104 protein-coding genes (2 of these 104 running past the window's edge) are annotated in these 112778 nt (G+C 70.7%); 56 read left to right on the forward strand and 48 right to left on the reverse strand.

All coding sequences use genetic code 11. The features are described from left to right. The 3 genes in view from ACIOGX_RS12575 to ACIOGX_RS12585 are tightly spaced (at most 30 nt apart) and all read left to right on the forward strand, a layout consistent with a single transcriptional unit that may run on beyond the window. Window positions 1–652 carry the 3' portion of an ABC transporter permease gene (locus ACIOGX_RS12575; protein ID WP_129770334.1) on the forward strand. It extends 116 nt beyond the left edge of the window, so the window shows 652 of its 768 coding nt (coding positions 117–768); its start codon lies beyond the left edge, outside the window; the stop codon is at window positions 650–652. A 30-nt stretch (window positions 653–682) separates the two neighbouring features. Continuing rightward, the gene (locus ACIOGX_RS12580; RefSeq protein WP_356517751.1) at window positions 683–1867 is read left to right on the forward strand and encodes a histidine kinase; all 1185 of its coding nucleotides are present in this window, start codon (window positions 683–685) and stop codon (window positions 1865–1867) included. Beyond that, window positions 1867–2472 (forward strand): response regulator transcription factor, encoded by a 606-nt coding sequence (locus ACIOGX_RS12585; RefSeq protein ID WP_129770336.1) that lies wholly within the window; start codon window positions 1867–1869, stop codon window positions 2470–2472. The genes ACIOGX_RS12580 and ACIOGX_RS12585 overlap by 1 nt, the downstream gene beginning before the upstream one ends. Before the next feature lie 274 nt (window positions 2473–2746). Here ACIOGX_RS12585 and ACIOGX_RS12590 read toward each other — a convergent pair whose 3' ends face one another. From ACIOGX_RS12590 to ACIOGX_RS12600, 3 genes are read right to left on the reverse strand one after another with little or no spacing between them, the layout of a single operon-like run. Further along, complete coding sequence (locus ACIOGX_RS12590) at window positions 2747–3409, reverse strand: GPP34 family phosphoprotein (protein WP_356517754.1); 663 nt, start codon at window positions 3407–3409, stop codon at window positions 2747–2749. A 39-nt stretch (window positions 3410–3448) separates the two neighbouring features. Then, window positions 3449–4474, reverse strand: coding sequence for a glycosyltransferase family 2 protein (locus tag ACIOGX_RS12595; RefSeq protein WP_401912585.1), 1026 nt, complete (start codon window positions 4472–4474; stop codon window positions 3449–3451). Continuing rightward, entirely contained in the window at window positions 4468–7089 is a 2622-nt protein-coding gene (locus ACIOGX_RS12600) for a YfhO family protein (protein ID WP_401912588.1), read from the reverse strand. The genes ACIOGX_RS12595 and ACIOGX_RS12600 overlap by 7 nt, the downstream gene beginning before the upstream one ends. Before the next feature lie 514 nt (window positions 7090–7603). Here ACIOGX_RS12600 and ACIOGX_RS12605 point away from each other — a divergent pair. From ACIOGX_RS12605 to ACIOGX_RS12625, 5 genes are all read left to right on the forward strand, one after another. Then, on the forward strand, window positions 7604–8044 hold the full coding sequence (locus ACIOGX_RS12605; RefSeq protein ID WP_401913383.1) for a hypothetical protein: 441 nt from the start codon (window positions 7604–7606) through the stop codon (window positions 8042–8044). A 79-nt stretch (window positions 8045–8123) separates the two neighbouring features. Beyond that, entirely contained in the window at window positions 8124–8723 is a 600-nt protein-coding gene (locus ACIOGX_RS12610) for a toxin (protein ID WP_356517762.1), read from the forward strand. A 93-nt stretch (window positions 8724–8816) separates the two neighbouring features. After that, window positions 8817–10211, forward strand: a complete 1395-nt coding sequence (locus ACIOGX_RS12615; protein ID WP_401912591.1) for an MAB_1171c family putative transporter — start codon at window positions 8817–8819, stop codon at window positions 10209–10211. After that, window positions 10208–10801: a hypothetical protein gene (locus ACIOGX_RS12620; protein WP_356517766.1), complete on the forward strand. Its 594-nt coding sequence runs from the start codon at window positions 10208–10210 to the stop codon at window positions 10799–10801. The genes ACIOGX_RS12615 and ACIOGX_RS12620 overlap by 4 nt, the downstream gene beginning before the upstream one ends. A gap of 169 nt (window positions 10802–10970) precedes the next feature. After that, entirely contained in the window at window positions 10971–11654 is a 684-nt protein-coding gene (locus ACIOGX_RS12625) for a TetR/AcrR family transcriptional regulator (protein ID WP_401912594.1), read from the forward strand. Between the two features lie 20 nt (window positions 11655–11674). On the opposite strand, the gene ACIOGX_RS12630 is transcribed toward ACIOGX_RS12625, so the two are convergent. The 5 genes from ACIOGX_RS12630 to ACIOGX_RS12650 form a co-directional block, all read right to left on the reverse strand. Continuing rightward, entirely contained in the window at window positions 11675–13582 is a 1908-nt protein-coding gene (locus ACIOGX_RS12630; protein ID WP_401913386.1) for an ABC transporter ATP-binding protein, read from the reverse strand. A 305-nt stretch (window positions 13583–13887) separates the two neighbouring features. Continuing rightward, on the reverse strand, window positions 13888–14328 hold the full coding sequence (locus ACIOGX_RS12635; protein WP_356517770.1) for a universal stress protein: 441 nt from the start codon (window positions 14326–14328) through the stop codon (window positions 13888–13890). A gap of 59 nt (window positions 14329–14387) precedes the next feature. Further along, the gene (locus ACIOGX_RS12640; protein ID WP_401764422.1) at window positions 14388–15089 is read right to left on the reverse strand and encodes an FMN reductase; all 702 of its coding nucleotides are present in this window, start codon (window positions 15087–15089) and stop codon (window positions 14388–14390) included. A 140-nt stretch (window positions 15090–15229) separates the two neighbouring features. Continuing rightward, window positions 15230–16312 carry an LLM class flavin-dependent oxidoreductase gene (locus tag ACIOGX_RS12645; RefSeq protein ID WP_356517814.1) on the reverse strand — a complete coding sequence of 361 codons (1083 nt, stop codon included), beginning with the start codon at window positions 16310–16312 and terminating at the stop codon, window positions 15230–15232. 248 nt (window positions 16313–16560) lie between these two features. After that, window positions 16561–17862 (reverse strand): serine hydrolase domain-containing protein, encoded by a 1302-nt coding sequence (locus ACIOGX_RS12650; protein ID WP_401912597.1) that lies wholly within the window; start codon window positions 17860–17862, stop codon window positions 16561–16563. 244 nt (window positions 17863–18106) lie between these two features. Here ACIOGX_RS12650 and ACIOGX_RS12655 point away from each other — a divergent pair, with 244 nt between their 5' ends. After that, window positions 18107–18253, forward strand: coding sequence for a DUF6126 family protein (locus ACIOGX_RS12655; protein ID WP_356517773.1), 147 nt, complete (start codon window positions 18107–18109; stop codon window positions 18251–18253). Here ACIOGX_RS12655 and ACIOGX_RS12660 read toward each other — a convergent pair. Together ACIOGX_RS12660 and ACIOGX_RS12665 are read right to left on the reverse strand one after the other, a co-directional pair. Next, window positions 18210–18551, reverse strand: a complete 342-nt coding sequence (locus tag ACIOGX_RS12660; RefSeq protein WP_387017308.1) for a hypothetical protein — start codon at window positions 18549–18551, stop codon at window positions 18210–18212. The two genes, ACIOGX_RS12655 and ACIOGX_RS12660, sit on opposite strands and share 44 nt — an antisense overlap. Before the next feature lie 21 nt (window positions 18552–18572). Beyond that, window positions 18573–19052 (reverse strand): DUF5994 family protein, encoded by a 480-nt coding sequence (locus ACIOGX_RS12665; RefSeq protein WP_401912601.1) that lies wholly within the window; start codon window positions 19050–19052, stop codon window positions 18573–18575. A 251-nt stretch (window positions 19053–19303) separates the two neighbouring features. Here ACIOGX_RS12665 and ACIOGX_RS12670 point away from each other — a divergent pair, with 251 nt between their 5' ends. The 8 genes from ACIOGX_RS12670 to ACIOGX_RS12705 all read left to right on the forward strand — a co-directional run bounded on the left by ACIOGX_RS12670 (window position 19304) and on the right by ACIOGX_RS12705 (window position 28226). After that, complete coding sequence (locus ACIOGX_RS12670) at window positions 19304–19951, forward strand: GNAT family N-acetyltransferase (protein WP_401912604.1); 648 nt, start codon at window positions 19304–19306, stop codon at window positions 19949–19951. Window positions 19952–20126: 175 nt separating this feature from the next. After that, window positions 20127–21170, forward strand: coding sequence for a hypothetical protein (locus ACIOGX_RS12675; protein WP_401912606.1), 1044 nt, complete (start codon window positions 20127–20129; stop codon window positions 21168–21170). 239 nt (window positions 21171–21409) lie between these two features. Then, entirely contained in the window at window positions 21410–21601 is a 192-nt protein-coding gene (locus ACIOGX_RS12680) for a hypothetical protein (protein ID WP_356517781.1), read from the forward strand. 59 nt (window positions 21602–21660) lie between these two features. Then, on the forward strand, window positions 21661–23115 hold the full coding sequence (locus ACIOGX_RS12685) for a diaminobutyrate--2-oxoglutarate transaminase (RefSeq protein ID WP_401912609.1): 1455 nt from the start codon (window positions 21661–21663) through the stop codon (window positions 23113–23115). A gap of 65 nt (window positions 23116–23180) precedes the next feature. Beyond that, entirely contained in the window at window positions 23181–24998 is a 1818-nt protein-coding gene (locus ACIOGX_RS12690; RefSeq protein ID WP_401912612.1) for a pyridoxal phosphate-dependent decarboxylase family protein, read from the forward strand. A gap of 187 nt (window positions 24999–25185) precedes the next feature. After that, window positions 25186–26748: a lysine N(6)-hydroxylase/L-ornithine N(5)-oxygenase family protein gene (locus ACIOGX_RS12695; protein WP_401912614.1), complete on the forward strand. Its 1563-nt coding sequence runs from the start codon at window positions 25186–25188 to the stop codon at window positions 26746–26748. Window positions 26749–27021: 273 nt separating this feature from the next. Next, complete coding sequence (locus ACIOGX_RS12700; RefSeq protein WP_383969767.1) at window positions 27022–27609, forward strand: hypothetical protein; 588 nt, start codon at window positions 27022–27024, stop codon at window positions 27607–27609. Then, window positions 27606–28226, forward strand: coding sequence for a S26 family signal peptidase (locus tag ACIOGX_RS12705; protein WP_401912618.1), 621 nt, complete (start codon window positions 27606–27608; stop codon window positions 28224–28226). The genes ACIOGX_RS12700 and ACIOGX_RS12705 overlap by 4 nt, the downstream gene beginning before the upstream one ends. A gap of 9 nt (window positions 28227–28235) precedes the next feature. Here the strand turns inward: ACIOGX_RS12705 and ACIOGX_RS12710 are convergent, their stop codons facing one another. Then, window positions 28236–29222 carry an ABC transporter substrate-binding protein gene (locus ACIOGX_RS12710; protein WP_401912621.1) on the reverse strand — a complete coding sequence of 329 codons (987 nt, stop codon included), beginning with the start codon at window positions 29220–29222 and terminating at the stop codon, window positions 28236–28238. Between the two features lie 181 nt (window positions 29223–29403). On the opposite strand from ACIOGX_RS12710, the gene ACIOGX_RS12715 reads away from it, so the two are divergent. Together ACIOGX_RS12715 and ACIOGX_RS12720 are read left to right on the forward strand one after the other, a co-directional pair. Then, on the forward strand, window positions 29404–30162 hold the full coding sequence (locus ACIOGX_RS12715; RefSeq protein WP_383969776.1) for an SDR family oxidoreductase: 759 nt from the start codon (window positions 29404–29406) through the stop codon (window positions 30160–30162). 60 nt (window positions 30163–30222) lie between these two features. Then, entirely contained in the window at window positions 30223–31011 is a 789-nt protein-coding gene (locus ACIOGX_RS12720; protein ID WP_401912624.1) for a GPP34 family phosphoprotein, read from the forward strand. Window positions 31012–31093: 82 nt separating this feature from the next. Here ACIOGX_RS12720 and cynS read toward each other — a convergent pair whose 3' ends face one another. Beyond that, window positions 31094–31543 (reverse strand): cyanase, encoded by a 450-nt coding sequence (gene cynS, locus ACIOGX_RS12725; protein ID WP_356517797.1) that lies wholly within the window; start codon window positions 31541–31543, stop codon window positions 31094–31096. Between the two features lie 230 nt (window positions 31544–31773). Between cynS and ACIOGX_RS12730 the strand changes: the two genes are divergently transcribed. The 3 genes from ACIOGX_RS12730 (at window position 31774) to ACIOGX_RS12740 (ending at window position 34348) form a co-directional block, all read left to right on the forward strand. Continuing rightward, entirely contained in the window at window positions 31774–32484 is a 711-nt protein-coding gene (locus ACIOGX_RS12730; RefSeq protein ID WP_401912628.1) for an RNA polymerase sigma factor, read from the forward strand. Further along, window positions 32481–33641 (forward strand): CU044_5270 family protein, encoded by a 1161-nt coding sequence (locus tag ACIOGX_RS12735; protein WP_401912631.1) that lies wholly within the window; start codon window positions 32481–32483, stop codon window positions 33639–33641. The genes ACIOGX_RS12730 and ACIOGX_RS12735 overlap by 4 nt, the downstream gene beginning before the upstream one ends. A 191-nt stretch (window positions 33642–33832) precedes the next feature. Continuing rightward, the gene (locus ACIOGX_RS12740; protein ID WP_356517804.1) at window positions 33833–34348 is read left to right on the forward strand and encodes a hypothetical protein; all 516 of its coding nucleotides are present in this window, start codon (window positions 33833–33835) and stop codon (window positions 34346–34348) included. A gap of 773 nt (window positions 34349–35121) precedes the next feature. Here the strand turns inward: ACIOGX_RS12740 and ACIOGX_RS12745 are convergent. From ACIOGX_RS12745 to ACIOGX_RS12755, 3 genes are all read right to left on the reverse strand, one after another. Next, window positions 35122–35286, reverse strand: coding sequence for a hypothetical protein (locus tag ACIOGX_RS12745; protein ID WP_401912633.1), 165 nt, complete (start codon window positions 35284–35286; stop codon window positions 35122–35124). Continuing rightward, on the reverse strand, window positions 35287–35952 hold the full coding sequence (locus ACIOGX_RS12750) for an SDR family oxidoreductase (protein ID WP_401912635.1): 666 nt from the start codon (window positions 35950–35952) through the stop codon (window positions 35287–35289). 916 nt (window positions 35953–36868) lie between these two features. Continuing rightward, window positions 36869–37363: an ATP-binding protein gene (locus ACIOGX_RS12755; protein WP_401912638.1), complete on the reverse strand. Its 495-nt coding sequence runs from the start codon at window positions 37361–37363 to the stop codon at window positions 36869–36871. 248 nt (window positions 37364–37611) lie between these two features. Between ACIOGX_RS12755 and ACIOGX_RS12760 the strand changes: the two genes are divergently transcribed. The 8 genes from ACIOGX_RS12760 to ACIOGX_RS12795 all read left to right on the forward strand — a co-directional run bounded on the left by ACIOGX_RS12760 (window position 37612) and on the right by ACIOGX_RS12795 (window position 45349). Continuing rightward, window positions 37612–38460 carry a helix-turn-helix transcriptional regulator gene (locus tag ACIOGX_RS12760; RefSeq protein WP_356517975.1) on the forward strand — a complete coding sequence of 283 codons (849 nt, stop codon included), beginning with the start codon at window positions 37612–37614 and terminating at the stop codon, window positions 38458–38460. 9 nt (window positions 38461–38469) lie between these two features. Then, entirely contained in the window at window positions 38470–38670 is a 201-nt protein-coding gene (locus tag ACIOGX_RS12765) for a DUF397 domain-containing protein (protein WP_356518161.1), read from the forward strand. A 379-nt stretch (window positions 38671–39049) separates the two neighbouring features. After that, window positions 39050–39220 carry a hypothetical protein gene (locus ACIOGX_RS12770; RefSeq protein ID WP_356517977.1) on the forward strand — a complete coding sequence of 57 codons (171 nt, stop codon included), beginning with the start codon at window positions 39050–39052 and terminating at the stop codon, window positions 39218–39220. A 264-nt stretch (window positions 39221–39484) separates the two neighbouring features. Further along, window positions 39485–40528 carry a protein-L-isoaspartate O-methyltransferase gene (locus ACIOGX_RS12775; protein ID WP_401912641.1) on the forward strand — a complete coding sequence of 348 codons (1044 nt, stop codon included), beginning with the start codon at window positions 39485–39487 and terminating at the stop codon, window positions 40526–40528. A gap of 301 nt (window positions 40529–40829) precedes the next feature. Beyond that, window positions 40830–41951, forward strand: a complete 1122-nt coding sequence (locus ACIOGX_RS12780) for a PucR family transcriptional regulator (RefSeq protein ID WP_401912644.1) — start codon at window positions 40830–40832, stop codon at window positions 41949–41951. 180 nt (window positions 41952–42131) lie between these two features. After that, window positions 42132–42647, forward strand: coding sequence for a hypothetical protein (locus ACIOGX_RS12785; protein WP_129771948.1), 516 nt, complete (start codon window positions 42132–42134; stop codon window positions 42645–42647). A 280-nt stretch (window positions 42648–42927) separates the two neighbouring features. Continuing rightward, window positions 42928–44403 carry an SPFH domain-containing protein gene (locus tag ACIOGX_RS12790; protein ID WP_356517983.1) on the forward strand — a complete coding sequence of 492 codons (1476 nt, stop codon included), beginning with the start codon at window positions 42928–42930 and terminating at the stop codon, window positions 44401–44403. A 349-nt stretch (window positions 44404–44752) separates the two neighbouring features. Continuing rightward, window positions 44753–45349, forward strand: coding sequence for a molybdopterin-dependent oxidoreductase (locus tag ACIOGX_RS12795; protein WP_401912647.1), 597 nt, complete (start codon window positions 44753–44755; stop codon window positions 45347–45349). Window positions 45350–45468: 119 nt separating this feature from the next. On the opposite strand, the gene ACIOGX_RS12800 is transcribed toward ACIOGX_RS12795, so the two are convergent. The 3 genes from ACIOGX_RS12800 to ACIOGX_RS12810 all read right to left on the reverse strand — a co-directional run bounded on the left by ACIOGX_RS12800 (window position 45469) and on the right by ACIOGX_RS12810 (window position 47437). Continuing rightward, window positions 45469–45642 (reverse strand): CsbD family protein, encoded by a 174-nt coding sequence (locus tag ACIOGX_RS12800; protein ID WP_356517987.1) that lies wholly within the window; start codon window positions 45640–45642, stop codon window positions 45469–45471. Window positions 45643–45781: 139 nt separating this feature from the next. Further along, window positions 45782–46570 carry an SAM-dependent methyltransferase gene (locus tag ACIOGX_RS12805; protein ID WP_383968164.1) on the reverse strand — a complete coding sequence of 263 codons (789 nt, stop codon included), beginning with the start codon at window positions 46568–46570 and terminating at the stop codon, window positions 45782–45784. A gap of 6 nt (window positions 46571–46576) precedes the next feature. Beyond that, window positions 46577–47437, reverse strand: coding sequence for a helix-turn-helix transcriptional regulator (locus ACIOGX_RS12810; RefSeq protein WP_356517991.1), 861 nt, complete (start codon window positions 47435–47437; stop codon window positions 46577–46579). Window positions 47438–47761: 324 nt separating this feature from the next. Between ACIOGX_RS12810 and ACIOGX_RS12815 the strand changes: the two genes are divergently transcribed. Continuing rightward, the gene (locus ACIOGX_RS12815; protein ID WP_401912651.1) at window positions 47762–48637 is read left to right on the forward strand and encodes a glycosyltransferase family 2 protein; all 876 of its coding nucleotides are present in this window, start codon (window positions 47762–47764) and stop codon (window positions 48635–48637) included. A 105-nt stretch (window positions 48638–48742) separates the two neighbouring features. Here ACIOGX_RS12815 and ACIOGX_RS12820 read toward each other — a convergent pair whose 3' ends face one another. From ACIOGX_RS12820 to ACIOGX_RS12835, 4 genes are all read right to left on the reverse strand, one after another. Next, on the reverse strand, window positions 48743–49957 hold the full coding sequence (locus ACIOGX_RS12820; RefSeq protein ID WP_401912653.1) for a cytochrome P450: 1215 nt from the start codon (window positions 49955–49957) through the stop codon (window positions 48743–48745). A 12-nt stretch (window positions 49958–49969) separates the two neighbouring features. Continuing rightward, complete coding sequence (locus ACIOGX_RS12825) at window positions 49970–51361, reverse strand: FAD-dependent oxidoreductase (protein WP_356517997.1); 1392 nt, start codon at window positions 51359–51361, stop codon at window positions 49970–49972. Further along, window positions 51358–51561: a ferredoxin gene (locus tag ACIOGX_RS12830; protein ID WP_129772876.1), complete on the reverse strand. Its 204-nt coding sequence runs from the start codon at window positions 51559–51561 to the stop codon at window positions 51358–51360. Before ACIOGX_RS12830 ends, ACIOGX_RS12825 begins: the two co-directional genes overlap by 4 nt. Before the next feature lie 164 nt (window positions 51562–51725). After that, on the reverse strand, window positions 51726–52055 hold the full coding sequence (locus ACIOGX_RS12835) for a hypothetical protein (RefSeq protein WP_384774598.1): 330 nt from the start codon (window positions 52053–52055) through the stop codon (window positions 51726–51728). A 350-nt stretch (window positions 52056–52405) separates the two neighbouring features. Between ACIOGX_RS12835 and ACIOGX_RS12840 the strand changes: the two genes are divergently transcribed. The 3 genes from ACIOGX_RS12840 to ACIOGX_RS12850 all read left to right on the forward strand — a co-directional run bounded on the left by ACIOGX_RS12840 (window position 52406) and on the right by ACIOGX_RS12850 (window position 54394). Further along, the gene (locus ACIOGX_RS12840; protein WP_356518001.1) at window positions 52406–53284 is read left to right on the forward strand and encodes a hypothetical protein; all 879 of its coding nucleotides are present in this window, start codon (window positions 52406–52408) and stop codon (window positions 53282–53284) included. A gap of 299 nt (window positions 53285–53583) precedes the next feature. Beyond that, window positions 53584–53931 (forward strand): hypothetical protein, encoded by a 348-nt coding sequence (locus ACIOGX_RS12845; protein WP_401912657.1) that lies wholly within the window; start codon window positions 53584–53586, stop codon window positions 53929–53931. A 157-nt stretch (window positions 53932–54088) separates the two neighbouring features. After that, window positions 54089–54394, forward strand: a complete 306-nt coding sequence (locus ACIOGX_RS12850) for a DUF2630 family protein (protein WP_401912659.1) — start codon at window positions 54089–54091, stop codon at window positions 54392–54394. 91 nt (window positions 54395–54485) lie between these two features. On the opposite strand, the gene ACIOGX_RS12855 is transcribed toward ACIOGX_RS12850, so the two are convergent. The 3 genes from ACIOGX_RS12855 to ACIOGX_RS12865 form a co-directional block, all read right to left on the reverse strand. Continuing rightward, window positions 54486–54932, reverse strand: a complete 447-nt coding sequence (locus ACIOGX_RS12855) for an ATP-binding protein (RefSeq protein WP_129772880.1) — start codon at window positions 54930–54932, stop codon at window positions 54486–54488. 184 nt (window positions 54933–55116) lie between these two features. After that, window positions 55117–55548, reverse strand: a complete 432-nt coding sequence (locus ACIOGX_RS12860; RefSeq protein WP_401912662.1) for an RNA-binding S4 domain-containing protein — start codon at window positions 55546–55548, stop codon at window positions 55117–55119. Window positions 55549–55716: 168 nt separating this feature from the next. Then, the gene (locus tag ACIOGX_RS12865; RefSeq protein ID WP_384774594.1) at window positions 55717–57798 is read right to left on the reverse strand and encodes a PhoX family protein; all 2082 of its coding nucleotides are present in this window, start codon (window positions 57796–57798) and stop codon (window positions 55717–55719) included. Between the two features lie 330 nt (window positions 57799–58128). Between ACIOGX_RS12865 and ACIOGX_RS12870 the strand changes: the two genes are divergently transcribed. Then, window positions 58129–59634, forward strand: a complete 1506-nt coding sequence (locus ACIOGX_RS12870; protein WP_401912665.1) for a VWA domain-containing protein — start codon at window positions 58129–58131, stop codon at window positions 59632–59634. Window positions 59635–59837: 203 nt separating this feature from the next. On the opposite strand, the gene ACIOGX_RS12875 is transcribed toward ACIOGX_RS12870, so the two are convergent. Then, window positions 59838–61046, reverse strand: coding sequence for a sensor histidine kinase (locus ACIOGX_RS12875; protein ID WP_383968361.1), 1209 nt, complete (start codon window positions 61044–61046; stop codon window positions 59838–59840). Continuing rightward, window positions 61046–61699 (reverse strand): response regulator transcription factor, encoded by a 654-nt coding sequence (locus tag ACIOGX_RS12880; protein WP_129772974.1) that lies wholly within the window; start codon window positions 61697–61699, stop codon window positions 61046–61048. The genes ACIOGX_RS12875 and ACIOGX_RS12880 overlap by 1 nt, the downstream gene beginning before the upstream one ends. Window positions 61700–61980: 281 nt before the next feature. Here ACIOGX_RS12880 and metG point away from each other — a divergent pair, with 281 nt between their 5' ends. Continuing rightward, the gene (gene metG / locus ACIOGX_RS12885) at window positions 61981–63705 is read left to right on the forward strand and encodes a methionine--tRNA ligase (RefSeq protein ID WP_356518013.1); all 1725 of its coding nucleotides are present in this window, start codon (window positions 61981–61983) and stop codon (window positions 63703–63705) included. A 240-nt stretch (window positions 63706–63945) separates the two neighbouring features. Here the strand turns inward: metG and ACIOGX_RS12890 are convergent, their stop codons facing one another. From ACIOGX_RS12890 to ACIOGX_RS12900, 3 genes are read right to left on the reverse strand one after another with little or no spacing between them, the layout of a single operon-like run. Further along, window positions 63946–64767, reverse strand: a complete 822-nt coding sequence (locus tag ACIOGX_RS12890; RefSeq protein ID WP_356518015.1) for a L,D-transpeptidase family protein — start codon at window positions 64765–64767, stop codon at window positions 63946–63948. 13 nt (window positions 64768–64780) lie between these two features. Continuing rightward, window positions 64781–65839, reverse strand: coding sequence for a hypothetical protein (locus tag ACIOGX_RS12895; protein ID WP_401912669.1), 1059 nt, complete (start codon window positions 65837–65839; stop codon window positions 64781–64783). Then, window positions 65823–66332 carry a SigE family RNA polymerase sigma factor gene (locus ACIOGX_RS12900; protein WP_401912672.1) on the reverse strand — a complete coding sequence of 170 codons (510 nt, stop codon included), beginning with the start codon at window positions 66330–66332 and terminating at the stop codon, window positions 65823–65825. Before ACIOGX_RS12900 ends, ACIOGX_RS12895 begins: the two co-directional genes overlap by 17 nt. A 211-nt stretch (window positions 66333–66543) precedes the next feature. On the opposite strand from ACIOGX_RS12900, the gene ACIOGX_RS12905 reads away from it, so the two are divergent. Then, a complete protein-coding gene (locus ACIOGX_RS12905) occupies window positions 66544–67107 on the forward strand; it encodes a DoxX family protein (protein ID WP_401764269.1) in 564 nt (187 codons plus the stop codon). Window positions 67108–67184: 77 nt separating this feature from the next. Here ACIOGX_RS12905 and aspS read toward each other — a convergent pair whose 3' ends face one another. After that, on the reverse strand, window positions 67185–68957 hold the full coding sequence (gene aspS / locus ACIOGX_RS12910) for an aspartate--tRNA ligase (protein ID WP_356518034.1): 1773 nt from the start codon (window positions 68955–68957) through the stop codon (window positions 67185–67187). A gap of 135 nt (window positions 68958–69092) precedes the next feature. On the opposite strand from aspS, the gene ACIOGX_RS12915 reads away from it, so the two are divergent. Then, entirely contained in the window at window positions 69093–71306 is a 2214-nt protein-coding gene (locus tag ACIOGX_RS12915; protein ID WP_356518036.1) for a SpoIIE family protein phosphatase, read from the forward strand. Here the strand turns inward: ACIOGX_RS12915 and ACIOGX_RS12920 are convergent. From ACIOGX_RS12920 to ACIOGX_RS12930, 3 genes are all read right to left on the reverse strand, one after another. Further along, the gene (locus tag ACIOGX_RS12920) at window positions 71267–72346 is read right to left on the reverse strand and encodes an AI-2E family transporter (protein WP_356518038.1); all 1080 of its coding nucleotides are present in this window, start codon (window positions 72344–72346) and stop codon (window positions 71267–71269) included. The genes ACIOGX_RS12915 and ACIOGX_RS12920 overlap by 40 nt on opposite strands. A 175-nt stretch (window positions 72347–72521) precedes the next feature. Further along, window positions 72522–73475 carry a pirin family protein gene (locus ACIOGX_RS12925; protein WP_356518040.1) on the reverse strand — a complete coding sequence of 318 codons (954 nt, stop codon included), beginning with the start codon at window positions 73473–73475 and terminating at the stop codon, window positions 72522–72524. A gap of 159 nt (window positions 73476–73634) precedes the next feature. Continuing rightward, complete coding sequence (locus ACIOGX_RS12930; RefSeq protein ID WP_129772895.1) at window positions 73635–74123, reverse strand: SseB family protein; 489 nt, start codon at window positions 74121–74123, stop codon at window positions 73635–73637. Window positions 74124–74286: 163 nt separating this feature from the next. Between ACIOGX_RS12930 and ACIOGX_RS12935 the strand changes: the two genes are divergently transcribed. The 3 genes from ACIOGX_RS12935 (at window position 74287) to ACIOGX_RS12945 (ending at window position 77981) form a co-directional block, all read left to right on the forward strand. After that, window positions 74287–76113, forward strand: a complete 1827-nt coding sequence (locus ACIOGX_RS12935; protein ID WP_401764277.1) for an acyl-CoA dehydrogenase — start codon at window positions 74287–74289, stop codon at window positions 76111–76113. A 233-nt stretch (window positions 76114–76346) separates the two neighbouring features. Then, window positions 76347–77648 carry a M18 family aminopeptidase gene (locus ACIOGX_RS12940; protein ID WP_356518044.1) on the forward strand — a complete coding sequence of 434 codons (1302 nt, stop codon included), beginning with the start codon at window positions 76347–76349 and terminating at the stop codon, window positions 77646–77648. 105 nt (window positions 77649–77753) lie between these two features. Beyond that, window positions 77754–77981 carry a DUF6458 family protein gene (locus ACIOGX_RS12945; RefSeq protein ID WP_129772898.1) on the forward strand — a complete coding sequence of 76 codons (228 nt, stop codon included), beginning with the start codon at window positions 77754–77756 and terminating at the stop codon, window positions 77979–77981. A 27-nt stretch (window positions 77982–78008) separates the two neighbouring features. Here the strand turns inward: ACIOGX_RS12945 and ACIOGX_RS12950 are convergent, their stop codons facing one another. Continuing rightward, window positions 78009–79865 carry an NHL domain-containing thioredoxin family protein gene (locus tag ACIOGX_RS12950; RefSeq protein WP_401912678.1) on the reverse strand — a complete coding sequence of 619 codons (1857 nt, stop codon included), beginning with the start codon at window positions 79863–79865 and terminating at the stop codon, window positions 78009–78011. 392 nt (window positions 79866–80257) lie between these two features. Further along, the gene (locus tag ACIOGX_RS12955; RefSeq protein ID WP_401912680.1) at window positions 80258–81808 is read right to left on the reverse strand and encodes a recombinase family protein; all 1551 of its coding nucleotides are present in this window, start codon (window positions 81806–81808) and stop codon (window positions 80258–80260) included. A gap of 214 nt (window positions 81809–82022) precedes the next feature. Between ACIOGX_RS12955 and ACIOGX_RS12960 the strand changes: the two genes are divergently transcribed. Further along, window positions 82023–82517: an LURP-one-related family protein gene (locus ACIOGX_RS12960; protein WP_356518048.1), complete on the forward strand. Its 495-nt coding sequence runs from the start codon at window positions 82023–82025 to the stop codon at window positions 82515–82517. 96 nt (window positions 82518–82613) lie between these two features. Here the strand turns inward: ACIOGX_RS12960 and ACIOGX_RS12965 are convergent, their stop codons facing one another. After that, window positions 82614–83429, reverse strand: a complete 816-nt coding sequence (locus tag ACIOGX_RS12965; protein WP_356518050.1) for a carbon-nitrogen family hydrolase — start codon at window positions 83427–83429, stop codon at window positions 82614–82616. Window positions 83430–83599: 170 nt separating this feature from the next. On the opposite strand from ACIOGX_RS12965, the gene ACIOGX_RS12970 reads away from it, so the two are divergent. Further along, entirely contained in the window at window positions 83600–84424 is an 825-nt protein-coding gene (locus ACIOGX_RS12970; protein WP_129772902.1) for a maleylpyruvate isomerase family mycothiol-dependent enzyme, read from the forward strand. A gap of 170 nt (window positions 84425–84594) precedes the next feature. Here ACIOGX_RS12970 and ACIOGX_RS12975 read toward each other — a convergent pair whose 3' ends face one another. After that, window positions 84595–85896, reverse strand: a complete 1302-nt coding sequence (locus ACIOGX_RS12975; protein ID WP_356518052.1) for an MFS transporter — start codon at window positions 85894–85896, stop codon at window positions 84595–84597. After that, on the reverse strand, window positions 85893–86567 hold the full coding sequence (locus ACIOGX_RS12980; protein WP_356518054.1) for a GntR family transcriptional regulator: 675 nt from the start codon (window positions 86565–86567) through the stop codon (window positions 85893–85895). Before ACIOGX_RS12980 ends, ACIOGX_RS12975 begins: the two co-directional genes overlap by 4 nt. A 299-nt stretch (window positions 86568–86866) precedes the next feature. Here ACIOGX_RS12980 and ACIOGX_RS12985 point away from each other — a divergent pair, with 299 nt between their 5' ends. After that, window positions 86867–87736 carry a D-alanyl-D-alanine carboxypeptidase family protein gene (locus tag ACIOGX_RS12985; protein WP_401913391.1) on the forward strand — a complete coding sequence of 290 codons (870 nt, stop codon included), beginning with the start codon at window positions 86867–86869 and terminating at the stop codon, window positions 87734–87736. A gap of 238 nt (window positions 87737–87974) precedes the next feature. After that, a complete protein-coding gene (locus ACIOGX_RS12990; RefSeq protein ID WP_401912684.1) occupies window positions 87975–88982 on the forward strand; it encodes a D-alanyl-D-alanine carboxypeptidase family protein in 1008 nt (335 codons plus the stop codon). Window positions 88983–89180: 198 nt separating this feature from the next. Here the strand turns inward: ACIOGX_RS12990 and ACIOGX_RS12995 are convergent, their stop codons facing one another. Then, entirely contained in the window at window positions 89181–89552 is a 372-nt protein-coding gene (locus tag ACIOGX_RS12995) for a winged helix-turn-helix transcriptional regulator (protein WP_384772725.1), read from the reverse strand. 93 nt (window positions 89553–89645) lie between these two features. On the opposite strand from ACIOGX_RS12995, the gene ACIOGX_RS13000 reads away from it, so the two are divergent. Both ACIOGX_RS13000 and ACIOGX_RS13005 read left to right on the forward strand, forming a co-directional pair. Then, window positions 89646–90485, forward strand: a complete 840-nt coding sequence (locus ACIOGX_RS13000) for an SDR family oxidoreductase (protein WP_401912686.1) — start codon at window positions 89646–89648, stop codon at window positions 90483–90485. Between the two features lie 284 nt (window positions 90486–90769). Next, window positions 90770–91756 (forward strand): hypothetical protein, encoded by a 987-nt coding sequence (locus ACIOGX_RS13005; RefSeq protein ID WP_401912689.1) that lies wholly within the window; start codon window positions 90770–90772, stop codon window positions 91754–91756. Between the two features lie 97 nt (window positions 91757–91853). Here the strand turns inward: ACIOGX_RS13005 and ACIOGX_RS13010 are convergent, their stop codons facing one another. The 3 genes from ACIOGX_RS13010 to pdhA are packed head-to-tail and all read right to left on the reverse strand — an operon-like array spanning window position 91854 to window position 95496. Then, entirely contained in the window at window positions 91854–93311 is a 1458-nt protein-coding gene (locus tag ACIOGX_RS13010; RefSeq protein ID WP_401912692.1) for a dihydrolipoamide acetyltransferase family protein, read from the reverse strand. 14 nt (window positions 93312–93325) lie between these two features. Beyond that, window positions 93326–94306 (reverse strand): alpha-ketoacid dehydrogenase subunit beta, encoded by a 981-nt coding sequence (locus tag ACIOGX_RS13015; RefSeq protein WP_129772911.1) that lies wholly within the window; start codon window positions 94304–94306, stop codon window positions 93326–93328. A gap of 2 nt (window positions 94307–94308) precedes the next feature. Then, window positions 94309–95496, reverse strand: coding sequence for a pyruvate dehydrogenase (acetyl-transferring) E1 component subunit alpha (gene pdhA, locus ACIOGX_RS13020; RefSeq protein ID WP_356518066.1), 1188 nt, complete (start codon window positions 95494–95496; stop codon window positions 94309–94311). A 325-nt stretch (window positions 95497–95821) separates the two neighbouring features. Between pdhA and ACIOGX_RS13025 the strand changes: the two genes are divergently transcribed. The 3 genes from ACIOGX_RS13025 to ACIOGX_RS13035 all read left to right on the forward strand — a co-directional run bounded on the left by ACIOGX_RS13025 (window position 95822) and on the right by ACIOGX_RS13035 (window position 98313). Beyond that, window positions 95822–96478, forward strand: coding sequence for a response regulator transcription factor (locus tag ACIOGX_RS13025; protein WP_356518167.1), 657 nt, complete (start codon window positions 95822–95824; stop codon window positions 96476–96478). 194 nt (window positions 96479–96672) lie between these two features. Continuing rightward, on the forward strand, window positions 96673–97089 hold the full coding sequence (locus ACIOGX_RS13030; protein ID WP_129772914.1) for a pyridoxamine 5'-phosphate oxidase family protein: 417 nt from the start codon (window positions 96673–96675) through the stop codon (window positions 97087–97089). Between the two features lie 204 nt (window positions 97090–97293). After that, the gene (locus tag ACIOGX_RS13035; protein ID WP_387017346.1) at window positions 97294–98313 is read left to right on the forward strand and encodes a phosphotransferase; all 1020 of its coding nucleotides are present in this window, start codon (window positions 97294–97296) and stop codon (window positions 98311–98313) included. Between the two features lie 151 nt (window positions 98314–98464). On the opposite strand, the gene ACIOGX_RS13040 is transcribed toward ACIOGX_RS13035, so the two are convergent. Next, window positions 98465–100120, reverse strand: coding sequence for a protein kinase domain-containing protein (locus ACIOGX_RS13040; protein WP_356518068.1), 1656 nt, complete (start codon window positions 100118–100120; stop codon window positions 98465–98467). Between the two features lie 337 nt (window positions 100121–100457). Here ACIOGX_RS13040 and ACIOGX_RS13045 point away from each other — a divergent pair, with 337 nt between their 5' ends. The 6 genes from ACIOGX_RS13045 (at window position 100458) to ACIOGX_RS13070 (ending at window position 108370) form a co-directional block, all read left to right on the forward strand. Continuing rightward, window positions 100458–102164: a protein kinase gene (locus ACIOGX_RS13045; RefSeq protein ID WP_401912698.1), complete on the forward strand. Its 1707-nt coding sequence runs from the start codon at window positions 100458–100460 to the stop codon at window positions 102162–102164. Window positions 102165–102391: 227 nt separating this feature from the next. Then, on the forward strand, window positions 102392–103015 hold the full coding sequence (locus tag ACIOGX_RS13050) for a hypothetical protein (protein WP_383968257.1): 624 nt from the start codon (window positions 102392–102394) through the stop codon (window positions 103013–103015). A 98-nt stretch (window positions 103016–103113) separates the two neighbouring features. After that, a complete protein-coding gene (locus ACIOGX_RS13055) occupies window positions 103114–103821 on the forward strand; it encodes a PadR family transcriptional regulator (protein ID WP_356518074.1) in 708 nt (235 codons plus the stop codon). A 319-nt stretch (window positions 103822–104140) separates the two neighbouring features. After that, a complete protein-coding gene (locus tag ACIOGX_RS13060) occupies window positions 104141–104857 on the forward strand; it encodes an ABC transporter ATP-binding protein (RefSeq protein ID WP_356518076.1) in 717 nt (238 codons plus the stop codon). Continuing rightward, window positions 104854–107706, forward strand: coding sequence for an FtsX-like permease family protein (locus tag ACIOGX_RS13065; protein WP_401912702.1), 2853 nt, complete (start codon window positions 104854–104856; stop codon window positions 107704–107706). Before ACIOGX_RS13060 ends, ACIOGX_RS13065 begins: the two co-directional genes overlap by 4 nt. Before the next feature lie 121 nt (window positions 107707–107827). Beyond that, window positions 107828–108370 carry a bacterial proteasome activator family protein gene (locus tag ACIOGX_RS13070; protein WP_129772923.1) on the forward strand — a complete coding sequence of 181 codons (543 nt, stop codon included), beginning with the start codon at window positions 107828–107830 and terminating at the stop codon, window positions 108368–108370. Between the two features lie 154 nt (window positions 108371–108524). Here the strand turns inward: ACIOGX_RS13070 and ACIOGX_RS13075 are convergent, their stop codons facing one another. The 4 genes in view from ACIOGX_RS13075 to ACIOGX_RS13090 are tightly spaced (at most 45 nt apart) and all read right to left on the reverse strand, a layout consistent with a single transcriptional unit that may run on beyond the window. After that, window positions 108525–109514 carry an NAD(P)H-quinone oxidoreductase gene (locus ACIOGX_RS13075; protein WP_383968268.1) on the reverse strand — a complete coding sequence of 330 codons (990 nt, stop codon included), beginning with the start codon at window positions 109512–109514 and terminating at the stop codon, window positions 108525–108527. 45 nt (window positions 109515–109559) lie between these two features. Then, complete coding sequence (locus ACIOGX_RS13080) at window positions 109560–110615, reverse strand: potassium channel family protein (protein WP_356518082.1); 1056 nt, start codon at window positions 110613–110615, stop codon at window positions 109560–109562. Between the two features lie 20 nt (window positions 110616–110635). Then, entirely contained in the window at window positions 110636–112297 is a 1662-nt protein-coding gene (locus ACIOGX_RS13085) for a molybdopterin molybdotransferase MoeA (protein WP_401912706.1), read from the reverse strand. Beyond that, a protein-coding gene (locus ACIOGX_RS13090) for an NTP transferase domain-containing protein (RefSeq protein ID WP_356518086.1) crosses the window boundary here: on the reverse strand, window positions 112294–112778 show its 3' portion. The gene runs 391 nt beyond the window's last position; 485 of the gene's 876 nt are visible here — the last part of the coding sequence; its start codon lies off the right edge, out of view; the stop codon is at window positions 112294–112296. Before ACIOGX_RS13090 ends, ACIOGX_RS13085 begins: the two co-directional genes overlap by 4 nt.

Below are 112778 nucleotides of genomic sequence, written 5' to 3' on the forward strand. Positions count from 1 at the left end.
CACGACCACGTTCATGGACCAGTACGACCTGGCGGGCGCGGGTCTCGCCATGGGGCAGGTGATGATCTCCACCTCCGCGGGCATCGTCCTGGTGATGGCCCTGTACGCGCCGCTCACCGGCGTCTACGTCCTGCGCCGCGAGGACCATCTCCTCAAGCGGCTGCGCACCGGCGAGGTCCACGACACCGTCATCCTGGCCAGTCCGGCCGTCCCCATGATCGTGGTGGCCGTCCTCCAGTTCGCCCTGATCGCCGGGGCCGTGACGGTCATCGCCGGTCTCGGCGCGCCGGCCGCCCCGCATCTGGCGCTCCTCGGCATCGTCTTCGGCGCCCTGCTGACCACCGCCGTGGCCGCGCTCACCACCGCCGTGGCGCGCACCGCGGAAAGCGCCCAGGGAGTCAGCACGATGGGCTTCCTCTTCCTGCTGCTGACCTCGGGAACCCTGATCCCCATGGGTGTTCTGCCGGACATCTTCGGAGACGTCCTCGGATACTTCCCGCTCACCCCGGCCATCAGCCTGGTCCAGTCCGGCTGGACCGGAGAGGATGCGGGCCTGGGTTCCACTCTCATCAGGGTCGCGACGATCGCCGCCTGGACCGCCCTGGCAGCCTGGGGCGTACGTCGCTGGTTCCGGTGGGAGCCCAGAGACTGACAGCATGACCAACGGGGAAGAGGAAGCGAAATGGGGACCTCGCTGCACCAGACCAACGTGCACAAGGCCACGGTCTACACACGGTGGATGCTCTGTTCCATGCCGTGGCTCCTGCTCGCTTCCCTCCTCTGGCCGTTACTGGCACAGCTACAGCGCGGCGGTGCGCCGACCTCGGCCGTGGGGCTGGCGGCCGCGCTCACGACCATCCAGGGAATCGGCGCGACCACGGCCGTGGCCTACGGCATCGGGCGGCACATCCTCCCGGTACCGCTGCTGCTCGGGATCGGGGCACTCACCGTCCTCCAACTCGCGCTGATGCCCTACCTGTACGACGCGGAATGGCTGACCGGTACGCAGTCGATCGCCACCTTGTCGGTCGTCCTGGCGCTGCCGCTCGCCTTCGCCCTGTCGCCCACGGCCGATCTGCGCCTGTACGCGGGCGCCGCGCTCGCCGAGACCGCCGTCGCCACGACCGTGAGCCTCGCTCTCGACCCGCGCATGCTGCTGCCCGTGCTGACCGGCACCGCGACGGGGTGGGCGGTCATCGGCCTTCTCATGCACTCCTCCGTCTGGTTCCTGGCCGTCATGTGGCAGCTGGACGCGGCCCGGGAATCACAGGCCCGGCTGGTCGTCGCGGAGGAGCGGCTCCGGTTCGCCCGCGATCTCCACGATGTGATCGGGCGGAACCTGTCCGTCATCGCGCTCAAGGGCGAACTGGCCGCCCGGCTCACCCAGCACCCCAAGGCGCAGGCGGAGATGGTCGAAGTGCAGCGCCTCGCGCGCGAACTGCACAAGGAGATCAGGGACGTCGTACGGAACTACCGCACCACCGACCTGGAAGCCGAACTCGACGGCGCCCGCGCGGTCCTGGAAGCGGCCGGCACGACCTGCGTCATCCATCACGCCCCGCCGACGGGCGGTTTCGGCGAAAAGACCCAGATCGCGCTGGGATGGGCCGTCCGGGAGGCCGTCACCAACGTACTGCGGCACTCCCACGCCACCCACTGCACCATCACCGTGGACCGCCGCGACGGCGAGGGAACGCAGCTCCAGATCACCAACGACGGTGCCACGCCCGTCGGCGATCCCGGCCAGGGGACCGGTCTGGACGGGCTGACACAGCGGCTCTCGCCCCTCGGCGGCGACCTCTGCCACGGCTACGGGCCGAAGAACACCTATCGCCTCACTGTGCGCATACCGAACGGGGAATCGTAATGATCCGGATCCTCCTCGCCGATGACGAACACCTCATCCGCGGCGCGCTGGCCGCACTGCTGACCTTCGAACGCGACCTCCAGGTCGTCGCCGAAGCCTCGACCGGCCCCGAGGCCGTGGCCATGGCCCGCCATCACAAACCCGATGTCGCCGTGCTCGACCTCCAGATGCCCGGCAAGGACGGCATCACCGTGGCGGAGGATCTCAGCCGCAGCCTGCCCGGCTGTCAGACGCTGATCGTCACCAGCCACGGCCTGCCCGGCCATCTCAAGCGCGCGCTGGCCTCCGGGGTCCAGGGCTTCGTCTCCAAGACCGTCTCCGCGCAGGAACTCGCCTCGATCATCCGCAGCGTCCACGGCGGCAGCCGCTACATCGACTCCACCCTGGCCGCCGACGCCATCAGCGCGGGTGACTCGCCGCTGACCTCGCGGGAGGCCGATCTGCTCACGCTGGCCGCGGACGGCGCGCCGATCGAGGACATAGCGGAACGGGCGGCGCTGGCGCAGGGCACCGTACGCAACTACCTGTCGGCGGTGACCACCAAGCTGGGGGTGGAGAACCGGCACGCGGCCGCGTATCTGGCGCAGCGGCGCGGCTGGATCTGAGCGAGCGGCACGGGCAGCCTCGCGGTACGGGCCGCCGCGCGGTACGGGCCGCGCCTCGCGGTACGGGCCGCGCCTCGCGGTACAGGCCGCGCCTCGCGGTACGAGTCGCCTTGCTGTACAGGTCCGCTGACGGACCGACCCCGCCTCCGTACGCCGGAGTATCCGATCCGATCGGATCCGTTCCGATCCGTTCCGTTCCGATTTCCGGCGTACGGAGGCGGTCGCGCGCCGCTCGGGCGCACGACCGCCGGGGAGTACCGGGCTGCGGGGCGCGTCAGTTGGCGCCCATCACCGCCCCGATCGCCGTCGAGGTGACGATCACCGTCAGCGCCGTCTCCGCCGCGTCGATGATGCCGCGCACGGCGGGCGACGCCCACTGGCCCTGGGCGATCTCCGCCATCCGCGGCTCGACCGCGCGCGCGTCGCCGTCCGGGAACGCCAGCTTGTGCAGCTTCGCGCCGTGCAGCAGGGCCACCAGCCCGGCCGTACGGTCGTCAGGGGTCCCGCCCTGGCGGACCACCTCGTCGAGCCGCTCCCGTACCGACGCCTCGGCCGAGCCGTCCGCCTCCGGATAGCGGCGCACGGGGAAGAGCCCCAGCACCTTCTTGGTCTCCTTGCGGACCAGGCCCTTCTCCACCAGACCGTCCGTCGCGCCGGCCACCGCGGGCTTCTTCAGGTGGTGCAGCCAGTCCTTGACCTTGCCCGGCTTCTCGTACCCGACGATGTCGGCGAGCGCGGCGTCGAGGCTGGGCACACCGAGCGGCGCGGGATCGCGGACGGCGACCACCTCGTCGGTCACCTCGATCCGCCCGGCCAGCGCGAGATCCACGAGGGACGCCGCCGCGATCGCCCAGGCGACCTTCTCCGGCTCCTTCTCGTAGCCCCACTTGTCGTCCAACGAAAGCAGTAACAGCTCTTCGCCCAGCGTGGTTTCCATATCTGTTGCCTCTCCGGGTGCCGCGGGGGGTAAACGCGTTCAGCGTACGGGCCGCCCCACCCGCCGGTCCGGCCCGGCGGGCGCCGCCGACGGGACGTCTGCCGTCGGGGTGTTGGTCGCCTTCACGAGATAGTGCGGGCGCCGCTTCACCTCGTAATAGATGCGCCCGATGTATTCGCCGACGATCCCCATCATCGATATCTGCGCCCCGGCCAGTGCGGTGATGACCACCAGGAGCGTCGCGTATCCGGGAGTGTCCACGCCGCTCGTCAGTACTCCCCCCACGATCCACACGGCGTACACGGCGGCGACCGCCATCAGGGTGACGCCGAAGTGGAACGCGGCGCGCAGGGGTTTGTTGTTGAAGGAGAGCAGGCCGTCCAGACCGTAGTTGAGGAGTTTCCCGAAGCTCCATTTGCTCTGGCCGTCCTCGCGTGCGGCGTTCTCGTAGGAGAACGTCGTGCTGGGATAGCCCACCCACGCGAAGAGGCCCTTGGAGAAACGGTTGTACTCGGTGAGGGCCGTGACGGAGTCCGCCGCCCGGCGCGAGAGCAGCCGGAAATCCCCCGCTCCGTCCACGATCTCCACATCCATGAAGCGGTTGATGAGCCAGTAGTAGGCCCGCGCGGTGAGGGTGCGGGTGACGCGGTCCCCTTTCCGGGTGCGCCGGGCGATGACCTGGTCGAACCCCTCCCGGTGCAGTTCCACCATGCGTGGAATGAGTTCCGGGGGATGCTGGAGGTCCGCGTCCATGATGACGAGCGCGTCACCGGCCGCGTGTTCCAGACCGGCGAGCATCGCGGCTTCCTTGCCGAAGTTACGGCTGAAGGAGATATAGCGGATACGGGGGTCCTCGGCGGCGAGTGCGCTGAGACGGAGGAGGGTTCCGTCGTCGCTGCCGTCGTCCACGTAGACGAATTCGAGTGAGGAGCCAAGGTCCGAGCCAAGCTCGGAGCCGAGGCCGGAGCCAAGGTCGAGCGCGGCGGTCTCCTGGGTGAGGCGCTCGTGGAAGCGCTCAATGACCGCTTCCTCGTTGAAGCACGGAACGACGACGGAGATCAGCATGGTGCTCCCTGACGGGTCTTTCGCCGCGACGAGCGTGCGCGCGGGCCGCTGCGGGCGAGGAGGACGAGAAGGATGAGGAGGGAGGCTCCTCCCACCAGCGCGCCGACGCGCAGGCCCGGGGGCCTGAAGTCGCAGCGGACGGTGGTCGGGGCCGGGGATTCGGCGAGCGGTACGGCGACGAGGCCGAGGTACGTGCCGGCGGGCCGGGGTGCCGAGGCGCCCGTGGCACACCGCCAGCCGGCGATACGCGGAACGGCGAGCACCGCGGTCCGCCGGGCGCCCGGCGGGAGTTCGGCGGTCACGGTGTGGCCGGAGACGCGGACCTCGGTGGCTCCGGTGGCCTTGAGCCGGTGCACGGACTCGCTCAGTCGGCCGGTGTCCAGGCAGCCCAGAGCACCGTCCGGGATGGTGCCGCCGTCTTCGGGGGTGAGTTCGACCGTGACGCGCCCGGAGGGCGGGACGGTGCCGAGCGGCTGCATCGAGGCGATCTTGGTGACGGGGTAGTCGGCCCGGAACCGGCCCACCGGGGTACGGGACTCGGCGCCGGAGACCGTCGCGGGGTCGGTGGCGGAGGCAGTCTCGGAGACTGTCGCGGGGTCGGTGGCTGAGGCAGTCGCAGAGGCCGTCGCGGGGTCGGTCGCGGAGCCCGCGTCCGTCAGGCGCGCCGTGCCCGAATAGTGCGGTGCCCACAGCTGCGCCTCGCTGCCCGCCGGACAGGACGCGGTGATCCGGGCGGTGACACCGGGGTTCGTCTCGGCGGGCCGGACCTTGACGGGCCGGATCCGGGGCACCGTATAGACCCGGGCGCCCAGCAGCTTCTCCTGGTTGCGGAAGGGCGAGGCCCCGAACTCCGGTACGGGACCGGCGGGCCGGACGGTGACCAGCGGCGGCACCTCCCGCCGCGTGACCACCGGAGTGCCGCCCTCCGGGGGATTCCACCTCTGGTATGGATCGGGAGGCGACCGCACCCGCGCGCCCACGGAGAACAGGACGTCCGTGACCTGGTTGTCCAGGCTCTGCACCGACCGCCCCCGTGAGGTCCAGCCGCCGCCGAGCGCCGTGAGCGTACGGCTGAGCACATCGGAGGTCAGGCTGCTGTAGTACTGGGCGCCCTGGCCGCCGACGAGCAACGGGTCGTTCCCGACGGTCTGTTCACGGCCCGGTTCGGTGCGGTAACGCGGCCAGACGTCCGCCCGCGCGACGGCGTCGCGCTGCTCGCTCTGGCGCGCGCCCCACGGCGCGTAGTCGTCCGCGTGCGCCAGCCTCAGCCGGCCGGAGAGGGCGGCGGTTCCCGCGGACTGGCCCACTTGGACGCTGATCAGCAGGGCCGCGCAGCAGGCGACAACCCGCCGACGGGGCCGGCCGGCCGCCATGACGGTCAGCACGACGACCCCCGAGACGGCGCCCACCAGCGCGATCGGGACCGACCACGCGTACACCAGCGTGCTGAAGCTCGCACCGGCGGCGACGAGCGCGAGCAGTCCGCTCGCGGCCAGCACCGGGCGCAGGCCGGGAACCCCGTGGGCGAACGACCACCACGCGGCGATCACCAGCAGCCCGCACAGGACGAACGCCTGCCGGTAGGCGCTCCCGTTGGGGGTGCTGAACGCGTTCCAGACCAGATGCGTGGGCCCCCACTGGAACGACAGCACCACCCCCGCCACGAGCACCGTCAGCACCAGGCGCGCCCGGCGGGGCACCGCCGGGTTGAACGGCAGGGTGAGCGCGAGCAGCAGCGCCGCGGTGTTCACGTAGATGCCCGGGGTCCCGAAGCTGTACGTGGTGGGCAGCAGCCGGGCGAGCACATCGGTCCACGGGACCGCGGAGAACACCGTGTTCCGGCCCGGGTACGCGTGCCGCGTCCCGAAGTAGACGACCACCACCACGGGCGCGGCGAGGCCCATACCCAGCACGGTGGTCAGGGCGGCCCGCCGCAGCGCGACCAGACGCTCCCGGACGGTGTGCGAGTCGGCCAACAGCCGGGCGAGGAGCAGCAGTCCGGCTCCGAGTGTGGCCATGTACGCGGTGTAGAAATTGGCGGTCCAGACGACCGCGACCACCAGCGCGCCGAGCACCGGGCGACGGCCGGCCGTCGCCCACTCACCCACCAGGCAGAGCAGCGGGAATGCGATCAGGCCGTCCAGCCACATCGGGTTGTGCGCGCCGTCCGCCACGGCCCACCCGCACAGGGCGTACGAGCCGCCCAGCGCCCCCGCGACCCACCAGCGCCCGGGGCGCAGCCGGAGCAGCAGCCAGGCCATCGCGGCACCGGCCGCGGCCACTTTCAGGACGGTGATCACATAGACCGCGAGATCGATCTCGTCCCGTGGGAAGAGCGCGACCAGCGGGGCGAAGGGGCTGGTGAGGTACGTACCGAGATCGGGCAGCAGGCTGGAGCCGAAGCCGGACCGCCAGTTGACGAACAGATCGCCGTCGGCTCTGCCGTGCAGCAGATCCCACAGATAGGCGTGGTACGGGACGTACTGGTTACCCAGATCGTTCACGCTGCGCGTCCGCGGGCCGAACGGAAAGACACGCGCGATCGCGTCACCGGCGCACAGCGCGGAAGCGGCGATCAGGGCGGCCAGACACGCGGCGCGGCTGATTGGTTTCACACTGAGAGCTGTCCTCGGAGCCCGCCGCGTTGCGGTGATGTAGAGCACATCCGGCGTCAACACCGCGCCCGCGCCGCCACGCGTCCGGGAGCTCCGAGGCCGATCCGCTGTCGGAATTCCCTGACGAGGGGTCATAATGGGACGCGTAGCCCTTCGCGCATCCCCCGTCGCGAAGGGCTACGCCTCTTGGCCGCAGCCGGATTCGCCGCACGTGAGCGCACGGGCGGGGGACTCCCCTCGTGGCCCCCCGCCCGTGTTTTTTCGAGTTAACAGTGACGTAGAGTATTTGCGCAAGCCAGTTCCGGCGCTCGGACGTCCTGATCGGGGGCCAGTTACCGTACGAGCCCGTTGACCGAAATGGGGGGCCAGCATGGACAACGGTGTCAACCCCGCCGCGATCGGCGATGAAAACGGCGACGGCCACGGCAACGGCGGCGACCAGGACCACGACCAGGACCGCGCCCCCGAAGGGCGTGTGCCCGAGCTGCGGACGCTGCGGCAGAAGGTCGAGTACATGGTGGAGAAGACCTTCCCGGGCCGGAAGATCTCGGGACGGGTCTTCGCGGACCTCGTCAAGGAGCGCGGCGGCTCCCTCTCCCACAGCTACTTCTCCAACATCCTCGCCGGGAAGGTCACGCATCCGTCGGAGGAGATCCTCCGGGCCCTCGGGCTGGGTTTCGGTGTGGACTGGCGCTTCTTCAAGGAGGAGTCCGAGGTCGTCGACGATGTCGTGGCCGGACTCCAGTTCCTCGCGAAGCGCCGCACGGGAGAGATCAGCGGAATCGCGGCGCGCGGTCTGGACGACGACGGTCTGCCGCCGGAGCTGCTGCAATTCGCGCTTTCCCTGCTGGAGGACACCAAGGCGAGGCGGAGCGGCGGCCCCGGCGGTGGGAGCGGGGAGACAAAGCCGGACGCGGAACCGAAACCGGGCCCGGAGCCGGATCCGGAGCCGTAGTAGCGGCGCTCGCATGGCTGTTGGCTAGAATCGCCGCCCGCACGTCACACACATGTGCGATAACGATCACGAGGCCCTCATGTCCATGCGCGCGTTGCGGAGAGAGTGCGAAGCCGGACTGGCCGATCTCCCCATTCCCACGCCCTTCGGCGTCGCGGCGCTGGTGGCGAACATGGAAGCGGCCCGGGGCCGGACGATCGTTCTCCACGAACTGCCCGACCGGCTGGCCCGTCTCAACGCCGCCTGCGGACTGCGCCTCAAGTCCGGCGACACCAGTTTCGTCCTCTACCGCCGGCGCCCGACCGCGTACCAGACCCAGCACGTGATCCTGCACGAGCTGTGCCACGAGTGGTTCGACCACGGCACCACGCTCGACGAGGCCCAGCTGCGGCAGTTGCTGCCCGTCTTCGACACCTCGCTGATCAGGAGGGTCCTCGCCACGGACGATCAGCCGGAGTTCCCTCCCGCGATCACCGACGCCCTGGAGTCCGGCGGCCCGGTCCAGGCCCGCGCGCAGTACGACACCCATGACGAGCGGGTGGCCGAGTTCGGCGCCTCGCTCATCCCCCGCATGGCCAGGGACGTGACGAGCGACGACATGGTGGGCCGGCTGGCCAACTCGCTCTCGCGCCCGGTCGCCCACCGCCGCCGCGGCGGCGGCTTCTTCCGCCGTACGTGACCGGGCACCCCCGCTCCCACCCGCACCCCCACCCGCACCCGCACCCGCACCCGCACCCGCACCCGCAAGGACTCACCCCATGAGAATCGCCCCGTGACCCCGCTCGACCTCGCCGGATACCTCATAGCCGGCCTGATGACCGCCGTCGCGCTGTGGCGTATGCCGGCCGCGCTGTGGGGAGATGAGGAGGACAAACGCCGACGGGCCCTGTGGGGGTGCTACGCCGGATTCGCCATCGCCCTGTGGACCAAGACCGAGATCGTACGCATCGGGCTCAACAACAGCCCCGTCACCGATCTCTCCGTACTGATCAAGCACTACACGGCGACCATCGCGATCCTGGCGATTCTCAGCTACATCGTCGCGATCTACGGGCGGTACCCCGACGACGGGGAGATCCCCCGGCACGTACGGTTCGCCCGGCTGATCCAGCATGTGGCGGCCAAGGCCTCCGTCGCCACGCTGATCCTGCTGACCGTGCTCTTCTTCACCGTGGTCGACCGCTCCGTACCCTCGGACCGCTTCGTCTCCGACCACGCCGGCCAGTGGGGCGCGACGCTCTATATGAGCGTGTTCTACCTCTACTTGGGCACGGCATCCGCCGTCTGCGCCTACCAGTGGGCGCTGGCGACCCTCGACACGCGGCTCCGTCATCTGCGCGTGGGGCTGGGCATGATGACGTTCGCCATGTTCATCGGCGTCGGATACACCGTCAGCCGGACGCTGTTCATGTGGGTCAGCGTCGTCGACCAGCCCAGCGAGACGTTCGCGCGGACCTTCGACGAGGTCACCGAGGTCGCGCAACTCGTCCTGTTCGCCTTCTTCGCGCTGGGCGCGTCCCTGCCCGCGTTCAGCAAGGGCTGGCGCCGCGCGAAGCTGTGGCGGGCGCAGATGCGGCTGCACCCGCTGTGGCGCGAACTGATGACGGCCTTCCCCGACCAGCCCTTCGCCCCGCCTGCCTCGCTGCCGCGCGAACTGACGCGGTTCGACACCCCCGCGGATCTCCGGATCGACCGCTGGGCCGCCGATATCGCGGACGCGGTCGAGAAGCTGCGGCATTACGTACCCGACAGCCTGCACCGGGCCGCGAGGCGGGCGGCGGCGGACGACTTCGCCGTTCGTTCCGGCGGGCGTTCCGGCGGGCGTCCCGGCGGGCGTCCCGGCGGGGACTCCGGCAGCGGCTCCGGCAGCGGCTCCGTCGAGGAGGGGCGCACAGGGGCGCTCGCCGACGCCCTCTGGATCAAGGTGGCCCTCACCGCGAAGGCCGACGGCGCGCCCGCCGGCCGGGCCGCGGCCATCGAGCCGAACCACGCCGTCGACCAGGACGGCGAGGTGGCCCGACTGGTGCGCGTGGCCGCCGCGTTCAAGACGATCACCCCCGAACGGACCCGGCACGTCCTGGACATCATGGACGGCGCGGACGACACGGACGGCACGGAGCCCCCACGGTCCCAGCGGACCAGCACGTCGACGGAGAGAACCGCATGACCACCACCGCCCCGGCGGACCGCGCCGTCACCACGGCCCGCACCGTCACCGACATCCTCCAGCCCCGCAACGTCCTGCTGGTGGGCATGCTCGCCATCGGACTCGCCGCCGCGCGTGACTGGACCGGCCTGCCCTGGGGCCTGCTCGCCGCCCTGTGCGCCGGGCTGATACCCGCCGGCTACATCGAATGGGAACGCAAGCGGGGCACCTGGGGCGACCGCCATGTCGTCGACCGTACGAAACGCGCGCCGATCTTCTTCGTCATCCTCGGCTCCATCGGCACCGGCTCCGTCATCATGCTGCTCGGCAACGCCCCGACGGGCATCCTCGTCTCGATGCTCGCCCTCTGGGTGATGACGGTCCTGATCCTGGCGGTCAACACCGTATGGAAGATCTCGGTGGACTCGGCGGTCGCGTCGGCGGTCGTGGCCCTGCTCGCCGCGGTCCACTCCCCCTGGTGGCTGCTCGGGTACGCCATGACCATCGCGGTGTGCTGGTCCCGCGTAGCCCTGACGTACCACACCCGCGCCCAGACGATCGCCGGAGCGGCCCTGGGCGCGGCGACGGCGGCGGCGTTCCTGTTCGGGTGAGCGGGACGCCTGCGAGCGGGCGGGGTGGGCGGGCGGGGTGGGCGACGAACTCCCCGGCCCGCCATGGACTACCGCGTCCCCGAGCGAACCGGGGAGCCTCCCCCGTTTACCCGTTCCACGGTAGCATCTGAATCGGGGAGCGCTCCACGCTTTCTTGGGAAGGGTGATCATGGGAGTCAGCGAGCGGAAACCGGCGGCGAAATCGGTGCCGCTGCGGCGCGACGCCCAGCGCAATCGGGAGTTGCTGATCGCCTCCGCCCGAGACGTGTTCGCCGAGCAGGGGCTCGACGCGTCGCTGGACGAGATCGCACGTCGCGCCGGCGTCGGCAACGCCACGCTGTACCGGCACTTCCCCGACCGGGCCGCGCTCATCGAGGCCGTCTTCCACGAGTCCCTCGGTGACACCCAGCGCGCCGGTGAGGAGGCGCGGCTGAGTGACGACGCGTGGGCCGGGCTCACGACGTATCTGTCGTCGATCTTCGCGGGGCTGGCCGCCGACCGCGGGGCCAACGACCTGATGACCACCGGCGTTCGGGGCGTGCCCTCGCTCGAAGCCCTCCATGCCGAGAACCGGGAGACCGTCGGCCTCCTCCTCGCGCGCGCCCAGCGGCAGGGCACGATGCGACGCGACATCACCACCGAGGACCTGCTCTTCAGCCTGGCCGCGCTCGGCCGCGCCGTGCCCGCCCTGACCACCACGGCCCCGGACGCCTGGCGCCGCTATCTCGCCCTCCTCCTCGACGGCCTGCGCGCGACCCCCGCCGTATCCGCCGCACCGCTTCCCGCACCACCCCTCACCCTCGATGAACTCGGCAGCGTCCTGCACGACTTGGGCCCGCACCGCGCCCGTTAGGTCCGTCCGTCGGATCCGCATCAGGTCGGGACGGTCGAGGCCGGGCTGTCGGCCGCGTACTGCGCCGCCTGGATCCGGTACAGGCCGCGGAACACCTTCGGGCCCTCGACCTCGTCCGACAGCAGTTCCGTGAAGGTGCCGCTCTCCACGACCCGTCCCTTGTCCAGGACATGGATCAGGTCGGCCGCCCGGACCGAGCCGAGCCGGTGCGTGATCAGGATGATCGTCTGGCCGGAGTCCGCTAGGCTGCGGATCTGCTCGAAGAGCTGCTGCTCGGCCTTGGCGTCGAGCGCCGAGGTCGGCTCGTCGACGATGAGGATCTGGCCGGCGCGGTAGTGCGCGCGGCCGAGGCCGATCCGCTGCCACTGCCCGCCGGACAGTTGATGCCCGCCCTTGTACCCCCGGGCCAGCAGCGTCTTCCAGCCGCGCGGCAGCTCGGCGATCAGCTCCTCGGCGCCCGCGTACCGTACGGCCTCGTCCCGCCGCTCCCGGCTCAACGGCACGTCGGGCCGTCCGATGCTGACGTTCACCGTGGCGGTGAAGGGCCACCGGTAGAAGTCCTGGCCCACCACCGCGACCCGCGAGACGAGTTCCCGCCGGTCCGCCTCCGCCGCGTCGACCCCGTCCCACAGGATGCGGCCGGAGTCCGGCTGGTAGAGCCCGCACAACAGCTTGACCAGCGTGGACTTGCCGCTGCCGTTCTCCCCCACCAGCGCGACGATCCGGCCCGCCGGGATGGTCAGGCTGGCGCCGTCGAGCGCGCGTTTGTTGTCCTTGCCCCGGTAGGTGAAGACGACGTCCTCGAAGGTGATCCGCTCCGGCTTCTCGGGCAGCGGAAGCCCGCCGACCGGTATCGCGCGCTCGACGGCCTCCTCGCACAGCCGGTGCAGATCCCCGACGAACAGGCTCTCCTCGTGCAGGGAGTTCACCTGGAGCACCAGGTTCTCCAGGCTGGAGGAGCCGGTGCGGATGGCGAGTACGGCGGTGCCGCCGACGGAGAGCGCCATCGCGCCGGTCCACAGCAGCCCGCCGAGCGTGGCGTACGCGGCGCCCGCCGCCAGCCCGGTCCATCCGGCGGCGATCAGCCCCGTACGGGCTTCGAGCCGGGCGAGCCTGCGCTGTTCCGCCTCCTGCGACCGCGACATCTCACGGAAGTGATGCAGCAGGAACGGCCCGACGTTGTGCACCCGTATCTCCGGCGCCGCGTCGGTGGAGATCAGCAGATGCCTGATCAGACTCCCCGCTCGTGAGTGCTGTACCCACGCCTGGAACGAGATGTACCGGCGCCGCGCCATCGTCAGGGCCGCCCAGGCGCTGGGCAGCGTCATGGCGATGAGCAGCGGCAGCAGCAGGGGATGCAGGACGGCGAGGACACCGGCCGCGGCGATCAGCGACATCAGCGCGTTGAGTACGTTCTGGCAGTACTGCACCATCCGCCGGGCCGAACTGGCGCCGTACTGGGCGCTGTCGAGGAGCTTGTGGAATTCGTCGTCCTCGACCGCCTCCAGCTCGACGTTGGCGGTGTGTGACAAGTACCGCTCGGTGGCGACCCGTTCGACCTTCGGCTCCAGCTGCCCCGTACCGGCCGTGGACAGGGCCCGTAGCACCGCGCCCGCCAGCGCCGTCCCACCGGCGACGGCGAGCGCCGGGCCGGCGTGGGTGAGCCGCTCGGCGGTGGTGCCGTCGCCCAGGAGATGTCCGAGCACGCGGTTCACGGCGATCAGCCCGACCGCCTGGCTGACCCCCCGGCCGATCTCCGCGCAGGTCACCAGGCGCAGGGCGGCCCTGTCCGCCTCCCACGCCAAGCGGGCCGTCGTACCGATCAGCCGCGGCAGCCGCCTGACCATGGACCGCAGGCCGAGCTGGAGGAAGGCGTCGTCGTGCTTGTTCCAGCCCATGTCGTACCGCAGCGGCCCGCCGAACAGCATCTCCTCGGACTCGGACGACTCCACCCGCTCCTCGGACTCCGTGCCCGCCGTGCCCGCCGTGCTCTCGGTGCCCGCCGTCTTGCGGGTGGTCTTGCGGGTGGTCTTGCGGGTGGTCTTGCGGGTGGTCTTGCGGGTGGTCTTGCTGGTGGTCTCACTGGTGGTACGGGGTCTCCGTCGCAATGCCATGGCTGTTCGATGCCCAGGCCGAAGGGCGGTCACGGCAGCGAACCCGACGTGAACGGGGCACACCCGGCGCACACCCACACCTCGCGCGCCGTACTCACCCGGAGGGAGCGGGGGTTTCGTCAATCCTCGGTGATCTCGCCCCGCACCACGACCACCGGGCACTTCGCGTGCTGCGTGACATGCAGGCTGACCGAGCCGAGCAGGGCCGCCTTGAAGCCGCTGTACCCGCGGTCTCCGACGACCAGGAGCGAAGCGCCCTCCGAGCTGTCCAGCAGGACCTGCGCGGCGGGACCGCTGACGACCCGGCGTTCGATCACGGCCGCGACATCCGCGTCCAGCGTCCTGTCCAGCGCCTCGTCCAGGATCTGCCAGGCCAGCTGCTCCGGTTCGAACTCCGGCGGCATTCCCGGCAGCATGCCCGCCCAGCCGGTGGCCGGGTACTCCCAGCCGATCACCGCGCCCACCTCGTCACCGGTCAGCTTCGCCTGCCGTACGGCCCAGCGCAGCGCCTTCAGTGAGGGCTCCGAGCCGTCGACGCCGACCACGATGGTGCCGCTCATGACGTTCCTCCTGCTGATCGACTTTTCGCTGTTGTCCTGCTTTTCCCTGTGGGGCAAACCTACTTAAGGTTCGCGAGGAGGCGCTCGAAGGGCACCACGTCGTCCACGTCGTCCACGTCGTCCGACTCGCGCGCCTCGCCCACCCCGGCGGTCTCGCCCGTATCGCCGCGCTCGCCCGGATCGTCGCGCTCGCCCACGTCTCCGTTCGTCGCGGGTGTCAGCCCCCGCAGCAGCCGGGCGAACTCGCCACCGGCCCGGTCGATCCGGGCCGACAGCCCGCCCGCGTACGCGTCGGCGCCCGCGCCCCAGTCGTCGGTCGCCGCGAAGACGGCCGTCGGGAGGGTGAGCGCGTGCAGATACGAGAAGAGCGGACGCATCGCGTGCTCCACCATGAGCGAGTGGCGCGCGGTGCCGCCGGTCGCGGCGAGCAGTACGGGCGTTCCGGCGAGCGCGTCCGGCTCGATCAGGTCGAAGAACGACTTGAACAGTCCGCTGTACGAGCCGGCGAAGACCGGGCTCACGACAATGAGCCCGTCCGCCCCGGTCACCGCCTTCAGCGCCGCGCTCAGCGCGGGCGCCGGGAAGCCGGTGACCAGGTGGTTCGCGATCTCGACGGCGAGATCGCGCAGTTCGACGACCTCGATCTCGGCCTTCCGGTCCCGGTCGGCCAGTTCACGGCTGGTCGCCTCCGCCAGCCGGTCGGCCAGCAGCCTGGTCGAGGACGGCTTGCTCAGCCCCGCCGATACGGCGACGAGCCGCAACAACGGCCCGGTACCGCTCGTACGCGTGACGCTGCTCGTACGCGCGGCGCTGCTCGTACGCGTCACCGTGGTCGCAGGCGTCACCGCGTTCGTACGCGTCACCGTGCTCGCAGGCGTGATGCCGCTCGTACGCTCCATCGTCAGACCTCCTTCTCCACCGACGTGACGGCGGCCGGGTGGACAGGACCGTCCGGGACCCCGGCCGGCCGCAGGGCCGCGAACTCCTTGCGCAGGACGGGGACGACCTCCTCGCCCAGCAGGTCCAGCTGTTCGAGCACGGTCTTCAGCGGCAGTCCCGCGTGGTCCATCAGGAACAGCTGGCGCTGGTAGTCGCCGAAGTAGTCACGGAAGGCCAGCGTCTTCTCGATGACCTCCTGTGGGCTGCCCACGACCAGCGGCGTCTGCTCCGTGAAGTCCTCCAGGGAGGGGCCGTGTCCGTAGACCGGCGCGTTGTCGAAGTACGGACGGAATTCCCGTACCGCGTCCTGCGAGTTCTTCCGGATGAACGCCTGGCCGCCCAGACCGACGATGGCCTGCTCCGGCGTGCCGTGCCCGTAGTGCGCGTACCGCTTCCGGTAGAGACGGATCAGCTTCTGGAAGTGCTCCTTGGGCCAGAAGATGTTGTTCGCGAAGAAGCCGTCTCCGTAGTAGGCGGCCTGCTCGGCGATCTCGGGGGAGCGGATCGAGCCGTGCCAGACGAACGGCGGGGTGCCGTCCAGCGGCCGGGGCGTCGAGGTGAAGCCCTGGAGCGGCGTACGGAACTTGCCTTCCCAGTCGACGACGTCCTCGCGCCACAACTTGTGGAGCAGGGCGTACTTCTCGATGGCGAGCGGGATGCCCTGGCGGATGTCCTCACCGAACCACGGATAGACCGGCCCGGTGTTGCCGCGCCCCATCATCAGATCGACGCGCCCGTCGGCCAGGTGCTGGAGCATCGCGAAGTCCTCCGCGATCTTCACCGGGTCGTTCGTGGTGATCAGCGTGGTGGACGTCGACAGGATGAGCCGCTCGGTGGTGGCCGCGATGTAGCCGAGCATGGTGGTGGGCGACGAGGGGACGAAGGGCGGGTTGTGGTGCTCGCCGGTGGCGAAGACGTCCAGTCCCACCTCCTCGGCCTTCCGCGCGATGGCGACCATCGCCTTGATCCGCTCGTGCTCGGTCGGGGTACGTCCGGTGGTCGGGTCGGACGTGACATCGCCGACGGAGAAGATCCCGAACTGCATCGCGCTCACCTCTCGCTCTCTCGAAGCCGGTATCGGGGGTATTAGTTGAAGCTTCAACTGAAGTCTACAACGGCACACCCCCGGCCTCTATTCCGCCCCCGCACAGCCGTGTGCCGCGCGCCGGAAGACGTCTCCGCGGGCGCGCGGCACACTCTGGACAGGTTCAGCTACCTGGAGTCACCTCCCGGAGGGAGAAAATCCCGGAGAGACGGAGCCCCAGCGGAAGAGGACCTCAGCGGAAGAGGACCTCAGCGGGACGGGAAGAGGGAGGGCGGCTGCGGCCGGGCGCTCTGTGGCTGCGGCGCGGGGATCCGGCCGCAGTACTCGGCCTCCACGACATTCGTGTAGAGCGACGGGTCCGGGAGCCAGTCGCCGTTGATGTTGAACGTCAGCTGGTGCGTACCGTCCTCCGTGCTGACCACCGCGGACAGCGAGCCGTTGGTGCGGCCCGTCTTGCCGGTCACCGTGACGCCGCAGGTGAGGGTGATGGATTCGACGCCGAGGCCGTACAGATAGCCGTCACTCGCCGGTACCGAGTCGAGCATGTCCCTCAGCTGGGCGGCGGGCAGCAGGTCGCCTCGCATCAGGGCGCGGTGGAAGCGGTTGATGTCGCCGACGGTCGAGATCAGATCGCCGGACGCGCCCAGCCAGGACATGTTCTGCTCGGTGGCGTCATGGATCTCGGCGTCGGGGGACTTGTCGTGCAAACGGGAGTAGCCGACCGGGTGCGGGGCCGGCATGCGGGGTGTGGCGCCCGGGAATGAGGTCTCGCGGAGTTTCAGCGGCTCGATGATGCGGCGCGTGGTCTCCTGGGCGTACGAACGGCCCGTGGCCTTCTCGATGACCATTCCGGCGAGGACGTAGTTGGTGTTCGAGTACCACGGCTCCTCGCCGGGTTGGTACTTCGGCGGGTACGTCATCGCGAGGGACACCAGGTCCTCGGGGCGGTGATTGTCGTACCGGTGGTCAAAGAAGTCGGCGCCGGACGAGTTGGCGGCGAACTCGGGATCGTCGGTGTGGTTGAAGAGGCCGCTGGTGTGGTTGAGCAGTTGCCGCAGGGTGATCCGGGCGCCGTCGTTGCCGTTGCCCCGCACCAGCCCCGGCAGCCACTTCTCCACCGTGTCGTCGAGGCTCAGCCTGCCCTCCGCCTCCAGCTGGAGGAGGACGGTGGCGATGAACGTCTTGGTGATGCTCGCCACCCGGAAGTGGTCACCGGCCGAGCGTTTCCGTCCCGTGTCGGTGTCCGCGAGGCCCGCCGCACCGAACCATCTCCCGTCGCCGTCGCGCACTTCGGCGCTCGCGCCGGGCAGGCCACCCGCTTCCACCAGCTGCCGCAGCGCGGTCTGTGTCGCCGCATGAGCCCGCCCCTGCACGGCGGACGCGTCGGATGCACCGGACGCACCGGACGCGGAGAGCGGCGCGAGGGGCGTGGCGGACGGCGGCAGCGGCGCGGCGGGCGGAGCCGCGTACGCGGGGGTGAGGGTGGCGGCCCCCAGCGAGGCGGTTATCGCCAGGGCGAGTAAGGCGGTACGTGCGGCTCGGCGCGTCATCGGTGCTGTCTCCCAGAGTGGCTCACGAAGTGGCGCACGGGGCGGGTCGTGCCCCAGTGATGGGAGTGACGTCACCTCGGACACCGAGGTTGACGCATCAGACCGAATTGGCACGTTTTAACGAATGGCGCGTTTTGAGGAGAGTCGGCAGTGATCGTGGGCCCGGTCGCCCCGTGCTGTCCGCTACGGCGTCCACCCGGTGCCTGCCGTCCGCCTACTCTGGGCCGGAGAGGGGAGGCCGACGGTGGGTGAAGAAGACAGCGGCCGCGATCTGGAGCGGTGGAAGGAGCGCGGGGTAGCCCTGCGCGTCTTCATCTACGTCTTCGCGACGCACGCCCTGGCCGGGTTCATCTGGCTGCTTTTCTACGTCGGCGATCACGCCCCGAAATGAGCCCGCTCAGCCGCTGAAGGCCATGGCTCCTGTGGCTCCTGGTCGTGGCCGTACCTGCGGCCGTACCCGCCCCCGCGCCCGTGTCCGTGCCGACGACATGCGCGCCTGGGGCGGCGGATTCGGTGGAGCCGGTGGATTCGGCGGAGTCCGTTCGGGTCGCGTTCGGGGGTTCCCAGAGGGAGCGGCCGAAGCTGTAGGTGGCGATGCGGTTCCTGTGCTGTCCGTTCACCAGGTGGATCACCATCACGCCCACGACGATCAGGCCCAGGATCACGACCACGCTGATCCAATTGTTCATGAGGCCCCGGCCTCCTCTCTCTCACTCTCCGTCTCGCTCACGCTCCGTCGCGATCAGCGCACTCGCGGACAGCACGCTGTCCGGACCGGCGGCCCGCGCCATCAGCCGGGCCGCCATGGCCGGCGACGTCTCCGGCGGGATCACCAGCAGATCCCAGCGCCCCGTGGAATAGGAGCGCAGGATCAGCTTGTGCGGATCCTGCTCCGCGAACCAGCCCACGTGGAGCATGCGGTCGGGCAGTTGGACCTTGCGCGGCACAGCCGCCCAGTGCGTGGGATTCACCAGGACGTTCGTGATCCGGCCCCACGGCAGGTCCATGGCGACCGCCAACGCGGGGAGTTCCCGCGCAAGATCACGGGACCGGGGCCACCAGACCCCGTCGAACGCCCCCGTGCCGTGAGCACCCGGGGCCAGAGTCAGCCGCGCGGGCTGTACGCGGTCTCCCGATGGTGCCGGGAGCTCTGTTGTCCCCGAGGTGTTGAGATCAATGGTCGTCTTCATGACGTGGACCCGCCTCCGGGTGCGTTGCCGTCTGCCCGGTGTTGTGGATCTCCGGGAACGGCACCGTCCTGGGAACGGGTGCGCGGAATGCCCTCGGCACCTCAAGCCTACTCCGGCGGGGGTGGGCGGCGCCCGTGAAACGGAGGGGGCGCCGGGGGCGGAGCGCCTTGCGACCAGGTATTCCCGTGGTGGTCCTCCCCCTGCGACGATGGACACCGACGTACCGGCCGGGGGGAGTGCATGTGGCAGAGGTGTTCATTCGGCGCCTGAGCCGGTGGCAGGCCGAACAGCAGCGGGAAGCCGTCGCCGATGTGTACGTCGAGGCGTACCGCCGTGTCCACGGCGACGAGTCGCCCGACCGGCAGGCGTTCCTGGAGACCTTCGCCGAGGATGTGCAGCGGCCCGGGTTCGACATGGTCGTGGCCAGTGGGGGGAACAAGCCCGCGGCGTACGCGTACGGGTTCGTCCTGGACCGGGCCGGGGAGTGGTGGCGCGCGCTGAGCGGCGAGGTGCCGTGGGACTGGGACATCGAGGAACTGACCGTGTCGGGACAGGTCTTCGCCCTCGCCGGGCTGATGGTCCTGCCGGCGCACCGGCGGGACGGGGTGGCCACGCGGCTGGTCGAGCAGCTGCTGATCCGGACGGACGCGGCGCTGGTGGCCGCACGGGTCGACCCGGCGAACGAGGCCGCCGTGGCGGCGCTCCGGTCCTGGGGCTGGACGAAGGTCGGCGCGGTCGCGCCGCCGGTCGCCTCGCCGGAAAGAGCCGCGGACGGGGCCGTGGACGGAGCTATGGACGGGGCCTCGGACGGGGCGGCGCCGGCCGTACCCTTCACCGCCGTACCCGTCGTCGGTTCCGGTACGGCCACGGACATCTGGAGCCGCATGCTCACCTCGTGACGGGGCCGACGTGACCAGGCGGACGCCAGAGGGCCGACGCGACAGGTGCACGCGACCATGCCGACGTGACCATGCCGACGTGACCGGGCCGGATTGTCCATGCCCGAGCCGAATTGTCATCGAGGTTTAACGCGGGACACATTCTGGACACAGCCGGGCTTTCTAGCCTCACGCCATGTCCCGCCACATGTCCCGCCACCGATCCCCGCGCGCGGCCCGCGGTTCCCTGTGGAGCCGCCGGGCCGCGTACCCCGCGCTCGTCGCCGCGGCCGTTGTCGTGCTCCTGGCCGTCTGGGTGGCCATGGACCTGCCGCCGCTGTCCGACGGCGGCTCGAACGCCACAACGCGGTCCGGTGCTCCGGGCTGGTCGGCGACGCCTGGCGCCCCGGCCGCTCCGTCTCCCTCCGCCCCCTCTCCCTCCGCCTCACCTCTCCCGACCGCCTCACCCTCCGCCGATCCTGATCAGGCGCTCTCCGAGCGGCTCGCCCCGATCCTGAAGGCCACGACGGCCTCTCTCTCCGTGGCGGTGCTCGACGTGGAGGACGGGGACGGCGCGGACTACGGCGTACGGTCCGGGACGGAGACATACGACACGGCCAGCATCGTGAAGGTCGACATCCTGGCGGCCCTGCTGCTGAAGGCACAGGACCAGGGCCGGGTGCTCACCACACAGGAGAAGTCGTACGCGACCTCGATGATCCAGGTGAGCGACAACGCCTCGGCCGACGCCCTGTGGCAGGCGATCGGCGGCGCGGACGGTCTGGACGCGGCGAACGAGCGGCTCGGTCTGACCTCGACGACCGGCGGCAGCGGGCCCCTGTGGGGGCTGACACAGTCCACGGCGGCGGACCAGATCGCCCTCCTCTCCGCCGTGTTCGGCATCGACTCCCGTTCCCCGCTGGGCTCGGGCTCACGGACGTACATCCAGGGCCTGATGGGCGGGATATCGGCGGGCCAGGACTGGGGGGTGTCGGCCGCCGGGGTGGCGACGGGGCTGAAGAACGGGTGGCTGGCGCGGAGCGCGACCGGACTGTGGGACATCAACAGCATCGGCCGGATCGTGGCGGACGGGCACGGCTATCTGGTGGCGGTGCTGTCGAGCGGCAGCGTCAGCAAGGAGGCCGGAATCTCGCTGGTGGAGAAGGCGGCGAAGACGGCGGTGGCGGTATCGGCCGCCGGGGATGCCGGGGACACCGAGGACGACGGGGACGCCACGTAGCAGGCGTCAGGGCCAACTTGCACGCCCACAGGAAGTCATTAGGTTAGGCTCGCCTAAGTCTTTGCCTGTGCCAGGTCTGACCGTGCACCGCTCTGCGCCGCCTGACGATGTATCGGCATCCCGGAGCCGGCGCATTCCCGTACGCAGCAAGCTGGTTGGCATGTGCCCCGACCAGTTCCGCCCCGCACCACCGCCCCGCACCACCATCCCCCACACCCCACCCCGAGGTAGAGCAGGCCGTGCCCGCCCAGTTACCACCCTCCGCCGCCGGTGAACCGCGTACCCCCGAGGACACCCTTCCGCGCGATGTCCTGATCGACCGGGTACGTGCGGGCGACTTGATCGTTTTCTCTTACGCGGGCTCCTACGGACGGGAGTTCGCCGTGCACTCCTTCCTCGGCCACCCCGCCGCCGGGCACTGTCTGCCCTGAGCACTCCGACTCTGTGCACTCCGACTCTGTCGTTCTTTCCCTTACTCCGGAGCCGCGTCATGACCGTGCCCCCCATCGCCCTGCCCACGAGCGGGCGGCCCGCCACCGCCACCGCCGCCACCCCCGCGACCGCGACCGCCGATGGCACCGCCACTGCCACCGCCGAGGGCATCCTGCGGCGTCAGCGCGCCAGGGAGTCCTCGGCCCGCACCTACGCCCGTTCGTTCCCGATCGTCCCGGCCCGCGCCAAAGGCATGACGATCGAGGGGACGGACGGCCGCCGTTATCTCGACTGCCTGTCCGGCGCGGGAACCCTCGCGCTCGGCCACAACCACCCCGTCGTCCTGGAGGCCATCCAGCGCACGGTGGAGAGCGGGGCGCCCCTGCACGTCCTCGATCTGGCGACCCCGGAGAAGGACGACTTCACCGACGCGCTCTTCGCCACTCTGCCGAAAGCCTTCGCGGACCGCGCCAGGATCCACTTCTGCGGGCCCGCCGGTACGGACGCCGTCGAGGCGGCGCTGAAGCTGATGCAGACCGCGACCGGCCGGCGCGGCGTGCTCGCGTTCACCGGCGCGTACCACGGCATGACCGCGGGCGCGCTGTCGGCGACCGGCAGTGTCGCGGTCAGGGAGCGGGTCGCGGGCGGCGGGGCCGAGGTGACCCGGCTGCCGTATCCGTACCCGTACCGCTGCCCGTTCGGGGTCGGCGGCGAGCGCGGCGCCGAGCTGGCCGCCACGTTCACCGAACGGCTGCTGGACGATCCGTCCGGCGGTGTCGTACCGCCCGCCGCCATGATCCTCGAAGCGGTGCAGGGCGAGGGCGGCGCGGTGCCGGCGCCGGACGGCTGGCTGCGGGAGATGCGACGGATCACCGGCGAGCGGCGGATCCCGCTGATCGTGGACGAGGTGCAGACGGGGGTCGGGCGTACGGGCGCGTTCTGGGCGGTTGAGCACAGCGGGATCGTCCCGGACGCGATGGTCATGTCGAAGGCGATCGGCGGGAGTCTGCCGCTGGCCGTCATCGTGTACGACCAGGACTACGACGGCTGGCTGCCCGGCGCGCATACCGGGACGTTCCGTGGCAACACCCTGGCCATGGCCACGGGTGCGGCGACACTGCGGTATGTGGCCGCCGAGGGGCTGACCGAGCGCGCGGCGGTCGTCGGTGCCCGGATGACCGCGCGGCTGGAGGGGCTGCGCTCCGAACTGCCGGTGATCGGTGACGTCCGGGGCCGTGGGCTGATGATCGGGGTCGAGATCGTGGACCCCGAGGGGGAGTTGGACGCGTGCGGCGCTCATCCGGTCGCCCCGGAGATGGCGGAGCGGGTGCGTGCCGCCTGCCTGGAGCGCGGGCTGATCGTGGAACTGGGCGGGCGCCACAGCTCCACCGTCCGGCTCCTGCCGCCGCTCGTCATCACGGACGAGCAGACGGAAGCGGTCCTGGAGCGGCTGGCGGACGCGATCGCCGACGTGTCGGGGCGGCGGCGGGGCCGGCAGCGGGGACAGCGCTGATGAGGACGGAAACGGAAACCGAACCGGAAACGGGAACGGGAACGGGAACGGGGATGGAGACGGCGATGGAGACGGCGATGGATGCGGGGACGGGAGCGGGAACGGGAACGGGAGCGGTGACGGACGCCGGGGCGCGGGCAGTAGCGGTTGTCGTGCCGGAGGCAGCCACGGGCCTGGTGACTCAGGCGTCACCGGAACCCGCCCTGGATCCCGAACCGGCCCCGGAACCGGATCCGGCCCCCAAGCACACCACCCCCGAGCCCACCCCCCACCCCGACCGCGCCCACGTCACCGCGCTGTCCGGCGGGACCGGCGGCGCCCACGCGCTGGCGCCGCTCGTGGACACGGTCATGGACGCCCTCGCCCGGGGCGCCCGGCGGCGCGGCGGGCCCATCGCGCCCGGCCGGCCGGGGCAGGTCGCGGCCACCGTCAGCGAGGTGTTCGGCGGTCCCGCCGCCGTCACCGGCGCCGAGGCGCTCGACCGGCTCACCGAACTCCTCGCACACGGCAGCGCCGACCCGGCGGACGCCTCCTGCGCCGCCCATCTGCACTGCCCGCCCCTCGCCGTCGCCGTCGCCGCCGACCTCGCGGTCTCGGCCCTCAACCCGTCCCAGGACTCCTGGGACCAGGCGCCCGCCGCCACCGCTCTGGAGACCCTGCTGCTCCAGGAGTTGGCCGGGCTGGTCGGGTACGAGCCCGAGCAGGCCGCCGGGGTGCTCACCTCCGGTGGTACGGAGTCCAATCTGATGGGCCTGATGCTGGCCAGGGACCGGGTCCTCGGCGCGGCGTCGGGCCGGCAGATCGAGCTGACGGGCGTCCCGGGCGTCCCGGGCGCCGGAACGGACCACGCGCCCGCGCCCGCTCCCGCTCCCGGCCCCAGCCACGGCCCGCGCCCGCAGCCCCGTCCCCCTTCCCGTCCCCGTATCCTCGCGTCCGCCGCCGCGCACTTCTCCGTACAGCGCGCCGCCGCCCTGCTCGGGCTCGGTGAGGACGCGGTGCTGCCCGTCCCGGTCGACCATCAACTCCGGATGGATACGGAGGCGTTGGCCACCGCACTGGACGGCTGCGCCGCGCGCGGGGAGCTGCCGGTCGCGGTGGTCGCCACCGCCGGTACCACCGACACCGGCGCCATCGACCCGCTGCGCGCCTGCGCGGCGCTCGCCGCCGAGCACGGTGCCTGGCTGCACGTGGACGCCGCGTACGGGGGCGGCGCCCTGCTCTCCGACCGGCTCGCGCCGCTCCTGGACGGCCTCGGCCTCGCCGACTCCGTCTCGCTCGACTGGCACAAGCTGGGCTGGCAGCCGGCCGCGGCGGGCGTCTTCCTGGTGCGGCGGTCGGAGACGTACGCCTCGCTCGCGCGCCGGGCCGTCTATCTCAACCCGGCCGACGACGAGGAGGCCGGTTACCCGAGCCTGCTCGGGCTCTCGCTGCGTACGACACGCCGCGCCGACGCCTTCAAGATCGCGGTCACCCTGCGGACGCTGGGCAGGGAGGGGCTGGGCCGGCTCGTCGACGCGTGCCGCGATCTGGCCGTGGCGGGAGCGCGGGCGGTCGCGGACCATCCACGGCTGGAACTGCACTCCGAACCGGTACTGACGGCCTTCCTGTTCCGCTATCTGCCCGAGCGTCAGGCGGATACGACCGATACGGCGGAGGCCCGGCGCGAGTACGACGCGCGCTGCGACGCGGTCAACGCCGCCCTCCGGCGCAGGCTCCTGCGCGAGGGCAGCGCCGTCGTGGGCCGTACCGAACTCCCCGGCGAGGGGCCCGGACGCGTACGGCTCAAGCTCACCCTGCTCAACCCGCACACCACCACCGCCGAGGTGGAGCGGCTGCTGCACGCCGTCGTGGCGGCGGGGCGCGCGGAGGAGGAGGCGCGATGACCGTAAGGACGGCCGCCGCGTCCCGCACCCGCGGCTGCACGCGCACCCGTACCCGAACCCGAACCCGCACCCGCGTGGCCCGCTGTCCGACGTGCGTGGACGGGTTCGACAGACTCGTCTGCGACGTCCACACCCAGTCCCGGTCCGTTTGTAACGACCTTCCCAACCCCCTCGCGGAGGCTCAGCGGTGACGACCGACCCCATGCACGCGGACGCATACGAGCACGGCCCGGAACACGGCCCGGAACACAGCCCCGAACACGGCCCCGAGTACGAGATATACGACCTGGTCGGCGTCGGCATCGGGCCGTTCAATCTCTCGCTGGCCGCTCTCGCCGACGGCACTCCGGGCCTCCGTACGCTCTTCCTCGACGCGAAGCCCGCCTTCTCCTGGCATCCGGGGCTGCTGATGGAGGGAACGGTTCTCCAAGTACCGTTCCTCGCCGACCTGGTGACCATGGCGGACCCGACCAGCCCCTGGTCGTACCTCAACTACCTGCGGGAACACGACCGGATGTTCCCGTTCTTCTTCTCCGAGCGCTTCCACATACCCCGCCGCGAGTACGACCACTACTGCCGCTGGGTCGCCGAACACCTGCCGTCCTGCCGCTTCGACGCGCGCGTCACGGAGGTGGAGTGGGACGAGCGCCACGAGGCGTTCGCCGTCACCCACCGCTCGGCCGACGGCGCGGTCTCGCGCGTAAGGGCCCGGCAGATCGTGCTGGGCGTCGGGACGAACCCGGTCGTCCCCGAGCCGCTGCGCCCGTTGCTCACGCCCGCGCGCGCGGGGCGCGTGCTGCACAGCGCCGACTACCGGACCCACCGGGCGCGGCTGGCCGGCCTCGACGATGTCACGGTCGTCGGGGCGGGCCAGTCCGGCGCCGAGGTCGCCCTCGATCTCCTGCGCCACCAGGACGGTTCCGGCGCGGGCGGCCCGTACGTCCGGTGGCTGGCACGTACCCCCGCCTTCGCGCCGATGGAGTACTCCAAGATCGGACTTGAGCACTTCACGCCCGACTACATCCGGTACTTCCGCGCCCTGCCCGAGGAGCGGCGCGAGGAACTGGTGCGCGCGCAGTGGCAGTTGTACAAGGGCGTCAGCGAGGAGACCCTAGCCGAGATCCACGACGAGCTGTACGAGCGGACCATCGGCGGTACGGAGCCGCGCGCGGCTCTGCACCCGGGCGTCGTGCTCGTCGCGGCGGAGCCCGAGCGAGCTGACGCCGACGCCGACGCCGACACTGACATCGGCACCCGCACCGGCACCAGCACCCGCACCCGCACCCGCACCAGCACCGGCACCGGCACCAGCGAGGGCGAGGGCGAGGGCGGGGGCGAGGGCGGGGGCTACCTGCTGACCTGCCGCCACACGGAGCAGGACGCGCTGTTCGAGGTGCGTACGTCGGCGATCGTGGCGGCCACGGGATACGCGGCGACGCGCCCGGCCTTCCTGGACACCATGGCGAAGCTCGTCGACTGGGACGAGCAGGGCCGCTACCGGATCGACGGGGACTACCGGGTCGCGCTCGACGCGAGCGTGTCCGGCGCGCTGTACGTGCAGAACGCGGAGCTGCACACGCACGGCGTCGGGGCCCCCGACCTCACGCTCGGCGCGTGGCGGGCGGCGACGATACTCAACGCGGTCGCGGGGAGGACGGTGCTGCGGGTGCCGGAGCGCGCGGCGTGGACGACGTTCGGGGCGCCTGGGGCGCGGGTGCCGGAGGCCGGGGCTCCGGTCGTATGGCCATGAGGGCGGTCACGCCCGGAAAGCTGCTGGTCGGCCGCCGTGGACCGCGTCGCCTCGTTCGGCCGACAGCGGTCGCTGGTGGTCATCAGCCGCGATGTCATGACAGTGCGACCCGCGCTCGGAGCGGATGTGAGGCGGCGTTTCCGGTTCCCGACCCTCCTCAGGGAAATCGAGCCCGCGTCCGACCCGGGTTGTGACACGGAGCGGCGCCGCCACAGGAGACAGGAGGAGGAGACAATATGCACCAAAAGTGATGGAACTGATCGGAGTGGGTAGATGGCGCGTCCCTGGCTGAACGTGCTGGCACAGGTGGTGCCTGTTCCTCTCGGATTACTGCTCAGCGGTGCTCTGGTCTGGGGCGCCACCAACGCCGACTGGAGTGGGACCAGCAGCAACAGCGGCAACACCTGGACCGCCAGCTCGGCGGGGCTGGCCAACGACAGCAAGGCGCCCATGTTCGACATCGACAAGATGCGCCCCGGCGACACGGGCTCCAACTGCATCAAGATCAAGTCGAACGCCGACGTCCCCACCGCGCTCAAGATGTACACCAGCTCACAGAACTGGCCCAACAACTACCAATCCTTCATCGACCTCGACATCGATGTGGGCAGCGGCGGCACCTTCGGGGACTGCGACGGCTTCACCCGGCACAGGACCGTGTACGACGGCAGTCTGGACCAGCTCGTCGCCCTGCACACCGACTTCCGCACCGGCGTGGGTCCCTGGCACCTGTCCGGCAAGCCGCCCAACTCGCTGAGCTTCCGCTTCTCGTGGAAGTTCAGCCCGAGCGCGCCCAACAGCGCGCAGGCCGGGAACACCAACGAAGTGATCTTCACCTGGGAAGCACGGGAACACACGTGACGCTCCCGCGTGGCCTGGCCGCCGACGCGCTCCTCCGGCCCACCGCCCAGAGCGCCCCGCACCCGATCCGCGTGATCACCTCGGTCATCTCACGTACCGTGCTCGGCTCGATGATCGGGCTGCTGGTGTGGGCGCACTTCCCCGTGCTGGCGCTGGGCTGGACAGCGGGCGTGGTGCAGTCCGGCTCCATGCGTCCCGCCCTCGCGCCGGGCGACGTCGTCCTCTACCAGCCACCACAGCGCGACCGCACACCGGCGGTGGGCCAGATCGTGCTGGCCCAGGACCCCACACGACCCAGCCGTCTGCTCACCCATCGGGTCCACCAGGTGCTTCCCAACGGCGATCTGATCACCAAAGGTGACGCCAACTCCACAGCGGACTCCACCCCGGTCCGGCCCACGGCGCTCCAAGGCGTAGCACGATTGCGCGTGCCCGGGATCGGACTGCCGGTCCAGCTCTGGCGCGCCGAGCGGCCCGTGCCCGCGACGATGATGATGCTCGGACTCGCCATTCTGCTCGCGCTCGCCGCGCTGCCGCTGCACCCCCGCAACCACAGCCACAGCCACAGCCACAACCAGAATCAGAATCAGAATCAGAACCACAGCCGATACACATAGCCCCGGTGGCTAGGACGCGGCGGCGGCGAAGCTCTTCTCCATCGCGTCCAGCACCCGGCCCGCGCCGGTGTAACCGATGCCGAGCATCCACAGGTTGTCGTCGACCTTGAAGGCCGTGCCCTTCTTCACCGCGTCCAGGTTCTTCCAGAGCGGACCGCCGATGGTGTCGGTCTCCTTGGCCTTCTTCGCGTCGCCGTAGGTGGAGTAGAAGATGACGTCGGCGTTGGCCTTGTCGATCTGCTCGGGGCTGACGTCGACCGAGAAGCCGGTGGTGTCCTGGTTGGCGGGGCGGCCGACCTGGAGATCCTTGAAGAGGGAGCCGACGAAGGTGTCGTTCAGGTAGAGCCGGGTGTCCGCGCCCTCCACGAACCGTACGAAGCCGACCTTCGTCCGCTTCGCCTTCGCGGCGCCGCCGAGCGCGTCGGTCAGCCGCTTGACGTGCGCGTCGTAGTCGGCGACGACCTTCTTCGCCTCGTTCTTCCTGCCCAGGGCGTCCGCGTGCAGGTCGAAGTTCTCGCGCCAGGTCGGCCCGGTGGTGTCGGAGAAGACGGTGGGGGCGATCGCCGAGAGGGCCTGGTAGTTCTTCTCGTCGCGGACCTTGCTGCTCAGGATCAGGTCCGGCTTGAGCGCGGCGATGGCTTCGAGGTTCGGTTCGGCGATCAGGCCGACGGGCTGGATGCCCTTGAGCTTGTCCTCGGGGAGGTACGTGGAGAAGGGGGCCTTGTCGACGACGGTGGTGGCGCCGACCGGTGTGATGCCGAGCGTGACGGCCGAGTCGAGCGCGTCCGTGTCCAGTACGACGACCCGCTCCGGCGCGTCGCCGACCTTCACCTCGCCCATGACCGTCGTGACGGTGTGCGTACCGGTACCGCCGTCCGCAGCCTTGCCGCCCTTGTCCGCGGCCTTGTCGTCGCCGCCGCATCCGGCGAGCGTGACGGCGAGCGCGGTGGCCGCGGCGGCCACGGTGATACGGCGACGGGTGAACGTACTGGACACGGTGGGGCCCCCTGACGACAGGCCGGACTCTTCCGGACCTAAATAAGGCGAACCTAACCTTTGTTCCCTCCGGGCAACAACTCACCCGGCCGTTCAAGGTGCGACGTGGCAGGAAAAGAGCGACCGTACAGAGAGGACGACCGTACAGAGAGGGCGTACGGGGAGGCGGAGAGGAAGAATCATGAGCACCGCGGCATCTGTCTCTCCCGTCCACCGCGACCCCGCCCTGCTCGGGCAGACCGTTGTCGTCATCGGCGGGAGCGCGGGCATCGGGCTCGCGACGGCCATGCACGCCCGCGCCGAAGGTGCCGACGTGATTCTGACCGGCCGGGACCCCGAGCGGCTACGGCGGGCGGCGACGGACACCGACGCGCTCAGCACCGCGGCGTTCGACGCGAACGACCCGGCGCAGCTGAAGCGGTTCTTCCAGGAACTGCCGGAGTGGATCGACCATGTGATGGTCACGGCCGGGCATCCGGCCTACGGGCGGCTCCTCGACATGGACCGGGATCAGGCCCGCCGGGCGGCGAGCGACCACATGCTGCTGCCGCTCGACGTCGCCCGCCTCGCCGTCGGACGAGTGCGGCCCGGTGGCTCGCTGCTGCACATGGGCGGCACCGGCGCCCGGCGGATCCGTCCCGGCCTCGGGTTCGCACCCGCGGTCACCGCCGCGCTGCCCGTGCTCACGGCGAGCCTCGCACTGGAGCTGGCGCCGATCCGCGTCAATCTCATCGCGGCCGGGTTCGTCGACACACCGTTGTCCGCGGGGCTCCTGGGCGAGGGACTCGACGCCCGCCGCGAGGAGTTGCGGAACACCCTCCCGATCGGCCGCGTGGTCGGACCGGCCGATGTCGCGGCGCTCGCCGTCCATATCATGACCAACACGGCACTTACGGGCGCGACGTACGACATCGATGGTGGGCAGCAGTTCGTTGGCTGAGACTGGCGGGGAGCAGAAGCCCCGACCCTGTCTCCCGATGCCAGTGAGGTGGAGCCCTCTATGACCACAGCCCGGGACTTGATGATCACCGCTATGGACGTGACGCCCGATCCCCCGGCGGCGGGTGAGCTGTCGCTCGCGCTGGCGGGAGCCGAGCTGATCGACCTCCTGGCGGCCGAGGCCATCCGGCTGGACGGCGACCGGATCGTGCCCGGCCACCGGCCGGCCATCGCCGATCGCCTGCTGGACCAGGCCGCGGAGTCGCTCGCACGGGAAGCGCCGTACGAGACGGTCGCCGACTGGCTGTGGCGCCGGGGGCTGGGCCTGGCCCCGGCCTATCTGTCGGCCCTGGAGACGGACGGACAACTGACGCGCCGGCGTCGCGGACTGCTGCCTTTCCGGACCGGCCGGACGGCGCTGGTCGACACGCCCGATCGCCGCCTGGCGGGGGACCGCTGGGCAGCGAACGAACCGGTCCTCGTGGCCCTCGCGACGGCCGTGGGGATCGGCGACGCGGAACCGGACGAGGCACCGGACACCGGGACACAGGACACGGCGGCGCCGGACACCGAGACTCCCGACACCGAGACACCGGGCAACGAGACACCGGGCAACGAGGCGACTCCCGGCGACGAGGCGACTCCGGACAACGAGGCACCGGATACGACAGCGCCGGGCACGGCGGCGCCGGGCACAGCGGTAGCGGATACCGAGACACCGGACACCGCCGACGACGCGGTCGAGACCGTACTCGTCGCGGTCAATGAGGCGTTGCTGGAGCTGGAGGCCGTACGGCAGCGGCGGTCCATTGAGCAGGACGCCTTCGACAACGTCTGGCGAGGCTACTGACGAGGCGGCACACGCGGCACTCGGTGCGGGGACGGCGGGAGAACTCTCCGGTCGTCCCCTCCCGGGTGTCCCGGTGGCGCGATCACCACTTGTAGTCGAGGAACTTGCCGTCGAACGTGACGACGACCCGGTCCCCGTCGGGGTCGGGACGGCGGGCGATGTCGACGCGGAAGTTGATCGCGCTCATGATGCCGTCGCCGAACTCCTCGTGGATCAGCTCCTTGAGCGCGGGGCCGTAGACCGAGAGGGCCTCGACGAAGCGGTAGATGGTGGGGTCGGCCATCAACGCCTGGTCGGTGCCGCGGTACGGCTGGGTCTGGAGGCTCTCGGCGACCGGCTCGGGCAGCCCCAGCAACTGACAGACCTGCACGGCCTGTTCCCGTGTCATCGGGTGCTGACCCAGCAGGGCGGCGGTCGTCCATACGAGCGGCGCGCCGAGTTCGTCGGCGATGTCGGACCAGGACAGTCCGCGTCGGATCCGGGCGGCGACCACCAGGTCCGCGGCGTCCGGCTTGCTCATGATCGGCGTCATTCCGGCTCCTCTGAAAGGGGGACGCACGGTCCGTTCCGGTGTGCTCTTCAGAGTACGTAGGCGAGCGCGGGCGCCACCACCAGGACACGGTCCGTCCGGACCAGGCCGAAGCCCGCCGAAGCCCGCCGAAGCCCGCCGAAGCCCCGCGACAGGAGTGAGCCAGTGAGTGGCATGTGGCATGTGGCACAGGTCACGGGAAGTCGATGTGTGGTGCCGGACAGCTTCCTGAGGTGAGCACTCAATTGCGCACCCGGATCAGAGCCGGGGATTCGAGCGCGTACGCCGAGCTGTTCGACAGCTACGCGCGCGCGGTCTACAACCATGCGTTCCGGCTGACCGCCGACTGGTCGACCGCCGAGGACGTCATGGCCGCCACGTTCATGGAGGCATGGAGGTTGCGGGGCAGAGTGGACCCCGAGGGGGGTTCGCTCCGGCCCTGGCTGCTGGGGATCGCCACCAACACCGCGCGGAACCAGTTCCGGTCCAACCGCCGGTACCGGGCCGCCGCCAACGCCGCCGCGGCGGCCGAGCTGTCGTTTCCCGACCACGCCGACGAGGTGGCCGGCCGGGTCGACGACCGCCGGCGTCTCGCGACCGTTCTCACCTCCCTTGCCGCGCTGCGCCGGACGGAGCGGGAGGTCATCGCGCTCTGCCTGGGCGAGGGCCTGGATTACGAGGCGGCGGCCGAGGCGCTCGGCATCCCCGTCGGTACGGTCGCCTCCCGGCTGTCCCGGGCCCGCAAGAAGCTGCGCGCGCTGGCCGAGGCCGAACTCGCCCGCCCGCCGGGCGCCACGCCCCGGCCGGCGACCGAGCTGTCGCGCCCCGCTCGGGAGAGGGTCAGGAAAAAAGCTCGCGGGAAACGGGAAGCCGTCCTCCCCGTCCGACAGATAAGAGGCGATCACGACAACGCGATCCGGCCCGCACAGGAAGGAAACCGATGAACGCGAACCCGTCCCGGCAGCATCCGGCCGATATGGACGAGAGCGCCCAGCTCATGTCCCGGACAGCGCGCGACCTGCCGCCGGGCCGTCACCAGTTCCACAAGGAGCGTCTGATGGCCCAGATCCACGACATCCAGCAGAACGAAGCCCGTACGGCGACCCCCGCCCCCACCCCGGCCTCCGCCTCCGCCTCCGCCTCCGCCAAGAAGACCCGGCGGCTGCCGCGTCCGGCGATCGCGCTGCCCGCGATGGCCGCGGTCGTGGCGGGCGTGATCGTGACCGCCTCGGTGCTCGACAACGGCGGTGGCGGAAACGATCTCGCCAGTGGGCCGGTCCTGACCACCGACATCGGCTCCGCCAGCGCCGACGGCGTACCGCAGCTGCTCGACCGGATCTCGCTCGCCGCCTCCTCCGGTACGACCCACCCGAACGTCCGGCCCGGCCAGTTCATCTACATCGAGTCCAAGACGGCCGGCACCTTCGTCAAGACCGTGGACGGCAAGAGCAGCCTCGCCGGCAACCCCTTGAGCACCCGGCAGAGCTGGATGTCGGCCGACGGCACCAAGGGCTGGCTGATCGACCCCGCGGTCAACGACAGCCCCGAGGGCGAGACCCTGAGCCTGCCCGACGAGCAGGGCAACCCCAGGAAGGCCGACCTGAACGGTCCGTCGTACGACTACCTGACCAAGCTCACCACCGACCCCGACCAGCTGCTCGCGAAGATCTACAAGGAGACCGCCGGCCACGGCAACTCCCCCGACCAGCAGGCGTTCAGCACGATCGGGGACCTGCTCGGCGAGAGCTACCCGCCCGCGAAGCTGTACTCGGCGCTGTTCAGGACCGCCGCGAAGATCCCCGGGGTCGTCGTCGTGAACGACGCCGTCGACGCGGCGGGCCGACCCGGCGTCGCCGTCGCCCGGACGGACGAGACCAGCGGCGCGCGCGAGGAGTGGATCTTCGACAAGAAGACCCATGCCTTCCTCGGTGAACGCAGTGTCCAGGTGAAGCAGATGGAGGAGGACGGTGTGGTGATCAAGCCCGGCACCGTCAACAACACCAGCGCCATCATCACGCGCGCCGTCGTCGACGAGATGAAGCAGACTCCGTCCTCGTCCTCGTCCTCGTCCTCGTCGTCGTCCTCGTCCTCGTCTTCGTGATCCTCTTCGTCCTCGTGATCCTCTTCGTTCGGGATCGGTCACGGTGACCGATCCCGAACGCGCACACCGCGCCCGACACCGCCTCGCCCGATCAGGTGATGGAACTCCACGGGTCAGCGTGCCTGGTGAGACCGGCCGCCTTTCCCGGCTCAGGGTTGGCCGTCCACCAGCGACCGGAAGGACCCACGCACATGGTTTTCGTTCGCGTGCACGCGATGAAGGGCTATCTGAGTGCCGCACAGAAGGAGGAGCTCGGCGCACAACTCATCCAGGCCGTGGCCGACGTCGAGGATCTGGTCAACAACCAGACCCACAAGGAGACGTCTTGGGTGCAGTTCTTCGAGTTCGAGCCCGAGAACTGGTACGCACCGGGCAATGTCGCCGGTGCCGATCCCAGCTCCCGGGTCCAACTCGACATCGTCGCGCCTCAGAAACTGCTCCCCACGCCCGAAGACTCCCGTGCCATGCTGATCAAGACCACCGAGGCCGTGCGATCGGTATTCGGTACTGCTCCGCTGCCGGCGCACGGGCCATGGGCGCACATCTACACCATCCCGAACGATCAGTGGGGACTGGACGGCCGCGTTCCCGACTGGGATGGCTTCCGGGCCCTCTTGCGTACGGGCAGCCCGGAAAAGGCCGATGAGGCACTGGCCCAGATCTACGGGCCCGGACGTCACGCGGCAACGACGTGGCGCGCCTCGTAGCTCAAGGCCCCCGGGAAAGCTCTTTCGCCCCTGCGGTCCGTCGCGGACCGCAGGTCGGTGGGTGGTCTACGCGGCAGTGGAGTGGGGCGGCCGGGCCCCGGCATAGCGACTGATCCCCGTGGGCGGCTGGGACTCATGCCCCGCTGGTGGGGGATCGCTTTCGACTACCGGTCAGAACCGAGGGGTAGCCGGGCTCACCCGGAAGGTGTGGTGTCGGGTGGGGGCCGCCCCTGAGGTTTCAGTTTCGCGGCTCCGGGTTGGGCGTCAAGGGCGCTCCTGCGTCGCGTCGGCTACGCCGATTCCGCTGCGCTCCACCCTGGACACCCACCCCTCCGCCGCAAGTGCAGCTTCGAGGGGGGCCGGCCCCGGGGGGAGGGGTCCCCGGAGAGGCACCTCTGTTGCGGGGGTCCATTCCCGGCTCACCGGCCGGTGGGTGGTCTGCGCAGCAGTGCAATGGGGCGGCCCGGCACCGGCTCAGCGAGCTGATGTGAGTGGGAAGTTGGGGCTCATGCCCCGCTGGTGAGGGTCCGTTGTCGGGTGCTTCTGTAGCCCGAGGCGGATGAGAGGGACACTCGCCCCCTATGTCCCAGTTTGGTGAGCCTTTCAGGGGGTCCCGCGGCCGGTCATGCGTCCCATGTCCACTTGACCTGGCTCCACGACACACCACGGCCTCTCAGGGGCCCACTCGCCCCCTCTCCCGTCACACCCGCCCCATCACCCACACACCGCCATCCGCCTGGTCGTCGAGGCGGGCTGGGACTCTGGACGGCGACCTAGCGGAATTCCTCCGCGTGCTCCTGCGCCCATGCGCGGAACGTGCGCGACGGCGCTCCGGCGATCTGTTCCACCGTGGAGGTGATCACGTTCGATGCGGGCCGCGTTTCCACGCTGGCCAAGAGCGCCTCGACGAGAGCGGGTGGCCTGCCGTCGGCGAGCATCTACTGTCGCGCGACCTGTACCGGGACCTCCTCGAAGGACACCGGGCGGCCGATCGCTTCCCCGATCATGTGTATCTGCTGGGCTCTGCTCAGTACCTGCGGGCCGGTCAGGACGTGCTTCGCGCCCACATGCCCGTCATCGGTCAGCACCCGTACCGCCACGTCTGCGATATCGCGTTCGTGGACCACCGCCGTAGCTGCCATGTCGGGACCGCGGACCACATGCGTGGTGCGGATCTGCTCGGCCCACCCCCGGGCGTTGGACGCGATGGTGGCCGCGCGCAGGACGGTCCACTCCAGGCCGGACTTTTCGATCAGGCGCTCCATGTCGGCATGGAGCTGGTTAATCGGGTCGGTCTGCCGTTCAGCGTCCTCGTTCACCCCCGACGAGGAGAGATAGACGATGCGGTGGGCATGCCGTGCAATCACCTCCAGTACGGCGGGCGCCGCCTCGGTCGTCAGTAAAGGCCAGACCAGGAACACTGCGCTGGTCCCCTTCAGTGCCCCCTCCAGCGTCTTGGGCTCGGACAGGTCCCCACCTACGACCTTGACTCCCTCCGGTAGTCCGACCGCTTCGGGATCACGCACCAAGGCACGCACAGCGGTGCCCGTGGCCAGGAGCTGAACAACAACCTGTCGGCCGACATTGCCCGTCGCGCCAGTCACGCAAATCTCACCCATGAGCAGGTCAGCCGCACCCCTGCTCGGAGTATTCCGCCCCGCCGAACCCTGATGCTCCGGCGCATACCCAAGCCGACCCTCCACGGGGGTAAGACGCCGAGCCGGGGCCCGGCCGCCCACTCCACCCCCGCGCCCCAGCAGACGACAGCGGGCCGATCAAAGGTCGTGGGGCGCCACGGAGCCCGGTTAGCTGGCGGCGGGACGCATGACCGGCCGCGGGACCCTCCGAAAGGCCCGCCAAACTGGGGCATAGGGGGCAGGGTGAGGGTCTCGTCCGCCTCGGGCTACAGGAGCGGCCGACAACGGACCCTCACCAGCGGGGCATGAAGCCCAACTTCCCACTCACATCAGCTCGCTGAGCCGGTGCCGGGCGGCCCCACACCACTGCCGCGCAGCCCCGCAGGGCCTACCGAGCGGCGGTCGGCAACCGGCCCCCGCAACAGAGGTGCCTCTCCGGGGACCCCTCCCCCCCGGGGCCGCCCCCCTCGAAGCTGCACTTGCGGTGGAGGGGTGGGTGTCCAGGGTGGAGCGCAGCGGAATCGGCGTAGCCGACGCGACGCAGGAGCGCCCTTGACGCCCAACCCGAAGCCGCGAAACTCAGAGATCAGGGGCGGCCCCCACCCGACACCACACCTTCCGGGTGAGCCCGACTACCCCTCGGTCCTGACCGGCCGCCGACCACCAGGAACACGCCCCACCAAGTGCGCCTGCGGCGCACGAACCGTGACCCTCACCGGATCGGGGCAGCAGTAGCAGGTGTACGTGTACCCCTCCTCCGCATCCACCGGCACCAGCGGAACAGCGGCACTGTCCACCGCCGGCATGACCGCACACAACACCCACACCCCCAGCACGACCGCACTCATCGCGATCGACACAACACCCCACAGCGCCGGATCCGTTACCGGTTCCATCGACCGGGCACCTCATTCCTGACTTCGGACAACGTGAACCAGACGCTCTTGTGGCTGGGCGAGGATCCCCCGTAGACGGTCGACCCCCACGCGAGAGCCAGGCTCTCCACGAGGACGAGCCCACGGCCCGAATCCTGTTCGCCTCCCGCGCGGTTCGCGCCCGGCGCGGTACGCGCGGCGGGCGTGGGCAGCGCCCACGGTTTGTTGTCCGCGACGGAGACGGTGACCTGTTTGCGGTTGACCGTCACACGGACGCGGATCAGGGGCGTACGGGTGTGCCGGTGCGCGTTGGTGACCACCTCGGTCACGCAGAGGCGCGCGTCGTCGACGAGGTTGCGGTGCCGACTGAGCCCGAGGAGCGACGTGACGAAGTCACGCGCGATCCTCGGCGCGGTCGCCGTGCTGGGCAGGGCCAGCCGGTAGGTCTCGGCGCCCCGGGGCGGCGGGGGTACGGGGGTTGCGGTGGCGGTCACAGTGGTCATGTCGTCATCTCCCAACGCGGAACGTGGCAGCGCTGCTTGGGCGACAGCCCGTGTCCTTGGCCGCTCGCGCCCGCTCAACGGGCATGCAAGTGACTGCACTTCGGGCCAGATGGCACGCTGCGTCGCACCATGGACCGTAGGGCGCAACATAGGTACGGCGCAACAGTGGGACGGTTGTCGCACTCATATGGGTGGACCCATGGCACTGTGGGACGGCACACTCGTTGTGACCAGAGAGGGAGAGGTTCATGCCGCCAAGGGCTTACCCGACCGCCCGACAGAAGCGACTGGGCGCTGAGTTGAGAAAGCTGCGGGAGCGAGCCGGCATGTCCGGGAGCACGGTTGCAGCTTTCCTGGGCGGCGAACGGGCCCAGGTCAGCCACCTGGAGTCGGGACGGTACGGAGTGAGCGCGGAGCGAGTCCGCCGAATCGCCACCCACTGCTCGGCTACGGACAAGCACCTCATCGACGCGCTCGCAAGCATGGCGGAGGAGCGCGGAAAAGGATGGTGGGAGGATTACCGAGGAATTCTTCCGCCAGGCTTCCTGGACCAGTCGGAGCTGGAACACCATGCGACCTACATGCGTGCCGTTCAAATGCTCTATGTGCCAGGAATTTTCCAGACGGCCGAATACGCTCGCGAGCTGATCGCAAGCGGTGTGACCAGCTTCCAGTCCTCCGAGGTCAATGCACGCGTAGAGCATCGCATGAGGCGTCGCGAGATCTTCGATCGCCCGAACCCGCCGAAGTTCGAGGCGCTCATCCACGAGGCAGCACTTCGCATGAGGTACTGCTCCGCCGAAGTCATGCGGGCCCAGATGGATTTCCTGCATGAGGTTTCGCTCTGGCCGAGCGTGACGATCCGCATCATCCCCTTCGATGCACGGATCACTTGTTCGGTCCACTCGATGCTCTACGCGGGCGCCGTGATACCGCAACTGGACACCGTTCAGATTGACAGCGCGTTCGACGCCCACTATCTGGACGCCGAGGCTCAACTCGTCAAGTACCGGGCGCTTATCGAGGCGGTCGAGGCGATCTCACTCAGCGCCGCCGAGTCGAGCAAATTCATCCAACGCATCGCACAAGAAATGTGAGTGAGCGGCATGACCAACCACATTGAATGGCAGAAATCCTCCTTCTCAGGGGGTGACAACAATCCGAACTGCGTCGAACTGGCCAGCGTCGACGGGCAGATCAAGATGCGCGAAAGCGAAACCCCCGACACCGTCGTCACGACAAGCCCCGAGAAACTGCGCGCCTTCCTCCTTGGCGTCAAGGCCGGAGAGTTCGATCACCTGATCTGACGAACGCCCGCACCCAGACGCCCCTCACCTCTCGCCGGTGAGGGGCGTCCGGCATATACGGGCGCAACTCTGGGACGGAACACTGTTGCGCCTCACCCATCTGTGACGCTACGGTCGCTGTGCGTCGCCGATTCAGGGTCGTCCCCTCGGCAGGACATCGCCCTGACCGGCGCAACTCTCCCCGTCCCGCGCCTCATTGGGGAGAGTCCCGAAGGGTTGTCCCCCTCCCGCCGCTCGTCATGCCGGCGCGTGGGCGGGGGACAACTCTGCCCCCGCATCGCGCGCTGAGGAGAAGGGCACCCATGCCATGGCCCCACCCCCACCCCCACCAGAACCATCCAGCCGTACAACGGGCAGTGAGGCGCGGCGGCGTCTGTCGATGTTGATCGACATGTTCGGCGTGGGCGGGACGCTCGTGATGCCCACGGCCGACCCGCGCCCGGACGCGTCCCCGCCCACACCCAACCCCACCCCCGGCGGCACCCCCACCCCCCTCCCCGACGAAGCCGAGCTGTTCCAGCGCATCTTCGGGGACTCGCCACCGCAGTGACCGCCCCGCATACCCGCGCCCCACACCCCGCACCCCACGCCCGCCCAGTCCCCGACCGAGAGGATCGCCATGCCGCCCCCGCCGCCGCCTGCACCCACGCCACCCCAACCCGACGCCCTCGCCGACGCGTTGATCCGCGTACCCCGGCACGAGTTCATTCCGTCCCGGGCCTGGGCCGTGCCCCAAGGCGCCGGCACGCCTCCCGCCGCCGCCTCCGGGTACTGGATCGATCAGCACCGTGACCCGGATCGTTGGTGGCGGGCCGTGTACTCCGACAGCGTGATCGTCACTCAGCTCGACGGCGGCCGGACCGCGCTCACCCCGGCCAACGCGGCGGCTCCGTCGACCGCGCCGAGTTGTGCCGCCTCCAGCCCCCTCCTCGTCACCGCCGGGTTACGGCACCTCGCCGTACGACCCGGTGACCGGGTGCTGGATGTCGGAGGTGGTACCGGCTGGACCTCCGGGCTCTGCGCATACCTCACCGGGGACGACGCCCTCGTCACCACCGTCGAGATCGACCCCGATCTGGCCAGGACCGCCGCCGAGAACCTCGCCCGCTGCGGCCTCCACCCGAGCGTCGTCACCGGAGACGCGGCCACCGAACTGCAAACCCCGCACAGCCACTCCGACGGATTGTTCGACCGCGTGCATGTCACCTGTGGCATCACACACGTCCCGTACGTATGGGTGGAGCGCACTCGTCCCGGCGGGCACATCGTTCTCCCGTACAACCCGCCCATCGGCAGGCTCCTGCGTCTCACCGTCCTCGACGACGGCTCGGCCACCGGCCGGTTCGGGGAGGAGTGCTCGTATATGCCCTTGCGTTCACAGCGGCTGCCCCAGCCCCACCAGCACCAGCACCAGCACCAGCACCAGCACCAGCAAACGGACGAGGGCGCGACCGGCGCCGACGACACCCCACCGTCCCGTGTCCGCTCCCTGGAATTCGGCACCGAGTCACTGCTCGACCCCGCCCCCGGCCTTCAGGTCCTGCTCGCCTCCCTCGTCGGGGACGAGCCCTGGGTGAGCGGTTCCGGGAGCGTGCTGCTGACCGACGGGGTCTCCCGCGCCACCGTCGACGAAGGCGGCCGGCTGACGCAGACCGGGCCGCGTGACCTATGGGACGAGGCCGAGTCCGTCCACCGCGCCTGGACCCGTCAAGGCCGCCCCGGGCTGGACCGTATCGGCTTCACCGTCACCCCGGAGCGCCAGTACGTGTGGGTCGACGACCCGGCCGTACCCGCCGTCCGCGCCCTCGGCGAAGCGGCGGCCGGCACGGCAACGACCGCGGGAGCTTCCGTTGGCTGACTGCGGCACCTGTCACGGCAAGGGATGGGTCTACGAGCACCAGGACGGCACGCGCAAGAAGGTGACCTGTCCCGTCTGCAAGTAGACGGGACACCTCACACCCCCGGTCCGCCCGGAACGAACCCGGTCGGAATCCGGCCGGAACGAATCCGGTCGGGAATCCCGCCGGAATCCGGATCGCCAGCACCGCCGCCCCTCGCGCCCCCCGTGCACCATGGTGGGGACACATGACACTCGTAGGTCGCGTGACCTCCGTAGGTCGCGTGACCTCCGTATACCGAGATCTCAGGCAGGGGCAGGCGTGACAGGGAATGGCATACCCGACGAGTTCCTGGACGGGTACGCCCGCATCCTGGAGGCGGCGGCCTCGACAGGCCGCCGGCTCACCCGGGACGAGATGCTGGCCCGCCGGGAGCTGGGGGAACGGGCCGCGGAGGCCGGCTTCGGGCTGCGTGCCCTGATCGGCGCGCATCTCGCCGCGGCCCGCGCGCACTGGCCCGTCACCGCCTCCACCCGCACCGCCTCCCCCCGCGACGACAGCGGCGGCGGCACCGGCGGCAGCGGCGCCTCCGGCTCCGTCGACAGCGTGCTCGCCGCCGTCGAGCAGGCCGTGGACGCGTTCGCCGAGGGGTACGAACGGGCCCAGCGGCTCGCCGTACGGCAAGAGGTCGCCGCGCGCCGGGAGTTCATCGACGATCTGCTGTACGGACGCAGCGATCCGGGGCGGCTGGCGGAGCGTGCCGAGCGGTTCGGGCTGCGGCTCTCGTACGAGCACGCCGTGGCGGTCGCGGAGGGATTCGTCGCCTACGACGAGGAGGACGCCGTACCGCGCTCGGTGGAGCAGGCGCTGATCAGCCGGTTCGGCGATCGCAGCGTGCTGCTCACCACGAAGGCGGGCCGGCTCGTCTGTATCGCGCCGGGCGACCAGGGCGAGGTCCTCGCCTACTTCGCCAAGCAGGCGTTCGCCGCCACGGACGGCGGCCGGGTCGCCATCGGCCGGCCGCGCCCCGGAGTGAGCGGGGTGGTGTGGTCGTACGAGGAGGCGCTGAACGTCCTCGACCTCGCGGACCGGCTCGACATGGACGGTCCCGTCCTGCACGCCGCCGATCTGCTCGTCTATCCGGTCCTCACCCGGGACCGGGAGGCCATGACGGAACTCGTCCTCAGCACGCTCGGTCCGCTGGAGGCGGCGCGCGGCGGGGCCGAGCCGCTGATCGAGACGCTCTCCGTCTACTTCGAAGCGGGATGTGTGGCGGCGGAGGCCGCGCGGCGGCTCTCGCTGAGCGTGCGCGCCCTGACGTACCGGCTGGAGCGGATCCACAAACTCACCGGCGCCGACCCCGCCGATCCGGTGCATCGCTACACCTTGCAAACCGCCGTGATCGGGGCCAGGCTCATGGACTGGCCGGCGAAGACCTTCTGAGCCGGAAGGCCGCTCGACGTACCGGCGGCCTTCCGCGCCCGGGAGACCTTCTGCTGTCGGCATTAAGAACGCGTTAAGACTGCCGGAAAACGGCAATGTCCGGTTCCGGGCAAAGATGGGACCATGGGGGCCTGCCGGGGAAACAAGCGGCAGAGGGGGAGGGGGGTACCGATGGATCCGATGACCTTTTTTCTCGGTCTCGGCATCGCGGGGATCGCGCTGCTCGTCCTGTCGCTGATCTTCGACGGCATTCTGGAGGGGCTCTTCGACGGGGTCGGGGTGCTGAACGGACTCTTCGACGGGCTGCTCTCGCTGCCGGTGATCGCCGGGTTCGTCTCGATGCTGGGCTTCGGTGGCGCGATCGTGTTGAGCACCACCCCGCTCGGTACGGGACCGGCCGCCGTCACGGGGGTGGCGGCCGGGCTCGGTGCCGGGTGGCTGACCTGGAAGTTCAGCAGGGCGCTGATGCGTGATCAGACCGCCGTCACACCTCGGGGCGACGATCTCGTGGGCTCGGCGGGCACGGTGGTCACCGCGATTCCGGCCGGGGGCTACGGCGAGGTGCTGCTGCGGCTCGGCGGCCAGCCGGTGAAGTACTCCGCGAAGAGCGCGCAGCCCGTGGCGAACGGCGCCGAGATCTGGGTGGAGGAGACGCTCTCGTCGACCTCGGTCCTGGTGCGTCCCGTTCAGCGCTGACCCGCGCGTCGCCGCTCCGTCCGTCCAACGTCGCTCCGTCCGTCCAGCGCCGCACCGCGCGTCGCCAACCCGTCCAGCGCCGACCCGTCCGTCCTCATCCGTCGCACGTCCGTCGCACGTCCGTTCCCCCACCTGTCGCTATCTGTCGCCATCTGTCGCCCACTTGTCGCACCAATCACGCCACACCGCTTCAATCGCCTCGATTTGCCGTCCTCTTGTCGTCCTCTCGTCGTCCTCTCGGGAGGGGCCGGGAGACACGGGAGGCAAGGGAGAGAGCACCATGAGTCCACTTCTCATCGCCGTGCTGGGGGTCGTCGCACTCGTCGTCCTGCTGGCACTCGCCGTCATCACGCGCTACAAGGTCGCCGGGCCCAGCCAGGCGTTCATCGTCACCGGGCGGCGCGGCAAGCAGTCGACCGATCCGGCCACCGGCCGGGTGTCCATGGACACCAGCGGCCAGAAGGTCGTGGTCGGCGGCGGCGTCTTCGTCGTCCCGTTCGTCCAGCAGAAGTTCACGCTGGACCTGTCCAGCCGGCACATCCCGGTGGCCGTGCGCGGCGCGGTCACGCTGCGCGGTGTGAAGGCGAACCTGGAAGGCGTCGCCATCGTCAAGGTCGGCGGCACCGAGGACTCGATCCGGGCCGCGGCCCAGCGCTTCCTCCAGCAGCAGGGCGGCATCGTCGGCTTCACCCAGGAAGTGCTCTCGGGTGCGCTGCGCTCCATCGTCGGCCGGATGTCGGTCGAGGACATCATCCGCGACCGCGCGGCCTTCGCGGGGCAGGTCGCGGAGGAGGCCGAGGCGAGCCTCTCCGGGCAGGGCCTGGTGCTCGACGCCTTCCAGATCCAGGACATCACCACCGAGGGCTCGTATCTGGAGGACCTCGGCCGGCCCGAGGCCGCGCGCGCCAAGCAGGAGGCCGACATCGCCGAGGCGGTGGCGCGCCGCGCCGCCGAACAGGCGCGGCTCAAGGCCGAGGAAGAGATCGCGATCGCCCAGCGGACGTTCTATCTGAAGCAGGCCGAGATCAAGGCCGAGACGGACGAGGCGGCGGCGCGCGCGGCGGCGGCCGGACCGCTGGCACAGGCGGCGCGCGAGCAGGACGTGCTCATGGAGCAGGAGAAGGTGGCCCAGCGCCAGGCCGCGCTGACCGACCGCGAGCTGGACACCAAGGTGCGCAAGCCCGCGGACGCCGCGCGGTACCAGGCCGAGCAGGAGGCCGAGGCCCGGCGGATCGCGCTGGTCAAGCAGGCCGAGGCGGACGCCGAGCGGTCCCGGCTCACCGGTGAGGGCGAGAAGGCGCACCGCGCCGCGCTCGCCGCCGCCGTACGGATCGAGGGCGAGGCGGAGGCCGCCGCGATCAGCGCCAAGGGTTCCGCCGAGGCGGACGCGATGCACAAGAAGGCCGACGCGTTCGCGCGGTACGGGGACGCGGCCGTCCTCCAGATGCTGGTGGAGGTGCTGCCGTCGGTCGTCGCGAAGGCGTCCGAGCCGCTGAGCGCGGTGGACAAGATGACGGTGATCTCGACGGACGGCGCGGGTCAGCTGGCGCGTACGGTCGCCGACAACGTCGCGCAGGGCGTCGAACTGCTCAGCTCCACCACCGGAGTCGACCTGGCCGAGCTGCTGAAGGGCATCGCCGGGGGCAAGACCGGGGGCGCGGGTGCGAGTACGGGCGCTGGCGCGGCGGCGGCGGCCGTGGAGACGAAGACGGCGGGCGGCGCCAAGGTCAACGGGCGGATAGAGGTCACGGACTGAACGGCCCGGACGGCCGCACGGCCGGGACAGCCCGGACGGCCCGCCTGGGCCGAACAGGCTGAACAGGTCGTGCGGAGACAGGACGGGGCCCGGTCGGCGGGTAAGCGGGGGAGCCGACCGGGCCCTTGGCGTTCCCCCGTCCGGCAACCAGCCGCGCGGCGGGTTCCCCGTCCGGGAACCAGCCGCGCGGCGTGCGCACTTGCCAGCCCGGACACGGGCACCACCTCATAAAGGCGAGGCAAAGAAGCGCTGTCGGCTCGCATCCGCGATTCCCCGGACCGTCGGCGGGGCATCACCAGGAAGCAGCCGCCACGCGGAACTCTCAGCGGACCTCCCGAGGGGGAATCTGATGAGCCGGCCCAGCCCGCCGCCAGGCACGACCACGCCGCCGACCCCGCCCGTCCCCGTCGCGTCGGCCGTCCCCGCGACTTCGGCCGGCCCCTTGGCGTCGGGCGGACCGCCCGCCCCGGGGCGTACCGCCTTCACCCTCCGCGGGGAGGTCGCGTGCCCGCTCTCGCTGACCGTCGCCGATCTGCGGGAGCGCTGGGAGCAGCACCACGCCGAGGTGGTCTTCGACTGTGCCACCAGCGGGCCGCGGCGCCACACCTTCGAAGGGCCGCTGCTCCGGGAGGTGGTCGACGAGGCGAAGCCGGTCTTCGACGCCCGCCGGCGCAAGGACAGGTCCCGGTTCCTGCTCGCCGTCACCGGCGGGGACGGGCACCATACGGTGCTCTCCTGGGGGGAGATCGACGCGGACTTCGGCAACGTACCGATCCTGCTGGCCACGGCCATGGACGGACGCAGCCTGGAGTCGGCGGGCAGCCAGCTGGTGGTGCCCACGGACCGCTGCGGGGCGCGCTACATCAGCGCGATCACCAGCGTGTGGGTGGGCGCGTGCGCGGTACCGTCCCGACCGGCCGAGCGCACGGCGCCGCCCGCGCGGTGATGGCCCGCCCCCGCCACCAACGGCAAACGGGCGGTGGCCCGGCGGATGTCATCCGCCGGGCCACCGCCCTTGAACTCTGCACGCACGGCCACCTCTGCCGAATGGGCTGTGCGGCGCGCTCATCGGCGGAACGCGTCCTTCGCCTTCTGGCCGGCGGTACGCATATCGCCCTTGGCGCGTTCGGCCCTGCCCTCGGCGGTCATCCGTTCGTTCCCGACCATGCGGCCCACGGTTTCCTTGATGGCGCCCTTGGCCTGGTCGGCCTTCGCGGAGAACTTCTTGTCTGTGGTCATGGTTCGCGCTCCTCACTGTCGAGCTGTTGAGCCGTTCCCTTGACATAGGAGCGCCTGCCCGAGCACTTCCACCGCAAACCCGTGAACCCCTGGACCCGCGAACCCCTGGACCCGTGGATCCGTGAACCCCGCCGCGGCCTCAGCGGACCTTGGCCACGCCCACGTAGAACGAGCTCTGCTCGTCCTCGGGCGCCGGTGTCCCCTTGAACCACTTCGGGGCCGTCACCAGCCCCGGGTCCACCAGATCCAGCCCGTCGAAGAACCGCAGGACCTCGGCGTGCGTGCGCAGCCGGAGCGCGATGCCGCCCTTGCCGTACGTGTTGGTGACCTTGCCCACCAGGTTCTGCGGCTGGAAGTCCGCGGTGCCCTGCGAGAAGACGAAGACACTGCCGGACGGCAGCGCGTCCACCAGGGTGCGGGCGATGCCGTACGGGTCGTCCTCGTCCGGGATGAAGTGCATCAGGGCGATGAGCGACAGCGCGACGGGCCTGCTGAAGTCCAGAAAGCCGCGGGCGTGTTCGAGGATCTCGTGCGGTCGGCGGACATCCGCCTCGATGTAGTCGGTGGCGCCCTCGGGCGTGCTGATCAGCAGGGCCTCGGCGTGACGCAGCACGATCGGGTCGTTGTCCGTGTAGACGACGCGCGAGGCCGGCGCGATCTTCTGGACGATCTGGTGGAGGTTCGGCTCGGTCGGGATGCCCGTACCGATGTCGAGGTACTGGTCGATCCCGCTCTGCGCCACCCAGGCTGCGGCGCGGTGCATGAACGCGCGGTTCAGCCGGGAGTCGCGCCGGGAGTCCTCGGGCAGCTGCTGCCCTATCTCCCGGTCGACCGGGTAGTTGTCCTTACCGCCCAGCAGGTAGTCGTACACCCGCGCCGGGTGGGGCTTGCTGGTGTCGACCTGGGGCTTGGGTGTGCCTGCCGTCATCTCGGTTCACAGTTCCTTACGGAAATCGGCGAGGATTTGTTTGGTGCGGCGCGCGGATTCCGCGTGAGCCACCATGCGGTCCATCGCCTCCATGTGCTCCGCCACCTCACCGGTGTTGTCGATATAGAGGGCGCCGGTCAGATATTCGACGATGACCATATCGGGCAATTCGGGTATAGCGAATCGGAACAGCACGAAGGGGCTGTAGGTGCCGGGGTGATGCCCGGCGGCGAACTCGGCTATCTGGAGCGTCACATTCGGCAGCTCGGTCGCGGCCAGCAGCCGGTCCACCTGGGCGCGCATCACGGCGGACGAGCCCACGGGGCGGTGTAAAACCGTCTCGTCCATGACAACCCAGAAGGTCGGGGCGTCCGGCCCGGTCAGCAGCGACTGGCGCGCCAGGCGCAGCGCCACATGGCGTTCTATGCGTGCGGGATCGTTCCGCCCGACCTCGCCGTAGGTCAGGATCGCGCGTGCGTAGTCCTCGGTCTGGAGGAGCCCCGGCACGAAATGCGGCTCGTAGCACCGTATGGTCTTGGCCGCTTCCTCCAGGCTGACATGGCCGCCGAACCACTCCGGCAGAACGTCGTGGAAGCGCTGCCACCAGCCGGGCTTGTTGGCCTCGTCGACCAGCTGGAGAAAGGCGACGGCCTCGTCGCCGGTCACACCGTACGAGGGCAGCAGCAGCTGTATGTACGGGACCTTGAGCGCGACCTCGGCCATCTCCATGCGCCGTATCGTCGCGGGCGCGACATGCAGCAGTCTGGCGGCCTCGTCGCGGCTGAGGCCTGCTCTCTCGCGCAGCCCCTGGAGCTGCTTGCTCAGGACGAGTTGCCCGATCGTCGGGGCAGACCGAGGCTCGCTCACACCCCACCACCGGCCACCAGCATGCGGGAAGTTTGCCACAGGGGCCCGAGGTCGCACACGGGGGCATCGGCGTGGACGGACGCGGGCGTTCCGACCGGACGGCAAGATGAACCCGCGACGTCGGCTGGGACATCTTCCGGTGTCCTGAGGGTGGCGTCCGCCGGTTAGCATCGATTCGCGGCACCTTCTCGCTTCCCGCCGTTCACCTGTCCTGCCCCGCCCCTTCTCCCCGCCCCTTCTCCCCGCCGCCTCCTCCCTTCCTCCCTTCCTCCCTTCCCTCTTCCTCCCTTCCCTTCCGTCACCGAGAGCTGGAGTGATCTGGACGTGTCCCGACCGCGTGTGGGTGTGGCCGTGCTGACGATGGGGACCAGGCCCGTCGAACTGCGAGCCTTGCTGGACTCCGTCGCCAAGCAGCGGGAGGCCCCGACGCGGATCGTGGTCGTCGGCAACGGCGCGCCGCTGCCCGAGCTGCCCGAAGGCGTCATCGGGATCGAGCTGGCGCGGAACCTGGGGGTCTCCGGGGGGCGCAATGTCGCGATGGAGAAGCTCCGCGAGTGCGGTGACGTGGACGTTCTGGTGGACCTGGACGACGACGGCCTGCTGATCGAGGCCGATGTGATCACCCGCGTCGCCGATCTGTACGAGGCGCACGCCCGGCTCGGCATCGTCAGCTTCCGTATCGCGGACGAGACCGGCCTCACCCAGCGGCGGCACGTACCCCGGCTGCGGGTCGACGATCCGATGCGCGCGGGCGAGGTGACGACGTTCCTCGGCGGCGGGCACGCGCTGTCCATGGCGATGCTGGCCGAGACGGGCGGCTGGCCCGACGCGTTCTTCTTCACCCACGAGGAGACCGACCTCGCGTGGCGTGCGCTGGACGCGGGCTGGTCGATCCGCTACGAACCGGAGCTGGTCCTCCAGCACCCGCGCACCTCACCGGCGAGGCACGCGGAGTTCTACCGGATGACCGCCCGCAACCGGGTGTGGCTGGCGCGCCGGCATCTGCCCGCGCTGCTCGTACCGCTCTACCTCGGTACGTGGATTCTGCTCACCGTGGCCCGTACGCGGTCGGTGAGCGGGCTGCGCGCGTGGTTCGGCGGATTCTTCGAAGGCGTACGGACGACGTGCGGGCCCCGGCGGCCGATGCGCTGGCGGACGGTACGCCGGATGACGGCGCTGGGCCGGCCACCGGTCATCTGAACGCGGTACCGAGCGCGCCGCCGCACGCGGTACGGCGGAACCGAAGGCGCCGCCGCACGGTACGGAACGCGCCGCCGCACGCGGCCCGGTGCGGAAGCCCGCTCCCTACGCCCGCTCGATCAGCAGGTGGCGGGGCCCCCGGAGGATCGAGCTGCGGCGGTACAGGGGCGGGTCCTCGGACAGGCGGAAGCCCTCCAGGCGGGGGACCAGCGCGTTCAGGGCGATCTGGGCCTCCACGCGGGCCAGCGGGGCGCCGAAGCAGTTGTGGATCCCGCTGCCGAAGCCGAAGTGCTGGTTGTCCTCGCGGGTCGGGTCGAAGCGGTCGGGGTCGTCGAAGCGCAGCGGGTCCCGGTTCCCGGCGGCGAGTACGAGGACCAGCGGGGCGCCCTTGGGGATCATGACGTCCGCGACCTCGATGTCCGCGAGCGGGGTGCGCTGCGGGAGCAGGTGGACCGGGGGTTCGTAGCGCAGCAGTTCCTCGACCGCCCTGGGCATCAGTTCGGGCTTGTCGCGCAGCAGCCGGTAGGCGTCGGGGAGGCGCAGGAAGGTGAGCGTGCCGTTGCTGATGAGGTTGACCGTCGTCTCGTGCCCGGCGATGAGCAGGAGGGTCCCGGTCGCCATCAGTTCGGTCCTGGTCAGCCGCCCGTCGGGGCCGTTGTCGTGGACGAGCGCGGAGATCATGTCGTCCGAGGGGTGGTCACGGCGCTTGTCGGAGAGGTCCCCGATGTACTCCCCCATCGCCAGCCGGGCGTCCTGGCCGGCTCTCTGGCGGCTTTCCTCGTCCTGCCCCGGCGTCAGGTCGAAGCCGGCGATGATCGCGTTCGTCCAGGCGCGGATCCGGGGCACGTCCTCGTGGGGCACGCCGAGCAGGCGGCAGATGACGGTGACGGGGAGCGGATACGCGAAGTCCTCGACGATGTCGACGCGGTCCTTGTCCCGGAACGCGTCGATCAGTTCGTCGCAGATCCGGGTGACGTCCGCGCGCAGCGCGTCGATCCGGCCCGGGGTGTGGGGCGGTCCGAAGGGGCGCATCGCGATGCGGCGCAGCCGGTCGTGCTCGGGGTCGTCGTGGCCGATGAAGGCCATCTGCTCACTGCTCCGCCTGATCAGCGGGACCGAGGCCGGGTCGGCGCGGTTGCGCCAGTCCGAGCTGATCCGCGGGTCGTGGAGCAGCGCGGCGATCTCGTGGTACGTGCCGACCAGATAGCTGCCGTCGTCCTGCCGCGACACCCCGTTCTCGCGGAGTTCGGCGTAGAGCGGATACGGGTCGGCGCGGTTCGCGTAGTCGGTGATGCGCTGGTAGAGGGTGTCCGGGGACATGCGAGGGGCTCCTCAACGACGGTGGGCGGCGGTGGGGGTCGGCTCGTGCCGCACCAAGGTCAGGCGCCGGTCCGGCAGATGGCCGGTGAGGGCCACGGTCGGTCCGTGCGACAGCAGTTGGGGATCCGGCACATCGGAGGGGAAGGGCGCGGCCGAGTCGGGCCGGTCGGCGGCGCCGCGCTCGGGGGGAAACGGCGCCGCCGTCTCGATGAGGTACTCGTAGTGCTCCAGCCACTTGGCCCGGTTCACCGTGACCGCCGCGGTGATCCGTCCCTGGTAGCCGTACACGGCGACGAGCCGGCGCTCCCGCAACGAGCCCTGGGCGATGACCACCTGGTCGGAGAAGGTCGGCACGCCGACGGACTTGATGTTGAGGCCGAACTGACTGGACCAGAAGGCGGGCACCGCCAGATGCGGGCGCCTGTGCGGGCCCGTGCTGACCATGTTGTGCGCCGCCACCTCCGCCTGCGCGACCGCGTTGCCCCAGTGTTCGAGGGCCAGCATCTGGTACCCGAAGAGCGGATGCGGGAAGCGGGCCACGTCACCGGCGACGAAGACGTCGTCGGTGACGATCCCGTACATGTTGAAGGCGCGGCACCCCGCGTCGCAGGCGACGCCCCGCGGGCCCGCGGCCAGACCCGATTCGGCGAGCCATTCCGTGTTGCGTACGGCGCCGAGCGCGACCACGGCGACATCGGCTTCGATCCGGCTGCCGTCGGAGAATTCGGCGCCCGTGAGGCGTCCGTCGCGGCCCTTGAGGGAGGTGACCGTCACGCCGCAGCGCAGATCGACGCCGTGCGCGCGCTGGAGCCTGGCCGCGAACCCGCCGAGTGCGCCGCCGAGCGCCCCGACGAGGGGGGACGGGCCGCGTTCGGCGACGGTCACCTCCAGGCCGCGTTCCCGGCAGGCGGAGGCGATCTCCGAGCCGGTGAACCCGGCGCCGATCACCAGGACACGGCGCGGCCCGGCGTCGAGCCGTTCCGCCAGCTCCGCCGCCTCGTCTCTCGTACGCAGCGTCAGCACGCCGTCCAGCCGGGCTTCGGCCGGGTCCGGCCAGGGGCGGGCGCGGGTTCCGGTGGCGATCAGCAGCCGGTCGAACGGCAGGCGTTCACCGTCGGCGAGGATCACCTGCTTCTCGTTCGGATCGATCCCGCCGGCCCGTACGCCGAGCTTCCATCGCGCGTCCACCTCGCGGCGGGCCGGCAGCCCGATGTCCGCCGCGCGCGTCCGGCCGAGCAGCACCTGTTTGGACAGCGGCGGCCTGTCGTACGGGGGGTGCGGCTCCTCCCCGACCAGCGTCAGCGGTCCGGTGAAGCCTTCGTCGCGCAGGGTCTCGGCGGCGCGCAGACCGGCCAGCGACGCGCCGACGATGACGATGCGGCCGTCCCACGGCTCACGGGTCACCGGGACCCCGCCCGCTCACCGACGAGGATGGCCTGCACCGGACACGCCGCCGCGGCCCGGCGTACGTGCTCGTGCTGGCCGTCGGGCACGGTCGGGGTGAACATCAGGGCCTCCTCGCCATGCAGCTCGAACACCTCAGGGGCGAGAAACACGCACTGCGCGTATCCCTGACAGCGATTGAGGTCGACAACGATCTGCATACCGGTCCACTCCTCCGCGCGCCGCCCGCCGTCTCCGTCCTATGGCCTGCGCGGGAGCGGCGCGAGCGGTGCTGCGCCGACGGGGTGACCCCGGCGGCCCCGGCGGCCCCGGCGGCCCCCGTGACTTCGGCGGCCCGGGTGGCGTCGGTGACCGCGCGGTTCGCTCAGGTGCGTCGGGTGTAGAGCGCGTAGAAGACCACGATGACCGTGGCGGCGCCGATGGCCAGTCCGATGCCCGAGGACAGCAGAACGCTGTGGTTGGTGAGGCTGTAGAGGAAGCCCATGCCTCCTCCGACCAGTACGCCCCAGGCCGCGGCGCGTACTTCGTTCATCAGCCGGGACTGTACGCGGACGAGGCCGAAGACCAGGAGGGCCGCGAGCGCGCCGGAGATCAGGGCCAGGGCGAGCTGGCCGAAGGTGGCGGGGCCGCCGCCCCGGGCGATGTAGGACGCGTAGGCGCCGTAGGCGATACCCAGCAGCAGAGAGTTCACCACGAGGCGTGGTGAGACACGGCCCCGCCCGGACTCCTGGGGACGTGCGCCCGGCGCACCCGGCGGTCGCGCGCCGTCGTGCCGCGGGAGATGCTCCGGGCGATGCCCCGGAAAGTGAGGCGGGAGGTGGGGCATCAGCGTGCGGTGCCTTGTGGGCACCGGTGTCTGGGTCGCCATGGCAGGGGGCTCCTTCCCTCGCACCCCCCGCGTCCGCCCCCGCTTCTCCAGGGCACACCCGCCCGCCGTACGCGTCAACCTCAGCCGAGCGCCCACCCGACGTGCACGCGACGCGCTCTCACCGGGTCGGCGGCGCCCCGCTCGCGCCCGTCGCCCCGTACCCGTTCCCTTGAGGAGTGCGGACCTACCTCTCCACGGCGCTGATCGTCCTGCTGACGGTCCTCGCCCCGCTGAGCGCGGTCGCGGCCTGGGTCGATCTGGAGGTCGGCGACACCGACCGCTTCGTCTCCACCATGGCGCCGCTCGCCTCCGACCCCGACGTACAGAACGCCGTCGCCGACCGGATCACCGACGAGGTGCTGGCCGAGATCGACGTGGGGCCGCTCCTCAAGGACGGGGTCCGCGGGCTGCTGCACGACGCCGTCCTCTCGTTCGAGACGACCAACGCCTTCAAGAACGCGTGGAAGACCGCGACCCGCGCCGCCCACGCCACCGCGGAACAGGCACTGACCAGCGGCGGCGGCAACGCCGTGACGATCGATCTGGCGCCCATCACCGCACGGGTGAAGCAGCAGCTGACCGACGACAGCGTGCCGTACGCGAACCGGATCCCCGTGCGGCATACGCAGATCATCGTCCTGGAGGCCAATGGACTCGGGATCTGGCGCGATGTCACGCAGGGGCTGCGCGCGGCGGGGATCTGGCCCGCCGTCGGGACGCTGGTCCTCACCGGGGCGGCCGTGCTGCTCGCCGTCCGCCGCCGCCGCGCGCTCATCGGTGCCGGTCTCGCGTACGCGGCGGGCGCGGCGCTGCTGTTCCTCTGCGTCGCCGTGGCGCGCGGGTCCATCCTCCAGGACCTGCCGGACACCGGTGACAGGTCGGCAGCCGCCGCCATCTTCGACGCGTTGACCTCTTCGCTGCGCACCGCCGGCTGGTGCGTGCTCGCCGGTGGGCTCGCCCTGGCCCTCGGGGCCTGGCTGAGCGGCCGGTTGCCCCGGACACCGCACGCGCCGCGTCTCGCTCCCAGCGCGCCGCGCAGCTCCTCTCCCGTCTGAACTTCCGGCGTGATCTCGGCTGGTTCTCCGCCGAGTTTCGGCTGACTTTCGGCCGACTTTACTCAATCTTTATGCCGATCCCACCCGACCGAATGTCCCTTTTGAGGCATTTGGAGCACCATGGGGTTATGAGCCAGAACACAGCACAGAGGCCCCCCACCACGGGCATGGGCACAGGAATGGGCACAGGCACGGGCACAGGAACAGGCATGAGCACCGGCACCGGAGCAGGTACCGGCTCGCATGCGGAAAGGAAGGCAGCCTGGGCTGTTGGCGGTAGCTTCTTCGCCGGTGTTCTCATGCTGGTCGCGGGAGCTGTCGACATACTTCAGGGCATAGCGGCCGTACGCGGCAACGCGGTCTTCAACCGCGTCACCGGATACGCGTACACGTTCAATCTCGGCTCCTGGGGCTGGATCCACATAGCCCTCGGGATCCTGGTGGCCCTCACCGGACTGGCGCTTCTCATGCGCGTCCCGATGGCACGCTACGCCGGTATCGCACTGGCGGTGCTCTACTTCGTCGCGCAGTTCATGTACCTGCCGTACGCGCCTGTCTGGGCGTTCGTCGGCATGGCTCTCGCGGCGTTCGTGATCTGGGCACTGACCACGGACCGCGGGGTGTCCTCGGCGGGCAGCAGATCCTGACGGTCCGGCACTGACGGGCCGGTACCGACGGCCCGTCCCCTCCCCCGACCACGCGTCAACAAGCGCTCGACCACGCAACGTCCGCGCATACGGGCACAGCGGCTCTCGCTCCTGTGTCCGTATGCGCGTACGTACGCGCCATGGCAAGGAGAACGGGATGAACGCAGCCAGCGACGCCGTCGGCGGCGGCAAAGACGGAAGCGGCAAGGACGGAAGCGGCAAGGACGACGAGATCCTCGACACCATCGGCGCTCTCGTCGCGGAGGAGCGCAGCCTGCGCGAACGCTCGACCGAGCATCTCGGCCTCGCCGCCGACGAACAGACGCGGCTGCGCTCCGTCGAAGTCCGGCTCGACCAGTGCTGGGATCTGCTGCGGCAGCGGCGCGCCAAGTCGGAGTTCGGCGAGAACCCCGACGAGGCCGCGGTACGGCCCCCGGGCGAGGTCGAGGGCTACCAGGGCTGACCCCGCCCACCTCCGCCGGCACCGGCGGGCACCGGCTCCTGCCCCTGCTCCTGCTCCTGCTCCTGCTCCTACGGCGCCGACGGGCCCGGCCTCACTGATCGGACGCCTTGAGTGTCCTTTCGGGCACTTTGAGCGTGACCCACACCCGTTTTCCGGGACCGAGCCGGGGCGCCACGCCCCAGTCGTCGGCGAGCGCGGCCACCAGCGCGAGTCCCCGCCCGCACTCGTCTTCGAGATCGGGGGTGCGAGGGCGTGGCAGATAGTCGCCCGCGTCCTCGACCTCCACCCTGAGCAGCCCCTCGGCCCGTTCCAGGGTGACGGCGATCTCTCTGCCCGGTGGGCTGCCGTGGCGCAACGCGTTGGTGACAAGCTCCGACAGCAGGAGGGCGGCGGTCTCGCCGGGATCTCCGGGCAGATCAACTTTCGTATGAAGAACTTCCCGGGCCCGGCCGACGCTACGGGGGTGGCTGGGCAGGCGGAACGTGAAGCGCTGTGTGTGCTGGTGCGGCTGTTCGCGCTGTTCACCGTCGTGGTTCATGGGAATGACCTTCCCTGTGGTGCCGGTTTTACTTTCCGTGCACCAAAGGTGACTGTGTGCAGCTAAACTCATCCGTTCGCGGACATTTCCGGAGCCCCACGATCAGCCCCACGATCAGCTCCGCGATCAGCTCCGCGATCAGCTCCGCGATCAGCCCGCGATCAGGCCGCGGTACGGCCCCCGATCAGCCCCGCGAGCGCCGGTCCTGTGACCAGTCCGGGGCCTGGTGCTGATGCCGGTCCTGAAGCCGCTCCAGCTCCCTGCGGTCGCGCTTCGTGGGGCGGCCCGCCCCCCGGTCGCGAAGGGCGATGGGAACGGTCAGCTCGCGCGGCGGGGGCGGCGGGCTGTTGTCCACGTAGCACTCCACCGCCACCGGCGCGCCCACCCGCTTCTTCACGACGCGCGAGACCACCACGACGCGGTCGCGCGCCGCGTGGCGCAGCCGGATCTCGTCGCCCGGCTTGATCGCGTACGCGGGCTTGACCCGCTCGCCGTTGACGCGGACGTGGCCGGCGCGGCAGGCGGCAGCGGCCTGGGAGCGGGTCTTGGTGAGCCGTACCGACCAGATCCAGGAGTCGACCCGTGCGGTCCCCGCGTCCGAAGCCTCAGAAGTCATATATCGAGGGTAAGCGCGGACGGCCCGACGGCTCACCCCCTTTGTCCGTGTCACCTCATCCGTGTCAACGCCGAGCGGGGTGACGCCGGTCCGAGACGGCGCCACCCCGCGATCACGTCCGGAAAGCTCCGGTCGGATCAATGCAGTTGAGATCGGATCAGGCCGGCGTCAGACGCCGATGTCGCTGCCGTCCTTGCGCCAGACCGCGACGACCGACGGACGGACGATCTTGCCGGGACCGTCGGGCCACGCGCTGGCCGGCTTCTCGACGGACGCGCCGTCGATCTCGCCCGGGTGCTGCACCGCGACCAGGACCCGGCGGTCCTGGATGACCGGGCCGCAGGTCTCCGCGCCGTTCGGCATGGTCAGGAACTGCTTCAGCTCACCGCGCCGGTCGCCCTGCGTCGCGACGCCGAACAGGCCGTCGTGCGTACCGAGCGCGTTGCCGTCCGTCGAGATCCACAGGTTGCCGTGCGGGTCGAAGGCGACGTTGTCCGGGCAGGAGATCGGGCTGACCTTGTCCTTGGGGAAGCCCGCGAAGTAGGTGGCCGGGTCGTTCGGGTCACCCGCGACCAGGAAGAGCCGCCAGGCGAAGCCGTCGCCCGCCGGGTCGTCCCAGTTCTCCGCCAGCTCCAGTACGTGACCGTGCTTGTTGGCGTTACGGGGGTTGGCCTCGGTGGGGCCCTCCTTGCCGGCCTTGCCGCGGTCGGTGTTGTTGGTCAGCGCGACATAGACGCGACCGGTGCGCGGCGAGGGCTCGACGTCCTCGGGACGGTCCATCTTCGTGGCGCCGACCTTGTCGCCCGCGAGGCGCGTGAAGATGTAGACCTCGTCGGCGCTCATGCCGGGCACGTGCGAGACATCGCCGGTCGCCAGCGGTATCCACACGCCGGAACCGTCGAACTCGCCGTCGTTCGGGAGCTTGCCCGTGCCGTCGAACTCGCCCGCCGGGCTGTCACCGGTCAGCTTGGCGACGTACAGCGTGCCCTCGTCGAGCAGCGTCAGGTTGTGCTCGTGGGCGGCGCGGCTGTTGCCCTTCTTCATCTGCTTCGACGAGACGAACTTGTAGAGGTAGTCGAAACGCTCGTCGTCGCCCATGTAGACGACGGGGCGGCCGTCGGCGGTCAGCCGGGGCTGCGCGGCCTCGTGCTTGAAGCGGCCCAGCGCGGTGCGCTTGCGGGGCGTGAAGTCCGGGTCGTACGGGTCGAGCTCGACGACCCAGCCGAAGCGGTGCGCCTCGTTGGGCTCCTGCTTGAGGTCGAAGCGCTTGTCGAACAGCTCCCACTTGCGCTCGCTGGCCGCGGTGCCGATGCCGTAGCGCTTGTCCGTGTCGCTCGAACCGTTGGCGAAGTACTGGTTGAAGTTCTCCTCGCCGTGCAGCGTGGTGCCCCAGGGGGTGGTGCCACCGGCGCAGTTGTTGAGCGTGCCGAGGACCCTGCTGCCCGTACGGTCCGCCGAGGTGCGGAGCAGATCGCTGCCCGCGGCCGGGCCGGTGAGACGGAACTCGCTGGTGGCGGTGAGACGGCGGTTGAGCTGGTGGCGGGTGACGGCGGTGAGCTTGCCGCTCTTGCGGTCCTCCTCGACCACGACGACGGAGAGACCGTGGGCGGCCCAGGCGATCTCCACCTGCTCGCGGGTCGGCTTGGCCGGGTCGTAGCCCTTGAACATCAGGATCTCGTCGGTGTACTCGTGGTTGGCCACGAGGACCTGACGGTCGCGCTCGCCCTTCAGCGGCAGCAGGCTCAGGAAGTCGTTGTTGTAACCGAACTGGCCCGCCTGCGCCTTGGCGGTCTGCTTGTCCGGGTTGAAGGCCGGCGCACCGCGCAGGATCGGCTCGCCCCAGCGGATGACCACGTTCTGGGCGTAGCCGGAGGGGATGGTCACCTTGTCCGCGGTGTTGGGGGCGACCGGGGTGAAGCGCAGGCCGCGGGCGCCGTCGGTCTTGCCACCGCCGCCGTTTCCATGTCCGTCACCGTTTCCGGCGACCGCGGCGGCGGACGCCGAGGAGTTACCGGGGCCGAAGGCGAGCGCGCTGCCCGCCGCGGTGGCGACCGTCACGACGGCGGCGGCGCGCACCAGGGAACGCCTGGACATGGCACCGGCGATGATGTCACCGACGTACTCGTTGTCGCTCTTGTTCGGTACCTCGTGGAAACAGGCGTCGCCACAGCGGTAGCGGCAGGTCAGGGCGGAACGCCCACCCGCGTGAGGACTGGAGCTGGAACTGAGCAGCGGCAGCAGTTTGCGCACTTTCGCCTCCGGAAATGCGATGGTTCGGCGCGCACCGCGCCGACAGCGTGTCGGGATGTCTCGGCTGGTGACGCTAGGTGCGCATGCCACCAGGGTGGCGGCCTCCAGGTGAACGGCACATGAATCCACGCCGACCTCGTGGTCGGGAGAGGGTAATGACGGTGGCGGCCGGGAGGGTACCGTCCTGCCCGTAGGGCCCGTCCTACACGTGGACCGCCCCTGCCGGAGATCGTTCACGGCGGCCGCTAACCTTACGTATCCGCCCTGGCCAGGGATGTGCGTTTCCCCGGTGGCGGACACCGCACCCAACTCATCTGAAAGGCCTCGCCCATGGGCATTCGGAGCTTGCTGCGCAAGGTGTTCGGACGCGACCGTGCGGAGGAGCACCACGAGTCGGCGCCGGTCTCGGCCTCGGTACCGTCTCAGGCGGGCCGTTCGGACCGTACGGATTCGGCGGAGCCGACGCCCAAGGACTCGGGTACGGACACGACGGGCGCGGCCCCGGACGTGACGACGGCCAAGGCCACGACGACGCCTTCGACCTCGGGTTCGACGACGGCATCGACGACGCCTTCGACCTCGGACGGAGCCTCGGACGCGGCCTCGGTGTCCGCGCCCGCGTCCGCCCCGGTCGAGCCCGAGGACTCGGCGGACGCCGTGGAGTCCGGGGACGTGGAGTCCAAGGACATCGGAGGGGCGGCGGCGGATCTGGTCGCCGCGGCGTTCGACAACCCGCGCCCGGCCGATCCCGATCGCGCCGTGCCGTCGCAGCTGCCGCGGACGAGCGCGATCGAGGAGCCGCCGGCGCTCACGGCCACCCCGGCCCCGGCCGCCGCGCCCGCGCCCGTACCCACGCCCACGGTCCCCGCGCAGGCCACGACGGAGCCCGAACTCGACGTGACTCCCGTGCGGGAGGCGGTTGTTCCGGCCGAGCCGGAACGTGAGCCCGAACCCGAGGTCAAGGTTGAGGCCGAACCCGAGGTCGTCGAGGTCAAGGCCGAGGTCGCGCCCCAGGTCGTGAAGCCCGAGGTCGTGGAGCCCGTACTCGCAGTCGAGTCCGAGCCCGCCGCCGAGCCGAAGACCGTCGCCGAACCGGAGCCCGCCACCGAGCCCGTCGCCGAGCCCGCCGGCACCACCACCGGTGCCGCCGCCCGCCCCGCCTTCACCCTCGCCCGCGTCAAGTCCCGTGCCCCCGGCCTCGCCGACCACTACAAGGCCGCGGGCGCCGCCCTCAAGAAGCGCGGTCTCGCCGGGGAGCGGGCCACCGTCTATCTGGTGCTCGACCGGTCCGGCTCCATGCGGCCGTACTTCAAGGACGGCAGCGCCCAGCACCTCGGCGAGCAGGCCCTCGCGCTCGCCGCGCACCTCGACGAGAGCGCGACCGTCTCCGTCGTGTTCTTCTCCACCGACATCGACGGGACCGGTGACATCGGCCTCACCGACTACGAGGGGAAGATCGACGAACTGCACGGCTCCCTCGGGCGCATGGGGCGCACGAACTACCACCGCGCCGTCGAAGAGGTCGTCGCGCTGCACGAGAAGTCCGGCTCGGCCGGGCCCGCGCTGGTGATCTTCCAGACGGACGGCGCGCCCAGCGCCGTACGCCTCGCCGAGCAGGCTCTCGCCGAGGCCGCGAAGCTGCCGCTCTTCTGGCAGTTCGTGGCGTTCGGCGAGGAGGACGCCAAGGGCTTCGACTTCGCGCGGAAGCTCGGCGCGGACGAGGCCACGGCGAACGTGGGCTTCTACCACGCGGGTCCGGTGCCCCGCGAGGTCCCGGACGCCACGTTCTACCGCGAGCTGCTCGCCGCCTGGCAGCCGTCCGCCCCCGGCAACTGACCTGCCCCGAAACGCCGTTACCCGTTACCCGTCACCCATTACTCGTCACCCGTTACCCGTTACCCGTCACCCGTTACCCGTCACCACCATTGTCGCCGTTACCGCCGTCGGCCCCGCGTCCCGCACGCGGCGCCGGCGGCGGTTTCCTCAGCGGTCAGCGTCCCGGTCCCGGCGGTCGCTGTCCCGGTCGCCGTCAGTCGCCGTCAGTCGCCGTCGCGCTCCGCCTTCGGCAGCCTCACCGTCACCGCCAGCCCCCCGCCCGCGCCGCCCGGCTCCGCCCTGACCGTCCCCCCGTGCGCCACCGCGATCGAGCGGACGATGGAGAGGCCGAGCCCCGCCCCGCGCCCCATCCGGTCGCGGCCCTCTCCCCGCCGGAACGGTTCGAACAGCGCGGGGATGTCCGCCTCGGCGACGACAGGGCCGGTGTTCCGCACCACCAGCTCCGCGCCCCGTACATCGATGTCCACCGTCCCCCCCGGCACGTTGTACGCCACCGCGTTGGCCAGCAGGTTTTCCACCAACTGCCCGAGCAGCAGCCGGTTTCCGCGCACCACGGCCGCGTCGGCGACACACAGCGAGACCCGCCGTCCGTAGCGTGCCGCCTCCTCGGCCACCGCCTCGCCCAGATCGACCGGCTCCAGGTCCTCCACCTCGCGCTCGCTGCGCGCCAGCACCAGCAGGCCCTCGATGAGCTGTTCGCTGCGCCGGTTGTTGTCGAGCAGGGTCTCCTTCGTACGCGCCAGCTCGTCCGGCGTGCACAGGTCGTCCAACCCGACCTGGATCGCGGCGCGTTGGGTCGCCAGCGGGGTGCGCAGCTCGTGCGAGGCGTTCGCGATGAAGCGGCGCTGGCTGTCGAAAGCTTTCTGCAAGCGCGCCAGGAGCGCGTCCAGGGTGTCGCCCAGCTCCTTCAGCTCGTCGTCGGGGCCGCTCGCGCCGATCCGTTCGTGAAGATTGTGTTCGGACAATCGACGCGCCTTCGCCGTCATCGCGTGCACCGGGCGCAGCACGCGCCCCGCCGTCCACCAGCCGACCGCGACCGCGCACGCCGCCATGACCAGCAGCGCGGCGACGGACCAGAACAGCATCTCGTCGGAGGCGGCGTCCGTGACGTTGTCGGTGAGCTGGTACACGGCGATGGACTGGATCTGCTGCTGGCCGATCAGCCCGCGCACCGACGAGGCGGGGAGCAGCGGCGCCACCTGGACCGGCGCCACCCGGGCGGCGATCTCCTGCGCCTCGCTCTGCGTACCGGCGCTGGACAGCAGATTGACGACGGCGAGCAGACAGCCGCCGAGGACGACGAAGACCCCGCCGTAGATGAGGGCTATGCGCGTACGGATGGTGGAGCCGGGCCCCAGCGCCTTGCCGGCCGTTCCCGTCGTCCCCCGCCCGCCGCGGTGCGCGGCACATATCACAGCGCGTACCCCACGCCCTGGACCGTACGGATCAGCGGCGGATCCCCGAGTTTGGCCCGCAGCTTGCTGAGACAGACCCGGACCGCGCCGGTGAACGGATCCGCGTGCGCGTCCCAGGCCCGCTCCAGCAGTTCCTCGGCGGAGACCGGCGCCCCGTCCGCCTCCAGCAGGATCTGGAGCACCGAGAACTCCTTGGGCGAGAGGTCGAGCGCCACCCCGTCCCGCGACGCCGTCCGCCGTACGGAATCGAGCCGTACGCCGTGCCGCTCCAGCTGCGGCGGTACGGGCCTGGCGCTGCGCCGCCGCAGCGCGCGCACCCGCGAGACCAGCTCGGGGAAGTCGAAGGGCTTGCCCAGATAGTCGTCGGCGCCCAGATCGAGCCCCTCGACGCGGTCCTCCATGGAGACGGACGCGGTGAGCATCAGGATGCGCGTACGGGACGACTCGGCGACCAGCTTGCGCGCGACGTCGTCGCCGTGGACGCGTGGCAGATCGCGGTCGAGGACGACGACGTCGTAGTCGTGCAGTCCCAGATAGGCGAGGGCGGCGTCACCGCTGTACACGGTGTCGACGGCGAATCCCGCCCGGCGCAGCCCTGTGGCCACCAGCTCCGCCAGGACCTCCTCGTCCTCGGCGACCAGTACCCGCATGCTGCCGTCCCCTGCCCCTGTCCCCTGCCCCGCCTCGTACATGATGCCCTTTCTCTCCCGGGATGTGCCTGTCTACGGCAAGAGGTGTTTCGGAAAGCTCTCCCCCCGCCCCCAGTGCATCCGCACGCCGTCGCACGCCCCCGCGCAGCGCCGGGCGCCCCGCGCACACCCCCGCACACCCGGAGAAAACGCGGGCGACTCGCGCCGGAAGGGTCGGATACGATATTGACATTCCGTAGACCAATTGGTCACACCATGTAGCGACTTGGGAGCAGCCTGCAATGGCTCGACACCTCATCACCAGCGCCCTTCCGTACATCAACGGGATCAAGCACCTGGGCAACATGGTGGGGTCCATGCTCCCGGCGGATGTGTACGCGCGGTACCTCCGCCAGCGCGGCCACGAGGTCCTGTACATCTGCGCGACCGACGAGCACGGCACCCCCGCCGAGCTGGCCGCCAAGGAAGCGGGCGTGCCGGTCGACGCCTTCTGCGCCGAGCAGCACGACGCCCAGAAGGCGATCTACGACGGCTTCGAGCTCGCCTTCGACTACTTCGGCCGCAGCTCCTCCGCCGAGAACCGCGAGATCACGCAGCACTTCGCGCGCCGGCTGAAGGAGAACGGCTTCATCGAGGAGCGGGCGATCCGCCAGGTCTACTCGATCGCCGACGGCCGCTTCCTGCCGGACCGCTACATCGTCGGTACGTGTCCGCACTGCGGCTACGACAAGGCCCGCGGCGACCAGTGCGAGAACTGCACGCGCGTCCTGGACCCGACGGATCTGATCAACCCGCGCTCCGCGATCAGCGGCAGCAGCGAGCTGGAGGTCCGCGAGACCAAGCACCTCTTCCTCCTCCAGTCGAAGCTGGCGGGCGAGGTCGAGAGCTGGATCGACGCGACGAGCGAGGAGTGGCCGCAGCTGTCCTCCTCCATCGCCCGCAAGTGGCTGACCGAGGGCCTGCACGACCGCGCGATCACCCGCGACCTGGAGTGGGGCGTACCGGTCCCCGCCGACGCGTGGCCGGAGCTGGCCGCCGAGGGCAAGGTCTTCTACGTCTGGTTCGACGCGCCCATCGAGTACATCGGCGCGACGAAGGAGTGGTCCGACCAGGACCCGTCGAACCGCGACTGGAAGTCCTGGTGGTACGAGGCCGACGACACGGTCCGCTACACCGAGTTCATGGGCAAGGACAACGTCCCGTTCCACACGGTGATGTTCCCGGCCACCCAGCTCGGCACGCGCGAGCCGTGGAAGAAGGTCGACTACGTCAAGTCCTTCAACTGGCTGAACTACTACGGGGGCAAGTTCTCCACCTCGCAGAAGCGGGGCGTCTTCACCCACGACGCGCTGGAGATCCTGCCCGCCGACTACTGGCGCTACTTCATGATGGCCAACGCGCCCGAGTCGGACGACACATCGTTCACCTGGGAGCACTTCACGGCGACGGTCAACAAGGACCTCGCCGACACCCTCGGCAACTTCGTGAACCGCGTCCTGTCCTTCTCGCGCAAGCGCTTCGGCGACGCGGTACCGGCCGGCAAGCCGGCGGGCGAGGCGGAGGCGAGGCTCGGCGACGAGATCGCGGGGCTGCTCGCGGAGTACGAGGGCCACATGGAGACCCTCCAGTTCCGCAAGGCCGCCGCCGCGCTGCGCGCCCTGTGGTCCGCGGGCAACTCGTATCTGGAGGAGAAGGCTCCCTGGCTGGAGATCAAGTCCGACGAGGAGGGCGCGGCGCTGACCCTGCGGACGGCGATGAACCTGATCCACCTGTACGCGGTGATCTCCGAGCCGTTCATCCCGGCGTCCGCCAGGGCGATGCGGGGGGCGTTCGCGCTGACCGACGACACGGCGCGCTGGGTCACGGCCGAGGAGGCGAAGGCGCTGGCGTCCGTTCCTGCCGGTACGGCGTTCACCGTCCCGCCGGTGCTCTTCGCCAAGATCACCGACGAGGACCTGGCCGTGTACCGGGAGCGCTTCGGCGGCGAGGACCCGGCGGCGGCGTGACGCGCGCCTCTCTCCGAGCGGCGAAGGGGCCCGGGACCCGGACGAGTACGTCCGGGTCCCGGGCCCTTCGCGCGGGCGGGCCCTTCGCGCGGGCGGCGCGCGTACGGACAGCGCGCGTACGGGACGGGCTCGCGGGGATCGGGACTTGTACGGCGCGGGACACGTACGGAGCGGCACACGTACGGAGCGGGCGGGGCGAGCGGGGCGGGGCGAGCGGGGCGGGCGCCTTCGTCCGTACCGTCAGTCGCTGAGCGAGTCCGCGTCGCCCATCACCACGATCGGCCGCTTCGCCGGGTCCAGCATCCGCAGCAGCTGTTTCATCCGCCCGCGCGGCAGTGAGACACAGCCCTGGGTGGGCCCGCCGTGGTCCACATGGAGCCAGATGCCGCCGCCCTTGTCCTCGCCGAGCGGCCGGGTCCAGTCGAGGGGTGTGGTGCCGGACAGCCGGTTGTAGTTGATCGCGACCACATAGTCGAAGGACCCCGCGAGCGCCTCGCCCTCGAAACCGTCGCCCGACGCCTCGAAGGCGGAGCCGCGGTCGTACGGGAGCTTCGTGCCCGGGTTGGGCAGCTTGCCGCCCGCGTCGGTGAGGTCGAACACCCCGATGGGTGAACGCAGATCGCCCTGGAAATGGTCGTCGGTCCAGCCGCGCACGGCGTTGTGGGCGGGCCAGACGTCCGAGACGGCCTGCCAGCCGGTGACCGGATCGCGCTCGTAGACGACGAGGGAGGACGTGCTGGAGTCGCGCTCCATGCCGGTCACCACAACAGCCTGGGACGCCTGCGGGGAGATCTTGGCGCGGGTCGCGGGACCGAGCTCGGGGATCTCCTCCGGCTGGACGATCTGTGCCTCGGGGGCGGACCGTCCCGTGGCGCCGCCGGTACCGGCACCGACCGCGGCGCCCTTGTCCTTCGCGGCCGTCCCGCCCGGCGCCGAGCCCACGTTGTCCGCGTGGTCCGTGGCGCCGCCGAAGCCCGAGCAGCCGGTGAGCAGCAGGCCGGTCGCCAGCAGCGCGGCGATCAGCGGTCTTCCGCGGACAGGGCGGACAAGGCGCACAGACATGTACGGGCCTCTTTCATGTCGCGTTCTGGGGATGCGCGGTGGTTACGGATGCGGTCAGGTCGCTCGGGTCGGTCACAGGTCCTCTGCCGAAGTCTGCGCCGGTGACCATCGCGCGGGCGCCCTCGACGGTCCCCGGCGCGTCGCCCGCGACGCACAGGGTGACGCTGACCGCCGAATCGGGGGCGGGCGCGCCACCGATCAGTCCGGTGAACTCCTGGGTGCCCATGACCTTGCGGCAGGTCGGGGAGGGACTGTCCGACGGGTACAGCACCGGCGGATCCTCGGCCTTGGCCGCCAGACCGGCCCCTTGGTGCGCGACCAGCGTGAGCAGGGCGCCGCCGGGCCGGAGGGCCTGCACCGGAAGGCACAGGCTCCGGTCCTCCCCGGAACAGGACTGTTCGTACGGGATGAACCGCTGGGTCGAGACGAAGCCGCGGGCCGACTGCTTGTACCGGGGGTCCTCCGGCACGTCGAGGGCCTGCCAGGTCTCGGGCAGCCGGAGAAGAAGACCGGCCACGTGTGCGAAACGCGTCCGCTCGGCCCGCTCGTCGCCGGGCGGCGGGGACGTGCTGTCCGGAGACGTGCCGTCCGGGGGCGTGCCGTCCGAGGACGTGCTGTCCGGGGACGTGCTGTCCGGGAACGGGGCGAGCGAGGGGCCGGTGGCCGGTGGCCGAGTGGGCGAAGCCGCGGTGACCGAGGGGGCGGAGGCCGCGGGGGGCACGGACTCCTCCCCGGCGCGCAGCACGCCGGGGAGCAGCGTGCCGGCGAGGGCCAGTCCGGTCACGGCCGCCGCGGCCCCGCCCGTACGGCGCCGACGGCGGGTCCGGGCGACCCGTTCCCGTACCTCGCGCAGCCGTCCCTCGGGGGCGGGCAGCCGGGGCACGGCCCTCTGGAGCAGGATCCGCAGCTCCCGCTCGTCCTCCGCGCCCGGTCCGCCCGTGCCGTCCATCCCGTCCGTCCCGCCTGTCCTGTCCGCCCTGCCCGCCCTGCCCGTCCCGTCCGCCCCACCCGTTCCGTCCACCCCACCCGTCCCGTCCGTCCCGTCCGGCCAGGAGTCACCCACAGCGGTCACCGCCTTCCGCGAAGGCGGGCAGCGCGACGCGCAGGGAGCTCAGCGCACGCGCCGCCTGGCTCTTGACGGTGCCGGGGGTGCAGCCGAGGGTCGCCGCCGTGTCGTCGACGCTCAGGTCTTCGAAGTAGCGCAGTACGACCACCGCGCGCTGCCGCACCGGCAGCGCGCGGACCGCGGCGGCCAGCGACTGTTCCAGATCCACCTCGGCGTACGCGTCGAACGTTCCCACCGCGTCCGGGACTTCGCCGTACGGCAGCTCGCCCCGCCAGCGCCGCCGCCACCAGGAGGCGTGCAGGTTCACCAGCGACTTGCGGACGTACGCCTCCGGCCGGTCCCGGGCGATCCGCGGCCACTTGGGCCACACCTTCGCGAGGGTGCTCTGCAACAGGTCCTCGGCGAGATGCGCGTCCCCGGTCAGCAGCCAGGCCATCCGCAGAAGCCGCGGCCCCCGGGCGGCGACGAATGCCTCGAAGTCGCCGTCGCCCGGGTCCATTGTCCTGCCCTCGCCATTCCGTTCGGATTTCCACGCCAATGAAACGCGGTGGGGCGGCGATCAGGTTGCCTCGGGCGGATGACCGTCTCGCGTCACGGATCACGTTGTCCACATGCGGAGCGTTGTGTACCGTCGTCAGGAGCAGTATTTGAACTCTCAAGCATAGATCCGTCCCCCCATGACCCCCCACGCCCCAGGAGAGAACACGTTCATGTCCTCCCCCCTTCGCACCACCGCCGGCCCGCTCACCCGCACCTCCGAGGCGACGCCCGCCCCGCACGCCGCCTCGCCGCACGCCTACGACGCCGGACTGCTGCTCCTGCGCGTCGTCCTGGGGCTGACCATGGCCGCGCACGGCGGCCAGAAGCTGTTCGGCTGGTTCGGCGGCGGCGGTATCGACGGCACCGGAGCCTTCTTCACCCAGAGCGGCTACCCCAACGGCGAGGCCCTGGCCGTCGTGGCCGGCCTCACCGAGACCTTCGGCGGCCTGGGCCTGGCCCTCGGCCTGCTCACCCCGCTCGCTGGCGCCGCGGTGGTCGGCACGATGGTCAACGCGCTCGCGGTGAAGGGCTTCGGCAGCTTCTTCGCGCCGACCGGCATCGAGTACGAACTCCTCCTCACGGCCGGCGCCGCCGCCCTCGCCCTCACGGGACCGGGCCGCCTCGCCGCGGACCGCTACCTGCCCTGGGTCAGGTCCCACCGCCTGGCCTACGGCGCGGCGGCCCTGGCCCTCGGCCTACTGATCGCGGCGATCACCCTCCTGCTCCGCAACTGACCCGCCGCCCCGTACCCCGGCACGCCAAGGGGCCCGGAACCGCGAGGTTCCGGGCCCCTTCGGGTAGGGCGGGGGAGCTAGTCGCCGGACTTCGCCGGCGGCTTGCGCAGTGCGATGTTCAGCTCGCGGAGGCGGGTCTCGGCCAGCTCCGTGGGCGCGCCCATCATCAGGTCCTGCGCGTTGCCGTTGAGCGGGAAGGCGATCGTCTCGCGGATGTTCGGCTCGTCCGCCAGCAGCATCACGATGCGGTCCACGCCCGGGGCGATGCCGCCGTGCGGCGGGGCGCCGAGGCGGAACGCGCGGAGCATGCCCGCGAACTCGTGCTCGACGGTCTCGCGGTCGTAGCCGGCGATCTCGAACGCCTTGATCATCAGCTCGGGCTCGTGGTTACGGATCGCGCCGGAGGACAGCTCGATTCCGTTGCAGACGATGTCGTACTGCCACGCCAGGATGTCCAGCGGGTCCTTCGTCTCCAGGTCTTCCAGACCGCCCTGGGGCATCGAGAACGGGTTGTGCGAGAAGTCGATCTTCCCGGTCTCCTCGTCCTTCTCGTACATCGGGAAGTCGACGATCCAGCAGAACCGGAAGACGCCGTCCTCGAAGTGGCCCGCGCGCTTGGCGGCCTCGACGCGCACCGCGCTCATGATCTTGGAGACCTCGTCGAACTCGCCCGCGCCGAAGAAGACGGCGTGGCCGGGGACGAGCCCCAGGCGCTCGGTGAGCAGCTTGACGTTCTCCTCGGTGAGGAACTTGGCGATCGGGCCGCTCAGCGCGCCGTCCTCGCCGACCCGCACCCAGGCCAGGCCCTTTGCGCCGTGCTCGACGGCGTACTCACCGAGTCCGTCGAAGAACTTGCGCGACTGGCCCGCCGTGTCGGGCACCGGCAGGGCGCGGACGTGCTTCCCGGCGAACGCCTTGAACTCGGAGCCCTCGAAGACGTCCGAGATGTCGGCCAGTTCGAGCTTGGCGCGCAGGTCCGGCTTGTCGTTGCCGTACTTCAGCATCGACTCGCGGAACGGGATGCGCGGGAACGGCGAGGTCACATGGCGGCCGTTGCCGAACTCCTCGAACAGCTCGGTCATCAGCTTCTCGATCGGCTGGAAGACGTCCTCCTGCTCGACGAAGCTCATCTCGACATCGAGCTGGTAGAACTCGCCGGGCGAGCGGTCGGCGCGGGCGTCCTCGTCGCGGAAGCACGGCGCGATCTGGAAGTAGCGGTCGAAGCCCGAGATCATCAGCAGCTGCTTGAACTGCTGCGGGGCCTGCGGCAGCGCGTAGAACCTGCCCGGGTTCAGCCGGGACGGGACCACGAAGTCGCGGGCGCCCTCCGGGGAGGTCGCGGTGAGGATGGGCGTGGCCATCTCGTTGAAGCCCAGCGCGGTCATCTTGTGCCGGATGGCGGAGATGACGGACGTGCGCAGCATGATGTTGCGGTGCATGCGCTCGCGGCGCAGGTCGAGGAAGCGGTACTCCAGGCGCCGCTCCTCGTTCACTCCGTCCTCGGCGTTGACCGTGAACGGCAGCGGGCCCGCCGCGCCGAGGATCTCGACCTCGGAGACCTCGATCTCGATCTCGCCGGTCGGCAGCTCCGGGTTGACGTTCTCCGCACCGCGCGCGGAGACCTTGCCGTCGATACGGACGACGGTCTCCTTCGTGAGCCTGGACAGCTCCTCGTTCGCGGGGGTGCCGGGGCGGGCCACGAGCTGCACCAGACCGTGGTGATCACGGAGATCGATGAAGAGGATGCCGCCCAGGTCTCGGCGATTGTGCAGCCAGCCGCTCAGCCGGACGTCGGCACCGACGTCAGAGGCGCGGAGCTCGCCGCAGGTGTGGGACCTGTACCGATGCATCGTCGTGTCATCCAGTTCTTGGCAGTCGGGGTTGGCGGGGCGGAAGCGTTACGTCGTACGACACAACAGGTTACCGCCCGGCCATGACACCCCCCTCGGTGGCGTTTACTCAACACATATTCATAAAGTGGGACAATGCGCACCGAGGATGTCCTGGCCGCGATCGCGACCGGCCTATGGCGCTGGGAGAACGCGTCCGGCACGGTCACCCTCGACGGGGAGGCGGCCCGGCTGCTCGGCCTGCCCGAAGAACCCGTGACCCTCACCGAGTCCGCGACGCGCGCCCGTTTCCATCCCATCGACTGGAACGAGATCGACGGCATCGTGAACCTCGCGCTCGCCGAGGAGACCCTGGCCGAGGCCCGGCTGCGGGTCGTGGACGAGAGCGGCCGGGTGCTCCGTACCGTACGGGTCAGGGCCAAGCCGACGGTCACGTCACCGGCCGAGGGGGAACGGGACTACGAGCTGGTCGGCACCGTCCAGGCGGTCATCGAGCCCCGGCCGGGCACCACCGTCGAACGCACCTCCCTCACCGGCGACTGGCGCCGCTCCCGCGAGGCCTTCCTGCTCGACGCGGGCCGCGCGCTGGCCGAGGCACGCTCCACCGCCGAGGTGCTGCGGGTCGCCGCCTCCCTCTCCATGCCCGGCTTCTCACCGGACGGGCTCGCGGTCTACGGCGTCTCCGGCGAGCGGCTGACGATCATCGGCCACCACGGGCACGCCCCGGAGGACTCGGCCCCGTTCGAGGGCATGACGGTGGACACCGACTACCCGGCGGCCGAGGTCGTACGGACCGGCCGGGCCATCTATCTGGCGACCCCGGAGGCGTACGCCGACCGGTACCCCGCCACCTGGCGGTACGTGGAGCGCTTCGGCCGCCACTCCTGGGCCTTCCTCCCGCTGATCGTCGCGGGCCGCACGCTGGGCACCTGGATGGCCGCCTTCAAACACCGGGTCGCGTTCTCGCCCGACGAGCGCTCCGTCCTGACGACGGTGGCCCGCATGCTGGCGCAGGCGCTGGCCCGCGCGGGCGTCGCCGAGACCGAACGCGAGCTGTCCCTCGGTCTCCAGCGCACGATGATGCCGACGCTCGGGCCCGAGATCCCCGGTATGACGGTGGCGGCCCGGTACGTACCGACCGGCGGCGGGCTCCAGGTCGGCGGCGACTGGTACGACATGATCCCGCTGCCCGGCGGCACGGCGCACTCCGAGGGCCGCTGGGGCGGACGCTTCGCGCTGGTCATCGGGGATGTCCAGGGCCATGACGTACGGGCCGCCGGCCTCATGGGCCAGCTGCGGATCGCCCTGCGCGCGTACGCCTCCGAGGGCCACCGGCCGGACGCGGTGCTCTCCCGCGCCTCCCGCTTCCTGGCCGGTCTCCAGCACTACCCGGGGCGCGACGGCGGCACCCTCCCCGGCGGCGGACCGCGCACGGACGCGGGGGCCGCCGCGATGGACGAGTGGTACTCCGTGGCCGGGCCGCGCTTCGCGACCTGTCTCTATCTGGAGGTCGACCCGGAGAACGGCACGCTCGACATCGCCCGCGCGGGCCACCCCGACCCGGTGATCCGCACGGCGGACGGGACCGCGTTCATCCGGCAGACCGAAGGCGGGCTGCCGCTCGGCATCGAGGCCGACTCCGACTACCCCACGACCCGGCTCGTCCTGGGCCCCGGCGAGACGCTCATGCTCTGCACGGACGGTCTCATCGAGACCGGCGGACACGATCTCGCCACCGGCTGGACGCGGCTGCGGCCCGTACTGGAACAGGACAGCGGCGAATCCCTGGAGAAGCTCGCCGACGCCCTCATCCAGGCCGTGCACGGCCCCACCTCGCACTACACGACCGGACCGCTCGTGGACCGGCGCGAGGACGACATCGCGCTCCTGCTGCTCTCCCGCGACCTCGCACCCGCCCGGCCCGGCGGCGGGATCCCCCGGCGCACCGCGCTGACCGTCGCCCAGGCCGAGCCCGAGCGGATCGCGGGCGTACGGCGGCAGTTGCGCGAGCTGCTGCACGACTGGAGGGACGAGGAGCAGATCGACTCCGCGGAGCTGATGGTCTCCGAGATGATCACCAACGTCCTCGTGCACACCGACGGCGACGCCCTGCTCGTCGCGGAGGCGCGCGGCGAGCTGGGAGACCGCCGGCTGCGCGTCGAGGTCGCCGACACCAGCGACGAACTGCCGCACCGCAGGCGCCCCGGAGAGCTGGCGTCCAGCGGGCGCGGCCTGGTGCTGATGGAGGTGCTGGCCGACGCCTGGGGCGTGGACCCGCGCGGCGAGGGAAAGTCGATCTGGTTCGAGCTCTACGAGTGCGGCGGAACGGACCCCGAGGCGCCGTCGTAGGCGCCGTAGCGGTCCCTCAGCTCGGACAGGACACCGAACGCGGCGGCCGTCAGCGGTACGGCGAGCAGCATGCCCAGAATCCCGGCCACACTGGCGCCCGCCGTGATCGCCAGTATCACCACCGCCGGGTGCATCTGGACCGTACGGCTCTGGATCATCGGCTGGAGCACATGCCCCTCCAGCACCTGCACGGCGAGCACCACCCCCAGCGCCCACAGCCCGATCACCCACCCCCGGTCGGCGAGCGCGACCAGCACGGCGACGGCGCCCGAGATGAACGCGCCGAGATACGGGATGTACGCCCCGACGAAGACGAGCGCACCGAGCCCGATCGCGCCGGGGACGCGCAGGATCAGCAGGCCGACGGTGATGCAGACCGCGTCGATGAGGGCGATGACGGTGGTGCCGCGCATGAACCCCTCGACGGCGCCGAACGCCCGGCGGGCCATGGCCTCGACGGTGTCCCCGGTGGTCCGCGTCGCGACGGACCTGAGCGCGTCGGCCGCGCGTTCCGAATCACGCAGGAAGAAGAACATCAGCAGCAGCGCGAGCACGGCGGTGGCGATCAGCTCGCCGACGACACTGATCCCGGTGAGCACCCCGGAGGCGGCGGTGGCGCCGAACTTCCCGAGCAGCTCCTTGCCGTTCTTCGCCAGATCGTCGAGCGAGGTCCCGGCGGCGCCGAAGTGCCGGGCCATGTCCTGCGCCGCCTGCCGCAGCGAGGTCATGATCTGGTCCCCGTTGTCGACCAGCGCGCTGACGACGACGTACCCCGCGCCGCCGACCACGGCCACGACGGCGACACAGGTGAGCCCGGCGGCGAGCGACCGGTTCAGACGCAGCGCGACGAGGCGGCGGTAGAGGGGACCGAGCAGCGCGGTGCCGAGGAGGGCGAGCAGTACGGGCGTGACGGCCGTCTTGAACGTGACGACCAGCCAGATCCCGACGGCCCCGACCCCGGCGATCACCAGCACCACACCGCACCAGGCGGCGAGGCGCCGGGCGCTCTCGGGGAGGACGGGCGACGGCGAGATCTGCACGCTCCCACCCGACCACGCGCGAGGGGACCTGTCCCCCGTTGGGCTCCGCCCGGGTGACGGTCGCCTCCCGGCGAGGGGTCGTGGTCCGGGGTGCGGTTCGCTTCTGCTGTGCCGGGGGCCGGGGCCTCCGGCCCACGACAGCGCCACCGCACCCCAGCGACCGCACCCCCGCCGGCTACGCCGGCCCCGCCGGCACCGTGCCCAGGCGCCCCGCCTGGAAGTCGTCGAACGCCTGCTTAAGCTCCGCGTGACTGTTCATCACGAACGGGCCGTAGTGCGCCATCGGCTCCCGGATCGGGCGCCCGCCCAGCAGCACGACCTCCAGGTCCGGCGTGTTCCCGTCCTGGGACTCGTCCGCGCGCACGCTCAGCGCGCCGCCCGCGCCGAACACCGCCGTCTGCCCCATGTGGACCGGGCGCCTCTCCGTGCCGACCGAGCCGCGCCCCGCCAGTACGTACGCGAGACCGTTGAAGTCCTCGCGCCACGGCAGGTTGATCTCCGCACCCGGCCGCAGCGTCGCGTGGATCATCGTGATCGGGGTGTGCGTGATGCCGGGACCCTCGTGTCCGTCCAGCGCGCCGGCGATCACGCGGAGCAGCGCGCCGCCGTCGTGCGAGGTCAGGAGCTGGACCTGGCCGCCGCGGATGTCCTGGTACCGGGGGTCCATCATCTTGTCGGACGCCGGGAGGTTCACCCAGAGCTGGAGGCCGTGGAACAGCCCGCCGGACATGACCAGCGACTCCGGCGGAGCCTCGATGTGCAGCAGGCCGGAGCCCGCCGTCATCCACTGGGTGTCACCGTTCTGGATGGTGCCGCCGCCCCCGTTGCTGTCCTGGTGGATGAAGGTGCCGTCGATCAGGTACGTGACGGTCTCGAAGCCTCGGTGCGGGTGCCACGGCGTGCCCTTGGGCTCGCCCGGCGCGTACTCCACCTCGCCCATCTGATCCATCATGATGAACGGGTCGAGGTGCTCGTACTTGATCCCCGCGAAGGCGCGACGCACCGGGAAGCCCTCACCCTCGAAACCGCCGGGCGCGGTCGTGACGGCGAGTACGGGGCGGGCCACGGCGTCGGCCGGAGCCGCCACCCGGGGCAGGGTCAGCGGGTTGTCGACGGTCACTGCGGGCATGAGGGCCTCCTTGATGATTCAACGTTCAATTTAGTTGAACGGTGAACATCTGGCAAGGCACACCGCATTCCCGAGGGGGGTGACATGAGGGGGTGACATGAGTACGCCGCGGCCGGAGGGGCCGCGGCGGAGGAGAAGCCGGGAAGGAAGGGAGAGGACCTAGCCGTACATACGGCGCATCGCGAAGTCCACCATCTGTTCGACCGCCTTCGCGTCGAACACCATCCGGTGGTCGCCCTCCATGTCCAGTACGAAGCCGTATCCCGTGGGCAGCAGATCGATCACCTCGGCGCCGGTGATCACGAAGTACTTCGACTCCTTGCCCGCGTACCGCCGCAGCTCCTTGAGCGTGCTGAACATGGGGATCACCGGCTGCTGCGTGTTGTGCAGCGCCAGGAACCCGGGATTGTCACCCCGCGGGCAGTAGACCTTCGACGTCGCGAAGATCTGCTGGAAGTCCTCGGCCGACAACGACCCCGTCGTGAACGCCCGCACGGCGTCCCCGAGCGACGGCGGCGAGGGCTCCGGATACAGCGGCTGTTCGCCGTATCCACCCGCGCCGGGGCCGCCCATCGGCTGCTGCTGCGGCTGCTGAGGCGGGTGCGTGTACTGCTGCTGAGCGCCCGGGTTCTGGTCGTAGCCGTACATGAGCGCAAGAGTACTGAGGAATGGTGCCCGGGGGAGCCTCGTCGACCTCGTCACAGTCCGCCGGACGGGGTTGCGCCTTATTACCCATGGGTAGCATCATCGTAGCTACTTACTGGTACGTGTATGAGGAACCCGCCTCCCCGATCCTTACGGAGTCGTCGCCATGGGGCACTACAAGTCGAATCTGCGCGACATCGAGTTCAACCTCTTCGAGGTCCTCGGACGCGACAAGCTGTACGGCTCCGGACCGTTCGCGGAGATGGACGTGGAGACCGCCAAGAGCATCCTCGAAGAGGTCACGCGCCTCGCGGAGAACGATCTCGCGGAGTCGTTCGCGGACGCCGACCGCAACCCGCCGGTCTTCGACCCGGAGACCAACACCGCGCCGGTCCCGGCCGCCTTCAAGAAGAGCTATCAGGCGTACATGGACTCCGAGTACTGGCGTCTGGGCCTGCCCGAGGAGATCGGCGGCACGACCTCGCCGCGCTCCCTGATCTGGGCGTACGCGGAGCTGCTCCTCGGCGCCAACCCCGCCGTGTGGATGTACGCGTCGGGCCCCGCCTTCGCCGGCGTCCTCTTCGAGGAGGGCAACGAGGCACAGAAGAAGGTCGCCGCGCTCGCCGTCGAGAAGCAGTGGGGCTCCACGATGGTCCTCACCGAGCCGGACGCCGGTTCGGACGTCGGCGCGGGCCGCACCAAGGCCGTCGAGCAGGAGGACGGCAGCTGGCACATCGAGGGCGTCAAGCGCTTCATCACCTCCGGTGAGCACGACATGTCGGAGAACATCCTTCACTACGTCCTCGCCCGCCCCGAGGGCGCCGGCCCCGGCACCAAGGGCCTGTCGCTCTTCCTCGTACCGAAGTACGAGTTCGACTGGGAGACCGGCGAGCTGGGCGAGCGCAACGGCGTCTACGCGACGAACGTCGAGCACAAGATGGGCCTCAAGGCCTCCAACACCTGCGAGATGACCTTCGGCGACCGCCACCCCGCCAAGGGCTGGCTGATCGGTGACAAGCACGAGGGCATCCGCCAGATGTTCCGCATCATCGAGTTCGCCCGGATGATGGTCGGCACGAAGGCCATCGCCACGCTCTCCACGGGCTATCTGAACGCGCTGGAGTACGCCAAGGAGCGTGTCCAGGGCCCCGACCTGGCGCAGTTCATGGACAAGGCCGCGCCCAAGGTCACCATCACGCACCACCCCGATGTGCGCCGCTCGCTGATGACGCAGAAGGCGTACGCCGAGGGCATGCGCGCCCTCGTCATGTACACCGCCTCCGTCCAGGACGAGATCGCCGTCAAGGAGGCCGAGGGCGAGAACGCCAAGGCGCTGCACGGGCTGAACGATCTGCTGCTGCCGATAGTGAAGGGCTACGGCTCGGAGCGGTCGTACGAGCAGCTCGCGCAGTCCCTCCAGACCTTCGGCGGCTCCGGCTATCTGCAGGAGTACCCGATCGAGCAGTACATCCGGGACGCCAAGATCGACACCCTCTACGAGGGCACGACCGCGATCCAGGGCCAGGACTTCTTCTTCCGGAAGATCGTCCGCGACCAGGGCCAGTCGCTGAACACGCTGGCCGAGGAGATCAAGACGTTCCTGGCGGTCGGCACCGGCGGTTCGGAGCTGGCCCCGGCCCGTGAGGCGCTCGCCAAGGCCGCCGCCGACCTGGAGGCGATCGTCGGCCGGATGCTGACCGACCTGACCTCCACCGGCGAGGACGTCAAGAACATCTACAAGGTCGGGCTGAACACGACACGGCTGCTGATGGCCTCGGGCGATGTGGTCGTCGGCTATCTGCTGCTGCGCGGCGCGGCCGTGGCCGCCGAGAAGCTGGAGACGGCCGCCGCGAAGGACGTCGCGTTCTACCAGGGCAAGATCGCGGCGGCGAAGTTCTTCGCCGCGAATGTCCTGCCGGACGTCTCGACGCAGCGCGCGCTCGCCGAGTCCGTCGACAGCTCGCTGATGGAGCTGGACGAAGCGGCCTTCTGACCCGGCGCCTCCGCGCCGTCACGGCAGGACACCTCTCCCCGGGAGGTGTCCTGCCGTCTGTTTCTCACGGGGCGTCCTGCCCTCCGCCCGCCCCCCTCCCCGCCCGTTCTCCCCCGCCGCCCGCCCGCTTCTCGTGCCTGTTCTCCCCATGTGCGGAGCTTGTCCCGCCCAGTTCTGTGCCGTTCCAACCGGTGGCGGGCCCGGTGTCGGGGCCCGTCGTTATGGTGAACCCCATGAGCACTTCCGCCCGCTTCGACCGCGGCCACACCGACGACCTCATCTCCTTCTTGACGGCCAGTCCTACGCCGTATCACGCGGTGGCCAACGCCGCGGAGCGGCTGGAGAAGGCGGGCTTCCGGCAGCTGCGGGAGACGGACGCCTGGGACGGATCGGCGGGCGGGCGGTTCGTGCTGCGCGGCGGTGCGATCATCGCCTGGTTCGTACCGGAGGGCGCGGAGCCGCACACCCCCTTCCGTATCGTCGGCGCCCATACGGACTCGCCCAATCTGCGGGTGAAGCCCCTGCCGGACACCGGCTCGTTCGGCTGGCGCCAGATCGCCGTCGAGATCTACGGCGGAACGCTGCTCAACACCTGGCTCGACCGCGATCTGGGCCTCGCGGGCCGTATCTCCCTGCGCGACGGCACGCACCGGCTGATCAATATCGACCGCGCCCTGCTCCGCGTCCCGCAGCTGGCCGTGCACCTGGACCGCTCCGTCAACACCGACGGCCTGAAGCTGGACCGGCAGCGGCACATGCAGCCGATCTGGGGCCTCGGGGACCCCCAGGAAGGCGATCTGATCCGCTTCGTCGCACAGGAGGCGGGGGTCGACGCCGCGGACATCACCGGCTGGGACCTGATGCCGCACGCGATCGAGCCGCCCTCCTACCTCGGCCGCGACCGCGAGCTGCTGGCCGGGCCCCGGATGGACAACCTGCTGTCGGTGCACGCGGGTACGGCGGCGCTGGCCGCGGTCGCCACGTCCGCCGCCGCCGAGCCGCTCCCGTACATCCCGGTGCTCGCCGCCTTCGACCACGAGGAGAACGGCTCGCAGTCCGACACCGGCGCGGACGGGCCGCTGCTCGGCACGGTCCTCGAACGCTCGGTGCTCGCCCGCGGCGGTACGTACGAGGACAAGGCGCGGGCCTTCGCCGGCACGGTCTGCCTGTCGTCCGACACCGGCCACGCCGTGCACCCGAACTACAGCGACCGCCACGACCCGACGCACCACCCGCGCGCCAACGGCGGCCCCATCCTCAAGGTCAACGTCAATATGCGGTACGCGACGGACGGCAGCGGCCGGGCCGTGTTCGCCGCCGCCTGCGAGAGGGCGGGCGTGCCCTGGCAGTCGTTCGTCTCCAACAACTCGATGCCGTGCGGCACGACGATCGGCCCGATCACCGCCGCGAGACACGGCATCCAGACCGTCGACATCGGCGTGGCGATCCTGTCGATGCACAGCGCGCGCGAGCTGTGCGGCGCGGACGACCCGTATCTGCTGGCGAACGCGCTGGTGGCGTTCCTGGAGGGCTGAGCGCGCGCCGGGCCGAACTCCCACCGCCCGCATGGCTGTTACGGACCGGGGTACGCGAATTCCCGTGGCCCTGACAGCCACCACTCATACGAGGAGGCGGGATTCATGGGCATAGGCGGATGTATCGCACTTATCGCGGTGGGAGCGATCCTCACGTTCGCGACCGACTGGGAGATGGAGAGCGTCAATCTCGACCTGGTCGGTCTGATCATGATGGTGGTCGGCATCATCGGGATCGCCACCTTCACCAGCATCGCCCGCCGTCGGCGGGCCATCGTCCCGCCGGTCGCCCCGACCGTGGTGGAACGGGACGACCGGGGCCGGGGCTTCTGACGACCCGCAGGACCACGCGCTGTCGGCTTACGCGCCGAGGCCGGCCAGGACGAGGGTGAGCCGGGACGTCCCCGTGTCGTCGACCCGGACGGGCACGCCCCAGTCCTGCTGATGGACATGGCAGGCCGGGTACTCGTTCGCCGGGTCGTCGTCGCAGGAGGCGGCCATCGCGGACACGTGCAGCACGCCCTCGGTGACACCGTCGGCCAGCACCAGTTCGCGGTGGAGGTCCGTCCCGGCGCCGCCGCCCTCCGCCAGCAGTTCGGGCGGGGTGGCGGAGACCAGCAACCGGGTCGAGGGGCCGTAGCGCGTGTCGAGCTTCTGGCCCGTCGGCGCGGTGAAGACGACGTCCAGCGTCAGCGCGCCGGGGGCGACCTCGGTGGCCGCCCGCTGGGTGCGGTGGGCGACGGCCTCGACGTCGACCGCCTCGTCGGGCAGCCGCAGCCGGGTCAGCCGGTGCCGCGCGGATTCGACGACGACGATGTCCTCGCCGACGAGCACGGCGTCGCTCGGCTCGCGCAGATCCGTTGCCAGCGTGGTCACTTCACCGGCCGCCGGGTCGTAGCGGCGCAGCGCGTGGTTGTACGTGTCCGAGACAGCGACCGAGCCGTCCGGCAGCGCGGTGACGCCCAGCGGGTGCTGGAGCAGGGCCTGTCCGGCGGCGCCGTCGCGGTGACCGAAGTCGAAGAGCCCGGCGCCGACGGCCGTACGGATCACGAATCCGTCGCCGTCGCCCTCACCTTCTCCCTCGCCCGCGCGCTCCACGTAGCGCAGGGCGCTGGTCTCCGAGTCGGCGATCCACAGTCGGTCCCCGGCCGCCGCCAGCCCGGACGGCTGGGCGAACCACGCCTCGGCGGCGGGCCCGTCCACCAGCCCCTCATTGGTCGTGCCGGCCGCGACCCCGACCGTTCCGGTGGCCGGGTCGTACGTCCACAGCTGGTGGACCCCGGCCATCGCGATCCAGACCCGGTCCGCCCACCAGGCGACGTCCCACGGCGAGGAGAGATCCACCTCCAGGGCGGGCCCCTCGGTCGGCGAGCCCTGCCACCACTGCCTGCCGGTCCCCGCGACGGTCTCGATCGCGCCGCTCACCGGGTCGTACGTCCGCAGCGCGTGGTTCACGGTGTCCGCGACGATCACCGTGCCGTCCGGCAGCAGCGCGAGCCCCTGCGGTTCGCTGAAGGAGTCCGGGCCGAAGCCGCGCACGCCGGTGCCGATCCGGCGGACGACCGTCTCGCCGTCCGCGTCCAGCTCGACCAGCTGATGCCGGGTGGAGTCCGAGACGAGCAGGTGCCCGCCGGGCAGCGCCAGCGCCTTCCCGGGGAAGCGCAGATCGGTCGCGACCGGCTCCGGCGGTACGTACGGACCGTCCCCGCGCCGCAGCGTTCCCTTGGCGGCGTGCTCGGTCTCCAGCTCCTCCACCAGCTTCTCGATGGCGTGCGCATGCCCCTCGCCCGCGTGCTGGGCCACGACATAGCCCTCGGGGTCGATGACGACGAGCGTCGGCCAGGCGCGTACGGCGTACTGCTTCCAGGTCGCCAGCTCGGGGTCGTCCAGCACCGGGTGGTGCACCTCGTACCGCTCGACGGCGTCGACGACGGACTGGTGCTCGGCCTCGTGCACGAACTTCGGGGAGTGGACACCGATGATCACGACCGTGTCCCGGTGCTTCTCCTCCAGCTCCCGCAGCTCATCGAGGACATGCAGACAGTTGATGCAGCAGAATGTCCAAAAATCAACAATAACGCACTTACCTCGCAGCTCGGCGAGGGTGAGCTCCTTGCCTCCGGTGTTCAGCCAGCCGCCCTTGCCGATCAGCTCGGGGGCACGGACACGGGCACGTCGGGGCGCGGGCGCGGGGGTGGGCACCGGGGCATCGTTCATGCTTCAAGCTTGCCATCCTGGTCCGGTCCTCCGTCCGCCCGGGCAAGGCCATGAACACCTGTGTCTTCGGCGCCGTCCCACCGGCAGTCGTCTCGTTCCCGCCAGCGGTCATCCGTCGCTCCCCCGTATGTGTGTGATCCGACGCCCATAGGAGGCATTCAAGGCATGCCTGGCGGAGGGCAACAAGCAGCTGGACGTCCGGCGCCGCATCCTGCCGGGGCTTTCGCTCCGGAAGTCGGCCTATCCGCCGGAGCCGCACGACCTGGTGGACGCGGCGGTGGCCATAGCCCGGTCCCATCCGGACGACTACATCCGCCATCGCGTGGAACACCAGCTCGGCCGCTGACGTCCTCACTTTCCGCTGTCCGCGACAAGAGAGCGTGATCTGCTGCTCAGGTGGCGCTGACGGTGCCCGTCGGCTTCGCCCAATGGATCTCGACGCGTTGCTCGGGGATGATCCTCTGCCCGCGCACCCCCTTGCTCACCTCGACGCGGTCGATGGCGAGCGACAGCCGGTCGCGTCTGCCTTCGTCCGTCGCATCCGCCCACGCCTCTCGCAGGGTGACGCCGTCGAGCATCGGAGACATGTCCACGGACGGCATGGGGAGCCTGTGAAGGTCGCCACGGAGACCGTCGATACGTCCCCTCAGGCGGTCTGCAAGCCGGTTGTAGCGCTCCACAGCTGCGGCGCCGCTGAACTCACCACGCACGTACCGTGCATCCTCCAGGTCAGCCAGGCGGGCTACCTCGTCCTGGATCTCGGCAGTAAGCGCATGACGTTTCGCGAAGGTCTCCGGCTCCACACGGTGCACCCAGCGATCCGTGATCGCGACGAGCAGCGGATCGTCCGGTTCGAGCGCCGGGAGTTTCGTGAGGAACTGTTCGGTCACATAGTCGTCCACGGCCTCAGCCAGCGCCGACGCTCCGATGCACTGGTTGCCCGCACGGCGAGCCATGCACTGATAGCTGCCGCCCACACGGTGCATCCGGCGACAGCAGCCAGGGACCGCGCAGTAGACGAGGCCGGTGAGCAGTGCTGTTCCCCCGGGCTTCGGTCGCCGCTTTCCCGCGTGTACGAACGTTCTGGATTCCAGCGTGCGGATGATCTGTTCACGCTCTCCGACCGTGATGATCCCCTCACCGATCTCGACCGTGTCGAGCGTTCCGGGATCGCGATACGGAAAGACCCTGCCCGTGTACTTGCGCTCGCCGTCGTCCGTCTCAACGGTCTGTGTCTCCGGCATCAGGCCGGCGAACGCCGGGGAGCGCAGGAGCTGCATGATGCTGGCCGCGTTCCACTGGGCACCCCTGGGCGAGAGGATTCCGTACTCGTTGAGGAGTCGGGCGATCTTGACCAACGACGTACCGGCGAGCGCTTCATCCGCGATCAGGCGGGCGTAGACAGCGTGTTCCGGGTCGTGGACGAGCTTCCTGGTCTTCGGGTCGATGAGCAGCCCGTACGGAGGCCGGCCACCGATCCATTGGCCCTTGCTGCGGAGGTAGCGCTTCGCGTGCCCGACACGCGTCCCGAGATTCTTCGACTCGGACCGCGCCAGCTCAGCAAGCTTGGCGACGACCATTCGCGCCGAGTCGTTCGAGGTGTCAAGACCGTCCAGGACTGAGACAAGACGGCCGCCGGCCTTCTCGATGTCGTCGAGCACCTTGCCCACCTGGCCGATCCCCTTACGGGACAGACGGTCCAGTTTCCAGACGATCAGCGTGCCGACGACGCCGACCGTGACAGCCGCCAACGCGGCGTCGAAGCCCTTGCGCTCAACGTTCTTGTAGCCGGAGCGTCCGCGGTCCATGTGGACTTTGCGGACGGTCAGTCCGTTGCGTTCGGCCCAGGCACGGCAGTCGGCTTCCTGCCGTTCGATTGCGGTCTTGCCGTCCCGGTCAAGGGAAAGCCGGAGGTACAGATCACAGACCGTGTCTTGGTGCACACACTCAGTGTGACAAGGAGTTCGGTGCTCTGTTGTCTATTTTCGGAATCCAGAATGCCGATGCGACCGTGCTCATCGGTGGGATCGCGGAGCGGCACCCCACAACCGCGCGCGCCGCACCTCGCACACGGCCGTACGCGTGCGCCCGCGCTCGTATGCGTGCACCTGCGCCGCCGCCGACCGCCGTATCAGCTCCCCCGGGTACCCGTCCTCCATGAGATATCTCGTGCGCGACAAGATCTTCGCGATCGGCGACGACTACTGGATCGAGGACGAGCACGGCCGGCGGGCTTTCCGCGTCGACGGCAAGGCGCTGCGCCTGCGCGACACCCTGGAGCTGAAGGCGCCCAGCGGCGAGGTGCTGATCACGCTGCGCCAGAAGCTGCTCAGCCTGCGGGACGCCATGGTCATCGAGCGGGACGACCGGCCGCTGGCGACGATCCGCAGGAAGCGGCTCTCGCTGCTGCGCAATCACTACCGGGTCGCCCTGGCCGAGGGCACCGAGCTGGATGTGAGCGGGCGGATCCTGGACCTGGAGTTCGCGATCGAGTACGACGGCGAACTGCTGGCCCATGTCTCGCGGCGCCGGCTGCGGATGCGGGAGACGTACGGCGTGAATGTCGTACGGGACGACGCGGACCACGCGCTGCTGATCGCCGTCGCGGTGTGTGTGATCAGGATGGCGGAGAAGGAGCACGAGGACATCTGAGGAGACCGGGGGGGGGAGCGGCGGGCCGGCGGGCCGGCGGGTCGGCGGGTCGGCGAGCGCAAAGCTCACTCGGCCACAAGCCGCTACCTCTACCGGCTACCGGGTCACGCTCGGCGTCTCCAGCCCCAGCCTGCGGTCCTTCAGCGCGGGGAAGCGCTCGCGGGTCGTCGCGACCGTCGCCGGGTCGAGGTCCACGGTGAGGACCTCCTCGTCCGTGCCCGCCTCCGCGAGCACCTCGCCCCAGGGGTCCACCACGATGCTGTGCCCGGACTGCTCCACCCCGGCGTGCGTGCCGGCGGTGGCGCAGGCCAGGACGTACGCCTGGTTCTCCACGGCGCGTGCGCGGGCGAGCAGCGTCCAGTGCGCGCGCCTGCGGGCGGGCCAGCCGGCCGGGACGACGAGCGTCTCGGCGCCCGCGTCGACCAGGCCACGGAACAGTTCGGGGAAGCGCAGGTCGTAGCAGGTGGCGAGGCCGAGAGTGGTCTCGGGCAGCCGGACGGTGACCAGTTCGCCGCCCGCGCCCATCAGCGTCGCCTCGCCCTTGTCGAAGCCGAAGCGGTGGATCTTGCGGTACGTACGGACCAGTTCACCGGCGGGGGAGAGGACGAGCGAGGTGTTGTAGAGGGTTCCGTCCGGAGCCCGGCCGTCCTCCGCTCGTTCCACGATGGATCCGGCGTGCAGCCAGACGCCCGCGTCGCTCGCCGCCTTCGACATCTCCCGGAACGTGGGCCCGTCGGGCGATTCCGCCTCGTCGGCGAAGGACTCGTACGCGAAGGCCCCGACCGGCCAGAGCTCGGGAAGCACCACCAGATCGGCGCCGCGCTGCTCCCGCACCAGCGCCGCCGCGCGCCGTCTGCGCGCGTCGACCGATTCATCCGGTTCTACTGCGATCTGGATCAGCGAGGCGCGCACAGTACCACCGTCCTGGCATTCGAGCCGTCAACACGGGCCTACGATCGTCACACGAAAGCACTGCCGGGGTGCCACCGGGCAGCGTAACTTAGCTGCCAAACCTCCCACGCAGACCGCAGCCCGCCCGCCAGCAAGCCAGCCCGCGTACCGCAGAACCGCCGAGGGGTCCCGTGACCGTCCATCCCAGCCTTCAAAACTACGCCGATGCCTGGACCCACTCCATCGAAGCCATAGCCGAGCTGGTGCAGCCGCTCGTCGAGGGCGAATGGAACCGCCGCACACCGTGCCCCGGTTGGTCCGTACGAGACATCGTCTCGCATGTCATCGGCCTGGAATGCGAGATGCTCGGGGACCCGCGGCCCATCCACTCGCTGCCGCGCGACCTGTACCACGTACGGGACGACCACACCCGTTACATGGAGATGCAGGTCGACGTACGGCGCCACCACACCGCGCCGGAGATGACCTCCGAGCTGGAGTACACGATCATCCGCCGCAACCGGCAGCTGCGGAACGAGAACCGCTCCCCCGACACCATGGTGCGCGCCCCGCTGGGCGCCGAGTGGACCCTCGAAGCCGCCATGCGCGCGCGGGCGTTCGACATCTGGGTGCACGAACAGGATCTGCGTACCGCGCTGAACAAGCCCGGCAACCTGGACTCGCCGGGCGCGATCGTCACCCGTGACGCGCTGCTGGCCGCGCTGCCGAAGGTGGTCGCCAAGAAGGCGGGCGCGCCGCCGAACTCGGCGGTCGTCATCGATGTCAGCGGCCCGGTGGAGTTCCTGCGTACGGTCCGGGTGAACGCCGACGGACGCGGTTCGGTGGACGGGTCCCCCTCGCTCGGGCCCGTGGTGACGCTCGCGACGGACTGGGAGACGTACTTCCGGCTGGCGTGCGGCCGGGTGCGGCCCGCGGCGGTGGCGGACCGCGTCAAGATCGACGGTGATCTCGACCTGGCCGAGGCGATTCTGCGGGAGTTCGCGGTCACGCCGTAGGGCCGGGCGCGGCGGCGAGACCACGAGCACCGCATCCCACCGGCCGGGCCCGGCCCGCGTTCGCGCCCGCCCCCGCGGCCCGGGTTCGCGCCCGCGCCCCGCGCCCGCGCCCCAGGTTCGCGCCCGGCGCCCGCGCCCGGCGTCCGCGTCTGCGGCCCCGCGCAGGGGCGTCAGGCCGGTACGTGCACGGCCTCCACCCGGCTCGCCACCAGCCGCTCGCGCTCCCGGCGCGCGGTGCGGTTCCGCAGCCGCAGGATCTGCACGACCCCGATCGCCTGGAGCACGAACACGGTCGAGAACGCGATCCGGTAGTTGTCGCCGGTCGCGTCCAGCAGGACGCCGACCGCGAACAGCGTCGTCATCGAGGCGGTGAAACCGCCCATGTTGACGATTCCGGAGGCCGTGCCCTGACGCTCCGGCGGGTTCGCGGGCCGGGCGAAGTCGAAGCCGATCATCGACGCGGGCCCGCACGCGCCCAGGACCGCGCAGAGCGTGATCAGCAGCCACATCGGGGCGTGGTCGCCGGGGTACGCGATCGTCACCGCCCAGGCCAGCGCCGACGCTCCGACGGTCCCCAGGGCCAGCGGCGCCCTGGCCGCGTGGTGGCGGGCGATGACCTGCCCGTAGACCAGCCCGACGACCATGTTGGACAGCACGATCAGGGTGAGCAGTTCACCCGCGACGGCCCGGGACAGCCCCTGCGCCTCGACGAGGAACGGCATCCCCCACAGCAGCAGGAAGAACATCGCCGGGAACTGGGTGGTGAAGTGCACCCACATCCCCAGCCGGGTACCGGGTTCGCGCCAGGACGCGGCGATCTGCTTCCGTACGTACACGGCACCCGCGTGCTCGGCGGGCGGCGGCTCATGGCCCTCCGGGTGGTCCTTCAGGAAGAGCAGCAGCAGGACGAGGACGAGGACCCCGGCGAGCGCGCTGCCCGCGAAGGTCGTGGTCCAGCCGAGACCGTTCAGGGTGCGGGAGATGAAGAGGGTGGAGACGAGATTGCCCGCCATCCCGAAGAGCGCGGCGACCTGGGCGATCATCGGCCCGCGCCGGGCCGGGAACCAGCGGGTGCCGAGCCGCAGGACGCTGATGAACGTCATCGCGTCACCGCAGCCGAGGAGCGCGCGGGAGACGAGGGCGGTGCCGTACGAGGGGGAGAGCGCGAAGCCGAGCTGCCCGAGGGTGAACAGCACGACGCCGATGGTCAGCACCTTCTTGGTGCCGAGCCGGTCGACCATCAGGCCGACGGGTATCTGCATGCCCGCGTAGACGAGCAGCTGGAGTATGGAGAACGTCGACAGGGCCGAGGCGTTGACCCCGAACCGGTCGGCGGCGTCGAGGCCGGCCACGCCCAGGCTGGTACGGAAGATGACGGCGACGAAGTAGACGGCGACGCCGATGCCCCATATCCAGGTGGCACGGCGCCCGCCGGGTGGATCGCCGGGGAGGGTGACCGAGGCGGCGCTCACCGGGCCTCACCCCTGACCAGCACCTTGACCCGGCTGACATGCCGGCGCAGACACTGCGCCGCGCCGTCCGCGTCGCCGGTTCTGATGGCGTCGAGCATCTCGGTGTGCTCGGTGATGTTCTTGGCGATGCGGTCGGGGTGCGCCTCCAGCACGGCGACGCCCATCCGCAGCTGACGGTCCCTGAGCTGGTCGTAGAGCTTGGAGAGGATCTCGTTGCCCGCGTGGCGCACGATCTCGGCGTGGAAGCACCGGTCGGCGACGGCGACGGCGGCGAGATCCCCGTCCTCGGCCAGCCGCCGCTGCTCCTCCAGCACCTCCTCCAGCCGCGCGATCAGCCGCGCGGACGCCGGTACGGCCTTCCGCACGGCGAACTCCTCGACCAGCAGCCGGGTTTCGACGACATCCGCGATCTCCTGCGCGGAGACGGCGAGCACGAGGGCGCCCTTCTTCGGATAGAGCTTGATCAGCCCCTCGACCTCCAGCTTGAGCAGCGCCTCCCGCACGGGCGTACGAGACACCCCGACGGCTTCGGCCAGCTCACCTTCGGTCAGCAGGGTGCCGCCTTCGTAACGGCGGTCGAGAACGGCTTCTTTGATATGGCTGTACACACGGTCCGCGGCGGGCGGTTGCTTCACGACAGCGGCAGGGGCAGCGGCAGGGGCGGGTGGCATGCACACAGCTTAGATACAACAGAGGTGCAACAGCATCCACAGTCCGGGATGCGGACACCCCCGTACGACGCGAGGCTTCCGGACCCCGGCCCGGCCACCGCTGTGACGTGAGCCACGGAATCGCTCCCCCGTCCCGTGCATCCCTCGGATCCGCTCACGCGTCCAACACTGGGGACCTTCTACCCACACGGTCCCTCTCGGTTTTCCCTCGCATTCGCGGATTCGGAGCGTTTCCCTTGATACCCACCCTCCCGGGCGCGCGCAGAGCCGCCGTGGTCTCCCTCACCGCCGGTGCCCTCATGGCCGTCTCGGCCCTGGCCTCACCCGCTCAGGCGGCCGCCGCGCCGACCGTCAGCGCCAAGGGCGGGTTCCTGCTCAACCAAGCGACCGGCGCGACGGTCTACAGCAAGACCGCCGACACCAGGCGCCAGATGGCGAGCACGACGAAGATCATGACGGCCGCCGTGGTGCTCAGCACCAAGGGCGTCGACCTCGACCGCAAGGTGACCGTCAAGCAGGCCTACCGCGACTACGTCGCCAAGGAAGGCGCGAGCACCGCGGACCTGCGGACCGGCGACAAGCTCACCGTGCGCCAGCTGCTGTACGCCACGATGCTGCCCTCCGGCTGCGACGCGGCCTACGCCCTCGCCGACACCTTCGGCACCGGCTCCACCAACGCGGCCCGCACCAAGTCGTTCATCGCCAAGATGAACGCCAAGGCCACCGAACTCAAGCTCAAGAACACCAAGTTCGACTCCTTCGACGGCATCTCGCAGGGCGGGCAGAACTACACCACCCCGCGCGACCTCGCCAAGATCGCCCAGTACGCCATGAAGTACACCAACTTCCGCTCGACGGTGAAGGCCACCTCGTACAAGAGCACGGCCCCGACCAGCACCGGCGGCAAGCGCACCTACACCTGGTACCAGACGAACCAGCTGCTCGGCTCCTACAACGGCGCCGTCGGCATCAAGACCGGCACCGGCACGGCCGCGGGCCCCTGCCTGGTCTTCGCCGCCACCCGTGGCAGCAAGACCCTCGTGGGCGTCGTCCTGAACGGCTCCGACCGCTACAAGGACGCGGCGAAGCTGCTCGACTACGGCTTCGGCTCGTCGACCGCGAAGACGATGAAGCTGCGGTCGCTCCCGTCGGACGCGCAGCGCGACTGATCCGGGGCAGGTGAGAGCGAGGGCCGTGCCGGGGAACGAGACTCCGGCGCGGCCCTCGTTTCGTACGCCGGGGTGGTACGCCAGTGGTGGTACGCCGTGGTGGTACGCCGTATGCGTCGGCCGTATTCGTACGCCCCGTACAACCCAACAGCCCGCCCAGGACGTTCCGTAGATGGCCGCCGTGCACAGAAGGCGCACAGCGGCCTCACCGATTGCCCCACCGATCCGGAGCGTTCCTTTGACAACCAGCCCCCGGGCCCGGTGCGCCGCGCAGGCCACCGCCCTGATCGCCCTCACCACAGGCGCCCTGCTGACGGTCACGACCCTGGCTGCCCCGGCCCAGGCGGCCACGGCTCCGTCCTCCACCGCGTCGGCCGCCACCGCGTCGGCCGCCACCGCGTCGGCCGTGCCCCCGCCGAGCGCCGCCGCTCCGGCCGTCGCCGCCAAGGGCGCCCTCCTGGTGGACGACGCGACCGGCGCCACGGTCTTCGCGAAGGACGCGGACACCGGCCGCCGGATGGCGAGCACCACGAAGATCATGACCGCCGCCGTCGTACTCGGCGCCAGGAACCTCGACCTCGACCGCGAGGTCACGGTCGAGCAGGCCTACCGCGACTACGTGGCGGCGAACGGTACGAGCACCGCCGACCTCCGCACCGGCGACCGGCTCACCGTCCGGCAGTTGCTGTACGCCACGATGCTGCCCTCCGGCTCCGACGCCGCGTACGCCCTGGCCGACACGTACGGCACCGGCGCCACCAGAGAGGCGCGGACGGCGTCGTTCATCGCGCGGATGAACGCGAAGGCGGCGGAACTCGGCCTCGCCGACACCGTGTTCGCCTCCTTCGACGGCATCGGGACCGACACCACCACCCCGCGCGACCTCGCGAAGCTCGCCCGGCACGCGATGGACAACGCGACCTTCCGCACGATCGTCCAGGCCACCTCGTACAAGAGCACGGCCCCGGCGGCGAACGGCGGCACGCGCACCTACACCTGGTACAACACCAACCAGCTGCTCGGCTCCTACGCGGGCGTCATCGGCATCAAGACCGGCACGAGCACGCCGGCGGGCCTGTGCCTGGTCTTCGCGGCGACGCGCGGTGACCAGACGGTGGTCGGCGTCGTCCTGAACAGCACCGACCAGTACGCGGACGCGGCGGCGCTGCTGGACTACGGCTTCGGGACGTCGACGGCGAAGACGATGAAGCTGCGACAGCTCCCGGCGGGGGCGCAGCGCGACTGATCCACGCGACTGGTCCCGGGGGGACTCCGGGGAGTCCTACGGCGTGCGCGGGCCGGCCCGGAAGACGTCCCACGCGGCGGGGGTGACGCGGACGACCGGGCCGCGGCCTGATGCTCGGAGTCACGGACGGCGACGGTTCCAGCCACGCGACGCGGGTGGCGATCTCGGTGCGCGAGGTCGCCACCAGCGGCTTCCGCGCTATCCCGCGCCGTGCGGCGACAGCCGCCGTGTGATCCGGTCGAACAGCTCCGTCAGCGGCTCGCCGATGTCCCGGCCGAACTCGGTCAGCCCGTAGGTGACCTGGGGCGGCGTCGTCGGCTCGACCTCCCGCCAGACCAGGCCGTCCTGAACCAGCGCGCGCAGGGTCTGGGCGAGCATCTTCTCGCTGATGCCCTGGATGCTCTCGCGCAGCTCGTAGAACCGGAGGTCGTTGCTCCGCAAGGAGATCAGCACCCAGATGCCCCACCTGCTGGTCACGTGGTCGACCAGATCGCGCGCGGGGCAGTCGGTGTGAAACACGTCATACGGCTTCCCTGCCACGACCTGTCTGCGCTGCACACCTTCCGTCATGTCATGAGCTTACCTCGGGGTATGTCCTTACCAAAAGTTAGCCCAGGCTCCTAGCGTGACGGCCACAGAGGACATTCCGACAAGGAGCTGATCATGATCGTGGTGACCGGGGCTACCGGGAACATCGGCCGGCCGTTGACGCGGGCACTGGCCGAGGCGGGCCGACAGGTGACGGCGGTGTCACGGCACGCGGCGGCGGTGCCGGACGGCGTCCGCCACGTGGTGGCCGACCTGGCCGAGCCGGCCGGCCTCAAGCCCGCGCTGGCCGGGGCGAAGGCGCTGTTCCTGCTGCTCTCCGGCGACCTGCACGCCACGGGAGCCAACCCTGCCGACATCATCGGCGAAGCCGCGGCCGGCGGGGTCCGCCGGGTCGTCCTGCTCTCCACGCTGGGCGTGGTGACCAGGCCCTCCGGCCACACGCGGATCGCGATGCGCGCGCTGGAGGACACACTGCGGGAATCCGGCCTGGAGTGGGCCATCCTGCGGCCGGGCGGCTTCGCCTCCAACGCCCTGTGGTGGGCCGATTCCGTCCGCACGCGGCAGGTCGTCGCCGCGCCGTTCGGCGACGTCGGGGTGCCGATCATCGACCCGGCGGACATCGCCGCGGTCGCGGCGGCCTGCCTGCTGGATGACCGGCACACCGGCGGCGTCTACGAGCTGACCGGCCCGGAGGTGATCACTCCGCGCCGGCAGGCGGAGGCCATCGCCACCGCGCTGGGCTCGCCGGTGAGGTTTCACGAGCTGACCCGCGACGAGGCCAAGGCCGCCATGAGCCAGAGCATGCCGGCGGAGCTTGCCGACGACACTCTGGACATCCTCGGTTCCCCGAACCCGGCCGAGCTGCGCGTCAGCCCGGACGTCCAGCGGGTCCTCGGCCGCGCACCGCGCCCCTTCGCCGACTGGGCCGCCCGCAATGTCGCCGCGTTCCGCTGAGACTGGTCAGCGCCACTGAATCTGCGTTCGTTCCCGGACGGCCAATTTCCTTTGCCATTCAGCGCGCCGGCGCGCATTTGACCGACAACTGCCATGCCCCGATCTCCCGCGTCGAACTGGGAAACGAATGAGGGCCGTTGAGCGGTGGAGCCGTGGCGGGGTTCGGCGTTTACTCCTCCTTTGTCGGCGTGGCTGTTCCCGTGACGTGCGGAGACATACGTAATTCTGAGTCACGGACCGCGAGAGGCGCGGGCCATGGGGAACGTTCCTGCTGGAGGTAAAGAGTGTCAAGACAGCGTCTACGGCTGGGAGTTCTCGCCGCCGCGGCCCTGGTTCTGTCGGGTCCTTCGGTCGCTCCGACCGCCGCGGTAACCCCTTGGCCGGCCGGCACGAGCGTCTCCGCGCAGACCGTCCGGACGAGTCCGTCGGCCGACGAGGACCCCGGCTTCGCCAAGCGGCGCCAGGAAGCCCAGGCCAAGGGGCTCATCGACGCCGACGGCAGGGTCCCGGGAAGCCAGCGCCTGGGGATCCGGGCGTGGCCACGCGATGACACGGGATACCGCATCCAGGCCCGGGACCTGGCCTTCCTCGGGCTGACGCGGCAGCAGGTCGACTGGTGGCGCCATTACCAGGCACCGTTGGGTACGACTCCGAAGCAGTTCAAGGACATGTCCTCGTCCCTGTTCCGGGTCCTGTGCTCCGCGTGTGAGCGTCCCCAGGACTACGACGTGCGGCTCCAGGGATCGTGGGCGTTCTTCTTCTCGGGCCGCCACAAGAACTTCCCGACCGAGCGGGACCTGGCGGGGCAGCCTCTGGCGCTGGAGAGGTTCCGGCAGTGGATGGGTTCCACACCTCCGAGCGAGCGCCCGGCACGCCGTCCCTTCGAATCGTTGTACAAACTGGGGGCGCTCGATGAGAACGGAAAGCCGGTCGGACCCAGCGACGGCGACTTTCACATCTCGTCCGATGTGATGGTGGCCAAGGCCCGCCAGAAATGGGATGAGCTGAAGAACGCGGGAAAGCTCAGCGATGAAGACATCCGAAAGGGTTTCATTCATCAGAAGTACAGTTTCATCAACCGGACAGCGGTTCGGGAGGCATTCCCGGAGCTTGAGAAGTGGGCGACCGTGTGGGAGGAGCGATTGGGGCGTCCTGTCGCTCCTTCGCTGTTCCCCAGCTCCGGACCTCCCAACAAGTCCCAGGTGGGGACTGGGGTGTCCACTCATTTCCGGAACTCCGACTGGCTGGTGACGGTCTCGTCGAAACGCTGATTCCGTCCCGGTCCCGCGGGAGACCGCGAGGACCGAAGGAGCCCCACGGCCGTGTGCGCGCCGTGGGGCTCCGTCGTCGGGGCGTCGCCCCGGGGTGCTACGCCCAGGTGATCAGGCGCTTCGGCTGCTCCAGGACCGCGGCGATGTCCGCCAGGACCTGGGAGCCCAGTGCGCCGTCGACCAGCCGGTGGTCGAACGACAGCGCCAGCGTGGTGACCTGACGGGGCTTCACCTTGCCCTTGTGGACCCACGGCTGGGGCTTGATCGCGCCGACCGCGAGGATCGCGGACTCGCCCGGGTTGAGGATCGGCGTACCGGTGTCGACGCCGAAGACGCCGACGTTGGTGATGGTCACCGTGCCGCCCTGCATGGCCGCCGGGGTCGTCCTGCCCTCGCGGGCCGTGGACACCAGCTCCCCGAGCGCCCCGGCCAGTTGGGGCAGCGTCTTGTCGTGCGCGTCCTTGATGTTCGGGACGATCAGACCGCGCGGGGTCGCCGCCGCGATGCCGAGGTTCACGTAGTGCTTGAGGACGATCTCCTGATTCGTCTCGTCCCAGGCCGCGTTGACCTCGGGGTTGCGCTTGATCGCGACCAGCAGCGCCTTGGCGACGAGGAGCAGCGGGTTGACCCGCAGGCCCGCCATGTCCTTGTCGGCCTTCAGCTCCTCGACCAGCTTCATCGTGCGCGTCACGTCGACGGTGATGAACTCCGTGACATGCGGCGCGGTGAACGCGCTGCCGACCATGGCCGCCGCCGTGGCCTTCCGTACGCCCTTGATCGGGATACGGGTCTCCCGGCCGGTCGTCACGCCGGCCGCCTCGGCCGCCGTCGTCGCCGGCTCGGCGGCCGGCGCCCGGCCGGGAGCCGGGGCAGGAGCCACGGCCGCCGGTCCGGTGGCCGCGGCGGGAGTGGTCGCCGCGTGGACGTCCTCGCGCGTGATGATCCCGCCCGGACCCGTCGGCGTGATCGTCGCCAGGTCCACGCCGAGGTCCTTGGCGAGCTTGCGCACGGGGGGCTTGGCCAGCGGACGGGACAGCGGGGGCACGCCCGCGTGCCCGTTCATCTCCGCCTGGATGGCGGCGGTCGCGGTCTCCGCGGCCGTCGCCTGCTCCGGCACCGAGGCACCCGGAGCGCCCTTGCGCGCGCGCCGCTTCGTGGACGCCTCGGCGACCCCGTATCCGACGAGCACCGGCGTACGCCCCACGGGCTCGGCGGGCTCGGCCGGTGCCTCCGCGGCGACGGGGGCGGGGGCGGCGGGCGCCGGCTCCCCGCTGCCCGGTGCCACGTCCACCGTGATGATGGACGCGCCGACGTCGACCGTCGTGCCCTCCTCGAAGCGCAGCTCGTGCACCACGCCCTCGTACGGGATGGGCAGCTCGACGGCCGCCTTCGCGGTCTCGACCTCGCAGACCACTTGGCCGTCGGTGACGGAGTCGCCCGGCTGTACGTACCACTTGAGGATCTCGGCCTCGGTGAGCCCCTCGCCCACATCGGGCATCTTGAACTCGCGGTAGCGAGCCGAGGTGCCGGAAGCGGTGGAAGTGTCAGCAGTCATGGTCACGGCACTCCTCAGTACGCGAGCGAGCGGTCGACGGCGTCGAGCACCCTGTCCAGGCCCGGGAGGTACTCGTCCTCCAGCCTGGCCGGCGGATACGGCGCGTGGTAGCCGCCGACCCGCAGCACCGGGGCCTCCAGGTGGTAGAAGCACCGCTCCGTGAGGCGCGCGGCGATCTCCGCGCCGGAGCCGTAGAAGACCGGCGCCTCGTGCACCACGACCAGCCGGCGCGTCTTCTCCACCGACGTCTGGATGGTGTCGAAGTCGATCGGGGACATCGACCGGAGATCGACGACCTCCAGCGACTTGCCCTCCTCCTCGGCCGCCGCGGCGGCCTCCAGACAGACCTTCACCATCGGGCCGTACGCAGCGAGCGTCAGGTCCGTGCCCTCCCTGGCGACCCGCGCACCGTGCAGCGGGCCGGGGATGGCCTCGGTGTTGACCTCGCTCTTGTCCCAGTAGCGCCGCTTCGGCTCGAAGAAGATCACCGGGTCGTCGGTCTGGATGGCCTGCTGCATCATCCAGTACGCGTCCGACGCGGTGGACGGCGAGACGATCTTCAGCCCCGCGACATGCGCGAAGAGCGCCTCGGGGGACTCACTGTGGTGCTCGACCGCGCCGATGCCGCCGCCGTACGGGATGCGGATCACGACGGGCAGCTTGATCTTGCCCAGCGAGCGGGCGTGCATCTTCGCGAGCTGCGTGACGATCTGGTCGTAGGCGGGGAAGACGAAACCGTCGAACTGGATCTCCGCCACCGGCCGGTAGCCGCGCAGCGCGAGACCGATGGCCGTGCCGATGATGCCCGACTCGGCGAGCGGGGTGTCGATGACGCGGTCCTCGCCGAAGTCCTTCTGCAAGCCGTCCGTGACCCGGAAGACGCCGCCGAGCTTGCCGACGTCCTCGCCCATGATCAGGACCTTGGGGTCGGTCTCCAGCGCCTTGCGGAGCGACTCGTTGATCGCCTTGGCGATCGGGAGCTTCTGTACGGCCATGGCTACTTGCCCTCCCCGGCGGAACCGCTCTGGGTGTCCTCGAACGATGCCTGGTACGCGGCGAACTGTGCGCGCTCCTCGTCGACGAGCGCGTGCCCGTCGGCGTAGACATGGTCGAAGATCGCCATGGGGTCCGGGTCGGGCATGGCCCGTACTACCTCTCGTACCCGCTTTCCGAGCGTCTCGCTCTCCTCGTCCAGAGCCGTGAAGAACGCCTCGTCGGCATGGCCCTCCCGCTCCAGGTAGCGGCGCAGCCGCAGGATCGGGTCCTTGGCCTCCCAGGCCTCCCGCTCCTCGTCCGCGCGGTACTTGGTCGGGTCGTCGGAGGTGGTGTGCGCGCCCATCCGGTACGTGAAGGCCTCGACCAGCATGGGGCCCTCGCCCCGGCGGGCCCGCTCCAGCGCGGAACGGGTCACGGCGAGACAGGCCAGTACGTCATTGCCGTCGACCCGGACGCCCGGGAAGCCGTAGCCCTGTGCGCGCTGGTAGAGCGGCACCCGGGTCTGCTTCTCGGTCGGCTCGGAGATCGCCCACTGGTTGTTCTGGCAGAAGAAGACCACCGGCGCGTTGTAGACCGCGGCGAAGGTGAACGACTCGGCGACATCGCCCTGGCTGGAGGCGCCGTCCCCGAAGTAGGCCATCACGGCCATGTCCGCGCCGTCCTTGGCGACGCCCATGGCGTAGCCGGTGGCGTGCAGCGTCTGGGAGCCGATGACGATGGTGTAGAGGTGGAAATTGTTGCTGCTGGGGTCCCAGCCTCCGTGGTTCACACCGCGGAACATGCCCAGCAGGTTCGTCGGGTCGACGCCGCGGCACCAGGCCACGCCGTGCTCGCGGTAGGTCGGGAAGACATAGTCCTCGTCGCGCAGCGCGCGGCCCGAGCCGATCTGCGCGGCCTCCTGGCCCAGCAGTGAGGCCCACAGCCCCAGCTCGCCCTGGCGCTGGAGCGCCGTGGCCTCGCCGTCGAAGCGGCGGGTCAGGACCATGTCCCGGTACAGCCCGCGCAGCTCCTCCGAGGTCAGGTCGATCCGGTAGTCCGGGTGCTCGACGCGCTCGCCCTCGGGGCTGAGCAGTTGTACGAGCTGTGGCTCGGAACTCGAACTCTTCGGCTGCGACGTACTCTTGGCGCTTGCGCGCTTGGTGCCGCTGCTGCGTCGCGGTTTGCGAGCGGCAGTGCTCTCCACGGTCACGTGCGTGCTCCTCCGTCTGTCCGGCCCCCGGGATCCGCCGGGAACCAGTGCGGCTCGCCTGTTTCCGTCGCGCGCACGGGGGTGGGTGCGACCCGACTGGAACAGACGTGACAGGTGCCCCGGCGAGCGCACTGTCATAGGCACGTTACCCAGTGGATGGCACTCCTGCGAAACCCCATCTGACCTGCAATTTTGCTCGGATTTCCAAGTAAATTGACAAAGTCTCGAACAACCACTGGTCACAGCCCTGCGGGCCGCCGGAACAACGGCACGTTATCCCGCTGATCCACGGCAGGGAAGGGGTGAATGTGTGAGACTGGATTCTGTGTACAAGGACGGAAAAATTACTGTATTTCTTGTTGATGACCATGAAGTCGTCCGCAGGGGCGTCTTTGAGCTTTTGTCCGTCGAGAATGACATCGAGGTCGTGGGAGAAGCGGGTACGGCGGCCGACGCGACGGCCAGGATTCCGGCGACCCGGCCCGATGTGGCGGTGCTGGATGTACGGCTGCCGGACGGCAGCGGCGTGGAGGTCTGCCGGGAGATCCGTTCGCGGGACGAGTCCATCAAGTGCCTGATGCTCACCTCGTTCGCCGACGACGAGGCACTCTTCGACGCGATCATGGCCGGGGCCTCGGGGTATGTGCTCAAGGCCATCCGCGGCAATGAGCTGCTGACGGCGGTACGGGACGTGGCGGCGGGGCGGTCGCTGCTCGACCCGGAGGCGACGGCGCGGGTGCTGGAGCGGCTGCGTACGGGCAACAGCCCGAAGGACGACAAGCTGGCCGGCCTCACCGACCAGGAGCGCAGGATCCTGAATCTGATCGGCGAGGGCATGACCAACCGCGCGATCGGCGAGGAACTGCATCTCGCCGAGAAGACGATCAAGAACTATGTCTCCAGCCTGCTCTCCAAGCTGGGGATGGAGCGCCGGTCGCAGGCCGCCGCGTATGTGGCCCGGCTCCAGGCGGAGAAGCCCTGACCGGGACGTTCCGAACCGCCGGGAGGCCATGGATCCGAACCGCCGGGAGGCCATCGGATCAGGCGGAGGCCCCGGACCGGGCGGACGCGGCCGTGCGTACCGCGTCGGGCCCCGTCCTAATCGGGACCTACGTCCCGCGCATACAGGGCCGCCTCCTCTGTCGGGGAGGTCTTCGGTAACGGACAGTGGACGCTATGTCCACCGAGGAACTCCGAGCCATCGATCTGCTCAGCCGGGTGCCGTACGGGCGGGTGGCGACGAGTATGCGCGCGATGCCGTTCGTGGCGCCCGCCCGCCATGTCGTGGCCTGCGGATCCGTGCTGCTGCGCATGCACGCGGGCCTCGGCTACCACCGGGCGTGCGGCGGCGGCGTGGTGGCGTACGGCGCGGACAACTTCAGCAGTGACGAGGCGGACCGGTGGTCGGTGGAGTTCACCGGGACCGCCGAGATCATCGAGCCGACGGCCCCCGAGGTGGAAATGTTCGGCACGGGCCCCCGTCGCGTGGACGGTGAACCATTCGATCCGGTGTATATGCGACTTACGCCCCAGTTCGTCACCGTACACACGCTCGACTATTCCATGGAGCGACGAAGCCAACACGTTGCGTGAACTAACATCTGACAAGTGCCGCGCTCATATGAATTCGCCGCACCTGCTGCGACCGCCGTGATCCCTCTTCCCGTGCTTGCCGCCGCTCGTGCACCTCGTACCGTGCTTCCCCCCGTGCATCCCTCCGCACCACCGCACCCACCCGCACCACCGCACCCCTCGGCCCCGCTCCACCCGTCGGCCCCGCCTCACCCCTCGGCCCCACTGCACTCCACCCTCCCGCTCCACGCCCCCGCTCCGCCCGTCCGTACGCTCCTGCGCCGCTACCGGAACGCGGGCGAGCCGCTCTCCTGCGAACCTGTCGCCCAAGGGCTTCTCAACCGCGGCTACCGCCTCCGCACCACCCGGGGCGCCTACTTCCTCAAGCACCACCTGGACGGCGACCGCGACACCATCGCCCGCCAGCACCGCGCCACCCAACGGCTCCAGACGCTCGGCGTGCCCGTCGCGCCGCCCGTCGAGAACGCCGACGGCGACACCGTCGCGGTCATCGGCGGCCACTGCTACGCCCTGCACCCGTGGATCGACGGACGCCATCGCGACGGCTCGCAGCTGTCCGCCCGCGGATCGGGCCACCTCGGCGGGCTCCTGGGACTCGTGCACACCCGCCTGGAGCGGGTGATGGAGCCGGAGCCGCCGGCGCTCGCGTATGACAGCCCCGACCCGGCCGACACCTTCGACCTCATCGACGAGCTGCTCTCCCTGGCCCGCGGCCGTACCCGCAGGGACGTCTTCGACGCACTGGCAGAACACCGCCTCATGGAACGCCGGGACCTGCTGGAGCGCCACGCCCACCGCAGACCGGCCCCCGGCGCGGAACCGGCCACGGGCTGGGTGCACGGCGACTTCCACCCGCTGAACCTGCTCTACCGGGGCGACGATCCGGTCGCGATCATCGACTGGGACCGGCTCGGCGTACAGCCGCGCGCCGAGGAGGCGGTACGGGCCGCGGCGATCTTCTTCGTCCGGCCGACGGGTGAGCTGGAGCTGACGAAGGTACGGGCGTACGCGCGCGCCTACCGCCGGGCGGCCGGCGCCCGCGCCTCCGAACTGGCCGCGGCCGTCCACCGGGTGTGGTGGGAGCGGCTCAACGACTTCTGGATACTGCGCTGGCGCTATCAGCTGGACGACCGAAGGGCCGACCCGCTGTTCGCAGCGGTGTCGGCCCTCGCGGTGTGGTGGACGCGGGAGTACGAGGCGGTGCGCGAGGCCTTCGCCGGCTGATCCCGGCTCAGGGAGCGGCGCGCCGGACGCGAGGAGCGGCGCGCGGCCCGTCCGCACGCGGCCCGTCCCCGCCCGCACGCGGCCCGTCCCCGCCCGCACGCGGCCCGTCCTGTCCGCGCGCGGCCCTCCGGTCAGCGAGTGGTGCCTCCGGTCAGGGAGTGGTGCCTCCGGCGCCGGGGTCGCCGTTCGCGCCGTTCCCGCCGGGGAGGCCGCCGTTGTTGCCCGTCGTCGTGCCCACGCTGACACCCCCGTCGGACGTACCGCCGTCCGAGGTGCCCCCGTCCGACGTACCGCCGTCCGACGTGCCTCCGTCGGACGTACCGCCGTCGGAGGTGCCTCCGTCCGACGTGCCCGTGCTCGACCCGCCGGTGCCGGAGCCCGTCGAACCCGTCTCCGGAGGAGGCGGCGGACTCTCACTCGACTCGTCGGACTCGCTCGGCGTCTCCGACGGCGTCTCCCTGGGCGTGTAGCTCGGCTGGTGGTTGCCCCCCGTGGAGGTGTCCGGCTCCGTGGTGTCCTCGTCCGCGGAGTCCGAGGGCGAGGGCGAGTCGCTCGGCGTCGACTCGCTCGTGCTGCTCGACGGCTTGTTCTCCGTCGTGTCGTCGCCGCCGCTCGTGTTGCCGATGCCCTGGACCGCGTAGGCCACCCCCGCCACGATCGCGATCACCGCGAGCGCGACGAAGATCCACATCTTGCCGCGGCCACCGCCGCCCTGGTGCCCGCCGTCGTAGCCGCCGTCGTCCGGGTTCCTCGGCGGCAGGATCGGGCCCTGTGAGGTGTCGCCGTGCGGCGGGTGCCCCATCGCGGTCGTCGCGGCCATGCCCATCGCCGGGGTGTTGCCGCCCATGTGCGGCTCGACCGCCCCGGTGTTCCAGGTGCCCGTGTGGCTGCCGTGCTGCTGGAGCATCTGCATGCCGTACTGGATCAGCCCGCGCATCTCCTCGGCGCTCTGGAACCGGTCGTCCGGCTCCTTCGCGAGCGAGCGCATGACCAGGCCGTCCAGCTCCGGCGGCGCCACGTCCGAGACCTCGGACGGCGGGACCGGGATGTCCTGGACATGCTGGTAGACGACCGAGAGCGGGGTCTCACCGGTGAACGGGGGCCGCAGGGCGAGCAGTTCGTAGAGCAGACAGCCCGTGGCGTACAGGTCGCTGCGGTGGTCGACGGCCTTGCCCAGCGCCTGCTCGGGGGAGAGGTACTGCGGAGTGCCCATGACCATGCCGGTCTGGGTCATCGTCGACTGCGCGCCGTGCAGGGCGCGCGCGATGCCGAAGTCCATCACCTTCACCGCGCCGGCGTCCGTGATGATCACGTTCGCGGGCTTGATGTCCCGGTGCACGATGCCGTGCTGGTGCGAGTACGCGAGCGCCTCGAGCACCCCGGAGACGATGATCAGCGCCTGCTCGGGCGGCGGGGCCTCCGCGCTGACCAGCAGATCGCGGATGGTGCGGCCCTCGACCAGCTCCATTACGATGTACGGCACGGTCTGGCCGTTGACGGTGTCCTCGCCCGAGTCGTACACCGCCACCACCGCGTGGTGGTTCAGCCCGGCGACCGACTGTGCCTCGCGGGTGAAGCGGGCCTTGGAGACCGGGTCCTCGGCGAGATCCGCCCGGAGCAGCTTGACGGCGACGATGCGTCCCAGCCGTACATCCTCGGCCGCGAACACCTCCGCCATGCCGCCGCGGCCCAGACGGTGGGTCATGCGGTAACGGCCGTCGCCGACCATCCCGCCGACCAATCCGTTGTCGCCCCAGGAGTCCGCCGCATCCGACACTCCGCCGCCTGCTTCGGGTTCGGGTGCCATCAGTCCTCGCCGTCGTTTCTGTCCGCGGAAGCGCACGCGCGCGCGAAGCGCTCCGCGGTATGTCTGTGTGTCTCAGAGGGTCTGTGTGTCTCAGAGGGTGTCTCAGGGGTGGCTATGCCACATCACGCTACAGCCTCCGTGTGACACGCCGGTCCAGGATGGACCGGTCATGAAACCCGCTCACGCGGTACCCATGCAAATTCCATGCGTTTCCTGTAACGCTTCCGAGACGCTTGTTGTGCGTACGGTCACGGAACGGGCACCCGGCTTGACGTGTCACTGCCCTCGGGCAGACTTGGCGCGTATTCGCGTCAGCGCGCCGAGGGGGAAGCAAGTCATGAGCCAGGACGGCGCACAGGGCCGCTATGCGGGCGGTTCGGTCGCGGGGGGCCGGTACCAGCTCCGCGACCTGCTCGGCGAAGGCGGTATGGCGTCCGTATACCTGGCGTACGACGTGGCGCTCGACCGCCAGGTCGCGATCAAGACACTCCACACGGAGCTGGGGCGCGAGCAGTCCTTCCGCGAGCGCTTCCGCCGCGAGGCCCAGGCCGTCGCCAAGCTGTCGCACACCAACATCGTCTCCGTCTTCGACACCGGCGAGGACACGCTTCAGGAGAGCGGCTCCGCCGCGGGGTCCGGCGCGCTGATGCCGTACATCGTCATGGAGTACGTCGAGGGGCAGCCGCTCGGCTCCGTGCTCCAGGCGGACATCGCCCAGTACGGCGCGATGCCGGCCGACAAGGCGCTGAAGGTGACGGCCGATGTGCTGGCCGCGCTGGAGACCAGCCATGAGATGGGGCTGGTCCACCGGGACATCAAGCCCGGCAACGTGATGATGACCAAGCGAGGCATCGTCAAGGTCATGGACTTCGGCATCGCGCGCGCCATGCAGTCGGGTGTGACGTCGATGACACAGACCGGCATGGTCGTCGGTACGCCGCAGTACCTGTCGCCCGAGCAGGCGCTCGGGCGCGGTGTCGACGCGCGCTCCGACCTCTACTCGGTCGGCATCATGCTCTTCCAACTGCTGACGGGCAGGCTGCCGTTCGACGCGGACTCGCCGCTGGCGATCGCGTACGCGCATGTGCAGGAGGAGCCGGTCGCCCCGTCCAGCATCAACCGCTCGATCACCCCCGCGATCGACGCGCTGGTCGGACGGGCGCTGAAGAAGAACCCGAACGAGCGCTTCCCGAGCGCGGAGGCGATGCGCGACGAGTGTGCGCGGGTGCTGCCCGGCGGGCAGGCGGGCGCGCCGGTGATCGTGCAAGGCGCCCCGCGGAACAGCGGCGCGGGCGTGGGCTCCGCGGTCTTCCCGCCGCTGGACCAGTCGGCGCAGGCACCGCCGAGCGCGCAGGGCGTGCAGACGCCGTACCAGCCGGGTCCTTACGGGCCGCCGACGCCGAACCCGATGCAGGCGCCGACGCACACGCCGGGGCCCGGCGCCGGGCCCGGATACGGCTATCCGCAGACGCCGCCACCGGCGTACCAGGGCCCGTCGCCGGTTCCGCAGCCGTACACGATGTCGCCCCAGCACCAGACGACGGCCGGTTCCGGGCATGGCGCGCACGGCGGGGGGCACGGCGGAGGCGTCCGGCCGGGCGGCCGACGGAACATGCCGGTCATCGTGGGCGCGATCGCGGTCGCGGCCCTCGCGGTCGCCGGGCTGATCACGGCGCTCTCGATGAACCAGGACTCGCCCGGCGGCACGAACGCGGATCCGGGCGCCGGCGACTCCGCCGCACCGGTCGCGGGCCACCGGGACCCGGAGCGGAACCGGACCATCGACGCGACGAAGTGCTCGGACGCCTCGGAGGACGGCCTCGACCCGTCCAAGGTGACCGTCCCGGATCTGCGCTACAAGGACGTCCTCTCGGTCAAGGACTGCCTCCGCGCCGCGGGGTGGACCTGGTCGGAGCCGAAGAAGCAGAACGACGGCACGCAGGCCGAGGACATCGTGATCGGCCAGTATCCGCGGCCGGGCGCCGCCGTGCTGCCCAAGGAGCAGGAGTTCGAGCTGACGATCTCCACGGGGGATCCGGAGTAGCCGGTCCGGGGCCGGGCTGCCACGCCCGCGTACCGCCGTCGCATTTCCGTCGCCTTCCGAGGCGCGTACTGCCGTCGTACTTCCGTCGCCTTCCGTCGCCTTCCGAGCGGCGCGTAGTACTCACGACGGACCGGCCGTCCGCCGGAATGCGTACCCCTCACCCCCGTACCCCTCACCCACGGAACGTCCGGGATGCCGGACTTGTCGCCCCATGTGACGCTGGATCGGTGACTCCAAGGTTCCGCACCTCTTGCGCGATCGCGGTCGCATCCCTGCTGCTGGCCGCACCCGGCGCGTACGCCGAGGAGTCCGCACCACCACCGCCGCGCACGTCCGCGGCCCCCGAACCCGCGGCCTCCTCGCTGGCCGGGCGTCTCGCCGGGGAGGGGAAGACGCGGCCGGGCAGACCGCCGGAACCGGATTCCGAGGACGCGTCGCCCGAGGAGCCCGAGGACGTGGGGCCGAGCGCGAGCGCGGAGAGCGCGGCGCCCGTACGCCCCGGCCGGCCGTCCTCCCCGGCGAAGCCGCCCGCCCCTTCCCGTAAGCCGCCGTCCCGCTCCGCGCCCGCGAAGCCGTCCGACTCCGCCCCCGCGCGTACGGACGAGGAGACGGCGGACGAGTGGAGCGCGGCCGACGAGCCGGGGGAAGCCCGGAGGCCGCCGGAGGAGCGGGCGCGCACGGGCGAGCCGACGGCGTCCGCGTCCGCGCCGTCCAGCGCCGCCCGCAGACCGGACGCGACGGCCCTCGACAGATCGGCCCCCCGGCCCGTTCCCGTACTGACCCTGGGCGCCGGAATCACGCTGCTCGGCCTGGGGCTCGGCTTCCTCGGGCTGCGGCTCCGACGGCGCTGAAACTCCCCCGCCTCACGCAGGGTCCTCCTTATGGCGTACTTATGACGTCCGCCTCAGGTCGCTTGCGGGCCGCGACTTACTCGGTATACATACTGAGTATGTCCATTCGCCACGGGCTTCTCGCCCTCCTCGAACGCGGTCCGCGTTACGGCTCTCAGCTCCGTACGGAGTTCGAGTCGCGCACCGGTTCCACCTGGCCGCTCAACGTCGGCCAGGTCTATACGACCCTGAGCCGGCTGGAGCGCGACGGCATGGTCACGCAGGAGGGCGAGGACGAGGCGGGTCACACGCTCTACGTGATCACGGAGACCGGCCGCGCGGAGCTGCGGTCCTGGTTCCGTACGCCCGTCGACCGCGCCAGCCCGCCGCGCGACGAACTGGCGATCAAGCTCGCCATGGCGGTCGGGGCTCCGGGTGTCGACATCCGGGAGGTCATCCAGGCGCAGCGGCACCACACCATCCAGGCGATGCAGGACTACACGCGGCTGAAGGCGCAGGCTCTGGAAGCCGTTCCGACCGACCGGGACGAGGTGGCGTGGCTCCTCGTCCTGGAGCAGCTCATCTTCCAGACCGAGGCGGAGGCCCGCTGGCTCGACCACTGCGAAGTCCGGCTGATCCGGCTCGCGATGATGCCGGGGCGCGGCGGCAAGCAGCCGGAGACTCCTCCGGGCGATCCGGCCGCCGGATCCGTGCCCGGATCCGCGCCCGGATCCACCCCCCGGTCCGCCCCGGCTTCCGCTGCCGGTTCCACAGCCGCGGTGGCGCCCGCCTCCTCCGCACCGTCCGCCGGCCCGGCGGCCGACTGACTGACCGCGCCGCGGGCGGCGGACACCACCGCCCGCGGGCTCCGGCCGTCACCCGAAACCGCCCGGCCGGAGCCCGCGGGGTCCCAGGGGCGACCGCACCGCCTCCCGCGCCATCTCACTCGTCACACCGAACCGCTCGTACGTGCGCGTACGCCCAAAGGGGGGAACCCTCATGGCTCGCAAATCACATCAGCCACACCAGTCACAATCGTCACAGCCGTCACACCCGGCGTCACAGCAGCATCAGGCGCCGTCGCCTCAGTCACAGCAGCATCAGGCGCCGTCGCCTCAGTCGCAGCAGCGCTCGTCGCAGCGGCCCGTGCTCCAGCTCCAGGAGCTGACCCGCGTCCACGGCAGCGGCGCCACCGAGGTGCACGCGCTGCGCGGCATCAACCTCGATGTGTTCCCCGGCGAACTCGTCGCCGTCATGGGCCCGTCGGGCTCCGGCAAGTCCACGCTGCTCACCATCGCGGGCGGCCTCGACACCCCCACCTCGGGCCGTGTGATCGTCGAGGACACCGACATCACCACCGTCGACCGCAAGAAGCTCGCGGCCCTGCGCCGGCGCAGCATCGGCTACGTCTTCCAGGACTACAACCTGATCCCCGCGCTGACCGCCGCGGAGAACATCGCGCTGCCCCGCGAGCTCGACGGCGTTTCCGCGCGCAAGGGCCGCGTCGAGGCCCTGGCCGCGCTCCGGGAGATGGGCCTGGAGGAGCTGGCCGACCGGTTCCCCGACGAGATGTCCGGTGGCCAGCAGCAGCGCGTGGCGATCGCCCGCGCCCTCGTCGGTGACCGGCGTCTGGTCCTCGCGGACGAGCCGACCGGCGCCCTGGACTCCGAGACCGGCGAGTCCGTGCTCGCGCTGCTGCGCACGCGCTGTGACGCCGGCGCGGCCGGCATCCTGGTCACCCACGAGCCGCGCTTCGCGGCCTGGGCCGACCGCGTGATCTTCCTGCGGGACGGCGCGGTCGTCGACCAGACGCTGCGCAGCCAGGCGGACTCGCTGCTGACGGGCCAGGCGGCCGAGCTGTGAAGACCTGGTTCCACTCCTGGCGCGCCGCGATACGGATAGCCCGCCGCGACGCCTGGCGCTTCAAGGGACGCAGCTTCCTCGTCCTCTCCATGATCGCGCTGCCCATCCTCGGTGTGAGCGCCGCGGATCTGACCCTGCGCAGCTCGGACCTCTCGGCGACGGAGCGCCTGAACCGCGACCTCGGCCGGGCCGACGCGCGGATCTCCGACCCGTCGCTGGCCGGTGAGCCCCTCCTCCAGAGCCCGACGGGCGAGCAGTACACGCCGGTGGGCGACTTCGAGAACAAGCCCTGGCCCGACGGTCCCACGGACACCAAGAAGGCCATCCCGGCGGGCTCCACCGTCCTGGAGGACACGGTCGGGTCCGGCAAGCTCCGTACCACGCACGGGCTGCTGCACACCGAGATCCGGGAGATCAAGGCGTCGGACCCGATGGCCCGGGGCATCATGCGCCTCCTCGACGGGCGCTTCCCGGAGAAGGGCGGCGAGGTCGCCGCGACCACGCACTTCCTGGAGACCAGCGGGCTTCGCGTGGGCTCGAAGCTGACCGCCCGGGGGCTCGACGCCGACTACCGGATCGTCGGCGCGTACGAACTCCCCAGCTCCCTCGACTCGGACCAGGTCACCGCCCTTCCGGGCGCGTTCCTGGCTCCGCTCGACAAGGCGCTGAAGGCCGACGATCTGCCCGGCACGTCCCCGACCACCACGCAACTGGTGCGCGTCTCGGGCGGTTTCACGTGGAACATGGTGCAGAAGGCCAACGCCAAGGGCGTCACGGTCACCTCACGCGCCGTACAGCTGAACCCGCCCGCCGACTCCGACGTCCCGCTGTACCAGCAGGAGGGCTGGGAAACGTACGAGCAGAGCGCGGCGTCCAAGACCTTCGAGATGGCCGCGGCCGGCACCATCGTCGGTCTCGCGATGCTGGAGATCTGTCTGCTGGCGGGGCCCGCCTTCGCGGTCGGCGCCCGGCGCTCACGCCGTCAGCTCGGCCTGGTCGGGGCCAACGGCGGCGACCGGCGCCATATCCGGGCCATCGTGCTCGGTGGCGGTCTGGTGATCGGTGTCGTCGCGGCCGTCGTCGGTACGGTCCTCGGGATCGCCCTCACCATCGCCCTGCGTCCCGTGCTGGAGGACTACCTCGGCCAGCGCTTCGGCGGCCTCGCGTTCCGGCCGCTGGAACTGACCGGTATCGCGGCGCTGGCCGTGCTCACCGGTCTGCTGGCGGCGATCGTCCCGGCCGTCACCGCGTCCCGTCAGACCGTGCTGGCCTCGCTCACCGGCCGCCGCGGGGTGCGCGGGAGCAGCAGGGTGCTGCCGGTCCTCGGGCTGATCGCGTTCGCGCTCGGTGCCGCGATCGCGCTGTACGGGTCGACGATGACCGACCAGTTCGCGGTCGTCGCGGGCGGCAGCGCCCTCGCCGAGCTGGGTGTGGTCGCGCTGACACCGGCCCTGGTGGGTCTGTTCGGCCGGATCGGTCGCTGGATGCCGCTCTCACCGCGGCTGGCGCTGCGTGACGCCGTACGCAACCGGGGACGCACGGCCCCCGCCGTGGCCGCGGTGCTGGCCGCGGTCGCGGGCACGGTGGCGGTCTCGACGTACCAGGCGAGCAGCGATGCCCAGAGCCGGGCCGCGTATACGCCGGAGCTGCCTCATGGCGCGGTCTCCGTGATGCTCGACGAGGGCGGCGGCCGGGATGTCCCGGCCGTGCGTACGGCCGTCCAGCAGAATCTGCCCACCGAGATCCGGGCCGATGTGGACCGGATCTCGGTCGGGAAGTCCAGTTGCTCGATGTGGGGCGACGGCGACGGCTGCGGGCAGTACGAGGTGGTCGTGCCGAAGGCCAACCAGTGCCCGCTGTGGGTGACGGGCAATGATGGCGAGGACCCTTCGGAGAAGTACAGCAAGGCCGAGCGGCGCAAGCTCGTCAAGGACTGGCGGTGCAAGGAGGGCAAGGTCTACAGCTTCGTCAACGGCGGTGTGCTGATCGGTGACGGCAAGCTGCTGACGGTCCTCGGGGTCAAGGACGCGGGCGCCGAGAAGGCGCTGGCGGACGGGCGGATCGTCTCCTTCGACAAGCGGAACATCGACAGGGACGGCAAGATCGGCATCCGGCTGGTCACCGACACGGACGCGGCCGACGCGGCCAGGGAGAAGGGCGAGGAGGCGCCGGGCGTCGTCACGTCGGTCGCCGCCCACCAGGTCGGGGACGCGCCCAACGTGTACGGCATCACGATGGTCATGACCCCGGCCACGGCGGAGAAGGCGGGTCTCAGCACCGTCCCGCTCGGTGCGTACTACTCGACCGGCGCCATGCCGAGCAGCGCCCAGAAGCAGAAGCTGGACAGCGAGCTCGACAAGACCGGCAGCGATGTCACCCTCCACATCGAGAGCGGGTACGAGAGCGAGAGCGACATCGTGCTGCTCGCGCTGACCGTCTTCGCGGGGCTGGTCACCATCGGCGCCGCCGGGATCGCCACCGGTCTCGCCCAGGCCGACGCCGAGGCCGACCTCAAGACACTCGCCGCGGTCGGTGCCCCGGCGCGGGTCCGCCGGACGCTCAGCGGGTTCCAGTGCGGGGTGGTGGCGGTGATGGGTGTGCTGCTCGGCTCGGCGGCCGGGGTGCTCCCGGCGATCGGGCTGCGGCTGACCCAGCGGCGCAGCGAGCTGGACTGGTACCACAAGGCGCTCGACGAGGGTCTCGGCGCCACCAGCATTCCGAACGTACCGATCGTGATCCCCTGGGGAACGCTGGCCGCGCTGCTGGTGGCCGTGCCGCTGGGCGCCGCGATCCTGGCGGCGCTGGTCACCCGCTCGCACCGGGTGCTCGGCCGCCGGGCGGCGACGTAACCCCTGACCCCACGGGCCCGCCCGGGGAATCACCGCGCGACCGTGCCCCCGTACCAAGGTCATCCGCCTTCGTACGGGGGCACACCATGTGGTGACGCACATGTGCGAGACAATGGGCCGCATGGAGATGCCGAGGAACGAACGGTCGCAGGAGAGCCCCCACGTCCTCGTGGTGGGACAGGACGGGATGGCGCTCGGCGGCGGTGGAACCGACGACGGCGCGCGCGAGATCCCGGTGACGGAGATGGTCGAGCAGCCCGCGAAGGTCATGCGCATCGGCAGCATGATCAAGCAGCTTCTGGAGGAGGTGCGGGCGGCGCCTCTTGACGAGGCGAGCCGGGTACGGCTCAAGGAGATCCACGCGGGCTCCGTGAAGGAGCTGGAGGACGGGCTCGCCCCCGAGCTCGTCGAGGAGCTGGAGAGGCTCTCGCTCCCCTTCACGGACGAGGCCATTCCCTCCGAGGCGGAACTGCGGATCGCGCAGGCCCAGCTGGTGGGCTGGCTGGAGGGCCTCTTCCACGGGATCCAGACGGCGCTGTTCGCGCAGCAGATGGCGGCCAGGGCCCAGCTGGAGCAGATGCGCCGCGCGCTGCCGCCGGGTTCGGTCCAGGAGGACGACGGGGATCAGGGCCACGGCACGATCGGCTCGGGCCCGTACCTGTAGATCCCCTGGATCGTTTGCACCGCTCCGACGACTCTGTCCGGCGCGGCTGATTCTGTCCGGCGCGGCCCGGCGCACTGTGTGTGTGCCGGGCCGCGGACGTGTACAACGCCGACGCGTCAGGCGCTGGGGGGCGCCGTCGGCCGGTGGGCGTGGTTCAGGCGCTCGCGGACGTGACCAGCAGGATCTTGCCGACGTGCGTGCTCGCCTCCAGGGCGCGGTGCGCCTCGGCCGCCTCCGGCATGGGCAGCGTCCGGTCCACGATCGGGCGGACCCTGCCGTCGGCGATCAGCGGCCAGACATGCTCCCGTACGGCCGCGACGATCGCCGCCTTCTCGGCCAGCGGCCGGTGGCGCAGCGAGGTCGCCGTGATGGCCCCGCGCTTGCCGAGCAGGGCGCCCAGATTGAGTTCGGCCTTCACGCCGCCCTGGAGACCGATCACCGCCAGCCGGCCGTTCACGGCCAGGGCCCGTACATTCCGTTCCAGATATTTCGCGCCGACGATATCGAGGATGACGTCCGCGCCCGCGCCGTCCGTGGCCTTGCGGATCTCCTCCACGAAGTCCTGCTCGCGGTAGTCGATCAGGATGTCCGCGCCCAGCTCGGCGCAGCGTGCCAGCTTCTCGGGCCCGCCCGCCGTGACCGCGACACGCGCGCCCACCGCCTTGGCCAGCTGGATCGCCATCGTGCCGATCCCGCTCCCCCCGCCGTGCAGGAGCACCGTCTCGCCCGGTCGCAGATGCGACACCATGAAGACGTTCGACCAGACGGTGCAGGTGACCTCGGGCAGCGCCGCCGCCGAGACCAGGTCCAGGCCGCTCGGCACGGGAAGCAGCTGCCCGGCCGGTACGGCGACCTTCTCGGCGTACCCCCCGCCCGCCAGCAGCGCGCACACCTCGTCGCCGACGGCCCACCCCGAAACCCCTGGGCCGAGTGCGGCGATCGTGCCCGCGCACTCCAGACCGGGGTACGGGGGCGAGCCGGCCGGGGGATCGTAGAAGCCCTGTCGTTGCAGCAGGTCCGCGCGGTTGACGGCGCTCGCCGCCACGTCGACGAGCACCTCGCCCTCGCCGGGTACGGGATCGGGCACCTCGGCCCATACAAGCGCCTCGGGGCCACCGGGTTCCGGAATCGTGATCGCATGCATGGCCGCGAGGCTACTCCGGCGGATGCGAAGCGGCGCCCGGTACGGTCAGTTCGAGTGGTCGGGCCCGGACGGGCTCTGCGCCCGGACAATGGTGATCAGACGGTCGGTCAGCTGGAGCGGGCTGGCGGCGGGATCGTCGTACCCCATCAGCCGGTGGCCGCGCAGCACGCTCACCACGAGGTCGTCCGTCTCCCGTACATTCCGGCCCACCTCGGCCTTTATGACGGGCCGTTCGATGATGTCGAGGCCGCTGCCCTGCTGGATCAGATCCTCCATCACCGTGCCCGCGCTCGGGCTGAGCACGGACAGCCCCAGCAGCCGGCCGGCCGCGCTGGCGCTGGTGATGACGGCGTCGGCACCGGACTGGCGCAGGAGCGGTGCGTTCTCCTCCTCGCGCACGGCGGCGACGATCTTCGCGGCCCGGTTGAGCTGACGTGCGGTCAGCGCCACCAGCACGGCCGTATCGTCGCGCTGGGTGGCGATGACTATCTGACGCGCCCGCTGCAATTCGGCACGGATCAGCACATCGCTCCGGGTCGCGTCGCCGACCACGCCCACGAACCCTTCCGCGTTGGCCGCGTCGATGACCTTGTTGGACGGATCGACGATGACGATCTGTTCCTTCTTGAGCCCCGTGGCACAGAGGGTCTGCATCGCCGAGCGGCCCTTGGTGCCGAAGCCGACGATGACGGTGTGGTCACGCAAGTTGGACCTCCAGCGGTTCAGCCGCCACTCCTCCCGGGTGCGCTCCGTGAGCACTTCGAGAGTGGTACCGACCAGAATGATCAGGAAAAGCACCCGCAGCGGGGTCACCAGCAGCACATTGACCAGCCGCGCGCTGTCGCTGTACGGGACGATGTCGCCGTACCCCGTCGTCGAGAGCGTGACGGTCGCGTAGTAGACGGCGTCGAGGAAGTCGACCGAGTCATCCGCGTTGTCGTGGTAGCCGTTTCTGTCGATATAGACGAGAAACACCGTCAGAGCGAGGACGAACAGCGCCATCAGCAGCCGCCTGGTGACCTGACGCAGGGGCTGTACGGCTGTACGGCGCGGAAGCTTGACCCGCGCCGCGACGAGATGTTCGTCGGCGTGCCTGGCCATCGCATCTTGGCCGGGAAGTTTCACGTGAAACACCCTCCATCGACCGATGCCGCCCACGGCAGGTCGAGAACTTCGAGTTCGTCACCTGGCCGCGCGCCGCCCGGCGGCACGACCGCGAGTCCATCCGCCGCGGCGATACCGCGCAGCATGGCGGGACCGTTGAAGTGCAGCGGTACGAGCCCCTCGTCATGGTGCACGAACGGCACCAGCCGGGTGTCATGCGGGTGGCCGTGCACCGCGTCCCGCAGCGGTGCGCGGTACGGAGGACGGGGCGCCCGCCCCGCCAGCGTGCGCAGCAGGGGCTCGGCGAGCGTCAGCAGCCCGGAGACCGCGGCGAGCGGGTTGCCCGGCAGCCCGACCAGATGCCGACCCGAGGACAGCCGGGCCAGCAGCATGGGATGCCCGGGGCGTACGGCGACCCCGTCGACCAGCAGCTCGGCGCCCGTCTTGTCGAGCACCGGGTGGACATGGTCGACCGGTCCCCCGGCCGTACCGCCCGTGGTGAGGACGAGATCCGCCGTGGACCGGGTGACCGCGCGGCACAGCGCCTCGGCGTCATCGCGGATCCGGCGGGTGGCGATGACATCGGCGCCGAGCGTGCGGAGCCAGGGCGCGAGCATGGGGCCCAGCGCGTCACGGATCAGCCCGTCGTGGGGCAGCCCTTCGGTGAGCAGTTCGTCGCCGAGGACCAGTACCTCCACGCGCGGGCGCGGGAAGGTGACCAGTTCGTCATAGCCGGCCGCCGCCGCGAGCCCGAGGACGGCGGGGGTCACCAGGGAGCCGGCGGGCAGCAGCCGGTCGCCGGCCCGGCACTCCTGGCCGCGCGGTCTGATGTCCTGTCCGGGGATCACCTCGCGGTCGGCGTGGAGATGGCCCCGGCTGTCCGTACGGGCGTGCTCGCTGCGGATCACAGCGGTCGTGTCGGGCGGGATACGGGCGCCGGTGGCGATCCGTACGGCCGTACCGTCCGGGAGCGGAGCCACCGCCCCATGCCCGGCCAGGATGCCGAGGTCGTCGGCGTCGTGGAGGCCGGGGGTGCCGGCCCCCTGGACGCCGGAGGTGCCGGCCCCCTGGATGCCGGGAGCGTCGGAGCCCTGGACGTCTGGGGTGTCGGGACCCTGGAGGTCAGGGGTGTCGGCCGCCCGCGTTCCGGGGGCGTCGGCCGTCGCCCCGGCTCGCGAGGAATCCCTGACGGGCCGCACGGACCACGGACCCGGCCCCGAGACCGCCCAGCCGTCCATGGCGGAGGTGTCGAAGGACGGCAGATCGGTGAGCGCGGTGAGCGGCTCGGCGAGTGCCCGGCCCAGCGCACGGTCGAGGGGTACGGAGGCGGTGCGGGCGTCCGGGACCGACCCCGCCGCGCGAGCCGCGAGCGCGCGGGCGGCCTCCCAGGGCTCGGCGTGGTGCCGAGCGGTCGTGGCGGAAGCGGCGCCCGGGTCTTGCGTGGCGCCGTGGCCCGGTCCCGTGCCGTGGCCCGGTGCGGCGCCGCGGGTCCGGTCCTGTTCCTTGCCGGGCGCCTGGCCCTGGCTCTGGCCCTGGTCATGGCGGTGCCCATGGCTGTGACGCGGATCGTGGGCCGGCGCCGTGACCGGGTCCGGCGATTGGCCCGCGCTCGGTGGCTCTCTGCCGACGAGGGCCAGGGCGTCGTCGAACCCGTCGGCCTCGCGGTCCTGGGCCGTCATCCGGCGTCGGCCCCCTTGGCGCCCGGTCCGTCGGTGCCCTCCGTCTCGTCCGCCCAGCGCAGAGCGAGCGCCACGGCCTTGCGGGCGGCTTCGGCGACCGCCTCGGGACCGTCTCCGCCGGCCTTGGCCGCCGCGTAACCGACCAGGAAGGTCGTCAGCGGGGCAGCGGGCCTGGCGACGCCGTGCGCGGCGTCACGGGCGAGGTCGAGAAGTACACGGGTGTCGACATCCAGCTCGATGCCGAGTTCGTCCTTGACTGCGGTGATCCATTCGTCCAGCACGGTCCCATGCTCTCTGATCCTGGCCCGCGCTGTGGAGATGTCTTCCCAGGTGTCGCAGTCGAAGGAGGCCAACGGATCGGCGTCGACCCGGGCGAGGTCGAGTTCCTGCACCAGCAGGCGGAGCGGCAGGCCGGGCAGACTGCCGTACTCGGTGGCGAGAAGGGCCAGTTCACGGCGGAGCGGTTCGGCGCGGTAGGCGG

Source organism: Streptomyces sp. NPDC088147 (assembly GCF_044741565.1).
Classification (GTDB): domain Bacteria; phylum Actinomycetota; class Actinomycetes; order Streptomycetales; family Streptomycetaceae; genus Streptomyces.

What these genes read in the sequence shown, in the direction of transcription:
- ACIOGX_RS12580 (WP_356517751.1), top strand. Translation starts at nt 683, where the DNA reads ATGGGGACCTCGCTGCACCAGACCAACGTGCACAAGGCCACGGTCTAC.
- ACIOGX_RS12585 (WP_129770336.1), top strand. Translation starts at nt 1,867, where the DNA reads ATGATCCGGATCCTCCTCGCCGATGACGAACACCTCATCCGCGGCGCG.
- ACIOGX_RS12590 (WP_356517754.1), bottom strand. Translation starts at nt 3,409, where the DNA reads ATGGAAACCACGCTGGGCGAAGAGCTGTTACTGCTTTCGTTGGACGAC.
- ACIOGX_RS12595 (WP_401912585.1), bottom strand. Translation starts at nt 4,474, where the DNA reads ATGCTGATCTCCGTCGTCGTTCCGTGCTTCAACGAGGAAGCGGTCATT.
- ACIOGX_RS12605 (WP_401913383.1), top strand. Translation starts at nt 7,604, where the DNA reads ATGGTGGAGAAGACCTTCCCGGGCCGGAAGATCTCGGGACGGGTCTTC.
- ACIOGX_RS12610 (WP_356517762.1), top strand. Translation starts at nt 8,124, where the DNA reads ATGTCCATGCGCGCGTTGCGGAGAGAGTGCGAAGCCGGACTGGCCGAT.
- ACIOGX_RS12620 (WP_356517766.1), top strand. Translation starts at nt 10,208, where the DNA reads ATGACCACCACCGCCCCGGCGGACCGCGCCGTCACCACGGCCCGCACC.
- ACIOGX_RS12625 (WP_401912594.1), top strand. Translation starts at nt 10,971, where the DNA reads ATGGGAGTCAGCGAGCGGAAACCGGCGGCGAAATCGGTGCCGCTGCGG.
- ACIOGX_RS12630 (WP_401913386.1), bottom strand. Translation starts at nt 13,582, where the DNA reads ATGCTGTTCGGCGGGCCGCTGCGGTACGACATGGGCTGGAACAAGCAC.
- ACIOGX_RS12635 (WP_356517770.1), bottom strand. Translation starts at nt 14,328, where the DNA reads ATGAGCGGCACCATCGTGGTCGGCGTCGACGGCTCGGAGCCCTCACTG.
- ACIOGX_RS12645 (WP_356517814.1), bottom strand. Translation starts at nt 16,312, where the DNA reads ATGCAGTTCGGGATCTTCTCCGTCGGCGATGTCACGTCCGACCCGACC.
- ACIOGX_RS12650 (WP_401912597.1), bottom strand. Translation starts at nt 17,862, where the DNA reads ATGACGCGCCGAGCCGCACGTACCGCCTTACTCGCCCTGGCGATAACC.
- ACIOGX_RS12660 (WP_387017308.1), bottom strand. Translation starts at nt 18,551, where the DNA reads ATGAACAATTGGATCAGCGTGGTCGTGATCCTGGGCCTGATCGTCGTG.
- ACIOGX_RS12665 (WP_401912601.1), bottom strand. Translation starts at nt 19,052, where the DNA reads ATGAAGACGACCATTGATCTCAACACCTCGGGGACAACAGAGCTCCCG.
- ACIOGX_RS12675 (WP_401912606.1), top strand. Translation starts at nt 20,127, where the DNA reads ATGTCCCGCCACATGTCCCGCCACCGATCCCCGCGCGCGGCCCGCGGT.
- ACIOGX_RS12685 (WP_401912609.1), top strand. Translation starts at nt 21,661, where the DNA reads ATGACCGTGCCCCCCATCGCCCTGCCCACGAGCGGGCGGCCCGCCACC.
- ACIOGX_RS12690 (WP_401912612.1), top strand. Translation starts at nt 23,181, where the DNA reads ATGGAGACGGCGATGGATGCGGGGACGGGAGCGGGAACGGGAACGGGA.
- ACIOGX_RS12700 (WP_383969767.1), top strand. Translation starts at nt 27,022, where the DNA reads ATGGCGCGTCCCTGGCTGAACGTGCTGGCACAGGTGGTGCCTGTTCCT.
- ACIOGX_RS12715 (WP_383969776.1), top strand. Translation starts at nt 29,404, where the DNA reads ATGAGCACCGCGGCATCTGTCTCTCCCGTCCACCGCGACCCCGCCCTG.
- ACIOGX_RS12720 (WP_401912624.1), top strand. Translation starts at nt 30,223, where the DNA reads ATGACCACAGCCCGGGACTTGATGATCACCGCTATGGACGTGACGCCC.
- cynS (WP_356517797.1), bottom strand. Translation starts at nt 31,543, where the DNA reads ATGACGCCGATCATGAGCAAGCCGGACGCCGCGGACCTGGTGGTCGCC.
- ACIOGX_RS12735 (WP_401912631.1), top strand. Translation starts at nt 32,481, where the DNA reads ATGAACGCGAACCCGTCCCGGCAGCATCCGGCCGATATGGACGAGAGC.
- ACIOGX_RS12740 (WP_356517804.1), top strand. Translation starts at nt 33,833, where the DNA reads ATGGTTTTCGTTCGCGTGCACGCGATGAAGGGCTATCTGAGTGCCGCA.
- ACIOGX_RS12745 (WP_401912633.1), bottom strand. Translation starts at nt 35,286, where the DNA reads ATGCTCGCCGACGGCAGGCCACCCGCTCTCGTCGAGGCGCTCTTGGCC.
- ACIOGX_RS12755 (WP_401912638.1), bottom strand. Translation starts at nt 37,363, where the DNA reads ATGACCACTGTGACCGCCACCGCAACCCCCGTACCCCCGCCGCCCCGG.
- ACIOGX_RS12760 (WP_356517975.1), top strand. Translation starts at nt 37,612, where the DNA reads ATGCCGCCAAGGGCTTACCCGACCGCCCGACAGAAGCGACTGGGCGCT.
- ACIOGX_RS12765 (WP_356518161.1), top strand. Translation starts at nt 38,470, where the DNA reads ATGACCAACCACATTGAATGGCAGAAATCCTCCTTCTCAGGGGGTGAC.
- ACIOGX_RS12770 (WP_356517977.1), top strand. Translation starts at nt 39,050, where the DNA reads ATGTTGATCGACATGTTCGGCGTGGGCGGGACGCTCGTGATGCCCACG.
- ACIOGX_RS12785 (WP_129771948.1), top strand. Translation starts at nt 42,132, where the DNA reads ATGACCTTTTTTCTCGGTCTCGGCATCGCGGGGATCGCGCTGCTCGTC.
- ACIOGX_RS12790 (WP_356517983.1), top strand. Translation starts at nt 42,928, where the DNA reads ATGAGTCCACTTCTCATCGCCGTGCTGGGGGTCGTCGCACTCGTCGTC.
- ACIOGX_RS12795 (WP_401912647.1), top strand. Translation starts at nt 44,753, where the DNA reads ATGAGCCGGCCCAGCCCGCCGCCAGGCACGACCACGCCGCCGACCCCG.
- ACIOGX_RS12800 (WP_356517987.1), bottom strand. Translation starts at nt 45,642, where the DNA reads ATGACCACAGACAAGAAGTTCTCCGCGAAGGCCGACCAGGCCAAGGGC.
- ACIOGX_RS12805 (WP_383968164.1), bottom strand. Translation starts at nt 46,570, where the DNA reads ATGACGGCAGGCACACCCAAGCCCCAGGTCGACACCAGCAAGCCCCAC.
- ACIOGX_RS12820 (WP_401912653.1), bottom strand. Translation starts at nt 49,957, where the DNA reads ATGTCCCCGGACACCCTCTACCAGCGCATCACCGACTACGCGAACCGC.
- ACIOGX_RS12830 (WP_129772876.1), bottom strand. Translation starts at nt 51,561, where the DNA reads ATGCAGATCGTTGTCGACCTCAATCGCTGTCAGGGATACGCGCAGTGC.
- ACIOGX_RS12845 (WP_401912657.1), top strand. Translation starts at nt 53,584, where the DNA reads ATGCTGGTCGCGGGAGCTGTCGACATACTTCAGGGCATAGCGGCCGTA.
- ACIOGX_RS12850 (WP_401912659.1), top strand. Translation starts at nt 54,089, where the DNA reads ATGAACGCAGCCAGCGACGCCGTCGGCGGCGGCAAAGACGGAAGCGGC.
- ACIOGX_RS12855 (WP_129772880.1), bottom strand. Translation starts at nt 54,932, where the DNA reads ATGAACCACGACGGTGAACAGCGCGAACAGCCGCACCAGCACACACAG.
- ACIOGX_RS12860 (WP_401912662.1), bottom strand. Translation starts at nt 55,548, where the DNA reads ATGACTTCTGAGGCTTCGGACGCGGGGACCGCACGGGTCGACTCCTGG.
- ACIOGX_RS12870 (WP_401912665.1), top strand. Translation starts at nt 58,129, where the DNA reads ATGGGCATTCGGAGCTTGCTGCGCAAGGTGTTCGGACGCGACCGTGCG.
- ACIOGX_RS12880 (WP_129772974.1), bottom strand. Translation starts at nt 61,699, where the DNA reads ATGCGGGTACTGGTCGCCGAGGACGAGGAGGTCCTGGCGGAGCTGGTG.
- metG (WP_356518013.1), top strand. Translation starts at nt 61,981, where the DNA reads ATGGCTCGACACCTCATCACCAGCGCCCTTCCGTACATCAACGGGATC.
- ACIOGX_RS12890 (WP_356518015.1), bottom strand. Translation starts at nt 64,767, where the DNA reads ATGTCTGTGCGCCTTGTCCGCCCTGTCCGCGGAAGACCGCTGATCGCC.
- ACIOGX_RS12900 (WP_401912672.1), bottom strand. Translation starts at nt 66,332, where the DNA reads ATGGACCCGGGCGACGGCGACTTCGAGGCATTCGTCGCCGCCCGGGGG.
- ACIOGX_RS12905 (WP_401764269.1), top strand. Translation starts at nt 66,544, where the DNA reads ATGTCCTCCCCCCTTCGCACCACCGCCGGCCCGCTCACCCGCACCTCC.
- aspS (WP_356518034.1), bottom strand. Translation starts at nt 68,957, where the DNA reads ATGCATCGGTACAGGTCCCACACCTGCGGCGAGCTCCGCGCCTCTGAC.
- ACIOGX_RS12915 (WP_356518036.1), top strand. Translation starts at nt 69,093, where the DNA reads ATGCGCACCGAGGATGTCCTGGCCGCGATCGCGACCGGCCTATGGCGC.
- ACIOGX_RS12925 (WP_356518040.1), bottom strand. Translation starts at nt 73,475, where the DNA reads ATGCCCGCAGTGACCGTCGACAACCCGCTGACCCTGCCCCGGGTGGCG.
- ACIOGX_RS12930 (WP_129772895.1), bottom strand. Translation starts at nt 74,123, where the DNA reads ATGTACGGCTACGACCAGAACCCGGGCGCTCAGCAGCAGTACACGCAC.
- ACIOGX_RS12935 (WP_401764277.1), top strand. Translation starts at nt 74,287, where the DNA reads ATGGGGCACTACAAGTCGAATCTGCGCGACATCGAGTTCAACCTCTTC.
- ACIOGX_RS12940 (WP_356518044.1), top strand. Translation starts at nt 76,347, where the DNA reads ATGAGCACTTCCGCCCGCTTCGACCGCGGCCACACCGACGACCTCATC.
- ACIOGX_RS12945 (WP_129772898.1), top strand. Translation starts at nt 77,754, where the DNA reads ATGGGCATAGGCGGATGTATCGCACTTATCGCGGTGGGAGCGATCCTC.
- ACIOGX_RS12950 (WP_401912678.1), bottom strand. Translation starts at nt 79,865, where the DNA reads ATGAACGATGCCCCGGTGCCCACCCCCGCGCCCGCGCCCCGACGTGCC.
- ACIOGX_RS12960 (WP_356518048.1), top strand. Translation starts at nt 82,023, where the DNA reads ATGAGATATCTCGTGCGCGACAAGATCTTCGCGATCGGCGACGACTAC.
- ACIOGX_RS12980 (WP_356518054.1), bottom strand. Translation starts at nt 86,567, where the DNA reads ATGCCACCCGCCCCTGCCGCTGCCCCTGCCGCTGTCGTGAAGCAACCG.
- ACIOGX_RS12985 (WP_401913391.1), top strand. Translation starts at nt 86,867, where the DNA reads ATGGCCGTCTCGGCCCTGGCCTCACCCGCTCAGGCGGCCGCCGCGCCG.
- ACIOGX_RS12995 (WP_384772725.1), bottom strand. Translation starts at nt 89,552, where the DNA reads ATGACGGAAGGTGTGCAGCGCAGACAGGTCGTGGCAGGGAAGCCGTAT.
- ACIOGX_RS13000 (WP_401912686.1), top strand. Translation starts at nt 89,646, where the DNA reads ATGATCGTGGTGACCGGGGCTACCGGGAACATCGGCCGGCCGTTGACG.
- ACIOGX_RS13010 (WP_401912692.1), bottom strand. Translation starts at nt 93,311, where the DNA reads ATGACTGCTGACACTTCCACCGCTTCCGGCACCTCGGCTCGCTACCGC.
- ACIOGX_RS13015 (WP_129772911.1), bottom strand. Translation starts at nt 94,306, where the DNA reads ATGGCCGTACAGAAGCTCCCGATCGCCAAGGCGATCAACGAGTCGCTC.
- ACIOGX_RS13030 (WP_129772914.1), top strand. Translation starts at nt 96,673, where the DNA reads ATGTCCACCGAGGAACTCCGAGCCATCGATCTGCTCAGCCGGGTGCCG.
- ACIOGX_RS13040 (WP_356518068.1), bottom strand. Translation starts at nt 100,120, where the DNA reads ATGGCACCCGAACCCGAAGCAGGCGGCGGAGTGTCGGATGCGGCGGAC.
- ACIOGX_RS13045 (WP_401912698.1), top strand. Translation starts at nt 100,458, where the DNA reads ATGAGCCAGGACGGCGCACAGGGCCGCTATGCGGGCGGTTCGGTCGCG.
- ACIOGX_RS13055 (WP_356518074.1), top strand. Translation starts at nt 103,114, where the DNA reads ATGTCCATTCGCCACGGGCTTCTCGCCCTCCTCGAACGCGGTCCGCGT.
- ACIOGX_RS13070 (WP_129772923.1), top strand. Translation starts at nt 107,828, where the DNA reads ATGGAGATGCCGAGGAACGAACGGTCGCAGGAGAGCCCCCACGTCCTC.
- ACIOGX_RS13075 (WP_383968268.1), bottom strand. Translation starts at nt 109,514, where the DNA reads ATGCATGCGATCACGATTCCGGAACCCGGTGGCCCCGAGGCGCTTGTA.
- ACIOGX_RS13080 (WP_356518082.1), bottom strand. Translation starts at nt 110,615, where the DNA reads ATGGCCAGGCACGCCGACGAACATCTCGTCGCGGCGCGGGTCAAGCTT.
- ACIOGX_RS13085 (WP_401912706.1), bottom strand. Translation starts at nt 112,297, where the DNA reads ATGACGGCCCAGGACCGCGAGGCCGACGGGTTCGACGACGCCCTGGCC.